Below are 115,343 nucleotides of genomic sequence, written 5' to 3' on the forward strand. Positions count from 1 at the left end.
TCGTCGCGGCGATGATGGCGCAACTGCTCACCGAGGACGGACGACTGTTCAACGAGGTACAGGCGAGGGTGCTGCTCAACGTCGGGGCCGAGGAACTGAACTCGGAGAGCGCGCTCGGCCCGGAGCAGGTGAGCGACAGCATCAGGCGGATGCTGGAGGAGGACCCGGCGTTGATCGATGAATTGGTGCGGGCTCTGGGATCGCGCCGAATCGAGGGGTGAGCGACTGCACTCCGCCCGGGCGATGGCGGTGCGGCCAGCTACCCGGCCCGACCGCTGTGGCTTCGAAGGCGGTCAGCGTTGTGTGAGCGGTTCAGGCAGTGGCTTGCTGTGCACCACGACGAGTTCGCGGTTCGCCCTGGTCAGGCTCGTGTACAGGGTCCCGGCGAACTCCTCCTGTCGTACGAAGTAGCGCGGCTCCACGACCACTACCCCGTCGAACTCGACACCCCTCGCCGAATCGGGGGTGCGGACGGCAAGCCGGCGTCCCTCGCTGGTCCAGTCACCCGAACCCGTTGTCGTGTCTGTCCGCCGCCACCTGTTGGCGAGGAGCAGTTTCTCGATGGCGTCCGGATCGGTGGTGATGATCGCTGCCGTACCGCCGGGATACGCGTCGAGTAGCCTGCTCGCCTCACCGACGGCCCGAAGGTCGCGCTTGCCGGGCGTGCTGGCTCGGATGACGGATGGTTCCGGCCCGTCGGTCTGGAGCGAACAGGGTTGGTTCTCGTCGGGTGGCAGCAGGCGGTTGGCGTAGTCGAGGATCGGCTGGGTGGACCGATATCCCCGTTCCACAACCTCAGGTTGGAACAGTTGGGCATCGGGAAGTATGTGAAGTCGCTTCGCCAGGTCGTGCCAGTCGAGGTGGTTGATGTCCAATCGGCGGCGTTGGTTCAGGTCTCCGACGATCGTCCATCGTCCGCCGGCGTTGTGAGCCTGGATGATCTCCCATTCGAGTTCCGAGACATCCTGGGCCTCGTCGACGACGATGTGTTCGTACCTGGACCGTTTGTCGCTGAGCAGCAGACCCAGTTGCGCGAAGAGTGGAAGGTAGCGACGTTTCCCCCACGCCTTCGGGAACGGTGGGAGCGCCTCGATCCACCGCTGCTCGGTCTGGCTGGTCGGCGGCGCCCTGTGTGGGTCGCTGCTGCGGATGACCTCGTAGGTCATCTTGACCTTGTCGGCCAGCCGGCTCGCCCGCCATTCCGGCTGGTCTCGGCACTCCAGTACCGCCTTCTTCGCCAACGCCACGATGAAGCCGCCGACGTCCTCGGCCGTTCCCTCACCCAGCTGGACTGTGGTGCTGCCCAAGCCGGCGAGATCGGTGAGCCATTCAGGAAGAGACCTCACCGTAATGGCTCCGGTCGGGTCAAGTTCCCGGACTGTCCGTGACACGTGGCGAACGTACTGTTCAGTGGGTCCAAGCAGGAGCAACCGTGGGATGGGGCCCCTCCTTGTCGTCTCCTCGTTGACCAGATAGCCCGCGCGGTGCACAGCGATAATTGTCTTCCCGGTACCCGGGTGCCCCTGGATGATCAGCGGCATCGTCGGTGGTTGGGTGACCAGGCGGTACTGGTCGGGTTGGAGAGTGGCGAGTACGGAGGTCATCGCCTCCGTACGAGGGGCGTGCAGTGCGTAACGCACCGCGTCGACGGCACGCATGCCGTTCTCCAGGTCAGCCGCCGCTGATACGGACCGCTGTCGCCGCTCAGTCGGCTGGGGCCGCCGCTCGGGTGCCCGGTCGTGGACTCGGGGTGGTGCGGCGGGAGCGGCTTTCGGCCTGGGCAGGGCGACAGTGTGTCTGCTTAGTCTGGTGCCATGGACGGTGATCGCGTCGACTTCTCCGCGGCTGTCCTGGACGCCGAGGCGTTCAACGATCTGAAGCGTGCGGCGTCTATCGATGGCCGAAGACCCGGGGCTGATCAGCTCGGTGAGGATCGTCCACTGGGCGGTGGGGTTGTTCGCCCGCAGGACGGCACAGGACAGGCTCGACAGCTCGTGTTCACCGTGGACGATGACGTGGCCGTAGGGCCTCTGGCTGTCAGGGCCCCGGATCGACGTGACCAACTGGGCGAACAGCGCGAGATATCGCAGTTGCCCCCAGGCCGCTCCGAAAGGCGGTAGCGTCCCGATCCATTCTGAGGAGTACTGACCGAGCTTCAATGGTTCGGTGGGCACTCCGCCCATTCGGATCACCTCGTAGGTGACCTCAAGCTTCGCCGAGAGGTGTACGTCGCGCTGCGCCCACCCCAGGCGTCGGCGACACAGTCCTACGGCCTGCTCCACGATGTCCTTGACGTAGAGGCCCACGTCGAGGGCGTCCGGCTCCCGGGTGTCCGTGAAGCCGGTATATCCGGCGACTTTCACCAGCCATTCGGTGTCCTGAACGACGGTTATTATCTTGGATACGTTCGAGGTGGCCAGTCCGACGAGCGCCGCCGCGGTGTCGATCCTGCCGAGGATCTTCGGCAGCGGGGTGGTCCATGCCGACACGACAAGCACGCGCCGTTGTTTGCGGGCCAGGTGCCGCACCATCTCGACCGCCCGCACGGCCGCGATGCCTTCGGGATCGGCCCGGGAGTCCCCCGAGAAGGCGACGACGAGCGGTGCGTGTGGTTGCCATGTTGCCAAGTCCCCCGGTCTGGCCGGCAGCGGCAGCCGGACTGCGGGGCCCTTTCCCGCCACTGCGGCCCGAGGCGGTGCGAGGGCAGCCGGTGGCTTCTCCTGTCTTGGTGTGCTTGGTCCGGGCACCGGAGCGGGTGTCGTGGCCTGCCGGGTTCGGGGCACCTGCCCGGCGGGGTCGTCTGTCGACGTGGCGGTTCGGGCAGGTGACGACGTCGAGCCAGTGGGACGCCCGGCCTGCCGGCGCGGCGGTGCCGCAGGGACCTGCAGCTTGCCTGGCTTGAACGGCGACTGGTCGGCCGGCATCGCAACCGCCCAGTCGTCGGAGGCGTGCACCACCTCTGCCCCACGCGCCGTCAGTGTTCGGCGCACCACCACGTCCGTGTCGAGTTCATGGGTGGCGTGGGGGTCGAAGAACACCTTGGCTGTCCGTGCGGCCCAGTTGATGACTGGATAGTCCCAGTCCGTGCTGTTGAGGTACCGCGTACCGATGTAGAAGGCGTGCCCGAGATCTCTGTCTGGACCAGCAAGGCCGACCCTGCCGTAGAGGGGGCCGACGCTTGCTCGCTCCCCTCGCGGGACGTTGTCGACGTAGCGCTCGTTCGCGGTGACGGAGATTTCCGGGTTCTTGCGGGAAAGCCGTCGCTCCAACGCCCGCAGGTAGCTTCGGTTGGTGGCGATCTCGTACGCAAGCTCCTCGTCACTGATCTTGGCCACCTACTGCACCTCCACTACGCAGACGGCCAGGTCCTCGGTACTGAGCATGGCCGTCGATCGTGCCGATATGTCCTGCAGAAGGCCCGCGTAGCGGTTGTCTTCCCGCTGCCGCTGGGCCTCGAAGAGCGGCACCATGCGCTGCCTGCCGCGGGCCCGAAGGGTGGCGATGCGTGCCTCCAACGCCTGTGTCCGCCGTTGATGGACCTGCTCGACGCTGAGCCGCCGCGAGGCGAGGAACGCCTCGTTCTCGGCGGCCAAGGTGATCCGGCTCTGGATCTGCCGTCGGACCAGCAGGTCACTGCTCACGTCGAGCGCGGGGAGCAGGTCGATCGAACCGTCGAACCACGCGGGTTGCAGGCTTCCGGCTGCCACAGCCGCCATCAGCCGGTCACCCAGGTCGGCGGCGACCTTCAGGGTCCGGGCGTCTACGGTGACGGTCCATATCTCGTGCAACGGCCGGACACCGTTCCAGTTGGCGATGCGTAGATGGACGAGGTAGGTGCCCGGGGCCACCTCTGCGTCGCGCGCCGGCATCGTGATCGCGGAGAATCTGGTCTGCCGGTGCCCCGGTACGCCCAACGCCGCCCGTACCAACGGGTGGTTGGCCGCCAGGAGCGGCACCCCGCTTGTGCGGGACGCCTCCTGCTCCAAGGACAGTTGAATCGGCAACTGGTGTGTCAAATCGCTGACGACGCGGTCCACTTCGGACCTGGTCTTTTCGCCCCGTTGTGCCAGGTCACGGACGTGGCCGGCGAGTTCGCTGTTGCCGATCACGGTCACCTGGTCACCAATGATCTGGCAGCGTCCGTCGTAGCTACCCACCCAGTCGCTCACGAGCAGGGCCAGTTCATGTTGGCCGACATACCGGCCGGATGCGAGCAGGTCGGGCTCCAGGCCCTCGATGTCGACGCCGTCACTCGAGATGAGGTGGGGTGCCGCCGACTCGATCTCGTCAGCGGCCCGTTTCTGTTCGGCGACGGCCGCCAGGAACTCCTGGGTGCGCTGCGTGCGTTGGGCTGGGGTCAGCGCGAAGTCGAGCAGGGAGGACTCGACGTCGGGCCACATGCTCTCGATGATCGGTTCCAGTGCCCCGATGGCGTGTTCGAAGATGCCGATCCTGGTGAGTACCCGCTCGAGGATGTCCGACTCGATCGTCCCCGGAGTCGTGAAGTTGATGATCACGACCTTCTGCTCGGCCTGGCCGATCCGGTCGATCCGACCGATACGTTGCTCGATCTCCATGGGGTTCCACGGCAGGTCGTAGTTGACCAGGACAGAGCAGAACTCGAAGTCCAGGCCTTCACTCGCGACCTTGGTAGCCACGACGATGTCGTAACCACCCGCCCGGAAATCAGCCATGACCCTGGCCCGGTCGTCCCTGCTCACCCCACCGTGCAGGACCGCGGTCCTGCACCGGCCTCGGAGGTGGCGCTCGAGGTAGGACAACGTCCTACGGGAAAATGTGAAGACGAGTCCCTGCTTGCCCTGGCTGATCAGATCGTCGATCACCTGTAGGAGCCGCTCGAGCTTCGTGTCCACGTCGATGCCGGCGGCAAGCTCCAGCAGCCGCGGCGACGGTGGCAGGTCCGGACCGCGCACGGCGGCCGACGGCCTGGCCGTGGCGTTTACCTCATCGTGCACGGCTGGTGTCTGCCACGAGGTCAGAACAAGCGCAGCCGCCTCGGGGAGACAGCTGCCCGCGAGGCGGAGCGGCATCTGCATGCCGAAGTGCAGCGGGGTGTCCTTGACTCTCGCCCTCTCGATGCACCACTGCAGGTATGCCTGATAGAAGTCGCGCTCAGGCTGGGTCCAACGCACCTGGACGGGGCGCGGCTCCCGCACCGCCTTGTCCTCCTGGACCTCGACCTTGCGGGTGCGGGTCACCTGGGCCGAGAGCCCGCCCAACTCGCTGCAGATCCGTTTCACCTGGACCACGTCGGTCGGCGACAGGTGTGGTCCCTTCAGGATCTCGCACAGCAGAGCGAAATCGGGTCGCATGGCGATGACCCGGCCGAACGTGCTGTCGGACAGGTCCGACAGCCAGCGGCGGCGTGTGGCGTTGCTGATCGAGGCGTCGAGCAGTGAACCTGTGATCCGGTTGAGGACCCTGTTGGGTTCGATCCGTTCCTGCAGGTCCGCCAAATCCTGGAACTCGCCGGGCACCAACAGCTCAAGAAGGTTGTACAGATCGTTGTTGCGCAGGTTCACCGGAGTAGCAGAAAGGAAGACGTACGCGTCCGCCCAGCGTGACAACAGCTCACCCAGCGCGTGGCTCTTGGTGCTCGAGTTACGAAAGACGTGGGCCTCGTCCACGATCACCAGGTCCAGCTGGAACCCCAGCTGCTCGATGTCGGCCAACCCTTTCCACGCCCGTAGCCGCTCCACCGAGCAGATCCAGGCCATCCTCCTGGGCACGCGATCCGACTCGAGTTGGTCCTTGAGGTCGGCCAGCCCCGCGCTGGTGAGCTCGGTCAACTCGAAGCCGAACCTCTCGCGCATCTCATGCTGCCATTTGCTCAGCAGTACGGAGGGACACACGACGAGCACCCGGTTCGCGTGCCTGCGGGCATCGAGTTCAGTCCACAGCAGTCCGGCTTCGATGGTCTTGCCGAGACCGACCTCGTCCGCGATGAGCAACCGCAGTGAGCCGGTGCTCAGCAACTTCATCACCGGCTTGAACTGGTACGGCCGGAAAATGGTCCGCGTCGCCCGGAACGAGAAGACCGTATCGGTGAACTGCTTCTCCAGCTTCGCCCTTGTCAGGGTGGCGGCGAGACGCTCGGCGGGGGCGGGCTCGGTGCGCACCCATGCGTCGGGGGAGTCGACCGTCGGCCTCGGCAGCAGCGCACCCTCTTCGACACGCTGGACGCGACTGCCGGCGAAGACCTGGTAGATCCAGCGACCGAGCGCGAACAGACGGGACTTGATCATGCCGTCCTGGCCGGCTCGGGTGATCACCTCGTCGGTGACGTCGAACTGGGGCAGCGGTACCTCGTCGGCGCTGTCCCAGAGGTGATCGAACCAGCCCAGCGCGGACGCCACGGGCGAGTCCTCGGCCACCTCGGTAGCCGGCTCGTGGATCCCCGCACCGGGCATCGCACCCGAGGTGACCACGAGCATCGGAGCCGGATCCAGGCCCCCGAACCAGTAGACACCCTCAGGCAGGCTGACCGTCGGAGCGGCGATCTGCCTGACCCGCTCGACTGCTCCCGCAGGATCGGGCAGATCGGCGCCGAGAGTAAGTACGTCAGTGAAGAGCCCGGTGGCGAGCATGGCGGTCGCATCCGAAACCAGCGGGTGGTACCCATGCGTGACCGCGAGGACACCCGGATCCGGAAACATCCGACGGCCTGCTCCAACGAGCGCGCGCACTGTCATCCTCCGTGGTCGACGCGGACTGGTCCGTAGCCCTGTCCGTCCTGCGGCAACGCCGTCACGCGTTCTGCTCCGAACGTTCGGACCGGCGGAGGGCTGCCACCGTGCCGGGCCCCCGACCAGTGGCGACCGCCGTCACGGGGACCGGAACGACGGCGCCGGCGAACGTGGCGAAGGGCCGAGGGGCGGACCTGGTGGGCAGGATCGCGGTCCGGCCGGGGCCACAGCCCGGACTGTCCTGAGGGCGGGTGCCGCCGAGGCCCGGCCGAGTCCGTGGCGTCGTCGCGCGGTTGAGCCGTACGAAGGCGTATCTGTGCCTGTGGCCGGGAGATTGAGAAATTGGCAGGCACCGCACCAATCTAGGTGCGTTCCGGATCGCCGAAAAGGGCTTGATCGACGGGGGTTGGACGACGTTCAGGTGTGTCCGACTGACCGATCTGGTGGGGGCGGAAGGGTCATCATGTGGATGGTTCTGGCGGTCAGATGACCTGACTGAGCGGCATTGATCAGCTGTGCTTGCGCGGACGCCAGCGCTTCGATTTCAGAGGACGCCAAGCCCGCAGATCCTCCTCAGTGACAACCCACCGGACCATCACGTCGTCCAGCAGTGTGCGGTGGTTCCGTACCGCTGGTCGTTACACCATTGCTTCGCACAGGTCTCCTGCGGAAGGCTGGCTCACGGACGTCGCTGCGCCCAGAAGAGGGCGACCAGGTCACGCTCGTCGCTTCTGCTCATTCCGGGGACGCTACGAGGCTTGGAGCCGCTTGCCGATCCACTGCTCGCGGTGCAGCTTCCTCCCGCCAGCGGTAGAGGTCGCGCAGCAGGGAGATCTCGGCACCGTGATGGATCAGCTCCCTGTTGACGTGCAGGATGATGCTCTCCATGGGAAACCGCTCCGGACCCACGGTGGGCGGATTCTCCAGGTCGGCGTCGGAGAGCTCGCGGGCCCCCGCGTTCCATCTCCCATACATCTCGTCGAGCTGTCTCAGCGCCTCGTCAGCGGTCCCCGCGTAGGTGAACGTCTGGGAGTCGACGTCCTGGCCGCCAAAGTGCCACCCGACCCGGTAACCCAGGCAGGAAACGATGATGTGCGCCAGTCGCCAGGCGATCGTGGTCACCGGCGCCGGCGCCGGGGCAGGGGAGGCGAAGTCCATCGTCCATTCTCCTGAACCTGCCGACATCGGTGCGGTCGACGTGCCACGTGGGCGGATGCTCCAGCAGCCACGCACCGGCTCCCAGAAGTACTCCTCATCGGCAAGACCGTGCAGCCGCGGTCGCAGGTTCTTGTGCCAGTGGCGGTCCAGCTGGTCGGCGATTCGTTGGCTCCTTGTCATTCCCGCACGTTACCTACAGCGCCGACGCGGCTGCGCCCCTGTCGGACGCCGTCGCCGGCCGTGGGCCGCGAGTGCCTACCGCACCGGTCGGCCTCGGCCTGCTGGCGGCCTGCGGCGGGCATCTCCCGGGCCGGCCGGCGAACGATACTGGGCGGATGCGCGAAGACGAGGTATTTCAGCGCATCGCCGCTCGCGTGGCAGCTCGCGACTACAGCGATGACGTGTACATCCGCCCTGGCTGCCATGACGCGAACGGCAGGTGGATGGTGAATCCCATCCCCGAGAGCACCCGGTGGCTGGTGGCACGTGGATCGCGGGAACACCTTGCCGCACTGGCAGCCGACGCCGTCGACCCACTGCCTCCCCTTGAACCTGCCTCTGTTCAAGCTGTCGACGACGCCGAACGGGTGCTCGGGTATCCGCTGCCGCCGCTGCTGCGACGCATCTACGTGGAGGTCGCCAATGGCGGCTTCGGTCCCGTGCTGGGCGTTGCGGGTGGTTGCACTGACGACCTCGGACGTACGGCGATCGATAGGCTTCATCCACGAGAACCCGCCGGCTTGCTGCCGATCGCCTACTGGGGATGTGCGATCTACTCGTATGTCGATTGCGCGGGCCAGAGAGCGGTGATGTGGGGCTTCGACCCGAACTCGGGCCTTGGCGAGCACGCGTTCTACCCGGAGGGGATCTCTCTTGTGGACTGGCTCGACGGGTGGCTCAACGGAAGCCTTGAGCCGCCACACCTTGATCCCGATCGTACGAGCTGGTGGGGCGCGACCGACTCCGAGCGGGGGCGCCGCCAGCCTGATCAAGAGGCCGGCGATCCGTCACAGCGGACCCTTTTCCAGAGTGAGGCCGGGCCGAACGCGTGGTGGTAGCCCGCCGTCGGAGTGGGCCGGGGACGGCCGCCGAACGCGGCCGTCCCCGGAGGTAGCGCGGGTGTCAAGGGCATGTCCCGAGGTTCAGCGGATCGTCGCCCCGCCGGTGGGGGTCGGCTGGACCCGCTCGAACCGCACCTTGCTCAGCCATCCCGGGAGGTCACTGAGCACGTACAGTTCGCCGTTCACATCGGCGCCGAACGCCGTCGGCTGGGTGGGGAAGGTGCCGATCTCAGCGGACTCGTAGCCACCCGTGGACTTGGGACGCACGGCGAAAGCACGGGTCGAGCAGTAGTCGCTGGCGATGTAGGTGCCCCGCGCCTCCGGGGTGACGGACCCCCGGTACACCAGGCCGCCGATGATGGAGCAGTTCTCCGTCATGTAGTGGTCGTACTCGACGATCGGGTCGGTGAGCCGCACGCCCGGCCGGCACTGCGTCTCGTCGAAGACCGGCGTGCCCTCTCGACAGGACCAGCCGAGGTTCGCGCCACGCTGCGACGGGCGGACGTGGTTGATCTCCTCGATCAGACCCTGGCCGACGTCACCGATCCACAGCGAGTTGTCGGCCGGGTCGATGGAGAACTTCCACGGGTTGCGCAGCCCGTAGACCCAGATTTCCGGTCGCGCCCCCGAGGTGCGGACGAACGGGTTGTCGTAGGGCACGCAGTAGGGCTTTCCCCCGCAGCTGCGGTTGACGTCGATCCGCAGAATCTTGCCGAGCAGGGTGCCGAGGTTCTGGCCACTCTTGAACGGGTCGTTCGCGTAGCCACCGTCGCCGAGGGACCAGTAGAGGTAGCCGTCGCGGCCGAAGGCCACCTGTCCGCCGTTGTGGTTGCCGTACTCGGCGTGCTCCTGGGTGAGCAGCACCTGCAGCCGGTCGGGAGCGTTGATGGGCACCCGCGCCAGGGTCAGCGCGCCGGCCGGCAAGCTCGTGTAGGCCACGTAGAGCATCCCGGTCCGCGCGAAGTTCGGCGCCGGAGTGATGCCGAGCAGGCCGCGCTCGTTGTCCGACGTGTCGATCCGGGCGGTCAGGTCGAGCACCGGGTCGGGTGCCAGGCCGGTGTCGGGGTGGTAGGCACGGACGGTGCCGTCCTTCTCCGCGATCAGCATCCGGCCGTCCGGCAGACCGGTGATCGCGATCGGACGCTGGAGACCGAAAGCCACCCGTTCGGATACCACGGTCAGCTCGGTGAGTGCGACAGCACGGGGTTTGGATGGGCCGGCCGCGGCGGTGCCGGCGATCGGCGTTGGTGGCGACAGGGACGCAGCCAGGGCCAGAGCGAGCAACCCGGCCAGCATGGCGGCCGGGCGACGACGTCGTCGTGACATGTTCAGCTCCTCGAGCAGGTGAAGTGGTGGACGCGGTCTGGGAGCGTTCCCACGATACATTGGTTGAAATCGATATCCAACCGATGGCTGCGCGTTCCGTTCGAGGCTGCGACCGCTTCCCGCACTGCTGCCTGGCAAGCGGCGAGCGGAGGACGGCGCGGATTCCCTTCGCCGCTGCACGCCGCAGCGAGTCGTGGCGGCACCGGTCACTCCTGTCCGTGGTGCGGTGCCGGGCCAGACTCCAGGCGGGCGTTGACGCAACTCCGCTGGTGGCCGGCTCGTTGGTAGCGAGGGGCGGACGGAGGCGGACGATGGCGGCGGGGCGGGGTGCCGAGCTGCTGCGTCCCCCGGTGAGTTCGGGTCGGGCGACGTTCCTGGAGCTGTTCTTCGATCTGGCTTTCGTTGTGGCCCTCACCCGGGTCTCGCAGCGATTCGCGGGGTTGGCCGATGACACCGGTTGGCAGCTCGTCACAGGGTTCGGGCGTACCCTGCTGCTCTTTCTGGCCCTCTGGTTGATCTGGTCGCACACCGCCTGGATCACCAGCCGGTACGAGCCGGAGCAGCCGGTCATTCAGGCCGTCGTGGTCGGCACCATGTTCGCCGGCCTGATCATGGCGGTGACGCTGCCCCGCGCCATGGAGGAGCGAGCGCTGCCGTTCGCGGTCGCGTACCTGATGGTGATGGTGGTGCGGCCGCTCGTGGTCGCCGTCGCGCTGCGTGGCCATCCGCGACGGCTGGTGCCGTTCCGGCTTGTCGTGTGGGCTCTGGTGAGCGCCCCGCTGTGGCTGGCCGGCGCGTTGGGCCCGGATCACCTCCGCCTGCCGCTGTGGGTCGTCGCGCTTGCTGTCGACTACCTCGCCTGGACATTCGGCTGGCCGCTGCCGTGGCTCGGGGTCTCGAAGGTAGGACGGTGGCGGATCGCGGGGACCCATCTCGCGGACCGCTACCAGCAGATGTTCCTCATCGCGCTCGGTGAGTCGATTCTGGTTGTCGGCGTGGTCTTCAGCGGCGCGGACTACTCCGCCGAGCGGGCAGCCGCCTTCACTGTCGCGTTCGCCACCAGCGCGCTGCTCTGGCGGATCTACTTCTACCGTGCCGGTCTGCTGCTGACGGAGGCGTTCGACCGGGCGGGTATGCCCGGCCGGCTGGGCGCGGTGTCGGAACGGACGCATCTGTTGATCGTGCTCAGCGTGCTCGTCACGGCGGTCGGATACGAGCTGGTGATCGATCATCCGTTCGGGCAGCCTCGACCCGGTTGGCTGCCGTTCGTGGTGGGCGGTCCGATGCTCTTCCTGGTCGCCCGTACGCGGCTGGAGTACGAGACCTTCGACCATGCGTCCCGACCCCAGATCATCGGCCTGGCTGCCCTGCTGCTGGTCACGCCGTTGCTGGCCCGTTGGGCGCCGATGGCAGGGCTGAGCGTGGTGGCCGGAGTGCTGGCCCTGGTCGCGTTCCTGGACGCGCTGCGCGGGCGCGGTCGGCCGCAGGAGGTTTCCGCCTCGCCGATCGGACGAGAGACGTCCGAAGATCGCGACTCCGAAGCGTGACGCGGAGTTCGGTCGCCGCGATAGCCCGTTTCGTCGCGTAACCGCCCGACCAGGCACGCACCGCGCATTCATGTCGAACCGTGCTGGTGGTGGAGAGCGAGACAACGCCACCGCAGCGCCCTAGATAGAACGGTCGGTATTGACGGCGGGGCCCGAGGTCGGTACTGTTCTCACAGACAGAACGTTCGTTCTACCTGGCGCTGGCCGGGTGTACGGCTGCACCTGAAGGAGACCGCCATGCCCACCAAGATCACCGTCATCATCGGTAACCCCACCGACCCGGACGAGTTCGAGAAGGTCTACGCCGACGTACGCCGGGCCGCGGAGACGTTCCCGAAGCTTCAGCGGGTCGAGTCGGCCAAGGTGTGGCCGAAGGAGGACGGCACGCCCACTCCCGCGTACCGGACGCTCGACCTGTACTTCGCCAGCTACGAGGACGCCGCTGCCGCAGTCGCGACGCCCGCTGCCGGTGCCGTCTTCGGTCGGCTGCAGGGCGCTCAGGTGGAGATCACGGGGCTGTTCTCAGACATCGAGTAGCACGCCGCCCTGCCCCTCCCGGCGGCGGTCAGCCCCCGCTGGGCGTCCCCTTCGCTCCGGAATCACCGAAAGGATGACCATGACCACCGTTGCCCCTCCCGGCATCTCGACAACGGCCGCCGCCCTGCGGCGGTTGTACTTCGGTCGCTTCGCCTTCGCCGTCGTCTGGGCTGCCGTGACGTTCCCACTCGCCACGCACCTCAACCCCCTCACCGCCGCGCTGCTCGTGATCTACCCGCTGTTCGACGTGGCCGCCGCCATCGTCGATGTCCGCGCGTCGCGGGCCACCGGATCGCCCACCCTGCTGTACGTGAACGTCGCGATCAGCCTGCTCGCCGCGGTGGGCCTGGGCGTCGCCGGCGCGTCCGGCATCCCCGCGGTCCTGCGCGTCTGGGGTGCCTGGGCGGTAGTGGCCGGGCTGGTTCAGTTGATCGTGGGCGTCACCCGCCGCAAGATGGGTGGCCAGTGGCCGATGATCATCAGCGGTGGCATCTCCGTCATCGCCGGTGGATCGTTCGTCGCGGCAGCCTCGGCGGACAACCCGGCGCTGACCAACGCGATCGGCTACGCCATCCCCGGCGCCATCTTCTTCCTCATCGCGGCCATCCGCCTCGGCCGCGCCGCGAAGGGACACTGACGTGCAGAAGGCCACGTACGACGTCGTTGTCATCGGCGCGGGGCCGGTGGGGGAGAACGTCGCCGACCGCGTCGTGCAGGGCGGCCTGACCGCCGCGATCGTCGAGCGGGAACTGGTGGGTGGCGAGTGCTCGTACTGGGCCTGCATGCCGACCAAGGCATTGCTGCGCAGCCAGGCCGCGCTCCGGGCGGCTCGCCAGCTGCCCGGGGCGCGCGAGGCGGTGACCGGCGAGCTGGACGCGAAGGCCGTGCTGCGCCGCCGGGACGCCGTCGCCTCGCACTGGAAGGACGACGGGCAGGTGTCCTGGCTGGACTCCGCGGGGATCGCCCTGTATCGGGGCCAGGGGCGGATCGGCTCCGACCGGATCGTCGAGGTGACCGACGCGGACGGCGCCACCACCTCGCTCACCGCCCGACACGCGGTCGTCATCGCAACCGGAACCAGCGCACTGGTGCCGGACATCGCCGGTCTGCGCGGATCGGCGCCGTGGACCAGCCGTGAGGCAGCCGCCGCGAGCGAGGTGCCCGGCCGGCTCGCCATCATCGGTGGTGGCGTGGTGGCCACGGAGATGGCGACCGCGTACGCCGGCCTCGGATCGGCGGTGACGATGCTCGTCCGCGACGGAGTGCTCACTGCGGCGGAGCCGTTCGTCGGCGAGCGGGTCACGCAGTCCCTGCGGGAAGCTGGCGTGTCGGTCCAACTCGGCGCCGAGGCCACGTCGGTGAACCGCGACGACGACGGCACGGCGCACATCACGCTCACCGACGGCAAACAGGTCGAGGCCGACGAGATCCTCGTCGCGATCGGCCGTACGCCGAACACGCACGACATCGGCCTCGACCGGATCGGCCTGCAGCCGGGCGCCTGGCTCACTGTCGACGACACCCTGCGGGTGGTCGACGGTGCCGGCGCGTTGGTCGGCGACGGCTGGCTGTACGCGGCCGGGGACGTCAACCGGCGTGTGCTCCTGACCCACCAGGGCAAGTACCAGGCTCGCGCGGCGGGCGACGCGATCGTGGCGCGGGCCACTGGCGAAGCGACAGACGACCGCCCGTGGGGTCGGCACGTCGCCACCGCTGACGAGCGTGCCGTGCCACAGGTCGTCTTCACCGACCCGGAGATCGCGTCGGTGGGGCTGACCGCCGCCGCCGCCGAGGCTGCCGGACTGCGGATCCGGGTCGTCGACTACGACCTGGCCGCCGTCGCCGGGGCCGCGCTGCACGCCGACGGCTACCAGGGGCATGCCCGGATGGTCGTGGACGAGGACCGACGGGTGATCGTCGGCCTCACCCTCGTCGGCCCGGACGTCGCGGAACTGATCCATGCCGCGACCATCGCCATCGTCGGTGAGGTCCCACTGGAGCGGCTGTGGCACGCGGTGCCCGCGTACCCGACGGTCAGCGAGGTCTGGCTGCGCCTGCTGGAGGCGTACGGCCGCTGACCTGGGCGTCCGCCGTCGCCGGCCGGGCACCCCGGTGCGACGAGAGGGAGACGAAGCCCGCCGAACGGGGGCGGGTTCAACCGGTGGCGGCATCATCGAGGAGCTGGGTCATCCCCACCCGGGGTGGCCCAGCCCGAGGCCGTGCGGGGCTAACGGACCGACTCGGTCGACTGTCGCTCCGAGTTGATCCTGAGAAGTCCTTCGACACCGCGCAGGAAGGTCTCGGACACCAACGTGGGGTCGGAGAGACATCCGGCAGCCATCGCGCCGTCGCGAAGCATGACGAAGTGGCGCGCTGCGGGATCCGCCGTTTCTTCGTGGACCTGTGCCATGAGTGCGGTGATGGTGTCCAGGAACCATTGCCGGTGGGCGGTGAGTTCCTGGTGCACGGGATGGTTCGTGTCGGGATACTCCGCTGCGGCGTTCAGGAACGCGCACCCACGGAAGCCGGGGGACTGGATGTTCTGGGCGATGGAATTGGCGATGGCAAGGAGCGGCTCGACCGGCGATCGGTTGGCGGCGAGAGCATCGTCGACCATCCCGCGCTCCAGCTGATGCACCTCGCGCAGATAGGCCAGGATGAGGTCGTCCTTGCTGGGGAAGTGCCGGTAGAAGGTAGCCCGGGTCACCTTCGCCTCGGCAATGATCCGGTCGACGCCGACGGAGTGAATGCCCTCCGCGTAGAAGATCCTGGTCGCCGTGCGGAGAAGCTTGAGACGTGCCTCGGAGGGCCGGGCAGTGGGTTCGTCGCTCGCCATCCACCCATCTTAGCGACAGAACGTTCGGTCTTATCTGTACCTGAGGGCATTGGGGCGCGGCACCCGATGGCCGCACAGCCTGCGCCATCTCGTGTCCGAGTCGCGCGCCGGCCACATGTTTGACGTGGCACCCCGTGGAAATGCCCCGCCGACCGTCCTCGCCGGGTCCGGTCTGCGTACCGCAGGCAGCGGGAGGCGAGCCCCTCGGAAGGAACTCAGATGAGCGCTGCTTCTGACATGTCTGCCCAGGAAATGCCGACAGTTGTGCTGGTCCACGGGGCGTTCGCCGGCTGTTCGAGTTGGAATGGGGTGATCGCCAACCTCAAACGTCGGGGGTACCCGGTCATCGCCGTCGCCAACCCGCTGCGCGGTGTGCAGAAGGACGCCGCTTACGTGCGGGCGCTACTGGACAGCTTGCCCGGACCGGTAGTGATGGCCGCCCACTCCTACGGCGGGCTGGTCATGACCGAGGCCGCGGATGGCGCAGCCAACGTCAAAGCCCTGGTGTACGTCGCCAGCGTGAGCCCGGACGTGGGCGAAAGTGTGATCGGGCTGCTCACCAAGTACCCCGGAAGTCAGCTCGCCACCAGCATCAACATGGTGCCCGTCCCCTCCGACGACGGCGGCATGACCATGGACCAGTACATCTTGCAGGACAAGTTCCCCGAGGTCTTCGCCGGCGATGTCGACCCCGGCACCGCCGAAATCATGGCCGCAGCGCAACGGCCCGCCTCGGCGAGCGCCCAGGAGGAGGGCGTGACGAAGGCCGCCTGGAAGACGATCCCGTCCTGGACCCTGATCACCACCCAGGACCTGGGCATTCCGCCAGACCTGCAGCGCTTCCTGGCCGACAGGGCGGGGTCCACGGCGGTGGAGATCGCCGCCTCCCACGCGGTGGCAGTCTCGCAACCCGGCCCGGTCGCAGACCTCATCGACACCGCCGCCCGCGCCACCAAGAGCTAGGTGCTCTCACTGGCTGTTCGGCCGGCGTCACCGCGGCTCGCCGTGGGCAGCGACGTCACGCAGACCCGCCAGGTCGAGCACCGTGATGCGCCGGTAGCCGGTGCGGATCAGCCGCTTCGCGCGGAGCGTGCGCAGCGCCCGCTGGATGGTGTCCGTCGCCGCGCCGACAAGGGTGGCGAGTTCCGCGTGGTTCAACTCGACGCCGATGACGACCTCGTCGTCGTTGGCCCACCCGCAGCTCGCCGCGATCTCGGCCAGCACCCTGGCCAGCCGTACGTGCACCGGAAAGGCGGCGAACTCGGCCCGGCGATCGTTCGCCCACCGCAGGCGCTGACCGACCGTCGCGGTCACCTGCGCGGCGACCGCGGAGCGACGTTCGAGGAAGTGGAGGAAATCCACCTGCCGGATGACGGTGCACACCACCGCCCCGCAGGTGGTCACGGTCGCGGAACGACTCTGACCGCTGATCGCCGCGAACTCTCCCACGAGATCGCCAGGCAGGCGGATCGCCAGCAGCCGGTCCGCGCCGTCCGCACTCGTCGTGATCTTCACAAAGCCGCGCCGGATCACCTCGACGTGGGTGTCCCGAGCTCCTTCGGTCAGCAGGCGCCGGCCAGGCGACACCGTACGTGTCACGCCGAGGGCCAGCAGGTCCCTGCGGTCGGCGGGTGCGATCCGGTCCAGGAACGACCCCTCCGCCCAGACCGCGTCGACGCCCAGCGGTACGGCAGCCATGACCGGGCCTCCTCGGGGGTGGGGCCGGACGAGATCCCGTCCTTCCCCGGAATACCGCTCACGGGGTCGGGATGCAATACCCACGAAGGACCGGATCCGCCACCTGCCGAGGGGAGTTGCCGTGGAATCCCACCGATAACAGTCGTACCGCTGCCCCGCACGATGAATCGGTGGCCCACCGGGCGTGCGCCCGGCGGGCCACCGATCCGTGCGTCTGTCCGTCAGATGTTTGACAGATGACCCGTAGGGCGGTGCGGCACGGATCGGAGGGGACATGGCTACCTGCGAGCCGTCAGCCGGGCGCCTTCGGGCGGTGATGCAGCCGTGAGTGAGCCGCCGCCGGCCGGGGAGCCCCTGCCCCCGGGGCTGTCGCCCGAGCAACGCGTGCGCCTCCGACGGCTCTTCGAACGGGAGTTCGGCAGGGCGTGGCGGGCCGCCGCCGCGGCTGGAGCCGATCCGGCCGCTTTCGCGGACGCCGCCGCCCACCGGGTACGGAAGATGGTGTCACTTGCCGCCGTCGGCGACGATGCGGAGCACCTCGTCGACGATCCGCCGGACGGTCCGGTCATCGGCGAGCAGGACTGACAGCCGCTCCTCCGGTGCCGGCCCACCGTCCGGCGTACGGTCCATCCGCTCGCTACCGGTGCCAGCGCCGAAGACGACGCCGAGCACCTCCACCACCGCGTCGGCCGGGTCCGCCCCGCGGCCAAGACGCTGGCTGATCAGCTCCACCGCGGCGGCGGCGAGATCGGCGAGCCGGGCCTCGTCACGCTCGTGCGAGCCGATCACGACCAACGGTCGGGGTCCGGCCGCATCGTCGGCAGCGACGGTGAGCACTGGGGCGCACTTGTGGCCGAGCGGCCGCTCCACGTAGTCCGCGTACCACTGGGGTCGCCGCCGCATCGCGGTGAGCACCCGCTCGATCTCCACGGACAGCACCGGGCTGTCGCTGCCGGTCAGGTCCCCGGTGGCGGCCTCCCGTCGGAGCGCCCAACTGTCCAGCGGCCACACCTGCGTCCCGGCGGTGGTGGGCACGCCGACCCAGGTGAGGATCTGCACGGCAAGCTCGGTCAGCCAGGGATCACCACCGAGTTCCGCGGCGAGCCAGGCCGGAACCCGGGGCCGTTGCAACGCGCCCCGCCGACCGCGTCGACGGCGGTGACCGTCTACGGTGGCCGCGGTGACCCGGGCCGACGACCACCGCTCGACGTCGACGATCGGCACCTTGGCGTTGGTCAGCAGGTCGGACACGACGGACTCGACGTCGTCGTGGTGTCGGTCGAGGCAGTCGTCGGCAAGCTGCTCCACCGAGTTCGCGCAGAGCCAGTGCCCGCGCCGGCGCTCCATCGGGCGGGTCACCCGGGCGAAGACGACCGGCCAGACGATCGCGTACGCGGCGCCGCTGAGCCGGGCGCGGATCTCGGGCGTCGCAGACGCGACAGCCTTCGCCAACTCCCCGCGACGGGCCAGGTCGCGCAGCTCGTCCACGGCGCGACGGGCGCAGGGCTTCCCTGTCGTGCGCGCTGCCGGCCACGGGGCGGTGGCCTCGACGGCCCCACCCGAAGGGCGTCGCACCGTCGGATCATCCACGTTCGTCATCACGCCCCCTTCAGAAATGCGGAATGCGTCACGTCGCCTGCGATCTGCAAATTGCGCCGAAAAAGATTCCGGTAGCTGTCAACAACAATGTGGCGGTTGGGTCGTGAAGGCGAGCCTTGACTCAGCGAAGAGGCGGTTCGTCGCACATCGGTGACGATTCCGCCGAGTCGCGTCTGCCCTCCCGTCGACCCGGGCACGTCCGTCAGGGCGACCGACGCCCGTTCGCAACCCGGCCGATCGGCGGCTCGGCACCTGGATCGAAATGTGCTATGACCATCCATTGTGTTCACCCGCATGGCGGGAATCGATCCCTTGTTTCTCTGAGACGGCGACGGGACGCGTCCATCCTCGTGCGCAGGAGGCATCGACACTGGCCAGAAGGTGGCCCTTCTCATGGCCAGATAATGGTCGTGCGCGGCTCTACAGGACCACGGGACCGCTGAAGTACCGGTAGCCTCCGCACGGTCCTGACGGACCGCCCAGAGAAGAGGAGAGGGCCCTGCGTTCCGGGAACGACACCCATGCCGCCGACGGGCTCCGACAGGAGTTGCTGGACCTCCGCCGGGGTCCGGGCCTGCACAGCAGCCCGCTGCACCGACGGCTGGGGCCGCGGCTGGCCGAACTCTGCGACGTCTCGCCGGTCGACTCGGAAGCAGCGGTACGGGCGAAGGTGCGCGCCACCCTGCTCGCCCTCTCCGCCGACCTGCCCGGTGACCTGCGCCGGGCCGTCGTCCTCGGGTACGGCCTCGATCCCGCCCACGCCTATCTCCGGCTGGACCGCCGCACCGACCAACTCGCCCGTGAGCTGTCGGTCCAGCAGCGCACGGCCCGTCGCCGGATCGACGAGGCAGTCGCCCGGCTGGTCCGCGCCGCCGCACCGAACATCCCCACCGGGTCGACCGACACCGGCCCCGGCTGGCACCTGCGTGCGATCAACGCGTTGCTGCGGCTCGACACGTCGACACCGGAGCTCTACGAGACGCGCAGCGTCGTGGCCATCCGCCCGATCGACGAGCTGACCGTGCAGTTCAGCCTGCCACGCCAGCCCGACGACGATGATCGCGACCACGGCGTGCACGCGGACGTGCTGTTCGGCGCACGCATCCGCGAGCTGACTCGGCACAACTCGGGCCAGTACGTCCGGCTCACCCTCACCCTGCCCAGGACGCTGGAACCGGGCGAGCGGCACGACATCTGCCTGCACTACCGGCTTCCCGAAGGCCAACCGATGCGGGAGCACTACGTCTTCCAACCGCTGGTGCCGTGCGCGCACTGCACCGTCCGGCTGCGGTTCCGGACGGACGGTGGGCCGGTGACGGCCTGGCGCCTCAATGGCGTCCCGCCCCGCGCGGTGGACGAACGGACGCCGGGCCCGGACCGGCTGCGACCCGACGCCGTCGGCGAGGTGACGTCGGCCTTCGACGGGTTGCAGCAGGGCTACGCGTACGGGATCGCGTGGACCTTCGCCGGTGGCCCGCGCACCTGAGCCGTTCGGCCGCGTACCGTGCGCCGCAGCGGCCCGTCTCCACCCCGGTCCGTCAGATCAGAACGTGGCGAGTTTCTCCGCCCGGCTCCGGGCCGGCAGGTTCCGCGGCCGACACCTCATCCGGCGTTCGCCGCCGCGACCCGATCCGGAGCTGGGCACTGTGCACGCGACGTTGCAGCCGCGGGGGCTCGTCGAGACCGGCGGGGTCATCGTCGCGGCCTGGTGGGTCGGCGACGGGCCACCACCGGCGGTCGGTGCCCGCGTCCGCCGGCGACCCGACCCGGGCGGGCGCTGGCTGGCAGAGGCGGTGGTGGAAAGATGAACCCGTTCGCGCTGTTCGAAGAGGACACCGACGGACCGGACGAGGTCCCCTTCATCACCGACACCCACCGACGTCGCTTCGTGGCGCTCCTGATCGACACCTCCTGGTCGATGGCGGCCACCCAGAGCAATGGCGTACGCGCTATCGACGCGCTCAACCGGGAGCTGGCCCGTTGGCTGCCGAGCGTGCGTGCGGAAGGCCGCGGACCACTCCGCGACGTCGAGTTCCTGGTGATCACCTTCGGCGCGGGTGGGGTCGGTGTGGTCTCCGGCAACGGGACACCGTCGGCCGAGGACGACGGCGCCTTCGTACCGGCGTCGCGGCTGGAGCTGCCGACCCTGGTCGCGGGAGGCGCCTCGCCGATGGTGGCGGCGGTGGACCTGGCCCTCACCCTCGTCGAGCAGCGCCGCCAGCACGTTCAGACGGTGCACGCCCAACAGACCGGCGGGCCCCGGCTGATCCTGGTCAGCGACGGCGCGCCCACCGACGAGGAGGGCAACCCCACCGACGACTGGCGGCCTCTCGCCCGAAGGTTGGAGCAGTGGCGCTCGACGCGGCGGTTGCAGCTGTTCGCGTTCGGCGTGCCCGGGGTCGACGACGAGGTGATGCGGGCTCTCGCCACCCCGAGCGGCTACTTCCCGCTCGATGACCTCGACCTGCGCAAACTGCTCGACCTGATCCTGGTGGCCACCTCCGACCACGTCGACTTCGAGCGGGTGCGCAACCAGGTGTACGGAGACGACCTCCGATGACGGCGCGGTGGTCGGTGCTGGGCGGCAGCGCGACAGGCGGAGCGCACGCCCGGGCTGGGATCAGCGGTCAGGACGCGTACGCGGTCCACGAGGTCGACGGCAGCCTGCTGTTGGTGACGGCCGACGGTGCGGGCAGCCGCCGCTGCGCCGCAACCGGCGCGTCCCTGGTCGTCACCCTGGCCGTGCAGGTGCTCGTCCCGCTCCTCGGCGAGAGGCCGCCGACCTCCGCCGCCGGCTGGTCCGGGTGGCTCGACCTGGCGGGTGCGCGGCTGTTCCGCCGGTTCCGCCGGGCGGCGCGAGCCCTGGCCAGAGCCGTCGGCGAGTTCGAGCCGGACGACCTGGGCACCACCGTGACCGTCGTGGTCGCCCGCCCGCCGTGGGTGGCCGTACTCGCCGTGGGCGACGGCCTCGTGGTGGTCCGGGCCGCCGACGGCAACCTCGACCTGCTGCTCGCCCCACCCGGCGGCGCCGACCGGCACCCCGGCGCGACGACGCTCCTGCCCAACGCCCGCGCCGGGAAGCAGGCTCGTCGGCTCGTCGCCCGACTGCCCGATCTCACCGGGCTCGCCGTCTGCACCGACGGTCTCGACAGCCTCCTCGTCGAGTACGACGGCAGCCGACCGCGCCAACCGGGCGCGGCGGTCTTCGCGCAGCTGTTCACGCTCGTCGAGGGCGCCGAGACCGACCCGTCGTCGCTCGTCCGGCTGCTCAACGGTCGGCGGGTCGGCACCCTCACCGACGACGACCGAACCCTCCTGCTGGCGGTGCCCCGATGAGCCTCGACGTCTGGCTGACCGGCCCGCAGGGCCAGCGGACTGCCGACACCCTCGACACTCCGGTTGGCTCGGTCGGGTCGCAGGGGCAGGTCTTTCGGCTGCGGCAGCGGCCGGACACCGTGGTGAAGGTCTTGCACCGCGCGGACCCGGAGGAGTTGGCCGCCCGTACCCGGGTCATGCTCGCCGAACCGACCGGCTGGACCGTCCGGTCGGGGTGGCCCATGGTGGCCTGGCCGACCGCCGCTGTGCACCGGCGTGCCGACGGGCGGCTCCTCGGCTACGCCTCCCCGCTGCTCGCGCCGCCCCGGTTCGCGCCGCTGCCGCTGCTCTTCAACCCCGCCGTCCGGGCCCGGATGCTGCCCGGCGCCACCTGGGCCTGGTGGTTGACCCTGGCGGAGGAGCTCGCCCGGCTCGTCCATTCCGTGCACGCGCGTGGGCACCTGATCGGCGACCTGGCGCCCGCCAACATATTCGTCTCCGCCGGCGGGGGCGTCTGCCTCATCGACGTCGACGGTTGGCAGTTGCACGACCGGACGACCGGGCAGGACCTGCCGTGCCCGTTCTCGCGCCCCGAGTACACCGCGCCCGAGGACCTCGGACGTTCGGGCCAGCGGCGGGAGGCGGCCAGTGACAACTGGGCGCTGGCCGTGCTGACCGCCCAACTGGTCTGCATCGGCTTCCACCCCTACGGCGGCGTGCGGCCCGAGGCGACCGGCCCGGTCGAGGAGGTCGACAACGTCCGGCTGCGCTGTTGCCGGCTGCTCGGGGCGGACGTCCGGTCACCGGTCACCGCGGTGCCGCCGCAGGCGCTGCCGTCCGTGCTGCTCCGCCGGCTCAGCGAGGCGCTCGACATTGGGTACGACGAGCCGGCCGCACGGCCCGGACCGCAGTCCTGGGCCGCCGTGCTGGCGTACCAGCGGAATCAGCTCGTCGGCTGTTCCACCAGGCCGACCCACGTGTTCGCGCGCGAGCACCGCGACTGTCCCTGGTGCCGGATGATGGCCGCTGGCGCACCCGACCCGTTTCCCGGGAACGGACGATGACCACCACCATCGAGATCAGCCGGGTCGCCGACCGGACCGCCGTGCTCGGACCCGGTCTACGCGCGGTGATCTGGGTACGGGGATGTCCGTTGCGCTGTCCCGGCTGCGTCGCGCCGGAGGACCTACCCTTCGCCGGAGGGGTCACGCGCACCGTCGACGACCTGGCCGGGTGGCTCGGCGATCTGCCGTCCGACATCACCGGGGTGACCTTCTCCGGCGGCGAGCCGATGGCCCAGGCGGCCGGGCTCAGCGCTCTCGTCGAGCGGATCCGCGCCGACCGCGACTGGTCGGTGATGTCGTTCACCGGGTGGACCATCGAACACCTGCGTCGGCGGCACGACGCCGATCAGCTCCGGCTCCTGGGCCAGCTCGACATCCTGGTCGACGGCCCGTACGTGGCCGCCCGGCACGCCGACCTGCTCTGGCGCGGCTCGGCGAACCAGCGGCTGCACTTGCTCACCGACCGGCACGCGCCGTCGGCGCAGGACACGTCCGCCGGCATCGAGCTGCAACTGGCGGAGGGCGGCGTCCAGTGGGTCGGGGTCCCTCCGGTGCCCGACTTCCGGGCCGGGTTCGAGACCGCCATGCGAGCTCAGGGCGTCGAGATCGCGCCGTGCACGCCCACCAGACCCGCCGACGAGGGAGACCGATGATGTCCGGCAGTCCGAAATACACGACCGTCGCGTTCGACAATGCCCGCCGTGAACAGTTGGCGGCCGCCCGGCGGCGGCGGGAGGAAGAGCGCCGCCGGCGGCGGGAGGAGCACCGCCAGCGACGTCTCGCCGCCGGCATCCGGGCCGCCGACGTACGTCGTGACGCGCTGACCGCACGACTGGGCGAGCTGGTGGACACGTCGCGTGGGCTGCCCCAGCATGCCCAGGTGACTGCGGCGGCCGACCAGGTCGCCGGCCTGCGCCGCCCTGCCGACGAGGCCGGGCTGAGCCGGATCGGCCGGGAGCTGCGCGGCGCCGAACGACGCGTCGACGAACTCACCGTCGCGGTGTCCCGGGAGCTGACCCGCCAGGAGCAGGGCCGGGCTGTCGAACTGACCGTCGCGCCGCTGCGCGGGCTGACCGACGCGGCACAGTTCGACCCGGTGGGTCACCGGAGCATCGCGGCGCTGGTGGACGAGACCACACGGCGCGCGGGGGACCCGCGAGGCTTCGCCGACCTGCACGAGCGGCTCGGCGAGGCGGTCGGCGCACACCTGGAGACGGTCCGCGACCGGCAGGCGCAGCTGCTGCGCCTCGCCACGCAGACCGACGAGCTCTCCGCCCAGTTGGTCGACGTGCTGGCCGACGCGGCGGCGGCGGGCCTCGCGGTAAGCGAGGAATCCGCGCTGCGCGCCGAGCTGACCGCGCTGCGTCAGGAGGCGGCCAGCGGCAACGTCGACCGGTGGGAGCGGCGCGTCGCCGGCCTGCGCGATCGGGTCGAGGCGGTGACCGCGGCGACCGACAACCGACTCGACCAGCTCGACCGGATGGCCCTGATCGTGGAGGCGGCCAGCGCCGCGCTGCCGGCAGCCGGTCTGCGGGTCGTGCCGGAGAGTCTGGCGGAGCGCCCCGACGCCGTGGTCTTCGTCGCCGAACGCGCCGACGGCTCACCCGTGGAGATGACCGTCCACGCGGGCGACGCCGACGGCAACCGGTTGGAGTACCGTACCGCCGGCTCGGACATCGTCGTGGAGAACGCGGTCGACGGGGCGATCTCCCGCTGTGACCTGACCGAGGAACTGCTCGAACGCTTCCACGCCGAGCTCGCCGACCAGGGAGTGGAGACCGACGGCCTGCACTGGGAGGGCAAATCCGGCCAGCCCCGGCCACCGGCTGTGGAGGCGCTGCGCCGGCCGGCACGCGACGACCGGAGTCGCTCGTGACCGGCCCGGCGCCGGGCCGGCCCACCGCACCACCGGCGGCGGCCTGGCTGGAACGGGTCACCGCCGAAATCGCCCGGGGTCGGCACATCGTGATCCACGGCAACGTGCGCGACCTGGTCCGCTGGGACCGCTCGTTCCACCCGCTGCGCACCGCCGTCTCCGGCCTACTATCGATCTTCGGCTACCAGCTGACCGGCTACTTCGACCCGATCGACGGGCTCAGCTTCACCAACGTGGACGACCAGCGGGAGTTCCACCGACTGCTGACCGGGCCGGACGTCACCCGGCCGGGCGCGGCCGAGCCGCCCGCCGGCACCGACCGGACCGGGACGGCACGGAGCCGGTTCTCCACAGCGCTGCGGGACGCGCCCGCGCCTGCTCTGACCAACCCGTACGACTCGCTGGCGGCGATCCGGCGGGTGCTGCGGCAGGCCGGCACCTCCTCGGCGTTCCTCATCGACCAGGCCGACCTGATGCTCTCCCCGCCCGAGCGGGGCGGCGACGCCGAGCGACGGCTGCTTGGCACAACGGCCAAGGCGATGACCGAGGCCGCCCAGACCGGCAAGCTGCGCAACCTGCTCGTGCTGGTCGCCGACGACCTCACCGCCCTGCCGGCCTGGCTCTACCGGGACCGCCCGTACGTGCAGGTGGTCGAGGCGGCCCTGCCGACCTTCGACGAGCGGCACGTCTACCTGCACCAGCAGGCCCGCCATTTCCACCAGGCGGCCACCGCCCGGAAGGCCCCGGAGGACCTGCGGGTGCTGGCCAACCTGAGCGAAGGTATGGCGATCAGCGAGCTGGACGGGCTGTGGCGGATGAGCAACCTGCAGGAGATCCCGCTCGACGAACCTCGGACGCTGATGAAGCGCACCCTGTTCGGCCCGCGCCAGGACCCGTGGCGCCGGGTCCGCGACCGGCTCGCCCGGTTCGGCCCGATGGCCGCTGAACGGGTCATCGGCCAGCCCGTCGCTGTCGACCGGGTCCGCCGGGCGCTGACCTCGGCCACCGTCGGCATCGACTTCGTCGCCGACCCGCACAACGCCGAATCCCGACCCAAGGGCATCTTCTTCTTCGTCGGGCCGACCGGGGTGGGCAAGACGGAGCTGGCCCGGACGCTCAGCGAGTTCGTCTTCGACGACGAGACCGCGCTGGCCCGTTTCGACATGTCCACTTTCGCCGAGGCGCACTCCGCGGAGCGGCTCACCGGCGCGCCACCTGGCTACGTCGGCCACGAACGCGGTGGTGAACTGACCAACCGGGTGAATCAGCGCCCGTTCAGCGTGCTGCTCTTCGACGAGATCGAGAAGGCGCACGCGTCGGTGTTCGACAAGTTCCTCCAGGTCCTCGACGACGGTCGGCTCACCGACGCGCTCGGCAACACGGCCTACTTCTCCGAGACCGTCATCATCTTCACCTCGAATCTGGGCGCCGCCGAGACGTACGACTGGCTCGACGGCGGTGAACTGCCCGACTACGAGAAGGTCAGCGCCCACTTCGAACGCGCCGTACGTAACCACTTCACCACCACCCTGGGCCGGCCGGAGTTGCTCGGCCGCCTCGGCGGAGGCATCACCGTCTTCGACATCCTGCGGCCGGAGTTCGTCGATCAGATCGTCGGTAAGCTGCTCGCCCAACTGGTCGCCAGCGCCCACCGGCAAGGGGTCCGACTGACCCTGGACGAGCAGAGCGTCGTTGCGCGGGTGCAGGAGGTGATGCGCCGGCCGGAGGCGCTGCGGCTGGGGGTACGCAGCATCCGTGACGTGCTGGACCGCCTGGTTCGAGAGCCCCTGGTCGAGCACGTCTTCGCCAGTCCCGGGCAGGCCGCCCTGCGGCTGTCGGTGCAACCGCACGGCACGGTGATCCGCGCCGGGTGAGTTCAGCCGTCCTGGCTCTTGGTCGGCTTGGGCTTGGGCTTGGGTTTCGGCTTGGCCGGGGTGGGCGACGGTGTGGGCGGGGGCGGCGGTGTGGCCTGCTCCCGCAGCGGCGCCAGGAAATACCCGACGACCTGCCCGGCCTGCTCCCAGGCGCCCCTGGTGAACCCGTCCGCGGCGGGCGACGCGCCGCCGCCGGCGCACGCGGCCAACAGCGCGCCGAAAAGCACCAGCCGTGCCGCCCGGTGACCGGGCGGCATCCCTGCCTGCCCCTGCTCAGCCAAGACCACTCCACTCTCTGGTGAGAATCCAGTTCGCCGGCCCGAACCCGCCGTCCGGGCCGGCGTCGCGCCCGTCCACCAGGAAGTAGCGCACCTCCCGGAAGTCCCGTTCGACCGCCAGCACGAGGTTGTTCAGCCCGTTCTCCCGCAACCAGGTCCGTACCTCGCCGGGATCGTCGGGACCGGCGGACATCTTCTCAAGCAGGTCCGCCTTGGACACCACGAAGGCGAGCCGCCGACGGCCGGTGGGGACGCCGAACTCCTGCAACCGCTGCGCTGTCGCGTTGTAGGCGTCCTCCGGGTCGTAGGTCGCCGGGTTCGCGGCCGCGAAGACCTCGGGCGCGCCGGCCGCGAACTCGTCGCGCACCCGACGGACCGAGAACGGGTCGAGTACGTAGATCAGGGAACGCGCGTGGTCGAGGTAGGTGAGCCTGGCGTTCTGCTCGCGGTCGACCAGGTTCTCGCCGGCCGCGTCGAAGAGGTGTACCAGCGCCACCCGCGGCCCTCTGGCCAACCGGAGGGTGACGGCCACCGGCGGGCCGGCCGCCTCGGTCTTGGCCGGCGACGCCCCCTCGCGCATCAGCCTCGCGTACACCTCGTGTTGTTGCCGGCTGTGCTCGTCCGGCAGGGCCACCGCGACGTTGACCCGCTTCGCGACCTGCTCCAGGCCCGCCAGGGCCGACATGATCAGCTGGGTCTTGCCCGCCGAGGCGGCCCCGAACACCGGCATCCGTACGTCGGTGACCACCCCGGCGCCCGGCAGCAGCGCGCCGGTGCAGCTGGGGCAGCAGGCATCGAGCCGGCTGCTGAACGCGGCGCGCAGCACGGTGGTGGGCAGCAGGGCGCCGCAGCAGCAGCGCCGCCAGAGCACGCCCAGCCGCCCGGGACGCAGATCCCGGTGCAGGTCCGCGCCGGTCAGCCGGTCGCCAGGTGGGTGCGGCCCATGGCAGCGGTACGCCGGGACCGCCGCGAGCTGATGGCAGTGTTGGCAGCTCGCCCGCGCGCCGAACACCGTCTGCCAGCCCGCGTCCAGACCGCGCAGCAGCAAGACCACCGGCACGCCGACCAGCCAGGCGGCCGCCGAGACGCCGGCGGTCACCAGCCCGGCGCCCAGCACCGCGGCCACCACGCCCACCGTCACGCCGGCCTGGGCGGCAACGACCGGCGCGTAGAAGGGCCACCACCACTTCAATCGGTGGGTGCGGGCCCACCGGTAGGGCCGTACCCAGAACGCACGGGTGATCAGCCGCACGCGTTCCACCAACGCCCGGGCGTCGAGCAGCACCTGAGCGGCGAAGTACTGCGGCCAGGCCCGGTCCCGTCGGACGAATGCCGGTGCCACCCGCCCCGCCAGCGTGCCGCCGTGCACGTCGTCGGGTGTGCGTACCCGAACCCAGGATGCGCGTCCGAGCAGGACGACACCGGCGACCCCGAGGACCACGACGGCCCCTGCGGCCAGGCCACCGAGCGCGGCGAGGTTGGCCAACGGCAGGGCGACGCTGAACAGCAGGCTGAAGCAGAGCGCGAAATGCAGGAGACGCCCGAGGAGTCGCACGGCTCACCGGTCCCGGAAGGGGTGGGAGAGACGGTACATGCGGCGGCGACTGCTGTAGTTGTCGACGTACCGTTGCCAACTCTCGCGCCAGGCGCTGCTGAGTGGGGCGAAGTGACGACCGGCCCGTGCGAGCTGCCCACCCGAGGACCGGGTCAGCCACCGTCCGAGCGCCTGTTCGAGGCGCGCGACCTGCTGTGCGGCGGGCGCACCCGATCCGGCGGCCAGGTAGAAGGCGAGCACCGCGGGCGCCTCACCGTCCTCCGTCGTCAACGCCTCGACGAGCCGGTCGACGAAGGGGGCTGTCAGGCCCGGATGCCGGTTGAGGAGACCGTCGAGGCTGAGGAAGGCCACCACCCCGCTCATCGCCGTGACCACCTCGGCCTGCCGCATCTCGATCAGCCGTGCCGGGCAGTCGCGCAGCCGGCGCAGCAGAGCCGGACTGCGACCGTCGTCGGGGCGTCGCCGCAGTTCGGTGAGGGCGCCGGTCAGCTCCTCGTCCTCCGCCAGCGCGGCGGCGACCCGGGCGCTCGGTGTCATCAGGCCGGAGACGACGAGCCGGTGACAGAGGTCGAAAAGACCCAGGTCCGCCACCGCCGCGCGGCTCACCCCTTCGGTGACCTTCGAGAAGACCCGGTCGGGCAGGCGAGCGCCCCTCGGCGCGAGGTCGAGCAGCAGTTCCAGCTCCGCTGTCGTCGGTGGGGACTGGCTCCACAGCGCCCCCACCATTCGGGAGAAGTCAGCGGGATCGTTCCGGGACCCGGTCAGGTACCGCTTGACCACGGCGTCCCGCTCGTCGCCGTGCCGCACCGCCGCGCCGAGCACCGCCTCCGCCAACGGAAAGTCCAGCGTCTCCAGCCGGGGCAGCAGCGACCGCCACCAACCGTCGCCGACCTCCGCCCGGCTTTTCGGACCGAGCCGAGCGCGATCCTCCAGCACCGTCTGGAGCCGGTCCGCCAACAGGTCGCGGCAGGCGAGCCCGCGGGGCCGCACATCCCGGGGGTGGTCCGCCCAGTACCTGACGAAGTCATCGGCCGCCTCGGCGATGTCGGACCACCGCACGTCCACCTCGAACCGGGTCGCCACCCGCAGCAGCGCCTCGAACCGCCGCGGCGGGACGCCGGAGGTGAGGGCTTCGGTGAGGAGCTGCCGTGCCTGGTCGCTGTGGTCGGGGTGCCACTCGCCGGCCGGCAACGGGGGCAGCCGACGGTCGGTCACCGCGCCGCGTTCGCGGGCCTCCGTCAGCTCACTGATGATCAGGGCGAGTCGGACATCGGCCGCCCGGCCGGGCACCAGGCCGTCACAGCCGACCTCGTCGAGCAGCACCAGCACCCGCTGTGGCCAGCGCTCGGGTGTCTCGGCGAAGAGGTCCGCCACGTCGGGGCCGTACGCGTGGCGTAACCCCTCCGGCCCGGTGCGCAACCACCCCACGATGGCCTCGGCGTGCCGGGGCTCGGGAAGGCGGTGCAGGATGGCGGCCAGCCCGAGCGCGGCGGACGCCTCCTCGTCGCCGTCGTCGCCGGTCAGCCCGGACGCCGCCGCGACACCCAGGGCGTCCACCACGTCCCGGGGATCTTCGGTCAGGAAGAGATCGACCCACCGGCGGACCGACGCGGTCGGTTCGATCGGCGTGTGCTGATGCTGGTGCAGATCGAACACGGCGTAGCCGAGCGGGTTGTCGATCCGGCCGGCCGGGCCCGCGAACTCCGGCCGGACCGCGACGACCGGCAGGGCCGAGCGTGCCGGGTCGGTCGAGAAGATTTTGAAGCCCAGCTCCAACGCCCGCTCACGGGGCAGCAGGAGGGTGCCGGCGACGAGCCATCCCACGATCGAGGCGATGTCGTCACCGACGAAGAGCACCCGCGAACGCCCAGGACGACCGGCGTCGGCGAGCGCGGAGACCAGCGCCAGCAACGTCTCCCGTCCGTGTGGCTGGTCGAGGACGAAGGCCTGTGCCTGGGTGGGGGAGTGGTCACTCCCCACACCGTCGCCGATGCGCACCGGGTCCGACTGGGTGGTCGGTGCCGGCGCGCTCGACCAGAACCCGGCCTGGAACAACTGCGCCGGACGCAGGTCGGCGTAACTGGCCGGATCGGTGGTGACTATGGCGTGGGTCAGCTGGTTGCCCTCCCGGGTGCCGTTGGCCTCCCGGCCGAGGTAGAGCCCGGCCGCCGTGGCCAGGATGCCATTCGAGCTGATGTGCCCGAACGAGGGCGGGTACTGCTCGACCGGCCGTCGGTCGGCCATCCACCGCGACGGCGGCTCATAGAGCAGGTTGTCCCGGACGAGTGTCTCCGCCGCCGTGGCGGACTCCGCCGACCGGGCCTGGAACTGCAGGCCCGCGCTGCCGTTGAGCCCCTGCCCCGGCCGGCAGTCGGTGTAGACCAACGTCTCGAAGCGACCGTTCATCGGGCCGCCTGGCGGCGCGGCACCACGTTGAACTCGCTGAGCAGCCAGAGCAACGGCTCGTCCACCCGGAACGGTTGGACCCCTCGGGCGTCGACCCTGTTCGCGTCATAGTCGGGCTCGGTGCCCAGGGAGGAGACGGCGAAGTAGCGGAATTTTCGATAGTTGTGCATGAGGTGGCTGTCGATGTCGTCGGCGTCCCAGTCGTACAGCAGTGCCCGGACGTGCTCGTGGGTCTCCCGCCCGGCCTGCTCGTCGTAGTAGGGCCCGGGCTCGGGGCGGCGCACCAGCGGATGGTCGGCGCCGAGCACGTCGAAGAACGCGTCGATCTTCGCGAACACCACCGCCACCGGGATCGGGATGTTCTTGCGGTCACCCAGGCGGTGGCTGATCCGCAGGTTCTCGGTCACCCGGTTGACCACGTCGATGGGGTTGGCACTCGTGTCGATTGCGGAGTCGGGAAGGTGGATCCGGTCCCGCGCCTGACGGATCGCGAACGGATCGAGGATCAGGATGAGCGCGTCAGCCGCGCCGAGGTAACCGAGATTGTCGACGGTCTCCTGGTCGAGCAGGTCTTCGCCGGCGGTGTCGAAGAACGACAGGAAAGTCGTCTGATAGCCCTTCACCCGCCGGGTCTGGCGCCAGGCGAACACGATCGGTTCACGCCGCCCGCCCGAGGCCTGCATCGTCCTCTGGTAAAGCCCGCCGTCCGGGAACAGCTCGCCGGCCGGGTCGAGAAAGTCCGTGCCGCCGCCTGTCTCGGGCCGAAACTGACCGTCGCCGGCGAGCCGCACGTCGGCACCGAACCGTTGCCCCATGCCCCGGCGGAGCTGATGCGACAACACCTTGAGGTAGACGCTCTTGCCGGTGTGGCGGGCACCGGCCATGGCGATCAGCGGGCTACGCCCCTCGCCGAACGCCGCCGGTAGTCGGCTGTGGCAGTGCGGGCAGACCTTGACCGCGGACTCGCTGCCGCAGTGCGGGCAGGGGGCGGCGAGCACCGGGCGCAGGGCGCGTCGAGGCCCGGCGAACGACGGCAGCACCAGCTCCTTGATGCGGAGCTCCTGCTCGCGCGCCTCGTCCCACTGCGGCTTGCAGGGCTCCTTGCCCGGCGACCGCCGCCCGGTGCACCGGAACCACGGCCCACGAGGGTCGATCTTCCCGTAGCAGTACGGGCAGGAGAGGGTCGTCATCTCAGGACACCTTCATTTCGTCGATGGGATCGGTGACTCGCACGTCCGGCGGTCGGATGACGAAGCAGCGCAGCCAGTACGGCTTGGCCAGCCCGGTGGGCAGCGTGAAGGGCAACTGCCACGGCGTGTCCGGGTGCAGCGAGAGCCCGGTCACCCGGCTCACCACAGTGCCCCGCTCCGGCCGGGCCGGCATCGCCACTCCGGACGCGGCCACCAGGAGCAGTTCCACCCCCTCGCACGGCTGGTCGACGTCGACGCTGAGCAGTCGCTTGCGGCTGAACAGGCCGCCGTCGCGCCGGATTCGGTAGCCGAACGCGACGGGCACCCCGGCCACCGGCACCGACTCGGCGGCGGAGTACGCCTCGCCGCCGGAGCCGCGCTCCACCGTCCGGACCGAGACCCGGCCACCGGCGGGACCCACCCGCAGGCGACACCCCGACTCGGTGATCTGACCCCGGGTCAGTCGCCGCACCGTCGGCGGGCCGTGCGGCGGAGTGAACGTGACCTCGACCAGGTTGATCGAGGGCGGCCATACCCACGCCACGTTCACCTCGTCACCCGTGCGGCGGGCGATGAGCTGCTGGACCGGCTCGGTCACCCCGAGCGCGAGAGGCTCACCCACCACGGCGGTGTCCGTTGCCGGGTCCACGGTGAACGGGACGTACACGAAGCGTCCACTCGGCACTGTAACTTCCAGCAGGGTCTCCGCCTCCTGCACGATCCGGTCGCTGACCAGCGCCTCGCCGTACCCCTCCATCTCCTCGCGACGGATCCGGGCGCCCGCCGCCCAGGTCGGGCGTAGCTCCGACCGACGGATCGACACGGTTCCGTCGACCGGCGTGAGCCAGGCGATGTGCGCCGTCGCGGTCCGGGCGTCGAGGGCCGTGACGTGGGCGCGTAACCGCTCCACGTGCGAGGGCGCCGCGTCCCGCAGGACGGCGCGCGCCACCACCAACGGTCCTTCCACCTCGGTGCCGCTCTCGTCGCGGTAGACCGGGACGATGCCGTAGTACCGGTCGGTGACGCCGTCCCCGGTGTCGTCCGACAACCCGGCGCGGCTCGCGGGCACCGGCTCCCCGTCTGCCGCCGAGGCTGGCGGCCGACCGAGGGTGCGACGCACCCGGACGCCCTCCGCGGCCGGGTGCGCTCGCCAGGAGCAGGCCAACTCGCCGGGGCGGACCGACACCCGCACGGCGGTGACGGGCGGGACGATGCGCGTCACCACCGTGGCGGGACGCGACCAGTCCCCGCCGAGGCCGGCGAAAACGCCGTAGTGCAGGGACCGGGCGGGCGGCGCTGCCGGGTCCGTTGTCTCGGCCAGCGGGCCCTCGCTGACCGTCTCGCCGTCAGTGGCCGAGTGGGGTGGCCGGTCGGAACGGACGACCCGGTAGCGCACCTCGGCAAACTGGCCCGGCGGGGCCGTCCAGGTCAGCCGAACGCCGGTCTCCGTCGCCCGCGCCGCCAGGCCACGTGGAGGTGGCGGCGCGAGCACGGCGAGCCGATGAACGAGGTCGTCGTCGTCCCCGGCGATCCGTAACGCCGACCGGAGCAGCCGGGCCGCCTCTTCCTCGCGCTCCGAGTGGGCGGCCTCGTCGGCGGCATGCCGCAGCGATTCCACCTCGCCCAGCAGGGCGTCGACCTGGCCGCGCAGCTCATCCCGGTGCGGGTCGTCCACGGGCAGCACCGCGACGGCCTGCCGCGCCGCGAGCAGCTGCCCGTCGGCGACCAGGTCGCGGATCCGGTCTGCCGGACCGGCGTCCTGGCCGGTGTCGAGCGGCAGGTTGGCCACCACCGACCGAGCATCGGATTGCTCCAGCCCGGCGTCGGTGGCGATCCGCACCAGCATCCCGTCGGCGAGCCCTTTGGCCCGCCCCGACCGGAGCCAGTCGACCACCTGGAACAGGGCCACCAGACGGAGGTCCACGCCGTCGGCGGCGGCCCGCTCCAGGAGCCCGAGCGCCTCCTTGCGGTTGCGCACCGCGACCCCGTCGGCGAGCCGGTTCGCCTCTTCCGTCCGGGCTCGCACTGTGGCGACGTCGAGCGGCACCGCCTCCGCGCCGAGCAGTCGGAACGGCGCACCGTCGGGATGCAGCACCTGGAGCACTGTGGGCGCGCCGAGCAGGTCCTGTAGCCGCAGCAGCGATCGGTAGGCGGTGCGCGCCATCCCCGACTCGGTCGGCAGCTCCACCGGGTCGACCACGGCCAGGCCGGCGCGCCGGACCGCCTGGTCGATCTGGTCGGCGTCCAGGCCCGGCCAGTGCCCGGCGATCTCCTTGAGCTGCGCCTGGGTGATCCGGCCGAGGGCGCCGTACGACTGGGCCAGATCCCGGGCGAACCGCTCGGACTCCGCCCGCGCCCCGCGACCGTGTTCCTCGATCCGTTCCCGCCACCAGGACGGCTCGAACATGGCCGCTCCGTGTACGGCGCGCAGCTGTTCGTCCCGGCTGAACAGCTGGGCGCAGACCCGGGCGGCGGAGTCGACGCCGCTGGAGCGCTGGTTCCACAGCCGCCGGACCGCCGTCAGCTGCTCGCGCAGCTCGGCCGCGGACATCTCCGCCGTCACCGCGTAGTGGCGGGCGAGATCGGTGGGCGACAGGCCGCTCGGCCGATCCCGCAGTGGACCGATCACCTCGCGTAGGTAGGCACGCTGGTCGAACGCCATGGTGGTCAGCCCCGCACCGTGATCCCCGCGACGACGTCCCGAGCCTCCTGCACTTCCTCCTCGCTGAGCAGGCTGACCTGCACCTCGATCAGAAGCTCCTTGCCGTGGCTCAGCTCGACCGCGTGCAGCTCCAGCTTGCCGCCGTCGCTGACATCCATCTTGATGCTGATCGGCGAGTGCCGGGGCAGCGGGGGCAACCCGCTGATCTGGCCCTTGCCCTTGTCGACCGGCTTGTTCGCGGACAGCTCGGGGCTCTCCTCGGCGCCGGCCTGCTCGTAGAGCTCGATCTCGATCGCGGTCTGGCCCTCGACCACCGTGCGGGCGCTCAGCTCCCGCTGCTCGATGGGTAACGACTCGTTCGCGTGCACCAGGTGCTCGATGTAGTACCTGTCCGGCTGGGATGCCCAGTCGCTCGCGCTGGTGTCCTGGAGCCTGACCCCGAACGACTTCGGCAGCACCGTGATGATCCGCTTGTTGGCGCTGGCGGTCAGCGCCTCCTCGTCGACCCCGGTCGCCAGCGCCAGCGCCTGGACCCGCGAACGCTTCTCGTCGTCGGTGGGTGCGGCACCCTCGTCGTCCCATGCCCACACCGCGCGGCTGAGCGCGTAACGGGCCGCGCCCTTCGCCACCGCGAGGTCCGGGTCGTGCAGACGTGGCGTCCATCCCCACTTCTCGGTCAGCTGCCGCTCCACGGCGGGCATCTTGCTGGACCCGCCGACGAGCAGCACCTCGTCGATGGCGGCGGCCGGGTCGTCGACCCCGAGCTTCTCGCCGAGTGCCCGCAGTGTCCGCTCGGTGTACTCCATCGTCCGGTTGAGCAGGTCGCCGGTGATCTCCTCGAACGTCTCCCGGCTGACCTCCACCGAGGCGGACGCGCCCGCGTAGCGCATCGGCACCTTGCGCGACGTCACCGTCGACAGCTGCCGCTTGACCTCCTCGGCGGTCAGCGCGAGGTCCTGCATGAACTCCTCGTCGAGCGCCGGGTCCTCGGCCGGCTGCGCGCGGGCGACGAACTCGTCCACCAGGTACCGCACCAGGCGGTCGTCCCAGTCGGCGCCGCCGAGCTTCTGGTCGCCGCCGGTGCAGAGCACCTCGACCACGTCCGCGCCGATGCGGATGACGGTGGTGTCGAAGGTGCCGCCACCGAGGTCGTAGACGAGCACCGTCCGGGTGGTGTCCTTGCCGGGGTCGTACTGCAGGGCGGCGGCGACCGGCTCCGGCACCACCTCGACGACGTCCAGGCCGGCGATCCGTCCGGCATTGCGGGTGGCGTCGCGCTCCAACAGACCGAAGTACGCGGGAACGGTGATCACGACCTTGCTGACCGGGCGGCTGGTGTAGTACTCGGCGTCCTGCGCCAACTGCTTGAGGATCAGCGCGGAGATCGACTCAGGAGTGTACGTCGTCCCGTCGAACTCCCACTGCGCCTCCTTGCCCATGCTCCGCTTGACCCGATCGACCACCCGGGTCGGGTAGAGCCGGGACACGTTCTTGGCGGCCTCGCCGACCACCACCTCACCGGTGTCCTGCTCGAAGTAAACAACCGAGGGGGTGGTCTCGTTGTTGGTGATGACGTTGCGGACGACCGCGGGCCGCCCGGTGTCGTCGATGTACGACACGACCGAGTAGGTGGTCCCCAGGTCGATTCCGAAGAACGTCAGGTTCTCGTCCGACATCCTGCTCCTGTCCGCCGATGGATCGGCTGTCACGGTGTGGGCGCGTGTTGGTTGTCGCTCGTCGACTCCGGACTGGGCTCGCCCGCCGAGGGCTCCGGGTCGGGGATCCAGCGGTGCACGCGGACCGCGGCGGGCACGGCCGTGCGGCCCGTCTCGACGTCGTGGTAGCCGTCCAGAACCACGGCGGCGACGGTGCCGTCCTGAGCGGGGTCGCTCGCGGGGTCGGTCGCGGTGGCCCGCTGCGTCGACGGGTCGAAGGTGGCGCCGACAGCCGGCGTCAGCACGCCGATGCCGCCCCGCTCCAACGTCAGTTCGAGGTTCGCGGCGTAGCTGTGCAGCATCTGCGCGGCGGCCGTGGCGTCGAACGTCGGGGGCAGCCCGGCGGCGGTGCGCAGCAGGTCGTGACGCAGCTTCTGGAGGTCGGTCAGGAGCGGGCGGAGCAGGTGCCGTCTCTCACCGGCCCGCAGCCGCTGGTTCTCCTCGTGGAGCCGGTCGATGACCTGCTCGCGGGCCGCTGCGCGGTCCTGCGTGCGGGCGATCTCGGCCCGCAGCCCGACCAGCTCGCCGGTGAGCCGGTCCGCCAGCCCGGCCAACTCGGTTCCCAGCCGTTCGGTCAGGCTGTCCAGCCGGTGCGGCGCGTCACTCGTCGGCTCGGCGGATACCTCGCTCGCTGGCTCGGTGTGAACCTCGCCCGACGACTGGGCGGAGACCCCGCTCGACGGTTCGGCAAGGACCTCGCTCGTCGGCTCCGCGAGAGCCTCGGCGGCCGGCTCCGGCCGCTCGGCCGTCAGCTCCGGCGGCGGCTCGGCCACCGGCCCGGTCGCGACGACGCTGGCCTGCTCCGCGGGACCGTGCGCTTGCTCGTGCACCGGTGCTCCCTCCCCTGGTCCGTCCACCGCCACGGTGGGCGTCTGGTCGTCTGTCCCTGACGGACAGCCCGGCCGTCCGTCAGGGACAGACGACAGACAGCGGGGGCGGAGGGCGATCAACATGATTCGGCGTACGGTGGCAGCCGCCGCGGCGGCACTGACGGCGGTGGCGACGGTCTGCCTACCCGTCGCGCCGGCGGTGGCGGCGCCGAACAGCGACGAGGTGTACGCGGCGCTCGGCGTCAACCAGGTCGCGGCCGACTACGTGGTGATGGTCGACGTGTCCCGGTCGATGCGCGACGGCGGCCGGTACGAGCAGGTGCGGCGGTCGCTGCGATCCTTCCTGGCCGCGCTCGCGCCGGACGACCGGGTTGCGCTGGTCACCTTCGCCGATTCGGCGCGGGTGGTGTACGACGGGCCGGTCGGGCGTGCCCCCGACCAACTGGTGGCGAAGCTGCCCAGGACCGCGGACGGGCGGTACACGGACATCGGCGCGGCCATCGAGACCAGTCTCCGGCTGTTGGCCCGCAAGGGCATGCCGCCGATCGCCACCGTCGTCCTCCTCACCGACGGGCGGCACGACCCGCCTGTGGGCAGCGCGTACCCGTTCGAGCAGGGCTACGCCTGGAACGAACTCGTCCGCTCCGGCCGGTCGCTGAAGAAGACCTCCCTGACGGCGTACGCCGTGCCGCTGACCGGCTCGACGGGTGCGCCGCTGCTCGCCCGGGTCTATCCCGGCGCCAAGCTGCTCGCTCCCACGTCGATCGACCGGCTGGGCAGCCAACTCGAACAGCCGAAGGCGTCGGCCCGTGCGGCGAAGGCCCGCAGCGTCCTCGGCGCCGACGTGACCCACGGGGTGCAGGTCGTCTGGCCGGCCGGCGCGGCCCGCCTGGGGGCCGGCCGGACCCGGCTGGAGGTCCGGCTCCGGTCGACCACCACAAAAATTCCGCTGGTCGTCGACAACCTCGTTGTTCGTAGTGACCGGCCCGACGTGCGGTTGTCAGTGCCGAGCGGGCCGGTGGAGCTGCCGGCCGGCGGCACCGCGATCGTTGCGGTGACTGTCGACTGGGACGCCGGCCCTCGGCGGGTGGCGCCGCTGGCCCGGGTCACTGCCGACGGGGCGTTGACGCTTGACGGCGAGGTCGACTCCGCGTGGGCCAAGGTTCTCAACGATGAGCTAGGCGTCAGCTTCGCCCCGCGGCTGGACGGCGGCTCCACCCGCGGCACCCTCTCGGCCCAACGCGGCAGCATCTGGTGGTGGTCCCTGGGTGCGGTGCTGTTGACGGCGTTGGCAATTGCCGGCTGGTGGGGCCGCGGGCGGCGACGGCAGCCGGCCCTCACCGGCACGTTGCGCTTCCACGACGCCTCGGGCGGTGAACGTGACCTGGTGCTCAGCGGCCGCCGGACCGCCATCACCGCGGACTCGACCGGGCTGCCCGGGTACGGCGAGGTGACAGCACGTCGGCCTTCCGTCGGCGCATCCGAGGTCCGGTTGATGATCGGCTACTCCCGGGATGGCTCGGCCGCCGCCCGGGAGGTCGGCACCTGTGGCCCGGAGGAGACGGTCGAACTGGGCGGAGTCGACTTCACCTGGCGCACCGCGACAGCGGCGGCCACCGCCGCCGCGAGAAGCGGACTGATCGGTCCGTCGCGGTGATCGGCGGCCCGGCAGCTACCGCCTCAGGCCCGAGTGCTGCGGTTCCGCTTGGCGACAACGACCTCCTCGCCCTCGGCGAGCTGGTGTCGACCGACGGCCGCCACCCCGGGGACGACGGGTCGACCGAGCCGATCCGCGTACGGTGCGGGCGACCGCTGCTGTACCCCGTGCCCGGCGAGGACCTGCCCGCGCACCTGCGTCGCCGTGCCGAGGCCACCGGGCGGCGGTACGTGGGGGCGCTGTTCGCTTTCGACCTCGACGCTCTGCCGCGGCGGCGGCGGTACTCGGCCGCCCGGTTCGAGGTGAACCTGACCGATCCGGCGGCCCTCGCGGTACGGCTTGACGGCGACGGTGGCACGCTCGGGTTGAGCTGGCCGGCGGCGCTCGCCGAACCGGCCTCGACGACGGCGGTGCACGCGGTGGCGGCGGCCCGGGCCCGACCGGGCTGGTTGGCCCGACTGGCGACCCGGGCCGGTTCGCCGCGCGCCCATGTCTTCGGCATCCACCGCCACGACTTCGGCTGGGTGTACGAGGACCCCCGAGGGGACCTGCTGGTGCCCCGCGTACATGGCATGCACGCGCTGCTGGAGCTGCCGTACGGCGTGACCCGGGTCGCCGGGTCACTCGACGTGCGGGTGCGGGTGACGGGTGGGCGCGATCCGTACAGCGCGGGGCTGCGCGAGTCGGTGACGTTCGACGAGGCGTTCGAGACCGGCGGGGCGGCCGAGGGTGCGGCGGTCCGGCTCTGCGTGGCCGTTGACGTCACCGGCTACAGCCGGCGCAGCACCGCCGGTCACGAGCAGGTTCAGCGCGATCTGGTCGAGCTGCTGGCCGAGGTCCGGCAGGGCGCCGGCGTACCGGAGTCGGCCGTCCGGCCCCAGCCGCAGGGCGACGGCCAGTTCACCGTGCTGCCGGCAGGGATCGACGAATCGGTGGTGATTCCTCGCCTGGTCGCTGGCCTGGGCCAACGGTTGCGCGCGCTCAACGCCGGCCGGTCGGCGGCGGAGCGGCTGCGGTTACGGGTGGCACTGCACCGGGGTCTGGTGAAGCCCGCCTCGAACGGGTGGGTCGGGGTGGCGGCGATCGCCGTGCACCGGATCCTCGACAGCTCACCCCTGCGCGACGCCTTGACAGCCCATCCGGCAGTCGACTTCGTCCTCGGCGTTCCCGACGTGCTGTTTGAGGACGTCATCCGGCACGCCACCGAACCCCCGCTGCCGGCGGACTTCGCCCCGGTCACCGTCGAGTTGCCGGCGAAGGGGTTCGTTGAGCACTGCTGGCTGCACCTCGGGCCCGAGGAGTCAGCGTGAGCACGCTCTACGCCCTGCTGGTCGGCATCAACTCGTACCGTGCTTCGACGGTGCCCGACCTGCGCGGCTGCCGTACCGACGTGATGGAGGCGCGGGCCTTCCTGGAAACCCGGCTGGCGCCCGGCGTCAGCCTCGAACCCCTGTCGCTGTACGACGGCCAGGCGACTCGGGCGGCGGTGATCGAGGCGTTCCGGTCCCACCTGGGCCTGGCCGGCCCGGCGGATTCCGTCCTGTTCTGGTTCAGCGGTCACGGTTCCGAGGCGCCCGCCCCGGCGTGGTGGTTCGAGGAGTCGACGCTCATGCTCCAGACCCTCGTCTGCGCGGACAGCAGAGACGGCGAGGTGCCCGACCTGCTGGACAAGGAACTGTCGGTGCTGCTCGACGAGGTCGCCGGGCGGGCCGGGCACGTGGCGGTGGTCCTCGACTGCTGCCACTCGGCGGGTGGCACCAGGGAGCTGCCGGGCGCCCACGCCCGGACGGTGGTGCCGATGGCTACCGCGCCGGACCGGGAGTTGCTGCTGCCGGAACTGGCGGTCGCGGTGCCCGGGCGGACGCCCGATCAGGAGCACATCACGCTGGCCGCCTGCCGCTCGGACGAGCTGGCTGGGGAGATGAGCCTGGGCGGCCGGCGGCGGGGTTTGTTCAGCTGGGCTCTGCTCAACGCCCTCGGCCGGTTGGGTCCGGCGGCAACCTACCGGGATCTGCTGGTCGCCGCGCAGACGGAGGTGGAGCAGACCGTCTACCGGCAGGTGCCGCAACTGTTGCCGGCACACCGGGGCATCGCCGACCGGCCCTTCCTCGGCGGTCGGTTGGCACCACCCGCCTCCGGCCTGCTGCTGCGCTACGTCCGCCAGGGCTGGGAGGTCGACGCGGGCAGTTGTCACGGGCTGGTCGGTGCCGGCACCACCGACGAGATCCGGCTGGCCGTGGTGGGTGACGTCCCGGTGCGGGAGGTCCGCGTGGTCCAGGTGCTTGCCGAACGGAGCCTGGTCGAGCCGATCGGCTGGCAGCCCGACCGGGACCGGCAGTACCGGATGGTGCTCAGCCAGGTGCCGCTGCCGGTCACCACCGTCCTGGTGGGTGGGCCCGGCCAGGACGGGCCCACCGTCGCGGCGGTCCGCGCGGCGCTGCGCTGCGCCGGCCCTGGAGGTGGGCCTTCACCGCACCTGCGTCCAGTCGACCGGTTGGACGTCGACACCGTGCCGGAAATGGTGGTGCGGGCTCCGCGGCGCGGAGTGGCCGTCGTGGTGGACCGGTCCGGCGCCCCGCTCACGGGGGAGCTGACCGACGTCGGCTCGGACGGGGCGCGGCAGACCGTCCACACCCTGGAGCACATCGCCCGATGGCGGCAGATCCGCGAGCTGAACAATCCGGTGACCGGCCTGGCCGGCGCGGTGACGGTGGAGATGGTCGCGGCGCTACCGGGCGAACACATCGCGCCGTTCGACCGGCCGCCCATCGCCGCCGACGCCGACGGTGTGGTACGGCTCCGCTACCAGCGTGGGCCGGGCGGCTGGACGCCGCAGACCGTCTTCGTCCGCCTGCACAACCACAGTGACCGGAAGCTGTTCTGTGTCCTGCTGGATCTGACCGAACGGTTCCGGGTACACGCCGAGCTTTTTCCAGGGAACTTCGTCGCCCCGCACGGGCGGGCGGCGGCCCTGCGGGGACGTCGGGTCGTGGCGGCCCTACCGGCGGGGGAGGCACCCGAGCCGGGCGCCCGGGTGCGGGACTGGCTCAAGCTGGTGGTGGCCGAGGAACAGTTCGGCCCGGCACCGTTCGAGCTGCCGGCACTCGGTGCGCCGCGCGGTGTCGACCGGGGGCCGCTGGCAGTGTTGGGGTTCCTCGACCGGATCGGGCGCGCGGTGCAGCACCGCGACCTAGTGGCCTCCGCCGAGGACGGCGCTTACGACTGGACGACTGTCACAGTTCCTCTCGAGGTGGAGGTGCCCGGAGCTGAACGGTCGGTCTAGAGTCCCCGCAGAACCATCGCGGTCCGGTACGCCGGCTCGGTGAGGTCCACGGTGCGCCCCGCGAGGGTCGCCGGCAGCAGTGTGGGGGCGATCCGTTCCGGAGCCTGAAGCCGTCGGCCGACCGCCCGCACGGCCGCTGCGGGGCGCAGCCCACCGCGGACCAGTTCGGTGTGCAAAATGTTCAGCATCAGTGTGGAGACCGGGCGGGGCAACGGCCGGACCCAGTCGACCACGGCGGTGAACCCGGCGGTGAGCAACGCTTCGGCGAGCGGTGCCGTTGTCGCGTCGACGGGTGGCAGGACGGCCAACCCGCCCTCCCTCTCGGCGTGGCCCGCCCGCGCGGTGATGGCGTCCGGTGTCAGCGCGGCTGGCCCGGCGAGGGCGAGCGCGCCGTCGCTGTCGACACCGCAGTCGAAATGCAGCATCGACGCGTCGAGGTGAGCGAGGACCTCGTCGGGCGTGCCGGCGCCGTCGGCGCCCGAGCCGACCCGGCCGAGGACGACCGACCGGGGGTAGAGCCGCCGATACCGCTCCACCTCGGCCGGGCCGCGGTCACCGCGCGGGTCGCTGACAAGCACCGGCGCCTCGGTGACCCGCATCGGCACCCGGCGGGCCAGCTCGCCCGCCTGCCGGGCCGAGGTGACTGTGGAGACCACCGCCTGGTCGTCGTCCGGCATGCGGCCGCCGCCGACGACGGCGACCCGGTTGGGTAGGGCGTGACCGGGAGGGACGTGGTCGAACCGGCCGCTCTCGGTGTGCAGCAGCAACATCCCGTCGGCAAGCGGCCAGGCCAGCGCCGCGACCCGGACGTCGTGCAGCGCCGCGGCCACCGGGGCGAAGCTCGCTCGCAGGGTCTCGCCCAGATGTCCGGCGGGGTGGCGCTCGTCGAGCAACCCGGCCAGGGTCAGGGCGAGCGGGACGACGCCGGCCGGTTCGCCGGGAAGGGTGTCGGTGACCGCCAGCAGGTGCGCGGCGGCGGACCGGACGTCGTCGTCGGTGTCGCCCCAGCCGCCGCCGGTGTCGGCCCTGCCGCGCAGGTACAGCGCCACCGCCAGGGTGATCCGGTCCACGGGGGTGGCCGCGCCGCCCGCCGCGTGGGCGACCGAGCTGGCCAACCCCACCAGGTCGTCCACCAGATCGGCCGGCGGCGTCGGAGCGCCGGGGCGCAGCAGAGCCGCGAGGGCGGCATCGGGTTCAGCGCCGCCGAGCCGCTCGCTGAGGGCGTGGCGCAGCGTCACCGGGTCGGGCGGTGTCACCGGCGGCCGGGGAGTGGGTAGGGATGCCTCCTCGGTGCGGTCCGGCACGGTCACGACGGCGACGGGGCGGTCCAACGGGTCAGCGGTCGCCTGGGCGGACAGGTCGAACAGCGAGGGCATCGGGACTCCGGTGACGGTGGCACTCCCCATCCGTTTCTGCATCTCCTGAAGGGTGGTCATCATCCGCATCATGGGCGCGAGATCGAACGGCATGGTGCCGGATCTAGGCGCCCGGAAGAAGTCCCGCACCGCCTCGGCCATCTCCAGCATGGCTTTCGTGGCCTCGGCTACCTCGGCGCCCAGATGATCGTCGGCGGTCACCTGGCGAAAGCACTCCACCGCTCGCTCAACCTCGGCCAGCGTGGCGGGGTTGGCCGGGACGCCGCTGAGCCGCCCCGCCAGGTCCTCGTTGCCGAGGCGGCGCACGACTCCGACCACGTAGAGCTGACCGAGGGTGAAGCGAGCGATGGCCGCGATGGCGGGTGGTAGCCCGACGGCGGCAACCGCCTCCTCCAGCAGCTCGATCGCCCGGTCCCGGTCCTCGTTCGGGCCGCCGTGGGCGACGTGCCGTGTGCTCAGCAGCCAGCCCAGCTGGGCGGCGATCTGCGCGCGCAGCGGGTCACCCGGACCGAACGTATCGTGCGCCTGCCCCAGGCAGTCGATCGCGTCGTCGAGCGCCGGCCGCCCGGCCGCCTGGCCGGGGCCGATGCGCCAGTAGCGGTCGCTCAGGATCTGGGAGAGTTCCATCAGGGGGCGGACGCGGGCGGGCCCGTTCAGCCGGGCCAGTTGAGCCCGCAGCCGTTCTTCCTTCTCCTCGTTCACCATCGGCCCCTCTCGTCCTCACGCATCAGTGTCCCCAGTGGACAAAACCGGCCCAGGCCGTGACATGGGAGAGTTCGTCATGGGCCAGGTTGCGGCGTAGTAGCGCCGGCATACCCTCCGGGATGGACCGGTCCGGGTCGAGCATCCAGCCCTGCGCCCGCCGCAGCGCTTCCCACGCGGGCAGCCCCATCGTGATCAGGTGGTGGTGGAACATGTACATCAGCACCGAGGTGGCCCGGTCGGGGATGGCCCACTGGGTCGAGAGCACCGACCGGACGCCGCCAGCAAGAAAGGCGGTGCCCAAGCTGTATGCCTCGTCGTAGCCACTGATCGCCTGACCCGTCCGGCACGCGGCGAGCACGATCAGGCCGATGGCGCGCTCCGGCGAGCGCGATAGCAGCTCGACCAGCTCCTCCGCGGTCAGCCGGCCACCGTCGGCCAGCAGCAGGTAGGAGGTGGCCGTCGCCGGGTCGGTGTTGATGACGCCGTGACAGGCGAGGTGCAGCATCCCGCCGGCGCCGGGGTTTCTGCCGGTCAGCCAGGCTCGCACTTCGTCGACGCTGCCCGGGCCGGACCGGCTCGGCGACCCGTCGGCCCGCCGACCCACGTACCGGCCACCGGGGTAGAACGACCGGTGGATGGCGTACGCCTCCACCCGGGCCGCGGCCAGGTCCGGCGCTTCGCCGCCCGGGTCCGGATCCCCGACGACCAGGCCGACCGGTGTCGGCGCGACCGGAGCAAGCGCCGCCGAGTGGCAGAGCATCCGGGCCGAAGCGGCCTGCGAGATGGCGACCAGCCGCACCGCGTACGTGCCGTCCGGCCGGCGGGCCGCCTGCCACGGGATCCGGGCGAGTTCCCCCATTGGCACCAGGACCATCCGGGGCGGTCGATCGGTGATCGGGCGGGGCAGTGAGGGTAGGTACCGCTGCACGAGTGGGCCGATCGCCGCCCGCCAGGCCCAGTCGCACATGGCATCGAGGCTGCCGGCGAAGTCGGCGGGGTCGTCGAGCGCGGTCAGGTCCCGCTCCGGGTCCGCGATCACCGCGTCGCGTCGGACAAGGGCCGTCAGGTAACGCTCCACGTCAAGGTCGTCGAACAGATGCAGGTTGGGCAGGGCCAGGTAGGCGGGGGGACCCTGCGCGGCCGCGATGACCGCGTAGCCGGGCACCGGTGCCGCGCCCGGCACCAGGTAGACGAGCGCGTCCGCGTCGACGGTGTGCAGCGCGGCCCGGATCTCGCCGAGCGTCGGCGCGTCCAGCAGGGCCCCCGCGTTGCTCTGCTCGGTGAGCACGGTGAGCACCTCGCGGCGCAGGTCGATCGGGACTTCCTCAGCCGCGGCGGACGCCGCTGTGCTACGCCACCGAGACGCGAGGTCGGGTCGGCCCGCGTCCTCGAGCCGACCGGGGATCTGCCGGTTCTCCGTCGCCGCGTAGAGGGCCAGGCCCCGGCCGGCGTCGAGCGCGCGGATCGCGCGGGCCGGATCGTGGAACACCAGGCACTGGCCCGCCACCTGGACGGCCTCCTGGGCGGCTCGGCGGGCGGCGGAGTTGGCCGCCCGCAGGTCGGTCTGGAGCAGCACCCGCCAGACGTGTTCGCGCAGGCCCTCCAGGGCGACGACGTGTGGGTCCGCCACCCCAGCGTGCCGCCGCCGCACCTGTGACAGCAGTTCGTTGATGACCGACCACATGGGGTGTGCCGGCCCGCCGGCCAGCCGTTTCGCCCGTTCCAGCACCTCGTCGGCCTCAACCGCGTCCGCCACCGAGCCGGTTACGTCGCCCTGAGTGGTCAGCCCGAGCGCCAAGCCGACCAGGTGCGAGGTGAGGCGTGTGTCGTCGGGCGGGGCCAGGTCCACCGCCGTGCGGAAGTGCGCGACGGCCTGTCTGACACGGGCCGGATCGCTCTCCTCGCCGAGGCCGAGCATCGCACCGCCCATCCCGGCGTAGTGCATCGCCCGGTCGCCGGGGGAGAGGTCAGGCCGTTGGGCCATGGCCGCCATCGCAGCGAGCTGTTCGGCAGTGGCGCCGGGGACCGAGCCGGTCTCGTCGGCATCCGCGCGAATGGCCGCCAGCGGTGTCACCATCGGCTCCAGGGACAGCACCGACGCCCGAAGCGGATCCTCGGGCGGCAACCGCTCCACCGTCTCGCGGAGTTGGTCGAGGGCCGGCCGAAAGTCGCCACCACTGTGGTGCACAGTGAGCATGTCGGTCAGGTTGGCGAAGGCGTCGCCGAAGGTCGCCAGCGCCGGGTTGGCGGCCAGCGTCTCGCGAACCCGACGGGCCTCCTCGGGCAGCCGCTCCATCGCGGCCTCGTCACCGTTCTCCATCGCCCGCAGCGCACCGATCATGGTCTTCATCGCGTCCCACAGCGGAGCCAACCTCGCGTCGTCGCCGCTCGGCGTCGTCTTGAGGAGGGTCTCCGCCTCGGCGAGCACGATCAGCGGGTCTGCGGCGTACCCCTCCGCCCCGGCGTGCAGCATCGGCGCCATCCGGGCCGCGGCGTGCACCATCGGCCACTCCGGGGTGTCGGGTGGAGCCGCCTCGGCGATCTCGAGAAGGCTGTCGAGTTGCCGCAGCCGGTGAGGATTCGCCGTCGGAACGCTACCGATCAGGGCACCCAGCAGGTCGGCCGCCAGGACGCCCCGGATGGTCAGGTCGGCCGGCAGCCGGTGCAGGTCCTCGACCGCCGCGTCGAGATCGCCCCGGCCGAAGGCCGCCCGACTGATCGCCACACACCGCCTGGTGATGTCCGCTGCCCCGTCCAACCGTGTCCCTCCCGCGTGCCACCGTCCGACTACTCCACCTGACGGACAGCGGCCGTGGAGCGGGTGCCCAGCTGCCAGGCTGACGGCACCACCGACGACGCGGCTAGGTGACGGGAACGGGGGGAGGGGCGAGCAGGGGTGCGGTCCTCCGCCGGAAGCACCGAGCGGGGCCTGCGAGGGTCATGGTCCGGGGGATGTCAGTGCCGTGTGCGAGGCTGCGACGCGATAAATGCGATCACGGTGGAAGGGTGCGGAATGAGTACGAAGGCTGGCGGGACCTTTGACGTCACATCATTCGAGCCGGAGGTGCTCGACGAAGGCTCGGGGGCCGCGCTTGGCCGGGCCCGGCTCACCAAGACCTTCCAGGGCGGCCTGGCCGGCATCAGTACGGTGAACATGCTGTCGGTGGTCGATGTCGAGGGCACCCCCGCTGCTTATGTCGCCGTGGAGCGATTCACTGGCGAACTCGACGGCCTCAAGGGCTCGTTCGTCCTCCAACACAGCGCACCCGGCAGCCACGGTGAGCAACTCGCGATCCGCGTCGTCCCGGGAACGGGCTCCGGTGAACTGACAGGGATCGTGGGGGCTTTCGAGATCGTCCAGTCCGACGACGGCAGCCACTCCTATGTCTTGGAGTACACCCTGGCCTGACGCATCCCCGCCACCGTCCAGAACCGCATTTCCACACATGCGGTTCATGCGGGTGCCGATTGTTGCGTGAGGGTCAGCTGTCCGAGTTCCTGGGTGCATCGGGTGAGCGCCACGTAGAGGCCGTTCCAGCCGCGCGGTTCGGCGGCGATGCCCTGCCTGTCGATGAGGAGCGTCGCGTCCCATTCCAGTCCCTTGGACTGGGTTGCGGTGAGCACCGGCACATCGCTCAGCACGGCTTGCAGTGTGGCGATGCGCTCCGCCGGGGCTATGACGCCGACAGTGCCGCCGTGCCACCGTTGCCGCAACTGCCGCACTGCTTCGACGGCGACGCCGGCAAGCTCAGCGGGCGTGACTGTGCGCTCCCAGGGGGCGATGCCGGCGGAGCGTACCGCTCGTGGCGGCGTGTTGTGACTGCCTGCCTTCTTCAAGACCGGTTCGGTGAGGTCCATGACCTCGCGGGGGGTCCGGTAGCAGATGGTGAGTTCCGCTGCGGTCCAGCGGTCTCCGAAGGCAGCCCGTACCGCCTGCGCCCAGCTGGTGTGCCGGTGGGCTGCCTCGGCCTGGTCGATGTCGCCGACGGCGGTGATGGAGCGACTGGGACAGCGCCGCAGGACCATCTGCCACTGCATCTCGGACAGCTCCTGCGCCTCGTCGATGACGACGTGGCCGTACACCCAGCCGCGCATGCGGCGAGCACGTTCGGCGAGGAACTCGCCCTGTGGTTGCGGGGCGCCGACCTCGCCGAGCAGGTCGGCGAGGGCGTCGAGCAGCGGGATGTCGCTTGATGCCCATGGGGCGGGCTCGGCCGCGACGGCGGTGATCTCCTCGGGGGACAGTTGCGGGGCGAACCGGGTCAGCAGGGTGCGGTCGGTCAGGAGGTCACCCAGCAGGGTCTCGGGGTCGAGAGTGGGCCACCATGCCTCGATGAACCGGGCGATGGTGGCGTTCTCGGCGATACGACAACGAAGCTGCTCGACCTCCTCATCGGAGAGCAACCCGTCGATGTCGCTGCCGGTGGACGTCGGGGTGGCGGAGTGGTCATGCGCCATACCGTTGTCCACGCGGGCGAGGATGTCCTCGAAGCCTTCCTCCATCTCCTCCATCAGCGTCTCGCGCTGCTCGGCGACGACATCGGCCAGGAGGTGGTGCAACTGCTCGGCGAACACCGCGCGGGCGCTGTGGTACGGGCGTCCCTGCGCCGCCGAGGCGAGCGCCTGCGCCACAGTTGCGGTGGGAATGACGTAGAAGTCGCCCTCCCAGCGCAGCTTCAGCTCGCGAGGCCGGGGGAGCAGCGACGCGACATAGCCTTCGAGCGCGGGCTGCCAGAGAGCGCGGCCCTTGATCTCGGCGAGTAGTCGGCTCTCGTCGCGGCCTACCTGGATGTCGGCCAGCAGGGTGTCGCAGGTCGCCGAGACGACGGCGGTTTCACCGAGCGCGGGCAGCACCTGGGCGATGTACTGGAGGAACCGCGGCGACGGGCCCAGGACCAGGACGGCCTGGTCGGCCATCTTCCGGTGGGTGAACAGCAGGTACGCGACGCGGTGCAGGGCAACCACTGTCTTGCCCGTGCCGGGACCGCCCTGGACGATCAGCGGGCCGGTCGCCTCCGCCCGGATGATGTCGTCCTGTTCGCGTTGCAGGGTGGAGATCGCCGTCGACATGCGACCGGTGCGGCGCTGGTCGAGGGCGGCCAGTAGCGCACCTTCGCCGACGAGTTCCGCGGTCGCGCTGCCGTCCAGGGGTTCGTCGTCCACGCCGACGACGGCCGATCCGGTGGTACGGATGTGCCGGCGCCGCGCCTGACCCTGTGGGTCGACGGCCGTCGCCGTGTAGAACGGCCGAGCTGCGGGAGCGCGCCAGTCCACCAGCAGTGGCTCAGTGTCCTCGCCGTCGTTACGGAGACCGACACGGCCCACGTGGCGCACTGTGCCGTCAAGGCCGTCGAGGCGGCCGAAGACCAGCGCCTCCTCCGCTCGCCGTAGCTCGTCGTACTGCTGGCGGAGCATGCGCTGCCGGGCCTGTTCCAACGCGTCCAGGGGCTCTGACGAAAGCTCGACCTGTAGGTGATCGGCCAGCCTGTCGCGCTGGGCGGTGGCCAGGTCCAGAAACGCCTGTTCCTCGGCGACCGCGGATCGGCGCGCGGCGCCCTCTGCGGCCGAGGCCGGCAGGTGGCCGTCAGGTGCTACTTCGCTGACGCCAGCGGTGCCGTTGCCCAGAACAGACTTCCGGTGCATTCGCAAATCCTTGTATCGGGGTGACCCTCGGCCCGGATGAGCCGCAGCCTATTCGGCGGCAAGCATAGAGTTGGTTTCCCTCACCGGCCAGGAAATCCGCCGGCAGAGATCGGAATCTCAATGCCTTGCAGTTCCGGGGTTGTTTGTGGCCTCACCAATCTCGATTCGCTATTGACAGTGCGGTCGTCATCTGTTCTGCGGCGCGTTCCGAGCAGGAGAGCGTTGATGCCCTACTGAACGCCCCTGGGTCGTTACTCGGTCGACGGCTCAGGGACCGACTGGGTCGCCTTCCACGCATTCTTGCCGGCCGCCGACTTCGACAGCCCTCATGTGTGGCGGGGCCCCTGTCGGCCGTTTCCGAACTGTTCGAAGAACGTGGAGGGTGTTACCCGTTCTCACCGACCATGGACGTCCTGATCCGTCTGGACGGACCACGACCTGGTCGGCACGAAGGTCAGTGGGTCCAGGCAACTGGTCGAGCCGGTCAGGGAGTCACCCCGCTCTGGAGGCGGTGCAGTGGCGCGGCCAGGTCAGCTCAACGTGAAGGACACGTCGTCGACGTCGAAGGTCGTGGCGCCGTTGCCGGCTGTCTCGCTGGCGAGGAAGCTGGCCGTCGCGGTGCGTTCGGTGGTGGCGGTTCCGCTCGACATGACGTACTGCCGCCACTGCGCCCCGCCGTCGAAGGCCAGCGAGAACCTCGTCTTCGGGGGTATCCCGGTGACCGCCAGTCCGACGTTCAGGTAGTCGCCGCGGCTGGTCTCCGTGGTGGTGGTCCGCACCCAGAAGCGGACCGTCAGGTCGCAGTTGGCCGGCACCGTGACGGTGCTGCGCAGCAGGTCACCACGTGTCACGTCCAGTCCGGCGAAGGTGGCGTACGCGCGGCCGGTGTGTGCGGGCCGGGTCGCGTCGCCGAGCACGACGATGCGGGGGCCGGCCGTCCACTCGGCGGTGCCGCGCTCGAACCCCGGGTTCGGGTGGATCTGCCCGGTGCAGGGCGGGTCGGCCGCTGGCTGGCCGTGGGACGCGCTGCCCGTGGCCAGGAGCAGCAGGGCCGCAACCGAGACGGTGGTGACGAGTGCCTTCATCGGTTCCCCCAGGTCAAATATTCGAGATGGTCGATGTCTTTCGACCATGCGCGATGGACGTGGGCGCGTCAAGCCCTTCCCGCCGTCGGCTCCGCGTGGGCGGCGGCCGGCCGGAGCATGCTGCCGCTACCGCCTGCGGCGGGAGTCGGCCTCGCTGTCGAGCAGATCGTTGAGGGTCAACGCGGAATTGATCAATGAGAGGTGGCTGAACGCCTGGGGATAGTTGCCGATCTGTTCTCCGGTCGCGGCGATCTCCTCGGCGTAGAGGCCGAGGTGGTTGCTGAAGGTGAACATCTTCTCGAACGTGAGTCGGGCGTCGTCGAGGCGGCCGGAACGGGCCAGCGCCTCGACGTACCAGAAGGTGCACATGTTGAAGGTGCCCTCGTGGCCCGGGAGGCCGTCGGGGGAGTGGACCGGGTCGTACCGGTGGACCAGGCTGTCGGAGACCAGTTCACGCTCGATCGCCTGCAGGGTGGACTGCCACAGCGGATCGCTCGGCGTGACAAAACCGACCGCCGGCATGGCGAGTAGCGCCGCGTCCAGCACGTTCTCGTCGTACGCCTGCACGAAGGTGCCGCGGGCCCGGTCGTATCCGCGCTCCATGACCTGGTTGTAGATGCGGTTGCGCTGCTCGGTCCAGCAGGTCATGTCCCCGGGGCGGCCGGTGCGGGTGGCCAGCCGGATGGCCCGGTCCAGCGCGACCCAGGACATCACCCGACCGAAGGTGTAGTTGCGGGGGTGGTGACGGCTCTCCCAGATGCCGGCGTCGGGTTGGTCCCAGTTGTGGCAGAGCCAGTCGACCAACCGGACGGTGCTCTTCCACACCTGGTGCGAGACGCGGATGCCCTGCTCGTCGGCGAGGTGCATGGCGTAGAGGGCCTCACCGTGGATGTCGAGCTGGAGCTGGTCGGCGGCGCCGTTGCCGATCCGCACCGGCCGGGAGCCGCGGTAGCCCTCCAGATGGTCCAGCACCTCCTCGTGCAGGTCGGAGGAGCCGTCCACCCGGTACATGATCTTCAGCGGGTCCTGGTGGTCGCCGGCCTCGCGGATCCGCTCGTCCAGCCAGTTCATGTACTGGCTGACCTCCTCGGTGAAGCCGAGGCCGAGCAGCGCGTGCACCGAGAACGACGTGTCGCGTACCCAGGTGTAGCGGTAGTCCCAGTTGCGGGTTCCGCCGACCAGTTCGGGCAGCGCGGTGGTGGGTGCGGCGATCATCGCGCCGGTCGGCGCGTACGTCATGAGTTTGAGCGTGATGGCTGAGCGCTCGACCATCTCCCGCCAGCGGCCGGTGTAGCTGGAACGTTCGAGCCAGCGCCGCCAGTAGTCCCGGGTCCACTCGAACATGCCCTGGATCTCTTCCGGCGCGAAGATGCGCGGTTCGGCGCCGCCCGTCTCCAGGACCACGCCGCCGGTGTCGCCCTCGTTCAGCGTGCCGTACGCGACCAGGTCGCCGCCCTCAAGGTGGACGTCACCCTGTTCGGAGATCAACCGCCGCACCGGGTCGACCGGATTGAACGTCAGCGTCGCCGACCGGCTGCGGAAGACGTAACCGTTGTGGTGGCGCTCCAGCTGATGCTCTTCGCGGGCGTAGTCGAAGCGCGGCCGGCACTCCACCCGGAAGCGCATGCTGCCGCGGACCATGGTGACGGTGCGGACCAGCCGATGCGTGTCGGTGGCCCGCTCGCCGGTGACCGGCATGAAGTCCATCACCTCGGCCACCCCGTCGGCGCTGATGAACCGGGTGATCAGGATGGGTGTGCCGGGCAGGTAGAGCTGCTTGGTCACGTACCGCACGTCGTGCGGCGAGATCTGGAAGTAGCCGCCCTTCTCCTTGTCGAGCAGGGCGGCGAAGATGCTCGGCGAGTCGAACCGCGGCGCGCAGAACCAGTCGACGGTGCCGTCGCACGTCACCAGCGCGGCGGTCTGCAGGTCGCCGATGAGCCCGTGATCCTCGATCGCCGGATAGCTGTCCACGTCTCTCCCCGGTTCGGCTGCGTCCTGCGCACCGAACCTAGGGGAGGAATTGTCGCCTTAGGTGAGATTCACGTTCCGCCACCCTGTCGCGTACCTCCCACCTGCCACGGCGACGGCCGGGGTCCCTGCGCCGCCTGGCCCGGGTGTCAGTGCAGCGGGCGGCAGGAGGACCGGATGACCAGCTCGGTGGGGAGCCGGATGTGGGTGTCGCGTTCGACGCCGGCGATCAGGTCGACGAGCAGGCGCAACGCCTCGGCGCCCATCCGTTGCAGCGGCTGCATGATGGTCGTCAGCGGGGGGTTGACCAGCGCCGACTCCGGTACGTTGTCGAAGCCGATCACCGACAGGTCGTCGGGCACCGACAGGCCCATGTCGCGGGCCACGGTCATCGTGGAGATCGCGGAGAGGTCGTTACCCGCGAAGATCGCGCTCGGCCGGTCGGTGAGGGCGAGAAGCTCCGCGGCCGTGCCGGCGGCGCTCTCGATCCGGAATCCGCCGACGCGCACGAGCCGCTCGTCCACCGGCACGTCGGCGTCGGCCATCGCACTGCGGAAGCCGGCCTCGCGCAGCTGCGCCGACTTCAGGTCCGTGCGTCCACTGATGTGCCCGATCCGCCTGTGGCCGAGCGACAGCAGGTAGTTGGTCGCCAGCACGGCGCCGGCGAAGTTGTCCGAGTCGACGGTGGGCAGGTCGGAAGGGCCGGTGTGTGGGTCGACGGCCACGACGTGGAAGCTGTGTTCGGTCTCGACCACCGTCGGCGTGACGATCACGGCGCCGTCGATGAGTGTGCCGGAGAGTCGGGCGAGCGAGCGCCGCTCCCACCCCACCGCGGCGCCCTCGCCGTCCCCGCTGGAGTAGGCCAGTAGCTGGTATCCGCTCCCGGCTACCTCCTGCGACGCTCCCTTGAGCAGTTCGGTCGAGAACGGCTCGAACTCGGCGACCAGGATGCCGAGCACGTTGGTGCGGTGGCTGCGCAGGCTCTGCGCCCCCAGGCTCGCCTCGTAGCCGAGCTCGTGGATGACCTGCTGGACGCGCTCCACGGTTGCCTGGGCCACGCCGTAGCGGCCGTTGACGACCTTCGACACTGTCGCGACCGAGACGCCGGCGGTACGTGCCACATCCGACATCTTGACGCGCTGCTGAAACACCACGTCGATGATGATAGGGCCCCGCGGCGGGTGCGTCGCCACCGACTCGAAAACGTTATCGATACCGATTGACATCAAGTTACATGACTGTAAAACTTCGCCGCAGGCCGAGTACCGCGACTGACTAGTCGAGGAGACATCGATGGCAACGAAGCGGCGTGCGAGTGCCGTCCTGGCACTGTTAATGACAAGTGTTCTCGTTACCGCCGGCTGTAGCGGCGGCGGCGAAGAGGCGGCCCCTCAGAGCGAGCTGTACAAGGACCCGGTGACCCTTACCTGGTGGCACAACGCCTCACAGGACGGGCCGGGCAAGACCTACTGGGAGAAGGTCGCCAAGGACTTCTCCGCACTTCACCCCACCGTCAAGATCGAGATTGAGGCGATCGAGACGAACCAGCTCCAGCGCACCCGGCTCCCTGCCGCGCTGCTGAGCAGCGACCCGCCGGACATCTTCCAGGCCTGGGGCGGCGGCGAGATGACCGAACAGGTCGAGGCCGACTACCTCAAGGAGATCACCGACCAGGTCAAGACCGAGGTAGGCAACATCGGCAGCGCCGCGGAGATCTGGCAGGTCAAGGGCAAGCAGTACGGCCTGCCGTTCCGGATGGGCATCGAGGGCATCTGGTACAACAAGGACATGTTCGCCGCGGCGGGCATCTCGGCTCCGCCGACCACCTTCGAGGAGCTCAACACCGCGGTCACCAAGCTCAAGGCGACCAACGTCATTCCGATCGCCGTGGGCGCCGGTGACAAGTGGCCGGCCGCGCACTGGTGGTACAACATGGCGCTGCGCGCCTGCTCGGTCGACACCCTCAAGAAGGCATCGGCGGAGAAGAACTTCGACGATCCGTGCTTCGTGAAGGCCGGCCAGGACCTGAAGGCGTTCATCGACACCAAGCCGTTCCAGCCCAACTTCATTGCCACGCCGGGCCAGAACGACCCGACCAGCGCCAACGGCATGCTCGCCAACGGCAAGGCCGCGATGGAGCTCATGGGTGACTGGAACCGCGGCACGCTGGACACCGTCACCACTGACAAGGCGAAGCTCGCGTCGTTCCTCGGCTGGTTCCCGGTGCCGGCGATCTCCGGTTCCCCGGGCGACCCGAAGGCGGCTCTCGGCGGTGGCGACGGGTTCTCCTGCGCCAAGAACGCCCCGGCCGAGTGCGTCGAGTTCCTCAAGTACCTCGTGAGCCCCGAGGTGCAGAAGGGCTACGCCGAGACCGGCACCGGCCTGCCTGTCGCCAAGGGTGCGGCGGACGCCGTGAAGGACCCCGCGCTGAAGTCCATCCTGGATGCCACCTCCGGAGCGAGCTACGTCCAGCTCTGGCTGGACACGGCGTACGGCAGCACCGTCGGCAACGCGATGAACGACGCGATCGTCGCCATCTTCGCCGGCAACGGGACGCCTGAGAAGGTCGTCTCGGCAATGAAGGCGGCCGCAAGCAAGTGACCTCCGCCAACCAGATCAGTATGCCCGCCGGCGGCGCTTCCGCGTCGCCGGCGGGCCCCCACAGGGCCGGGCGCGACGCCGCCCGCCGAGCCGACAACCGCCGCAAGTGGTACGAGATCATCGGGCTCACCACGCCGGCCGTCCTGATCTATGTGATGTTCGTGCTGGTGCCGATGGGCTTCGCGGTCTACTACAGCCTGTTCCGGTGGCGCGGGGTCGGGCCTCCCACCGAGTTCGTCGGTCTGCGGAACTACACCCTCGCCTTCCAGGATCCGATCTTCCTCGACGCCTTGCGCAACAACGCGCTCATCGTGTTCGGGTCGCTGCTGATCCAGGGCCCGATCGCCCTGGGCGTCGCCCTGCTGCTCAACCGTCGCTTCCGTGGGCGGGCCGTGTTCCGCCTGCTGGTGTTCGTGCCGTACGTGCTGGCCGAGGTCACCGTCGGCATCATGTGGAAGCTGCTGCTGACCGGCGACGGCACTGTCGACGCGCTGCTGCGGTCGCTGGGAATGGGCGGCCTGGTGCAGGCCTGGCTGGCGGACCTGGATGTCGTCATCTGGACCCTGCTGGCCATCCTGACCTGGAAATACGTCGGCTTCGCCATCATCCTGCTCCTCGCCGGGCTGTCCAATGTGCCCGACGAGCTGACCGAGGCGGCGGCCATCGACGGCGCGAGCTGGTGGCAGATTCAACGGCACGTCACGATCCCGCTGCTCGGCCCGACGATCCGGATCTGGATGTTCCTGTCCATGATCGGCTCACTGCAGATCTTCGACATGATCTGGGTGACCTCGGTGCCAGCGGTGCGGTCCCTCGGCGCATCGGCCACCATGGCGACATACATGGTGGACAACGGGTTCTTCGCCCGGCTGTGGGGCTACGGCAACGCTGTGGCGGTAATCCTGTTCGTCATCTCCTTCGTCGCGGCGCTGCTGTTCCAGCGGTTCCTGCTCCGCCGCGACATCGAGGGCGCCATCACCGGAAGGGCGAAGTGACGATGGCCGTGAACTCGGTTCTCCCCAAGTCCACCGGACGCCGTCAGGTCTCCTGGGGCACGCCGCTCACCTACGCGCTCGCCCTCGCGATCGCTGCGGTGTCGATCGCCCCGGTCATCTACGTGGTCATCGGCGGTTTCCGCACCACCCCGCAGATCGTCGCTGACCCGGCCGGCCTGCCCGACCCGTTCGTCTGGGACAACTACGCCAGGGTGCTGACCCAGAGCAACTTCTGGCAACAGGCGTTCAACAGTGCGGTCATCGCCCTGGGCACCACGCTGGCGGTGGTCGTGCTCGGACTGGCCGCCGCGTTCGTGCTCGCCCGCTACCGCTTCCGCGGGCGGGAAGGGCTCTACACCTTCTTCACCCTCGGTCTGCTGTTTCCGGCCGGGGCGGCGATCCTGCCGCTCTACCTCATGCTGCGTGACCTGAACCTGATCAACTCCTACTACGCGGTGATCCTGCCGCAGGTCGCCTTCTCACTGCCACTGACGATCGTGATCCTGCGTCCCTTCCTCTCGGCCATCCCGAGAGAGTTGGAGGACGCCGCCGCCATCGATGGTGCGAGTCGGCTCGGCTTCCTCTGGCGCGTCGCGATGCCGCTGTCGCGGCCCGCGCTCGTCACCGTCGGCGTCCTGGCGTTCGTGGCGAGCTGGAACTCGTTCCTGCTGCCGCTGCTCGTCCTCAGCGACGTCAACCTGCACACCCTGCCGCTGGGCGTGCAGAACTTCTCCAGCCAGTACACCACCGACACGGCAGGCGTACTGGCCTTCACCTCGCTGGCGATGCTGCCGGCGCTGCTCTTCTTCACACTCGCGGAGAAGCAGATCGTCGGTGGTCTGCAGGGTGCGGTCAAGGGCTGAGCGGCAGCGGTACGAGCACAACCACAGGAAGGCACAGCATGACTGAGGTCCACGCGGTAGTGGGCGGGCCGGTGCCGGCTCAGGCAGGTCCGGAGCACGGCCGACCGGATGGGCGCGACGGCGAGGCCCGCCTTCGCGATCTCCTCGGCCGGATGACGATCGAGGAGAAGATCGCTCAGCTCGTCGGCTTCTGGGAGAAGGAGGACGGCGAGGCCGTCGCACCGTTGCAGGGGGAGTTCGGCGACGCCTTCAAGCTCGAAGACTTCTCCCGGCACGGGCTCGGTCACCTCACCCGCACCTACGGCACCCGCCCTGTGGACGCGGTCGAACACGCGGCCTGGTTGTGGAAGTTCCAGCGCGACCTGGTCACCGGCACCCGGCTCGGCATCCCAGCGATCGTCCACGAGGAGTGCCTCACCGGGCTGTCCGCGTGGAGGGCGGCCACCTTCCCCACCCCACTGGCCTGGGGTGCCGCGTTCGACCCCGACCTGGTCACCGAGATGGCCGCGGCGATCGGCTCCTCGATGCGGGCCCTGGGCGTACACCAGGGGCTCTCACCGGTGCTCGACGTGATCCGTGACCCCCGCTGGGGCCGAGTGGACGAGTGCATCGCCGAAGACCCGTACCTGGTCGGCACCATCGGCACGTCGTACGTGCGAGGCCTCCAGTCGCAAGGGGTGCACGCCACCCTCAAGCACTTCGCCGGCTACTCCGCCTCGCGCGCCGGGCGCAACTTCGGCCCGGTGCACATCGGCCGCCGGGAACTGGCCGACGTGCTGCTCCCCCCGTTCGAGATGGCCATCATCGACGGCGACGCCCGCAGTGTCATGCACTCGTACACCGAGATCGACGGGGTGCCCGTCGCCGCCGACCCGACGATGCTGACCGGCATCCTGCGTGACCAGTGGGGCTTCGACGGCACAGTGGTGGCCGACTACTACGGTGTCGCGTTCCTGAACCTGCTGCACCACGTGGCGAGCGATCACGCGGACGCGGCCGGGCAGGCGTTGACCGCCGGCCTCGACGTCGAACTGCCGACCGGCGACGCCTACCTGACCCTGGGGGAGTCGGTGCGGGCGGGCAAGCTCGACGAGGCGCTCATCGACCGCGCGGTGCTGCGGGTGCTGCGCCAGAAGCAGGACCTGGGTCTGCTCGACGCGACCTTCAGCGACGAGCCGCCCCAGGCGATCGACCTCGACTCGCCCGAGCACCGGTCGATCGCCCGCCGGCTCGCCGAGGAATCGATCGTGCTGGTCGCGAACCGGGACGCGCTGCCGCTGCCCACCGGGCAACGGGTGGCAGTCGTCGGCCCGAACGCCGACCGGCAGAGCGCGCTCTTCGGGTGCTACTCATTCCTCAACCACGTCCTCGTCCAGCACCCCGGCGCGGAGGCCGGCATCGACGTGCCGACAGTGCTCGACGCCGTGCGGGCCGAGTTCGGCGGCGACCTCGTCACCTGGGCACGCGGCTGCGACGTGGACACCGACGATCGGTCCGGCTTCGACGAGGCCGTCGCCACGGCCTCCGGCGCGGACGTGGCCGTCCTGGTCGTCGGCGACCACGCCGGCCTCTTCGGACGCGGCACTGTGGGCGAGGGCTGCGACCGGGACGACCTGGAGCTGCCCGGCGTCCAGCGCGAACTGGTCGAGTCGGTGCTGGCGACCGGCACACCTGTCGTCCTCGTGCTGGTCACCGGCCGGCCGTACGCGATCGGCTGGGCGCTCGCGCGCTGCGCGGCGGTGGTGCAGGCGTTCTTCCCGGGTGAGGAGGGCGCCGGGGCGATCGCGGGGGTGCTCTCCGGGCGGGTCAATCCGTCGGGCCGGCTGCCCGTGACCCTGCCCGGGTCGGCCGGCGCGCAGCCGTACTCCTACCTGCACCCCACTCTCGGTGCGGGCAACGCGGGGACCAACCTGCTGGCGACGCCCGTGGCGCCGTTCGGCCACGGCCTGTCCTACACGACATTCGCCTACGACGAGCTCACAGTGCCCAGCACGGCGCCGACCAGCGGGGCGGTAGGGGTGACGGTGCGGGTGACGAACACCGGCGCGGTCGCCGGCGACGATGTGGTCCAGCTCTACGGTCGTGACGTGGTCGCCTCGGTGACCCGGCCGGTGGCGCAGCTGCTCGGCTACCGGCGGGTCCACCTGGAACCGGGCCAGTCCGTCACCGTCGAGCTGACGGTGCCCACCACCCGGCTGGCCTTCTCCGACCGCACGTTCACCCGCGTCGTGGAGCCCGGAGACATCGAGCTCTGGGTCGGCACCAGCGCGCGGCGGGACACCCAGGCGCTGACCACGCTGGTTGGTGACACCGTCGCGGTCACCAACGCCTCTGCACGCTGGACCAGCACCAACGTCCGCTGAGAACCGGTCCGTCGCCGTCCCAACGGACGTTCGGCGGGCCGGCTCCACTGGCGTCCCGGTGCCCATTCCGTCCCCGCCAGGAGTGCCAATACGGCCAGGCGGGTCGGATCGAGCAGGGCCTGAATCGTCAGGCGTTCATGACCCTTAATGCGATGGCAAAGACGGATATCTATGTCAAGCGTATTTCAGAAACCTCTGAAATGCGGCTGTCGCACTGGTCAACGGCCACCTACCGGGCTAGCCTCCCGTCGAGGCGGGCTGCCGGATCGGCGGTCGGCTCCGCTGTTCCGCGGATCAGCAGGTCGGGGTTCGGCGTGTCCCGCCGACCTCGTGCGGCGCTCGCCAGTTCCTGCCGCTCAGAGCTGAGGAGTCGATGGTGAAGTTCACTCACACGGCATCACGGATCGCTGTCGCCGCGGTGGCGACAACACTGCTCGCCCTCTCCGGCGGCACGCCCGGCTCGGCGGCGCCCGGCACGACAACCACGCACACCCCGTCGACCTGGACCCTCGTCGACCTGCCGCAGCGGCTCTGCGCAACCCCCGACGACCCGCGCGCTCTGTACTTCTTCGTCGTGCTCGACGGTACGTGGTCGGCACCGGTCACCGCTGACTACACGGGCATGCCGGTCGGCGTCGAGGTGTACAGCCCGTTGACCGCCCTACCCGGTTCCGGGGACGGGCACGTCGTTCAGATCCTGGCCGCGTTCCGGCTGAGCGGCGTCGCGCCCGGACGGTACGTCCCCCAGCTCCGGGTCACCGACGGCGCTGTCACGCAGAGCGCCCCGGTCGTCCTCGACGTTCGTTCGTCCTGCTAGCGGGCGGCGCGCGTCCGAGCCGACGACGCGAGCAGCACCGACGAGCTACTCGCGCACACCGTCCTGCTGGGGGCCGAGCTGGCTGATCTCGTACCCGTCGGGGTAGCTCCTGGCCGTGATCCCGTCGGCGAACAACGCGGTCGTCAGTGGTGCCCCGAACCACCGCTGCAACCGCGAGCGCGTCCGTAGGGCCAGGTGCAACCCCGCCCGGACCGGCCAGGCTGGCGTGTCGACCCGCGTCGCGCGCCGCAGCGGCGCGTCGTACAGGGCGCTGACCAGCGCGTTTCCCAGCGGGGTGAACATCCGGGGGATCCGGGTGAGCATCAGCATGCGGGTGGCGCGTTCGATGGCCGCCGCGTCGTCGTTGGGCTGCAGGTGAGCCGCGTCGTGCGCGTCGAACCAGGTCTCGAACTCGTCGTACGACCCGGGGATGGCGGTGATGCCCATCCGTCGACCCAGCTCGCGGTAGAACAGGTATGTGGCGTGCCGTTCGTGGCAGCAGGGCGGGCGCCAGCCGTACTCCTGCAACCACCGGGTGGGGATCACCACCAGGCAGCCGAGGACGTAGCGGAAGTCGTCGTTGCTGATGTCGTACCGACCGTGGATCTGGTTGACGCGCCGCAACGCGTCACGGCCCCGAGGCTGGTCGAAGCCGTTGAGCACCATTTCGTACATCAGCAGGCCGGTGTCGTCGATCCGCTTCTGGGTGCGTTCGGTCAGCTCGCCCGTGGCGGTGTGCACGGCGGCGATGGCGGGGATGGAGAACGACCGGTTGAAGGCGAGGTTGAGCCCGAGCTTCATGTCCCACGGAAACTCGTAGCGCAGCATGGTCTGGTAGATGACCAGGTAGTCGCGCTCCGGGTCGAGAGCACGGGTGCGGGTCAGGTTGTCGTAGCGGCCTCTCATCGGCGGACCTCCGGACCCTGGCCACCCGACCAGGTGACGGTGGTCAGCCGGGCGCCGAGCAACCGGCGCGCCCGGGCGACCTGACGCGCGTTCGCGTTGACCAGCACCGGCTGGTCGGCGGCGCCGAGGATGGGCAGATCCGACAGCGAGTCGCTGTAGGCCACCCGCCATGGTGGCGTCACCCCCTGGCCGGCGAGCTGCGCCATCTTGGTCGCCCCGTGGTTGTGCACTATCAGCCTCGGCCCGCGAATGTGCGAGGCCACCAGCTCGACACCGGCGAGGCCGATCGCGTCGAGCACCGCGCGCGCCAGGGTGTGCTCGCAGGCGGTCACCACGATGACCCGGTCGCCGGCGGCGAGGTGGGTACGGATCATCCGCAGACCGGGCGCGATCATCCGCCCTGGCTCCGCGCCGAGGTCCGCGCCGAAGCGTTCCAGCTCTGCCCGCAACTCGTCGGCGTTCCGGCCCCACAAGCCGATCCGGCTCACCCACCGTGCCGCCCACGGACGGAGGGCGGGAACGGTGGCGACGGGCGCGAGGAGAACGAGCACTGCGACGGCGAGCGGCAGCCGGGCACCCGCGAAAGCAGTGCGTCGCAGGAACAGCCCAAATGCGTCGCCGCGCAGCAGTACGCCGTCGAAATCGAAGATCACGGTGTCTGCGGTCGACGCCCTCATCGGTCTATCGCCCCCGGTGCCACGGGCGGTTCGCCATGAGCCGAGTGTACGGGTGCCCGGGTGGGTCAGGTCGGCTCGGCCGCGGCCGGTAGCACCGCGATCAGGTCGAGCACCGCGACGGCGCGGGCCGGGCCGAAGGCGTCGGTGAGGATGGCAGTGAACTCCTCGTCGCCGAGCCGGGCCCGCAGTTCGCGCAGCGCGTTGAGGTCGAGCGCGGCGTTCGTCGAGCCGATCTGCCGGTCGATGTTCAGTGCCTCGACGATCAGCGGGATGCCCTCCGCGGGGTGGCCCTGCTCGACGCGCAGCTGCCCGAGCGCCACCTGATCGAGCGCCACCTCCTCCCAGTTGCCCTGCTCGCTGTCGATCCGCAGGCAGGTCCGGTAGCACCGCTCGGCCAGGGCCCGGTCGCCGCGCAGGCCGGCCACCCGGCCGAGGTGGAAGGTGCTGTTGGAGACGCCCGACAGGTTCCCGAGCCGCTTCTTGATCGCTATGGAGCGGCGGTAGAACCCATCCGCGCCGGCGAGATCCTCCTGCTCCTCGCAGACCCGGCCGAGCTGGTGCAGGACGATGGCCTGGTTGGGCTCGTGGCGCAGCACCCGGTAGACCTCCAGCGCCTGCTCGTAGCGCGACCGGGCCTCGGCCAGCCGGCGGGTCTCCAGCGCCACCATGCCGAGGTCCTCGTGGCACTTGGCGACCCCCGCCTGATAACCAGCGGCGGCACAGATCGGCAACGCCCGTAGCAGGCACATCCGGGCGGTGCCGAACTCACCCGCCCGGGCGGCGGCGATGGCGAGCAGGACGTACCCGCTGCCGAGCGGCGTCGGGTGGGAGCCGTCGAACCGGAACCGCAGGTACGCCTCGACCCACTCGGCCCGCTGCGCCGCGTGTCGCGGATCGAGGTGCCGGGCCAGTACCGCGGAGAAGGCCTGCCGGCCCAGCTCCAGGCGCTGCACGGCCAGCCATTCCAGGGCCGCCTGGAGCGGCGGCTCGTCGTCCCCGCCGATCGCGTTCACTGTGTGCGGCACCGCCTCGGCAGCCCGGCCGAGGACAGTTCGGACGCCGCCGAGCAGTTCGTCGCAGCGGCGCAGCAGCCGGTCCTCGCCGAGGGCCGCGACGATCGTCCGGGCGCTGTCGAAGCAGCTCTCGGCGAATGCGAGGTCGTCGAGGTCGCGGGAGAGGTGACCGAGCAGCAGCGAGCACTCCGCGATGTGACCGTTGCTGCCGACCTCCTCGAAGATCGTCAGGGCGGCACGGACCCGCTCCTCGGCGATCTCGTACGCGAACTGGGCGAGCGCGATCCGCCCGAGCATCACCAGCCCGCTGCCCTGCCGGACCCGCGCGCCCAACCGTCCGTAGGTGGTGATCGCCACCTGGATGCACTGCTCCGCCTTCACGAAGTCCCGGGCCTCGAAGGCGAGTACGCCGATCTGGTGGTGGCTCGCCGCGATCCCGTCCAGGTCGTCGAGTTCCCGGGCGATCGCCAGCTCCTGCAGGTAACGCGACATGGCCAGTTCGCCGTCGCCGTCGCCGCGGGCGATCCCGGCGAGCTGGTGCAGGGTCCGGGAGACCGCCGAGCGGTCGTCGAGCCGGCTCAGGATCGTCAACGCCTCCTGGAACAGCCGCCCCGCTGTCTCCCGGTCGCCCCGGTTGTCGGCGACCAGGCCCAACTGGTGCAGGAGTTTGCCGACCCCGCTGTCGTCGCCGAGATCCCGGTAGACGGTGAGCGCCGCCTCGTAGCGCTCCGTCGCCTGCGGGTACTCGCCACGGCTGAGGTGCACGTCGCCGAGTCCCTTCAGGAAGCTCGCCCGGCGCGCCGAGCCCGGGGGCGCCAGCGGCAGTAGCTCGCGCCAGATCTTCTCCTCCCAGGCCCAGTGCCCGGCCGTGTGCAACTCCTGGCAGGCCAGCTCGGAGTAGGTGACTACCTCGTCGGTGTCGCCCGCGGCCAGGTGGTGGTACCGCGCCTCGACGGCCCGGCGGATGAAGTCGTGCTGGTCGGTGCTGGAGCGGGCCCGCCAGCCCCAGTAACGGCCCGCCCGGCGGTGCGCGTCGAGCACCGCGTCGCGGCCGGCGATCCGCAGCAGGCTCGCCGCCGTCCACCGGTGCACCAGGTGACCCCCGGTCACCGGGGCGAGCAGCCCCAGCTGTGACAGCGTCTCGACCGACTCGTCCAGCCCCGCCGGTGCCGGCGGTGGGTCGTCGCCGTCCGCCGGGTCGGCGAGCTGCCAGGCGAGGCCGGTCCGGTCCGCCGGGGTGCGGTACACCGCCGCGCCGAGCAGCAACCGGCGTGCCGCCGGGACGGCTTCCAGGCGGGCGAGCAGCCGGGGCAGCAGCACATCCTCGGCGGCCAGCGCGCCGGCCTCGGCCAGCGGCGTGCCGACCCCGGCCAGCCCGGTGTCCCGGCCACCGCCGGCCGCGGCCAGTCGGCCGGCGACCTCGTCGGATCGGTGGGTGCCGCCGCGCAGCAGGCCGTCGAGGTATTCCAGCGCGCGCGGGTGACCACCCAGCCGGTGCCACATCCGTTGCTGTTCCGCCGGCGCCAGCTGACCCACCCCTGGCAGCCGCCAGAGCAGCTTGCGGGTCTCCTGCCAGGAGAGCGGACCGAGGTGACAGGTTTCCAGACCGGTGACCGGGAACGGGTGCCGGCTGGTCACCACCAGCTCGTGGCGGGACGCCCAGGCGGTGAGGAACGCGGCCAGATCCGCGTCGGCCAACAGGTGCTCGGCGTCCAGCGCGTCCTCGGCGTTGTCGAGGACGAGCAGAAGCGGCGGGCCGTCGGTGCCGATCGCGTCCCACCGTCGCCGCCAGTCCTGGCCCGGCTCGGCGAGGGCGACGAGCCAGCGCCGCAGCGGGTCGTCCGGGGTCGCTGCGGCGCACCGGCTCTGCACCTGGCGGCGCAGCTCGTCGAGGATCCCGTCGACGGTGCCGTCGCCGTGGGTCGCGACGACGATGCCACCCGCGTCGTGGAACCGCCGCGCGAGTTCCGCGGCGAGGCTCGTCTTGCCGATCCCGCCGATGCCGTGGACGAGAACCCGCAGCTTCCCCCGGGACAGCCGGCGCAGGATCTCCCGGCGGCCCACGAAGTCCGTGGGTGCGCGCACCACACCGTCCCCGACGAGCGACTGGCCGGGCGGTGTGGCGACGGCAGCGTCGTCCCGTCCGCCGGCCAACCGCAGCCCGGGGTCGGCCAGGAACAGCGTCGGCATCCACCACTCGGCGGCGGTCGGGGCCAGCTCGCGGCGTACGGCGGAGACCTCCGCCAACAGCTCCGGTTCGCTGCGGGCGGCCAATCGCTCGTAGAGCCGAGCGCAGAACTCGATGGTGTACCAGTCGCTGACCGTCCCGTTCATCGCCAGCACTCCCGGCGCGCCGTGGGTCAGCAGCGCGCCGGCCAGCCCGGGCAGCTCCCGTTGATCCGGGCGCGCGGTGGAGCAGCCGGCCAGCACGATCAACGGCACGGTCCGGCCCGGCGGCAGCACCTCGGCCAGCAACCGCGCGGCGTCCACGCGGTCCTCCGTGCCGGTGGGGGTCTCCAGCAGCAGTGCGCCGGGGCGCGCGTGACTGGAGATGTGCAGGACGTGAAACGGCTCCTCGGCGAGGGCGGCCCGGATCGCTGCGGCGCTGCCCCACTCCAGGACGCGCACCCGCACCCCGTGCCGATGCCCGGGTTCCACAGCGCCGAGGATCCGACCGAGTTCCCGCTCGTGGTCCAGCAGCGGGTGGGTCGAGTCGTCAGGGCTCGCGATCGCCGCGAGCATCCGCAGTGGGCCGTCCACCCGGACCGTGGGTGCCGGTGTGTCGGGGCCGGTGCGGCAGACGTCGACGTCGGGGTGCAGGGCCAGCGGCGTTTCCTCGCCGGGCAGCACCAGGGTCTCCCAGGGCAGGTCCGCCAGGGTCGGGTCGACGACCTCGATGCCGAGCCGGTGCCGGCCGGGGCGGTCGAGTTCAGCGCGCAGGACCGGGCCGGCGGCGTCGAGGAAGCGGCGGCCGAGTGCTACACCGACCTCGTACGACAGCTGCACCGAGGGGCCGCCGCGCAGCCGCCAGAGCAGGTCGGCGCTGCGTTGATCGGCTGGGCCCACCGGGTGTCGGCGCCGGTCGCCCCGAACGGCCAGGACCACGTCGGTCGCGCTGACTGTCAACCGGATCAAGAAGGCCCCCTGCGGTCACCCGGCGGACGACCCGACGCCGAAGTGGATTGCCGGGCTGACCGATACTGTATCCATGGCTGACGATCCTGAGGAGCTCGCGCAGGTCAACGCCGTGCGCATCAACGACAGCGGCGAGCTGGAGTTCTTCGACGGCCAGCGCTGGCTGCCGTACACCGATCTGCCCGACGACGAGACCGGCCCGTTGGGTGTCGTCTTCCGCGACGACAGTCGATGACCGGGGAAGCGCCGACGAGCGGCGCGGGGTTGGACGCGCTGCCGTCCCCGTTGGACTCGGTAGCGGACAGTCGGGCGGCGGCACGGTGGATCATCTCCTCGGCCGGCGCGGTGGGCGCGCTGCTGCTCGGCGGCGGCCCGCTGATCGCCGCCGGCACTGTCACCGACTGGGCCCATGCGGCGTGGGCGGGTGGCGGTCTGCTGGTGACACTGCTCGGCGTGGCCTGGGCGATCTGGCGGACCAGCGAGGTGCTCGTCCCGCCGATGACCACGCCGGCGACGCTCACCGGGCCGGAGCTGCGCGGCCTGCGCGAGCGGCTGGAGGCCGAGCCGTGGTACCACTTTGGCGGGTACGCCGGTGACGTCGACTCGCTGCTGCGTCATCGCCGGATCGCCGCGGAGATCACCTGCCGCCTGTCGACGGCCCCGCCGCAGGAGCGGGCCGCCCTGCGGGCAGGGCTCGCCACCGCGCGCCGCAACATCGCCCGGACCGACCCGTACCTGCGCTGGCTGCTCGCCACGGCGCACGCCTGGCAGGTCCGGGAGGCGTTGCGTCGGGCCCGCCGGCAGACCTTCCTGGCCGCCGCGCTGGTGGTGGTCGGGGCGGTGGTGTTCATCGCCGCGACCGCCGGATAGCGCGCCGCCTCGTCGGGCTACGACGGAGGCGGCGCGCCGATCAGCCGTCGGTCAGTACGGATATCCGGGGACGTTGAGCCGCACGCTGTAGAGCCCGGAGTCGCCCCACCGGCCCGACGTGACGAAGAGGGTCTGCCGGTCGGGGCCGCCGAACGCCACGTTTGTCGTGCCGGAGTTGCCCGACCGGATCGTGCCGAGTTGGGCGCCAGCGGGGGAGTAGACGTGGACCAGGGAGTCCCCGCCCGAGGTCCAGTACACGTTGCCGGCGCAGTCGATGGTGCCGCCGTCCGGGCCGCCGATGTAGTTCACGAAGACGCTGCGGGCGCCGATGCTGCCGTCGGGCTGGACCGCGTACTTGTAGATCTTGTTCTCGGAGTAGGCGCCGACGTACAGCGCGGTCCCGTCCGGCGAGAGCGAGATGCCGTTGGGTTGGCGCAGCCGATCGTCGACAAGCGACACCTGCCCGTTGGAGACGCGGAAGACGCTGGTACGACCGCTCATCTGGTCGGGGCGGTTGCCGCGCTGGAAGTTGGGGTCGGTGAAGTAGACGACACCGTCGGAACGGACCGCGACGTCGTTCGGCGAGTTGAACGCCCGGCCCTGGTAGTTCGCCGCCACGGTGCTGCGGGTCCGGTCGCTCAACCGGTACGCGGACACGCTCCGCTGGTCGTGGGTGGCCGCGACGAGTTGCTGGCCGTCGGCGCTGAGGGCCAGGCCGTTGCTGCCGGCGTCGGCGATGAACGTGTCGAAGCCCGCCTGCGGGGTGAACCGGCGGATCGTCGACGGCTGCACGTTGTACGGCCCGGTGCCGGCGGCCATGTCGGAGAACAACAGGTAGCCGCCGTCGGCGACCCAGACCGGCCCTTCGAGGAACGTGAAGCCGCCCTGGATCCGCGGGGCCGTCACGGTGCTGGCCGGCAGCGGTGGGCCGTAGCTGGCCCCCGTCGGGCAGGCGCCGGGCGGTGCGCCGGGCGGACCGGCGAGCGCGGCGTGAGCGCTGACATGGGCAGCGTCGGCGGCAGCACCGGCGGGCAATGGGGTGGCGCTGACCGCCAGGCACAGGCCGGCCAGCGCGGCAATGGTTGGACGCCAGGTCATCGAGTACTCCAATCGGCGTCGAGGGTGGCGATGGCCGGCGTGCGAGGTCGGTGGCTGGCACGGCGTGAGGGCGGGCCGTCGATGTGGATATTCGGGAGCCTAGGTTATGAACCGGCAACCCGCAGCAATCTTTCGCCGTTGATTCCGAGCGGGACGAGGGTGGCAAATACAAAGACGCTGGTCAATGGCATAACCATCTCCGTAAATCCTTCCGGTACGACCACAGTGGACGAATCAGTGGTGACCTGAGGCGTCTGCCGGCGGCAGGGAATAGGGTTGGGTCATGAGTGGCCTGCTCGGTGGTGCCCGAACCGCGGTCAATCCCCTCCGCCAGCTCACGATCGACCAGCTCCGGCAGCGGACGAGCCTCAAGTGGCGGGAGTACCCCGACGACGTGCTGCCGCTCTGGGTGGCCGAGATGGACGTGCCCCTGGCCGAGCCGGTCGCACGGGCGATCACCGATGCCGTCGCGCGCGGAGACACCGGCTACACCGCAGGAACGGCGTACCCGCAGGCGGTGGCCGAGTTCGCCGCGCAGCGGTGGGGTTGGGACGGGCTGGCCGTGGAGCGCACCGCGGTGGTGCCCGACGTCATGCACGGCGTCGTCGAGGCGGTGCGGCTGGTCACCGAGCCGGGGGACGCGGTGGTCGTCAACTGCCCGGTCTATCCGCCGTTCTACGAGTCGGTGGCGCACGCCGAGCGCCGGATCGTGGAGGCACCGCTCGGCGAGGACCGGCGGATCGACCTCGGCGCGCTGGAGGATGCGTTCCGGCGGGCTCGCGCCGGTGGACGGCAGGCCGCGTATCTGCTCTGCAGCCCGCACAACCCGACCGGCGTCGTGCACAACGCGGCCGAGTTGACCGCCGTCGCCGGACTGGCCCAGCGGCACGGGGTGCGGGTGGTCGCCGACGAGATCCACGCTCCGGTGGTGGCTGGGGGCGCGCGGTTCGTGCCGTACCTCTCGGTGCCCGGCGCGGAGAACGGCCTGTCGCTGATGTCCGCCTCCAAGGGGTGGAATCTGGCCGGCCTACGCGGCGGGCTTCTGGTCGCCGGCCCGGCCGCGGCCGGGGACCTCGCCCGTGTCCCGTTCGGGGTCAGCGTCAGCACCAGCCACCTCGGCGTGATCGCCCACACCGCCGCCTTCCGCGACGGCGGCGAGTGGCTCGACGCCCTGCTGGCCGGCCTGGACGACAACCGTCGGCTCCTGACCGCGCTGCTCGCCGAGCACCTGCCGGCCGTCCGCTACCAGCCCGGCCAGGCCACCTATCTGGCCTGGCTGGACTGCCGCGCCCTGGGCCTCGACGACGACCCGGCCACCGTGTTCCTCGACCGTGGCCGGGTGGCGCTGAACTCCGGACTGGCGTTCGGCACCGGCGGTGTGGGGCATGTCCGATTGAACCTGGCCACCGCGCCGGAGCTCATCATCGAGGCGGTACGCCGGATGACCAGCGCCGTTGGCTGAGACCGGGCGGCCGGCAGCAGCTGTGTTTCGACTCCTTCCCCGGCTGTTGCGCCGGGAGGCCCTACTGGCGCTGGCGGCACCGACCCGCCTCGCGGCACGCCTGACCCGCTGATCCGTCCGCCGCCGGGTCCGGGCGGGACCCCGGCCGATCGGTAGGGCTTCCGACAGTTCTTCGACGGGGACGCAACCTGATGATCGTCCGGTCCCGTCGAGCTTGCGGAGGAGGGAGCCTCGATGGTGGATGCCGAGGGTGAGTTCGTGGAGTACGTCTCCGCGCGACTGCCGAGCCTGCACAGGACCGCGTTCCTGATGTGCGGCGACGCCCATCTGGCCGACGACGTGGTGCAGCAGACGGTCACGGCGCTCTACGTGAACTGGCGCCGGGTCAGCCGGGCCGACAACGTCGACGCGTACGTACATCGGATGCTGGTGCACAAGCTCGTCGATGAGAAACGGTTGAGCTGGGCGAAGGTTCGCCTACTGGGGTCGGTGCCGGAGCCGGAGCGCTCGCCGGTGACACCGCACGACGACCTGGCCGAGCGGGGCAGCCTGCTCGCCGCGCTCGCCCGCCTGCCGCGCGGCCAGCGCACGGTGCTGGTCCTGCGGTTTCTGTGCGACCTGTCGCTGGCCGACACGGCCGCCGCGATGGGCTGCTCCGAAGGCAACGTGAAGTCGCAGACGGCTCGGGCGTTGGCGGCCGTCCGCCTGGTGCTCGACGTCACCGAGATGGCAGTGAGGAGTCCGAGATGACCACGGTGGACGAGCAGCGGATCGCCGAGCTGCTGCGGTCGGCGCCGGCGCCGGAGCCGCGGGTCGACCTGAGCCGGGCGGTACGCGACGGTCGGCGGCGCCGTCAGCGTCGCCGATTCGGCGGGATCGCCGCGCTGACGGTGCTGGCCGGGGTCGGTGTCGTGGGTGCCGTCCAGGTCGGCGGGACCACCAGCCCACCGGCTCCCACCACGCCGGCGCTCGCTGTGTCACCGGCGGGAACCGGGTCGGCCACCTCCCGCCCGCCGGTCACCTGCCAGGCGTCGTGGTTGCCGCAGCCGGTCGGTGGTCCGGTCGCGGTGGCCAACAGAGTCGACAGCACCGGACGGCACATCGTCGGCGACATCGGCACCGGGCAGGAGGACGGCCGGGTCGTGCTGTGGACCGACGACCGGCCGGTAGTCCTGCCGGCCACCGCGCGACACGCGGCCGCTGTCAACACCCGCGGCGATGTGGTCGGCACCAACGGCGACGGCATTGGCTGGCTGTACCGGGACGGGAAGCTGCGTTTCCTGGCCACCCCGCCCGGCTACGACGCGGTGCTCGTGCACGCCGTCAACGGTCGGGGCGACATCGTCGGCACCGCCCGCAGGTCCGACGACTCGCACCAGGCTGTGACGTGGTCGACCGACACCCCCCAGAAGTACCGGCTGGTCGGAAAGCGAGGGTCGTCAGCGACCGGGATCACCGAGGACGGCACGATCGTCGGCACGGTGGGCGATCTGCCCTACCGGTGGACGCCGCAGGGCGTCGGGGCGGCGCTGGCGCTGCCCGACGGCTATTCGCGTGCGTCGGTCGGGTCGGCGCGCGGCGAATGGGCGATCGGCATGGTTCCGGGCGGCCAACGCAGCGGCGCCGTGCAGATGCTGCCGGTGCTGTGGAACCTCGCCAGCGGAGCGGTGAGCCTGTTGCCCTTCCCGGGGGCGAGCGGCATCGCCGGCAGTGGTGACGTGCTGGTCGCCGACGGTGCGCCGCTGGTAGTGGCCTCGGACGGGACCTCCCGCCGGTTGCCGGGCCGACCGGAGGTCCGGGCGACCGAGGCGGGCACGTACACGGCGGAGGGGATCAGCGACGACGGTCTGACCGTGGTCGGGGCCGTCTACGAGAACCAGGCGTACCGGCCGCTGGTGTGGCGGTGCACGCGGTGAGGGGTTGAGCGGCCCAGCCCGAACTCCGTGGTGGGGGCGTGCCGTCCGGACCGTTTCAACCGACCGGTTCCGTGGGTACGCTCCCACCGGCTGATCACCCGATCGACGGAGACTCCCAGTGATTATGGCTCTGCTGCTCGACCTCGCCAACATCGTCGGTGGCTTTCTGCTCGCCGTGGCGGTGCTGCGGCTGCTGCCACGAGTCGGCGATGACCTGGGCCGCCTCGCCGGTCGGGCCGCCCCGATCGGGTGGGTGGTCGGCCTCGTGGCTCTGGTGACCGGCGGCTACTACCTCATCGTCCACCTGGTGTCCGGGCCCCGGGTGTTCCACTTCGAAGTGGTGGGGATCGGGGTGGGGCTCGCCCTGCTGTGGGGCCGGTTGACCGGGCGGTCGACGCCGCGCGACGAGCAGTCGGACGGCGCCACCGGCGTCCGGCTGTTGCTGGCGATCTTTGGCCTCATCGCGATCGTCGTCGGCGTCCAGGGGCTGTTCACCCCGGACGGCTGACCGCGAGTTCCCGGGTCACGTGGTGGACGGTCGCGGCGCCCGAGTGCCCGCAGCGCTGGCGATCAGGAGTATCACCGCTGGTAGGAACGCGACACCGATGCCCAGCCCGAGCAGCAGCCCCCAGCCGGTGAGGACGAGCGCGGCCACCACATCGGCGACCACTGTCAGTCGACCGACCCGCTGCGCGACAACGGGCAGCAGCGCCGCGACAACGGGAACACCGAGCAGATAGCTGGCCGCGGTGCCCGAGTCGTCCACTGTGAAGGGAACCAGCACGGCGGCCACCAGCGCGGTGATCGCCAGGGCCGACCATCTGAGCACCGACCGGGTGTTGGTCGGCTTACGGACCAGGACCACGAGACCAGTGAGCACGACACCCACTATTGCGCCGACGGTCGCCAGACCAGTCATAAATGCCCTCCTCGACCGCAGCGGGTGGCGTTTAATCGAAGACGGCGGATCGTCGCCCCCGTGTCTCACGATACGGCTGGTCGGCCAGCTGCACGAGATCCGACGTCGAGCAAGGAGGTCCCGGCATGCCTCTCCTACGAATCCACCTCGGCACCGACCGGGGCACCGCCCGCCGGGTGCTGCAACTGCATCAGGAGGGCAGGGTCCATCACGAGTCGCGGGAGGCGGCCCGGGAACAGGTGTGGCGTCAGGGCCACACCCCGTGCGGCGACCCGGTCTTCGTCGGCGTCACCAACGGCCGCCGCGACGTGCAGTTGCTCTACGACGTCGATGTCTACTCCGACGCCACCGGCTGAGCAGAGGTCAGCCGGCGTCCAGCACCTCGCGCAGTCGAGCGGCGAACTCCGCGGGCTTGCCCGCGTAGCCGAACTCGCCGCCGAGGAACCCGCCGTGGTGGCTCGGGAAGACCACGGCCTCCTGGCCGAGCAGCGCCGCGAGGCCCAGCGCCGTGCGGGCGGTGTACGTGCCGGCGGACTCCTCACCGACAGCGACCACGATCCGGGTGGGCGCGGCGGTGAGCACGTTCGCGTCGGGACGGTAGTCGGTGACCGCCCACGAGCTCTGCGACAGCAGCGGATCGTCGCGGCTGCCGTCGTCGTCGGCGGCCATGCCGAACATCGCCGGGTCGGGGGTTGGCTGGGCGAAGTAGGCATCGGTGAACTCGCCCTGCCAGGACGTCATGGCGATGAACGCGGCCATCCCCGCACCCGCGCCGTTCGCCTGGTACGCCTCGTAGAAGCCGGCTCGGGCGCGCTCGGCGGCAGTGGCGTCGGGGAGCACGGCGTTGATCGGTGGTTCGTGCGCCACCAGGGTGGCGACGTCGTCCGGGTGGGTGGCGACCAGTTCGAGCGCTGTCACCGCGCCACCGCTGCTGGCCAACACGTCGACCGGACCGACGTCGAGCGCCTGCACGAGCGCGTGCAGGTCGGCGGCCTGCTGCTGCGGCGTGTGGTCGGACCGACCGTCCTTGCGGACGCTGCGGCCCAGGCCACGCGGGTCGTAGGTGAGGACCGTGCGGTCCGCGAAGTGCGGGGCGAGCGCGGTGAAGCCCTCCGCCGTCATCGGCTGGCCGATCATGAGCAGCGCACGATGGCCGCCAGTGGGAGGTAGCGGGCCGCGGACGTCGTAGACCAGGTCGACGCCGGGAATGACCAGGGTGTGCGTCTGGATGTCCTGCATCCGATGAGACTACGGTCGGCTGACCTGTGTCGGGTGTCATGCGGCCGGCGAGCCATCGGGTTCTTCGGGGCGACGCGCGTGCGTCGACAGTGACGGTCGAGGGTCTGGTGCTACCGATCGGTGGCGCGGCGGATGGTCGCGGCCAACTGCGACGAGTCGTGGCCGGGCTCGACTCCGTCGACGAGAATCACCTCGCCGGTGAGGTGCCTCGTCCGCAAGGGCTTGATTTCCTGGTAGTCGCTGGACTGGTACCAGGAGCGGGCCTGGTTGAGGTCGGGAAACTCAATGACGATCACATCGCCGGTCCAGTCGCCCTCCAGGACGTCGATCGCACCGCCGTGGACGAGGAACCGGCCCGCGAAGGGCGCGAGGGTGGCGTCGATTCGTTCCAGGTACGTCAGCACCTCGGCGTGGACGGGTGCCTTGCGGAGGTGCGCGAGCGCGTATGCGGCCATGAGTGCCTGTCCTTTGCGGCTGGTCTGCTGGCTGTGGTGGCGGTCGGCGTGGGCTGCCACGCCCCGGGATCGGATCGGTCGTGCCGGGAGAACTATCTCCGCTCTCCGGTCGGGCTGTCGATTACCTCGCAGGTAATGGCCCGTCTGTCGGTGCGGAACTAGGGTCGGTGGGTGACGATCTCGACCCGCCACGGGCGACCGGTGGGGGAGTTGCTGCGCGACTGGCGCCGGACTCGCGGAATGAGCCAGCTCGACCTGTCGATCGAGGCGGGAGTGTCGGCCCGGCACCTGAGCTTCGTCGAGACCGGACGATCCCGGCCGAGCCCCGACCTCATCCTGCGGCTGGCCGAACACCTGCAGATGCCGCTGGCCGAGCGCAACAGGATGCTGCTGGCCGGAGGCTTCGCGCCCGCCTACCCCCGCCACCAGTTGAGCGACCCCGAGCTGGCACCGGTACGGGCCGCGGTGCGGCAGATCCTCGACGGTCACAGCCCGTACCCCGCGCTGCTCGTCGACGAGCACTGGCACCTCGTCGACGCCAACCCTGCCGTCGCCCTGTTCACAATGGACGCGCAGCCACACCTGCTCGCCCCACCCGTCAACGTGCTGCGCCTCAGCCTGCACCCCGACGGTCTGGCGCCGCGCATCGTCAACCTGCCCGAGTGGCGGGCCCACCTGCTGAAACGGTTGCACCAGCAGGCGACGACGACAAACGACCCGATCCTGTACGACCTGCACGAGGAGCTTCGCGGCTATCCCGGTGGCGACGTCGACACGACACCGACGAGCGATGCCGTGTCACGTGTCCTCGTCCCACTGCGCTACCGGCATGGTGATCAGGAGTTGTCCTTCGTCAGCACCACCACCCTCTTCGGTACGCCGCGGGAGGTCACCGTCGCCGGGTTGGCCGTCGAGGCGTTCTTTCCCGCTGACCCGGCGACCACGCAGACCCTCCGAGCCCGTGCCGCGTCGTGACTCGGCCGCTGCCCGTCACCCAGGGGGAGCGGGCGGCGGCTGACGGAGCGTGTCGTCGATGATGCCGGGCATCCGCCGGGCCACTCCCGCGAGGAGATCCGCCACCTGCACGCGCGGATCGTCGCGGGAGTCCACCATCACCAGCCCCGCCAGGGGCGACGCCCCGGTCGGCAACGCCAAGACCCGGTGCACACCGGCCGACTGTGGCTGGCCCTCGTCGGCCAACACCCGCTGGAGGCGGGTCAGCCGGTCGGCCGTCAGGGCGCTCTGCTCGTCGTGGGTCACCAACACCTGCCGCCGGCCGTCGCTCCAGGACAGGACCGTCTCCGCAAGCGCGGGCAGCAGCGGTTCCAGTGGTGGAGGGACAGTGCGGTCGTCGACGTCGAGCCTGGCCACCACGGCCCGCACGTGCCTCGGGCTGAGCCCGTCGAGGACGGCGTCGGCCACAGTGCCGAGGCCGTGGCGCCGCAGCGTGTCCCGGGCCTGGAAGAACCGCCGTACGGTCTGGTCGACCGGAAGTCGCCGCTTCATCCGGACCAGGTCGACGAACGCCGACAGGAATGCGTCCCAGTCGCCTCCGGCCGAGCGTCCGGCCTCGTGCAGGGCGAGAGCGGCCGGATGGTGCTCGCGAGCCAGCCGGGTGCCCGCCGCGTACGACGGCTCGGTCAGCAGGAAGTCCACGATTCGGGTGACGAGGAAGAACTCCTTGTCGATGAGGTGGACGTGCGCGCGGCCGGTCAGCGCCGCCAGGAACCACTCCAGTGCCTCGTGCGCACCCGAGCCGCGCAGGAACCGGCCGGACTTGAGCTCGTGCGGCGCGAACCGGAACCCGGACCGCAGGGCGGTGATGAGCGCGACCGCCTCGTCGACGGCCAGGTCGACGCTCGCGTGCGTGATCACCGGGGCGGCCGAGTGCAGCAGGTTCGTGCCCGAGAATCCCGACTCGTCGCAGGCGATCTCCACGACGGCCCCGACCACCACCGCGCCGCCGGGCGGTAGTCCACCTTGAAGAGGCGATCTCACCGCCGAGCTCCCGCCATGCCGCCATGGTCACCCGTGCGCCGGCAGAGAACAACCCGATTGCGGACGGGGACCGCTGCTCAGTGGTCGCGACAGCCGACCTGGTCGCCGATCTCCGGCGGAATGCCGAACGGGGTGCATTCGAGTGCGCTGCCTTCGCCCAGCTTCTGCCACCCGCCGTCCGAGTGCTTGAACAGCAGCACACCGTCACCCTGCATCCCCGGGTCGACGGCGAGCACGCCGGCCGTGGCCCACTGCCTCGCGCACCTGATCTGATCCGGATCGATCCGGTGGGTGCTGCTCAGTCCCGATGCGGCCTGCAGGGTGGCTGCGGTCACCGGGCAGGCGGCCGGGGTGGTGCCGGGCGACGTGCTGCGGGTCGGTGAGGCGCTGACGGCGGTGGGCGCCGTAGCGGGCGAGGCGGGTGTGGAGCTGGCCGGTGGCGTGGTGCTCGTCCCGGCGGCGGGAGTGGGCGCGGCGGTGGTGCAGGCCGCCAGGCCGGTCAGCGCGGCGACGGGCAGGAAGGCGCGGAGCGCGGTCAGGGTCATCGTTTCTCCGGGGGAAGCATCGATTCGGATTTCTCAGTACACGTCCTTGGCCCCACCGGGGTTGCACTGTCGCGTCGGGGTGCACGTCGGAGGGGATGTACGGCCAGCTCGGTCGTCTGCCTGCGTACATCTGATGTATGGCCGTCGGGTTGGGTGGTCGTCGGCGTGATCCTGGCCGATCGCCGTGTGGTGCCGTGTCAGCGCGGCGCTGCTCATCCACCCGTGCATCTTGCTGACCGGCCAGTGCGGCGCTGTGGGTGCCCATCGATCGACCGTTGCCTATTCTGTGGTGCCGGAGTAACCTTCCCGAAACACATCAGATGTCTGGCTCGCCAAGGCCCGGCGTCGGCCTGCTCAGGCAGGGTCCCGGTTGGCGCACCCAAGCGGATCCCCATGTCGAGTCCCATAGTTGTCACGCTTCGGGGTGGCCGGACTGGTCACCGTTTGGAGGATCGATGTCAGACCTGACCCGACGGCAGGCACTCAAGATCGGCGCAGCCGGCGCGGGCGGTGCTCTCCTGCCGGCTCCCTGGACCGCCGTGGCCAAGGCCGACTCGGCGGCCCCGCCGCAGGTGTTGGCCGCCGGGGACCTCGCCCTCTGGTACGACGAAGGGGCCGGCACCGACTGGCTGCGGGCGCTGCCGATCGGCAACGGCCGGCTCGGCGCGATGGTCTTCGGCAACGTCGACACCGAGCGGCTTCAGCTCAACGAGGACACCGTCTGGGCCGGTGGGCCGCACGATCCCAGCAACACCCGAGGCGCGGCGGCGCTGCCGGAGATCCGGCGGCTGGTGAACGCGAACCAGTGGACCCAGGCCCAGGATCTGATCAACCAGACCATGATGGGCAACCCCGGCGGCCAGTTGGCCTACCAGACCGTCGGCAACCTGCGGCTCGCCTTCGGTTCCGCCAGCGGAGCGTCACAGTACGACCGGACGCTCGACCTCACCACCGCCACCGTCACCACGTCGTACGTGCTCAACGGCGTTCGCCACCAGCGGGAGGTGTTCGCGAGCGCGCCGGATCAGGTCATCGCCATGCGACTGACCGCCGACCGGACCGGCTCGATCAGCTTCACCGCCACCTTCGACAGCCCGCAGCGGACGTCGGTGTCCAGCCCCGACGGCACCACCATCGGCCTCGACGGCATCTCCGGAAACATGGAGGGCGTCAACGGCCAGGTCCGCTTCCTCGCGCTCGCCAACGCGACAGTCAGCGGCGGCAGCGTGTCCAGCTCCGGCGGCACCCTGCGGGTGACGAACGCGAACAGCGTGGTCCTGCTGATCTCCATCGGCTCCAGCTACGTCAACTACCGCAACGTCGGCGGCGACTACCAGGGCATCGCCCGGCAGCGCCTCACCGCCGCGCGGGCCAGCAGCTACGACCAGCTGCGCAGCCGGCACGTGGCCGACTACCAGGCGCTGTTCGGCAGGGTCACCCTGGACCTGGGCCGCACGTCCGCGGCCGACCAGACCACTGATGTCCGGATCGCCCAGCACAACAGCGTCAACGACCCGCAGTTCTCCACGTTGCTGTTCCAGTACGGCCGCTACCTGCTGATCTCGTCCTCGCGGCCCGGCACCCAGCCGGCCAACCTCCAGGGCATCTGGAACGACTCGCTGGCCCCGGCATGGGACTCGAAATACACGATCAACGCCAACCTGCCGATGAACTACTGGCCGGCCAACACCACGAACCTGGCCGAGTGCCACAACCCGGTCTTCGACATGGTCAGAGACCTCGCCGTCGCCGGAGCGCGGACCGCGCAGGTGCAGTACGGCTCCGCCAGTGGCTGGGTCACCCACCACAACACGGACGCGTGGCGGGCCACAGCTGTGGTGGACGGCGCGTTCTGGGGGATGTGGCAGACCGGTGGCGCCTGGCTGTCCACGCTGATCTGGGACCACTACCTGTTCAACGGCGACATCGAGTTCCTGCGGACGAACTACCCGGCCATGAAGGGCGCCGCGCAGTTCTTCCTCAACACCCTGGTGACCGAGCCGACCCTCGGTTACCTGGTGACCAACCCGTCGAACTCGCCGGAGCTGAGCCACCACTCGAACGCCAGCGTGTGCGCCGGCCCCACGATGGACAACCAGATCCTGCGGGACCTGTTCGACGCGTGCGCCCGGGCCAGCGAGATCCTCAACGTGGACAGCACCTTCCGGGCGCAGGTTCGCGCCACCCGGGACCGGCTCCCACCCATGAAGGTCGGCTCGCGCGGCAACATCATGGAGTGGCTCTACGACTGGGTGGAGACCGAACCCAACCACCGGCACATCTCGCACCTCTACGGGCTGGCACCCAGCAACCAGATCACCAAGCGCGGTACCCCGCAGCTGTTCGAGGCGGCCCGGCGGACCCTGGCGCTGCGCGGCGACGACGGCACGGGCTGGTCGCTGGCCTGGAAAATCAACTTCTGGGCGCGGATGGAGGAAGGCAAGCGGGCCCACGACCTGATCCGCTACCTCGCCACCACCGCGCGGCTCGCGCCCAACATGTTCGACCTGCATCCGCCGTTCCAGATCGATGGCAACTTCGGCGCCACCGCCGGCATCGCCGAAATGCTGTTGCAGAGCCACACCGGCGAGCTGCACGTCCTGCCCGCGCTGCCGCCGGCCTGGCCGAGCGGGCGGGTGACCGGCCTGCGCGGTCGGGGCGGGCACACGGTCGCCATCACCTGGGCGAGCGGTCTGGCCACCGAGATCCTCATCCGACCGGACCTGGCCGGCACCGTCCGCCTGCGCTCCCGGATCCTGACCGGCACCGTCACCGTGGTCGACACCGCCGACGGTACGGCGGCAAGGACCACCCGGATCGAGTCCGACCTGATCGAGGTCACAGTGCAGGCCGGACGCACCTACCGGGTCACCAGTTCCGGGGTCGCCACGCCGACGCTGGAGCAGAGCTTCAGCAACGTCGGCATCACCAGCGACAGCAACACCAACGTCGGGAACTTCGACGGCGGTGGGGCCTCGCTCTCCGCGCAGGCCCTGGCTCAGGCCGGGGCCAGCCCGGGCGGCACGATCAGCCGCAACGGGGTCAACTTCCGCTGGCCCAACGTCAGCTCCGGGGCCGCCGACAACGCCATCGCGTCGGGCCAGACCATCGGCGTGACCGGCACCGGCAGCACGCTCGGCTTCCTGCTGACCGGCACCTACGGCGCGGTGTCGGGGACCGGCACCGTGGTCTACGCCGACGGCACCCGGCAGACGTTCACGTTGAGCACGCCCGACTGGTACGGAGGGCCGAACTCTGCCGGAACGGCGGCGATCGTGTCGGCGTACCAGAACCGGCCCAACAACCAGCGGCAGAACACCGCCGCCTGCGTCTACTACGTGGGCGTCGGGTTGCAGAACAAGGCAGTGGCCTCGGTGGTGTTGCCGAACATCAGCGCCCGGCCGGCCACGAACGTGCCGACCATGCACATCTTCGCCATCGCGATCGGGGGCTGACGGCAACGATTCCTGCTCGGGGGAGCACGACCGGGCCCGTCCCCACTGTGGGGGCGGGCCCGGTCGCGGCTTTCGGTGCCGCGGTGGCTAGGGCGGATCGCGCCGGTACGAGAGTCGTGGCGTCGGGGCGCCATCGCGTAGAGCTGGTCGCTCGGATCGACGATGACGTTGAGTCGTGTCCCGACTGTCAGGGCTGTGGTTTCTGCACCGCACGTCGGCCGGGTCCGGCGTGGCACCGGACCCGGCCAACGGGCGGGCTAGCGGATGCGCTCGCCGCGGCTCTCGATCCGGAAGTAGTCGAAGGCGACGTCGAGGTCGGTGGAGGTGCCGGCCCTGTTGAAGGCCAGCAGCCCGGCCTTCGTCGGCTCGACGTTCAGCGTGGTGGAGCCGATGTAGCGGTAGACGCTCCCGTCGGTGGAGTAGTAGGCGCGGTAGCTGTCCCCGATCTTGGTCAGTCGCAGCCAGATCGCGCCGTCGGCCCCGACGATGCGCTGGGCGTCGGCTCCGGTGATCTCCAGTGTGGACGCCGTGCCGTTCTGCTCGCGCAGGAAGACGATCCGGGTCTTGTTGACGGCGGCTGTCGCGTTGCCCATCTCCCAGGCGAGCTTCACGTAGTTGTTGTCGTCCGCGTACCCGAGCACACCGCCCTGCTCGTTGTTGCTGGCGAGAGGGCGTGAGAAGACGACTCTGGACTCGGCGGTCCAGTCACCGTCGACGTCCTGCAGGGCCAGGTTCCTCGCGGTGTTGGTGTTGCCCTGAAGGTCGCCCTGCTGGGCGGTGATGACCATTGACCCGTCGGCCAGACGCCGGTTGCCCTCGTCCGGGCGGACCCACTGCCACTGCGGGCCGAGCTGGGCCGAGTCGAACTCGTCGCTGCCGGTGATCGTGGTGTTCAGGTCAACCGTGTAGACCGACGAGGCTCCGCCGTTGGTGACGGTGACCCGAGCCTGCCCGGTGGGGCTGGTCGCCTGCTCGACGGCGACAGTGGCGGCGGGGTCGGCGGCGCTGGCGGTGACGGCCGGCACGGTGGTGGTGCCGGCCGGCACGAGGGCGTTGTAGCGCGGCACCGTCGGCGCGAGGGACGTCAGGCGCTTGCCGCCGACGCGCAGGGCCGTCAGCGTCGTGTCGGGCACCAGGTTGAAGACGTAGTTCTTCACCAGGGGGCCGAAGAAGCTCTCCGTCGTGACCTTGACGACCGCCTGACCGGGCACGCTGGCCGCCTGGGAGATGATCTCGTAGCGGGCCTTCCGGTCGGCCGTCCGCACCTTGGTGATCGTCGGCGACGCCCCGGCCGGCACCGGGATGGTGTACGAGGTGTCCGACAGGTTGAAGCCGCCGAACTTCTTGCCGTTGACGACGATCGTCGCCGACAGTGGCGCGTCGTCGACCGGGATGTCCCGCCCGCTGAACTCCTTCCAGTAGTTCACCGAGGTGTCCCGCCAATCGGCGGCGTCCGCCTCGTGCACGGCCAGCTTGTCGCGTACCTCGGCGAACCGGCGTGCGTCGATGTCGGGTTGCAGCGTGGCCCAGGTCTCCCGCATCCAGGTCACGTACTGCACGCCCATCTGGTAGCGGTAGACCAACTCGTCCCAGAACGTCCGGCCGCTGTCCAGGCGATGGCCCCACGGCACGTGGTGGAACCACATCAGCAGGTTCTCCGGGACCGAGTTGATGTTCCCGTAGCGCTGCTGCAACCGGGGGAAGTACTGGGCGGCCAGGTTGCTGCCGGTGGGAGAGCGGTCGAAGCCCAGACCGACGCTGTCGGCCTTGTTGTAGTAGATCGGGCTCCAGTCGTCGCGGCCAGCCCAGTCGGCGGGGTCGGGACGGTAGTGGGCGCCCTCGGCGAACTGGTGGCCGATGCCCAGCGGCGTCTGGTAGCTGACCAGCGACTCCCACGAGCCCATCATCATCTCGTGGATGGTGTCGACGACGCGCCGGTCGTTGCTCCAGGTCATCCGCGTCCAGTCGGTCGCGATGTCCGCCGAGTCGAGCGTCCAGTCCCACGCCTGACGTCCGAAGGCGAACAGGTTCGCCTGGGCGAAGTGGTGCCCGGTCAGGTTGTCCGCGTTGCCGAGGTTGGCCACACCCACGATGGCGGTGTCCGGGTGGTGCTGGGCGGTCCCGTCGACGATGTTGCCGACCAGGCGCTTCTTGAGCAGCTTTCCGTTCGCGTCGGTGGCGTACGTGTCGGTCTTGAGGATCTCCTCGTACATCGGGCCGAGGTAGGCCAGCATCCAGTTCTGGCCGGTGTACTCCTGCGTGATCTGGAGTTCCAGGGCCTGGTTGGTGTTCTCCATCCGGCCGAACATCGGGTGGATGGGCTCGCGCGCCTGGAAGTCCAGTGGCCCGTTCTTCGTCTGAAGGAACACGTTGTCGGCGAAGCGTCCCCGGCTGCCGTCCGGCTGGACCTCGTCGTCGATCGGCCCGAACTCCAGGTAGGCCCGCTTGAGCCGGTCGTTGTCGACCTCGGCGTTGTAGACGAACGTCCGCCAGTGCACCGTCATCCCGAGCGGCGCCACAGCGGCGGCGATGGCGTTCGCGCCGTCACCGTGGTCGTACCCGAAGTCCTGTGGCCCCGGCTGGCCCTCGGAGTTGGCCTTGACGGTGAGGCCCATGAAATCCGGGATCGCGGCCTGGATCTGCTGGGCCCGGCGGTGCCACCAGCCCCGGAAATCCGCGCCGTACGGATCGAGCTGGCTGTTGGTCAGGGTGTCCGGCGCGAACCGGCTGTCGGTGGGCGCTGTGTAGCGGATCGACAGGCCCAGTTTGATGCCGTACGGACGTAGCGCGTCGGCGAGGGCCGCCTCCTGCGCGATGCGGGTGCTCGTCAGGTACGCGTTGTCGGCGTTGACGTTGTTGATGGTGATGCCGTTGATGCCCAGCGACGCCAACGCGCGGGCCATGACGAGGTAGCGGTCGAGGATGACGGGCAGGTTCCGGCCGGCGCTGGCGCCGGTCGCGGCGAAGTTGAAGATCGCCCCGCTCTCCCCGTTCAGCCCGCCCAGCCCGGAGGCGTTGTTGCCCGCGTAGAGACGCTCGGTCTCCCAGTTGTTCAGCAACCGATGTTTGATCTTCGGTGACTCCGCGACGCGGAGATGGTCGACGGGTTTCTGGGTCTGGAGCAGCCGGAGGAAGGCGAAGGTGCCGTACAGCGCGCCGAGGTCGGTGTTGCCGGCGATGACGGTGAACCGTGCCCTGCCCTTCGCCACCGACCGGACGAGGTAGCCCTCGTCGCCCACAGTGGCCAGGTCGCGGGTCGTGATGGTGCGGCCCACCAGCGGCGAACTCGTCGGCGTGCCCACCACCACCGCGCCGTCCGGGACCGTTCCGTCGTCGACCGACGCCACGGGTGTCGGTCGACCGAGCAGCCCGCCCAGGCCGCGGACCAGTTCGTCCCGGGCTGCGCCCAGCGTGGTCTCGACGAGTTTCTCGCTCGAACCGGGGGCCATGGCGAGGTCCGTCGTGTGCCGGTGGACCTTCGTGGCGTCGGCGTTCTCGACCACGATGGCGGTGGCCGCGCGGCGGTAGTCACGCAGCAGCTTCGCGTCGTCGACCGGTACGTACCGCAGCCACAGGTCGGAGCCGTTGTAGTCGTCCGGCGACGGGGCCGCGGCGACCGGCGTGGCGGTGGCGACGGTGAGGGTGGCCGCGACGGTGGCCAGTGCCGTGCCCAGCACGATGAGGGTTCGCCGTAGCCGGGGCACCGAAGCTCGGTTCATCGCCATCTCCTCGTTCGTTCGCTGGGGACGCCGTTCGGCCCGTCCCGCGAGCGCAACGACGTTGCTGGATGGATGCGCGTCGATCCTTCCCGGCCTGGCTCCGGGTCGGCAACGAGTTGTCGTTTCTTGTCGCGGGGCCGCCCGGCCCTCACGGCCTGTGGGCCGCCGGGCCGGGAACGGGCCGCTGCCGTACCCACGCAGGTCGGGCCCGACCGGGGGCCGGGTTGCGCGCTGCCGTCGAGTCGCGGACCACGAGGCGTACCGGCAGGACCATGGGTCGGCCGGTGTGCCCGGGTGCCCCGTCGATCATCGTGAGCAGGTGCCGGGTCGCGGCCGAGCCCTCCGCGTAGAGCGGAGCCGCGACGGTGGTGAGCCCGGGTGTGACGATGTCGGCGGCGAGGATGTTGTCGAAACCGACGACGCTGACGTCGCCCGGAACGTTGACGCCCATCCGGCTGAGACCGCGGATGATCCCGATGGCCATCTGGTCGTTGAACGCGAGGACCGCCGTCGCGGGACGCGCTAACAGCTCCTGCGCGGCCCGCTCACCGCCCGCCAGGGTGGGACTGAACGGCCCGATCTGGCGAACCTTGATCTCCAGCTCCATGCCCGCTTCGAGCAGCGACCGCCAGCGGATGCCATTGGGCCAGGACGCCTGCGGCCCCGCGACGTAGGTGATGTGGTCGTGCCCCAGCTCACCGAGGTGCTCCGCGGCCCGCCGCACCCCACGACTGTCGTCCGTGACGACGCAGGGCACGTCGGCCAGAGCGCGGTTGAGGACCACCACCGGTCGCTGCTTGGCGACCATCCGGATGGCGGAGTCGGACATCCGGCTGCTCGCCAGCACGATTCCGTCGACTGTCGACAAGGTGCGCTCGACGGCCGCTCGTTCCAGCCGGTCGGACTCCTGGGCGTCGATCAGCACTGTCGTGTACTCGCCGTCGGTCGCCGCGTCCTGCGCGCCGCGCACGATCTCGGCGTACACCGGGTTGGTGATGTCGGCGATGACCAGCGCGATCATCTGCGTACGCGACGTGGTGAGGGCGCGAGCGAGGGGGTTGGTCCGGTAGCCCAACCGCTCGGCGACCTGCCGGATCCGTTCGGCGGTCTCGGAGTTGACGCGACTGGGTCGGGAGAAGGCGCGGGACACCGTGGACGGTGAGACGTCCGCCTCGAGGGCGACGTCGTAGATCGTGACTCGCTGTCCCGGCGGGCTGATGTGGTCGGGCATCTGCATGCTCCTCCCGGCTACGCGCCGTGATCATGGTATGGCGGCGGTGAATACTCGGCAATGCCCCCGCAACAATCCAGCAGCCCGATCACATTCGCGCGAGGCAATACATGGCAACCCGTTGCCGCCGCGGCGCGCCGACTGCCTGAATCAGCACTGATGACACCTGGCGGAGGGAACGGCTCATGGGTATCTCGCGGCGCGGCGCTCTCCTGGTCACGGCATCGTCGCTCCTGGTGGGCGCGGTCGGGTGCGGGGCACCCGAGGCCCCCGGCGACAACACTGGCGACAGCACCGGTGAGGTGCCACAGCGGCCCGGTAAGGCCGTCACGCTCAACGTCCTCGACGTGGCGGGCAACCTCCAACTGACCCAGGGGATGATCGACGAGTTCGTCTCGAAGAACCCCGACGTGATCTCCCGGGTGACCTATTCGAAGGCCCCGGCGCCCGAACTGGCCGGGAAGATCAAGGCCCAGCAGGGGGCGGACCGGGTGGACATCGGTCTCGTGCTGACCGGCGTCGACGGCCTGGCCGCCGGGATCGAGCAGGGGCTCTGGATCGACGTGTTGCCGACCTTCCAGGACCGCCTCGGCGGCATGGGCAACTACCTGGAGCCGGCCGCCGCGATGCAGAAGCTCGCCGGCAACGCGGGCGTCACCGTCACCTACTACCCGTCCGGTCCGCTGCTCGAATATCTGCCGTCCCGCCTGGCGACGCCACCCACCAGCGCGGACGCGCTGCTGGCCTGGGCGAAGGCCAACCCCAAGAAGTTCCAGTACGCCCGACCGGCCAACTCCGGCCCGGGCCGGACGTTCCTGATGGGCCTGCCCTACATCCTCGGCGACTCGAACCCCAAGGACCCCACGGCGGGCTGGGACAAGACGTGGGCCTTCCTCAAGGAGTTGGGCCAGTACGTCGACTACTACCCGTCCGGCACCACCGAGACGATGAAGAACCTCGCCAACGGCACCGCGCACCTGATCGTCAGCACGACCGGTTGGGACATCAACCCGCGGGTGCTCGGCACGGTGCCCAAGGAAGCCAGGATCACCCCTATCGACGGCTTCCACTGGGTCACCGACGCGCACTACGCCGTCCTGCCCAAGGGCGTGTCGACCGACACCCAGGCCGCAGTGCTGGCCCTGCTGGCGTTCATGCTCACCCCCGAACAGCAGGCGAAGGCGTACGACGAGGGCTACTTCTACCCGGGACCGGCGATCAAGGAGGTCCAGCTCTCGTCGGCGCCGCAGAAGAGCCAGGACGCGATCCGGGAGTTCGGTCGCCCCGAGTACGACGCGCTGATCGCCGGGAACCCGACCGAGGTCCCGCTCGACGCGAAGGGCCTGGTGGCGGCGTTCAGCCGCTGGGACCGCGAGATCGGCGGCGGCAAGGTCAAGCAGGGATGAGCGCCTTCACCCAGCTGCGGCTGGACGGGGTGTCCCGCCGGTTCGGTGGCCAGGCCGCGCTCAGCGAGCTGGACCTGACGATCGAGGCGGGGGAGTTCATCGCCCTGCTCGGCCCCTCCGGCTGCGGCAAGTCGACGGCGTTGAACTGCCTGGCCGGGCTGCTGCCGTTGACGGAGGGGAGCATCTGGCAGGACGAGCGCCGCATCGACACGCTCCCGCCGGAGCGGCGCGGCTTCGGCATGGTGTTCCAGAGCTACGCCCTCTTTCCGCATCTGACGGTCCGGGCGAACATCGCCTTCGGGCTACGGATGCGGCGGCTGCCCAAGGAGGAGACGCGCCGGCGTACGGCGGAGGCGGTGCGGTTGGTGCGACTGGAGGACCACGTCGACAAGCTGCCCGGTCAGCTCTCGGGTGGCCAGCAGCAACGCGTCGCGATCGCCCGCGCCGTGGTGTTCGAACCGTCGCTGGTGTTGATGGACGAGCCGTTGAGCAACCTCGACGCCAAACTGCGCCTGGAGATGCGGACCGAGATCCGCCGGCTGCACCAGTCGTTGGGGCTCACCACCGTCTACGTGACCCACGACCAGGAGGAGGCGCTCTCCCTGGCCGACCGGCTGGTGGTGCTGCGGGAGGGGCGGGTGCAGCAGATCGGCTCGCCGCGTGAGCTGCACACCCGACCGGCGAACTGGCACGTCGCCGACTTCATGGGCTACCGCAACCTGTGGCGGGGGCGGGTGGAACAGTCCGAGGGCGCCCGGGCCACCGTCGAGGCGTCCGGCCTGCGCCTGCTCGGCGAGGTGGTGGGGGGTCTCCAGACCGGGGCGGACGTGGTGGTCGCGGTACGCCCCGAGGACATCCGTGTCGACGGGCCCGGCGAGACCCGCAACGCCATGTCGGCGACGGTCGAGGTGGTGGAGTACCAGGGCCGCGAGTTGGCGGCCGAGGCCCGCACCGACACCGGCCTGCTGCTGCACCTGCGGACCGAGCAGCGGATCGCGCCGGGCGACCAGGTCAAGCTCGCCGTCGACCCGCAGCGGCTGCTCGTCTATCAGGCCGACGCGCAGACGCAGCCCAAGCGCCTCGCGGACGCTCCGGGGGCGACTCGGTGAGCGGCGCCGGGCCCGGGAGGCCGCTGGCGCACTGGCAGCACCGTCTCGCCGAGCGGGGCGTCGACCGTCAGCTCTGGTTGCTGGTCCCGGCCCTGGTCTTCGTCATCGCCCTGTTCCTCTACCCGTTCTTCTACGGGCTGACGCTCTCGTTCCAGCCAACCACCGGCGGGCCGTTCAGCGACTACGCCCGGTTCTTCTCCGACTCCTACGAGCGGGGCACGATCTGGATCACGCTACGGATCGCGTTGCCAGCCGCGCTCCTGAACGTCCTCGCCGCGGTGCCGATCGCCTACCGGATGCGTGGCCGGTTCCGGGGCAAGCGGCTGGTCACCACGCTGTTGGTAGTCCCGATCACGCTCGGCACTGTCCTCACCGCACAGGGGTTGCTGAACTTCCTCGGCCCGACCGGCTGGTTCAACCGGATCCTGTTGGCCAGCAACCTCGTCGACGAGCCGGTCCGGCTGACCCACAACTACTGGGGCGTGTTCTTCTCGCTGGTGATCACCGGCTTTCCGTTCGCGTTCCTGCTGGTGCTGTCGTACCTCTCCGGCATCGACCCGACCCTGGAACGGGCGGCCGCGACGCTGGGCGCGGACTGGCGTCGTCGGTTCACCCGGATCACCCTGCCGCTGCTGATGCCCGGCCTCGCCACGACCTTCTGCCTGACGTTCGTCCTGGCGTTCAGCGTGTTCCCGTCGGCCGTTCTGGTCGGCAACCCGGCCGGGGAGACCCGGGTCATCTCCCTCGCCGCCTACCAGGCGGCCTACGAGCAGTACGACTACCCGTACGCGTCGGCGATCGCCATGATCATGGGCTTCGTCGAGCTGGTCATCATCGCTGTGGTGCTGGCCGCTCGTAGCCGCTTCTACACCGGCTCCACCGGAGGCAAGGGCTGATGGCAACGACCACCCAGGCCCCACCAGCGCGGACCCCCGCCACCGGCACCGACCGACGACGGCGCATCACCGCGCGCCCGGCCGCCTGGATCGTGTGGGGCATCGTCATCTTCTTCTTCCTCAACCTGCTGGGCGTCGTGGCGTCCGTGCTGGTCAGCTCGTTCGGCCAGCGCTGGTTCGACACCTGGCTGCCGGACGGCTACACCACCAGTTGGTACGCCCGAGCCTGGGACGAGTTCGCGCTCCTGTCGGTCATCGTCGTGACGCTGGAGGTCTCCGTACTCGTCGTGGGCCTCTCACTGGTGATCGGCGTGCCGGCCGCCTACGCCCTCGCGCGGCGCTCGTTCCCGGGCAAACGACTGATCTTCCTGGTGTTCCTGCTGCCCATCCTGATGCCCCCGATCACGTACGGCATCCCGCTGGCGACCGTCCTCTACAAGTTCGGCCTGGCCGGGCACATGTCCGGGGTGGTGCTCGCCAACCTCGTGCCGTCGGTGCCCTTCGTCATCCTGACCATGACCCCGTTCATCGAGCAGATCGACCCGAGGATCGAGAGCGCCGCGCGCATGTGCGGCGCGGGGCTGCGGACGGTGTTCCTCCGGGTCCTCACGCCGTTGCTCGTGCCGGGCATCCTCGCCTCCGCGATCCTCGTCCTCGTCCGGACCGTCGGCATGTTCGAGCTGACCTTCCTGACCGCGGGCCCCGACTCGCAGACCCTCGTCGTGGCGCTCTACTACTCGATGTCCGCGTCCGGCATCAGGGCGCAGCAGTCGGTCGACGCCATGGCGGTCATCTACACGTCGATGATGCTGGTCCTCCTCGTCGTCGCGCTGCGCTATGTCAACCCGACCCAGCTGGTGGCGCAGGTCAAGGACGAGCCGGAGCACTGATGCCCGGGCCGGCCGCCTCGTCGAGGATCTCACCCAGGTGGCCCGCGACAGCGATGAGCGCGGGCAACCTCGTGCGCAGGCCACGGTAGGTAGCGGCGAGAGCGGGGTCGACGGCGACGGGTTCGGTGCCGGCCACCAGAGGGTCGAGCTGGGTGACGGCGTGCGTGAGGTCACCCGCACCGCCGATCGCGAAGAGCCCGAGCGCCGCCGCCCCGAGGGTGACCCCGTCGGCCGTCCCCGCGACCTGGACCGGACAGTCCAGGACCGCGGCCATCACCTCGCGCCACAGCGGCGAGTGGAAGGCGCCGCCGGCCAACCGCACGCTGCCGATCGGCGTCAGCTCGGCCAGCCGGTCGCGGACACCACCGAGTTGCAGGCAGACGCCCTCCACGGCGGCCCGGACCAGGTGCCCGCGCGAGTGCTCGCTGCGCAACCCCAGGAACGCGCCAGGCGGGCTCCAGCCCTCGGCCGCAGCCGCGTCGGCCAGCAGATAGGGCAGCATCACGAGACCATCGCTGCCCGGTGCGATCCGCTCGGCGAGATCCAGCAGCGCGGGCGCGGCACTGTCGTCACCGAGGACACGTCCCGCCCACCGTACGACGTTGCCGCCGTTGCTGAGCGCGCCGCCGACAACCCACGCGTCGTCGGTCAACGCGCCGCAGGAGAACGTCTCCGCCGGGTCGGTGAGGGGAGCCGCGACGACGGTCCGCAGGGCCCCGGTGGCCCCGAGCGTCAGACCAGCGACTGTGGGGTCGATCGCCGCCGCGCCCAGACTCCGCAACGGGCCGTCTCCCGCGCCGACGACGACCGGTGTGCCCGACGGCAGGCCGACCGCTCGCCCGGCCATCGGCGACAACCGCAACACCGCCGTCGTGGGCAGCACCGGGGGGAGCTGACCATCGGACACCCCGGCGAGATCGAGCACGGCGGAACTCCACAGCCGACGGTGCACGTCGAACATTCCGGTGCCGGAGGCCGATGACAACTCGGTCACCAGCATCCCGGTGAGCCGATGGACCACGTAGTCCTTGAGGCCGATCCACCACCGCGTCGCCGTGCAGAGGTACGGCTCGTGGCGGGCGAACCACAGGAGCTTGCAGAGCGGGTTCATCGGGTGCACGGGTGTGCCCGTCAACCGGTGCAGCTCCCGGCTCTGGCCGGACAACCGCAACTCACGGGCCGCCTCCGACGACCGCGTGTCGCGCCGGGTCAGCAGCGGCGTCACCGGCGTCATCGTCGCGTCCAGCCCGATCAGGCCGTACCTGGCGGAGCTGAGCGCGACGGCGACCACCTCCGCCCCGGCGGTGCCGGCCACACACGCGGACAACGCCGCCACTGTGGCCGCCATGACCACGTCGGGATCCTGTACCTGCCAACCGGGCATCGGCTCACGCAGTGGGTACTCCCGCGTCGAGACGTGTCGTGCGGCGCCGTCCAGGGCGAACGCGGCAGCCCGCACAGCAGTGGTGCCCACGTCGACTCCGACGATCACCCGACGCTCCGGCCCCATCCGCACATGGTCGAGCGGTCCTCGGCGGGCCGGCAAGCGGTTGCGCGCAGTTGTCGTCACGGTGGCGCGTAGCCGACCCGGTTGCGTGAAAGATCGGGCAGCACCGACGCGGCTGGTGACAGGATTGTCGGCATGCCTGCTCGCGCACTGAGCTTCGGAATGGTGGCGCAACAGTACGAACGGTACCGACCGGGATACCCCGCCGAGCTTGTCGACCTGGTGCTGACGTACGCGGGTCGGCCCGTCCGAACGGCGCTGGAGATCGGTGCCGGAACCGGCAAGGCGACCCGGCTGTTCGCCGGAGCGGGCATCACTGTGACCGCGACCGAGCCGGACGGGGCCATGCTCGCCGAGCTGCGCAAGCACGTGCCAGCAGGTGTCCAGACCGTGCGGGCCGCGTTCGAGGACCTGCGTCCGGGCGAGACGTACCACCTGGTCTACGCGGCGGCGGCACTGCACTGGACCGCACCGGAGGGTCGGTGGTCACGGGTGGCCGCGCTGCTGGAACCAGGCGGTGTGTTCGCCTCGTTCGGCGGACCTACCCAGCTGGCCGACCCGGCGGTGGCGGACGCCGTCCGCGCCGCCCGGGCACCGTTCTTGGAGAGCGACGAGATCGCCTCTCCCGACGGCACGCCCCCCGGGCAGGCCATGCAGTGGCCCGGCACGGAACTGCAACGCTGCGTCTGGTTCACCGATGTGCGGCAGACCGTCGTCGAGCGTCGGCTGACGATGAGTGCGCGCGACTACGTCGGTCACCTGTCGACGATCTCGGCGTATCTCACGCTGCCGACCTCGCAGCAGGAGCAGGTCTTCAGCCAGATCGAGCGGATCCTGCCCGAGCGGGTCGAGCTTTCCGCAGACATCGTCGTGCATCTCGCCCGTCGGCGCTCCGATCGGTAGCGCCCGAGGGCGCTCAGACCAGGAACTCCTCCCGCATCCGCGCGCCCAGGTTGATCCCGCCGACCGCCCGGGGGCCGGCCGGGTCGTGCACGGCGACTGTGTTGTTGCGGCGCATCAGCTCCCGGACCGCGGGCGGCAGTCGCGGCGGGTCGTCCATTGCCGCGAGGACCTGCCCGGCACTGACGATCAGTCGATCAGCCAGGGTGGCGGCGTCGGTGTCCACCCGCACCCGGCCGTACTCCCAGCCGGAGGTGGTCAGGTCGAGCACCTCGAACACGCGGGTCACCACCGGGTTCGGGTCGGTCACCCGGTCGAGCCGGGGCGCCCGGTTGCCGAGCACCGTGACGGCGGCGGCCACCTGCGCGTACGGGTGGAAGCCACACGGCAACGCGAACAGCGGCCAGCGCAGGGCCGGGCCCGCCTCCTTCCACAGCGGCCGGTAGTTACGGCGGTGCACCAGCAGCCGTCGGCCCGTGCGCCGGTGGATCTCCTGGGCCTGGGCCTGCAGGTCCACGTGGGCCTCGTCGGCGACCTGACTCACGATCCGGGTCGCCACCACCAGGCCGTCGTCACTGTCGAGCGAACCGGTGAGCGCGTCGACCTGTTCGTTGAACCGGATCCGCGCGTGGGGGCCGTACCGGGACTGGACGTCGTGCAGCAGCGCCTGCTGGCGTCCCGGGTCGAGCTGGACTCGCCTACCGCCCAGCAATCGACGGAGCCAACGCATGTCGCCTCGATTCAGCAGAGCCGTCGCGGACGGCGGCAATGTTAGTGCGTCGACCCTTCCTCATGTTCCCAAGGGGGTTGATCGACTCCGCTCTCGGAGACGGCGATCACCGCCGCCGCGGCGTGATCAGCCCCGACTCGTACGCCCACACGACCAACTGGGCCCGGTCGCGGCAGTGCAGCTTCGTCATCGCCCGGTTGACGTGTGTCTTGGCGGTCAGCGGGCTGATCACCATGCGCGCGGCGATCTCGTCGTTGGTCAGCCCACGGGCGACCAGCTCGACGATCTCCTGCTCCCGGGCGGTCAGCACGTCGCGTCCGGCCGTCGGCACGGCCGGCGGCGGGCCGGCCACGAACTCACTGATCAGTGTGCGGGTGACGGTCGGCGCGAGCAGCGCGTCACCGCGCGCGACGACGGCGACGGCGTGCAGCAGGTCGGCGGGGTCCGCGTCCTTGAGGAGGAAGCCGCTGGCGCCCGCGCGGAGGGCGGCGAACACATAGGAGTCGAGCCCGTAGTTGGTGAGGATCAGAACGCGGATCGCGGTGAGGTCGGGATCGGCGGCGATGCGCCGGGTGGCCTCGATGCCGTCGAGGCCCGGCATCTGCACGTCCATCAGGACGACGTCCGGGCGCAGACACCGCGACAGGTGGACGGCCGAGCTGCCGTCGGTCGCCTCGCCGACGACCTCCAGGTGGTCCTCGGCGTCGAGCAGTGCCCGGAAGCCGGCTCGCATCAGCGCCTGGTCGTCGGCGAGCAGCACCCTGATCATCGCGGCTCCCGCAGGCGGCGGGCGGTCATCGTGGACCGTCCAGCGGGAAGGTGGCCCGTACGGTGAACCCGTGGTCGTCGTGCGCGGCGGTCCGCAGCGTGCCGCCCAGGGCGCTGACCCGCTCCCGCATGCCACGCAGGCCCACGCCCGGGGTCACGGGCTCAGCCGGCGACGCGTGACCGTCGTCGGTGACAGCGACCGTCAGCCCCTCCGGGGCGTACTCCACCTGGATGTGCGCGGTCGCCGGGCCGGCGTGGCGGGCCACGTTGGTGAGCGCCTCCTGGATGACCCGGTACCCGGCCTGGTCGACCTCGTCGGGCAGGTCCCCGCGCTGGCCGGTGACTGTCACCTGCACCGGTACGCCGACCGCCCGGGTCCGCTCGGCCAGCTCGTCCACCCGGGCCAGTCCGACCCGATCGCCGTCGGTCGGCGCCCGTAGGACGTCGAGGGTGGTGCGGAGTTCCCGCATAGCGGCGCCGCTGGCCTCCTGGATCGCCAGCAGCGTGGCCGAGGGCTCTTCGCCGTGTTTGCGGGCCAGGTGCACGGCGATCCCCGCCTGCACCTTGATCACCGAGATACTGTGGGTCAGGGAGTCGTGCAGGTCGCGGGCGATGCGCAGGCGCTCCTCCCCGGCGCGCCGCAACGCCATCTCCTCGCGGGTGCGTTCGGCTTCGATGGCCCGCTGCTCGACCTGCTCCAGGTACGCCCGGCGCTGCCGCGCGACGAGCCCGGCGACGTTGGCCGCCACGAACCAGCCGAGCAGCAGGGCCGTCCGCTCGGCGACAAGTTGGCCTGGTCGGCCGGCCGGCGCCATCGAGATGTCGCGGGCCAGGAAGCCACCGAGGAAGGCGAGGCTGGCCACCGCGGCGGCCGACCGGTGTCCCTGCCAGGCGCTGACGTAGACCGCGCACAGGACGGGGAAGGCGGCGGACACCCCGGGGTGCACCCGGACGTGCACGGCCAGCATGGCGACGGTGACCACGCCCAACGCCACCACCGGGTAGCGCCGGCACGCCGCCAGGGCCACCACAGTGGCGAGGACCAGGGCGACGTCGAGCACCTCGACCGGCGCGGCGTCCGGGGTGAGCACGGCGTTGCCGAGCAGGAGGACGCCGAGGGCGAGACCGCCGAGGGCGTACGGGAGGTCGCGGCGCATTGTCGCACTGTAGAACGGCGGTCGTCGCTGGAGCATCCCGCGCGCGTGGTAGCTGCGGCGTACCACGGACGCGGTATGAGCGGCGGGGCAAGTGTCTGCGGCGGCACGACGTTTTCCCGGCCCGCTGGAACAAGCATCGAGCCCATGACATACCGCTTCTTCACCCCCACGCCGACGAGGGCGGCCACCGGTCGCACCGCGGCCGTGTACCAACAGTTGCGTGACGACTTTCTCGGGCCGTTGCCGACCTTCCAGGCGCTCTCGGCGGTGCCGGAGGTGCTGGCGGCGACCTGGGCGCTGATGCGGGAGGCGCTGCTCGCCGGGGACGCGCCCCGGGTCGACCGCGAGCTCGTCGCGGCCGCGGTGTCCCAGGCCAACCGCTGTCAGTTCTGCGTCGACGCCCACGTGCTGATGCTGCACGCGCTGGGCGCACCGAAGCTGGCCGAGGCCGTCGCCCGGGGCGAGACGCCCCCCGAGCCGAGGCACGCCCAGCTTGCCGGCTGGGCGAAGGTGAGCCGCAGCCCCAGAGCCGCCGGCTGGGCCAGCACCCACGCCCCGGAGATCACCGGCACCCTGCTCGCCTTCCACTTCATCAACCGGGTCGTCTCCGCGTTGCTCGACCCCGATCTGCTCCCCGGCGGCCTGCAACGTTCCCCGCTGGTGCGCTCGGTCGGGGGGCGGCTCTACGCCAAGGCGGCCCGGGAGTCGAAGGAGCCCGGCCGAAGCCTCGCGCTCCTCGACGCCGACCCGGCGGCGTCACCTCCGGCCTGGGCGGGGGACAGCCCGGTGGGCGTCGCCTACGCGTCGCTGCGGGAGGCCGCCGCCCGGGGTGGGGACCTGCTGCTGGGTGACGTGGCGCGCCAGACCGTCACGGCCACTGTGCGCTGGGAGGACGGGCGGTTCCCGGCCCGGCCCGCGGACTGGGCCGTCGACCTGGTGCGGGACGTGCCGGGCGCGGACCGAGTCGGGACGCGGATCGCGTTGCTGGCGGCGTTCGCTCCCGGCGCGATCAGCCCGGGCGACGTCGCTCTCTGGCGGCTCTCCCACCCCGCCGACGCCGACCTCGTGCGGTTGGTCGCGTACGGGGCGATCACGGCCACCGATCACGTCGCCCGGGCCGTCGCCTCGGCGCGCCTCTAGGAGGTAATTCGTGCGCAAGGCTCTCGTCATCGTCAGCGCCCTGCTGCTCGTCGCGTTCGCCGTGCAGTTCGTCCTCGCCGCCGTGGGCGGCTTCACCAGACCTGCCAGCGACGACGCGTACGCGCTGCACAGCGTCAACGGCATGGCGGTCATCCCGATTCTCACTGTGCTCACCGCAGTGCTCGCCGCGCTGGCGAAGGCACCGGGAAAAGTCATCGGACTGGCGATCCTGCCGGTCGGCCTGGTCGTCCTGCAGCCACTCATCGCCATGTTGGCCGAGGCGTCCACCGACGCGTCGGGTGTCAGCACCCCGCTCGGCCTGACCATCGGTGGGTTGCACGCGCTCAACGGAATCATCGCGGTGCACGTCGTGGTCGGCGTCCATCGGGCGGCGCGACAGCTGGCCGTCCCGGCTCCCGCCGGCTCGGCTCGGCTGGTCACCCGGGAAGGAGAGCCGGCGTGAGCACCGGGTCGCTGCTCGTGGCCGACCTCGTGATCGCGGTCCTCGCGGCCGGCACCTGGCTGGGGCTGGCGCCGCGTCGGCCGTCCGCCGCCGCCCGCTCGCACTGGGACTGGCGGCCGTCGCGCTGCTCGCCACGCTCGCCCGCGCGATCACCATCACCGCTCTCGCCCGCGCCGGCTGGTGGTTCGCCGCGGAGAAGGTCCTCATCGCGGCCCCACTGTCGCTCGCGGCGGTGGGCGTCACCGGTCCGCGGCTGCTGCGGGCCCCGGGTGACATCCGGTCCGTCGCGGTTCCGCTGCTCTTCGCCGGGTACGCCACGAGCGGCGCCCTGCTCGTGACGGTCCTGCACGGCTATCCGGCGTCGGCCGGGGCGGGGCTGCTGGCGGTCGCCGGGGTCGTGGCGGCCACGGTGATCTCGGCGCGTGCGCTCGGCGCGCGCCAGTCCCGGGCGGTGTCCCGGTCAGCCCTCGTGGTGGCGGTCGTGGCGTTGCTGACCGGAACCGGGCTGACCGTCGCCCCGGGCGCCGCGCCGGCCGAACCACACGATCATGGTCCTCCGGCGGCTCGCATCGCCGACGAACCCAGCCGGCGGTTCACCCTGACCGCCGCGACCGCCACTGTGGACGCGGGCGGCCGGAACGTCGCGGCGTGGGCGTTCAACGGGCAGGTCCCCGGACCGGAGTTGAGCGCCACCGTCGGCGACGTCATGGAGGTGACGCTGCGCAACCGGGACATCGGGCGCGGCGTCACGCTGCACTGGCACGGGTACGACGTGCCGAACGACCAGGACGGGGTACCAGGGGTGACCCAGGCGGCGGTGCGGCCCGGACAGGAGTTCGTCTACCGGTTCCGCGCCGACCAGCCCGGAACCTACTGGTACCACACGCACTCGGCCTCCGATGTCGGCGTGCGGATGGGTCTCTACGGCGTGCTGGTGGTGCGACCGGGCCCGGTGACCGGCCTCGACGTCACAGTGCCGGTGCACACCCTGGCGGGTCGTCCGTTGCCCGCGCCGAAGGTGGAGCAGGTCGAGGCCGGCCGACCGGTGCGGTTGCGGCTGATCAACACCGACAGCACGACGCACCGGTACGCCCTGGCCGGCACCGCGTACCGGGTGGCGGCGATCGACGGCGTCGACCTGCGCGGCCCGACGCCGCTGGTGGACACCGCGGTGCTGATCCCGGCCGGAGGTCGCTACGACCTGGTCTTCGACGCGCCGGCGACCCCGGTGGCGCTGTTCGTCGACGGGCGGGCCGTCTACTCGACCGGCCCGGTGTCGACGGCGACCGGCGCCTGGCCGGTGCTCGATCCGCTCGGCTACGGCACTACCGCCCCGGTGCCCTGGTCCCGGTTCGACAAGACGTTCACCCTCGTTCTCGACCGGGGCCTCGACCTGCGCAGACTGGTGCCGCGGTACGCCCACACGGTCAACGGCGCGGCCGATCCTGACATCCCACCGCAGGTCGTACGCCTGGGTGACGTCGTACGGTTCACGATCGTCAACCGGTCGCAGATCGTGCATCCGTGGCACCTGCACGGCCACCACGTCCTGGTGCTGGCCCGCGACGGCGAGCCGGCGGCCGGAAGCCCGCTGTGGCTGGACTCGTTCGACGTCCGTCCGGGCGAGGTGTGGAAGGTGGCGTTCCGGGCCGACAACCCGGGGATGTGGGCCAATCACTGCCACAACCTGGCGCACGCCGATGCCGGGATGACGCTGCATCTCAGGTACTCGTGATCGCTGAGGCGGGTAGTTTTCTGTCATGACTGAGGACACCTTCCGCTCGGTGGCGATCGAGCGCGCCAGCCTGGGCAACTACGTCGTGCGGAACTCCCGTGGCGGGTCGCTGTCGTTGGGCGCTGGCGAGGACGGCAGTTTCACACCGGTGGAGTTGCTGCTGGCCGCCATCGGCGGCTGCACCGCTGTGGACGTGGACCACATCACCAGTCGTCGTGCCGAGCCGACCCGGTTCGCCGTCGCCGTCACCGGTGACAAGATCCGGGACGAGGCCGGCGGGAACCGGATGCGGAACCTGCGGGTCGAGTTCACAGTGACGTTCCCGGAGGGCGCGGAGGGCGACGCGGCCCGTGCGGCGCTGCCCCGGTCGTTGCAGCAGTCACACGACCGGTTGTGCACGGTCTCCCGTACCGTCGAGCTCGGTACCCCGGTAGCGATCACCGAGGGCCCCGAGTCGACCGGAGACTGATCGGCGCTGAGCACCGCTACTCAGGCCCGTGTGGTTGGTGTGTGTGAGGGTGACGGCATGCGTCGACTACTGGTGCCACTGCTGATCGTCCTCACCGTGGTGGCGGCGTGCGCCGACCCGAACGCCCGTCCGGGTCGCTCGGGCCCGACGGTCGCGGAGCCGGCGCCCACCGAGCTGCTCGCCGACGGCAGTGTGCCGTGGGCCGACCTGAAGATCACCGACGAGGACCTCAACGGCCGCCCTGCCGCGCCGAGAACGCCGGGCGCCGGCAGCAGAGCGTGCCGGGCGGAGCAGCTGACCGGCCGGCTCACCACCTGGACGAGGCCCGGCACCGGCGGTGAGACGCCGCGGGGCTTCGACGCCGCCATCGGCAAGCTCATCGGTGAGGTGGAGGTGCGGAACTCGTCGACCGTCGAGTGCACCCTGCAGGGCGAGGTGCCCACGACCATGCTCGCTGGCGGCCGTGAGATTCCGATGCTCTACACCCACGGCATCAACGAGGAGGGCCGCACCCGGGTGGTCGCCGTGCCGGCCGGCGGCAACGCCAGCCTGCGCCTGGACTGGTCCGGGCCGTTCTGTCAGCCGGTGAAGGGGTCGTTGGAGCTCGCGATCGAGCTGCCGCACAACGGCGGCAGGTTGCGCGCACCGGTCACCGCCGAGGAGCGTCCGGGGTGTCCGCAGGGCGAGGGGGTGCACCCCCTCGCGCGGGGGACGCTGTCCGCGAGCGGCTTCACCGACCCGGTGACGGTGTCGAAGCCCCCGTCCTCGCCGCTCGAAAAGCTCAGCGTCGCGGTCAAGGGGCCGACGACAGCCGTCGCCGGGTCGCGGCTCACCTTCCGGGTGACGCTGGGCAACCCGACCGACGGCCCCCTCGCGCTGGACCCGTGCCCGGCCTACCTGATGGAACGGTTCTCGCTCGGCGACGCGACAAACGACGCGGTGAACTCGGCCCAGCTGTACCGGCTGAACTGCCTCGCGCTCCCGCAGATCCCCGCCGGCGGCAGTGCCGTGTTCGAGATGGTCGCCGAGGTGCCGGCCTCGATGCGGGCCGGGCGTGAGCTGACTGTGACGTGGAAGTTCTATCTGCCGCACTACGTGCAGCGGGGCGACCAGTTTGGTGTCCTCACCCTCACCGTCGTCTGAGGAGCGTCGCTGCCGGGCCAGCCACACCGGCAAAGTCGACGTCGGCGAGAACGAGGGATAGATGCTGTTGAGGGTATGGGAGCGCTCCCGTAACATACCTGACGCGGCCTGTTAACGCTCACAATCGGTCACAGAACAGCGACCGCCACCAATGTATAGGCCGCCGTCCCGCGAGGAGGGTGCTATATGACCAGATCCAGAGCCACCAATGTCGGCCTGGTTGCGGCCGGCGTCGGCTTACTGATGTCGTCCACAGTCGTCGCGGCGCTGCCGGCCGGCGCCGCGGCTGAGGGTTGTTCGGTGAACTACGCCGTGTCGTCACAGTGGCAGGGCGGCTTCGGCGCCAACGTGGCGATCACGAACCTGGGTGACCCGCTGAGCAGTTGGACGTTGACCTGGTCGTACGGCGCCGGGCAGACGGTGACGCAGGCATGGAACACGTCGCTGACGCAGAGCGGGTCGGCGGTGACCGCGAAGAACGTGAGCTACAACGGTGCGGTTCCGGCCAACGGCACTGTGTCCTTCGGGTTCAACGGGTCCTGGACGGGCAGCAACCCAGCACCGACCAGCTTCGCCCTGAACGGTGTCACCTGCACCGGTGGCACGACGCCGACCGATCCGCCGCCCACTGACCCGCCGCCGACCGATCCGCCGCCGACGACCCCGCCGCCGAGCGAGACGTGCAACCTTCCCTCGACGTACCGGTGGTCCTCCACCGGGGTGTTGGCGACCCCGAGGTCGGGCTGGGTGTCACTCAAGGACTTCACCGTCGCCCCCTACAACGGCCAGCAACTCGTCTACGCCACCACCCACGACACCGGCACCCGGTGGGGCTCGATGAACTTCGGCCTCTTCACGAACTACTCGCAGATGGCCTCGGCCAGCCAGAACGCGATGAACAGCGCGACGGTCGCGCCATCGCTGTTCTACTTCGCGCCGAAGAACATCTGGGTGCTCACCTACCAGTGGGGTGGGCCCGCGTTCTCCTACCGGACCTCGACGAACCCGACCAACCCGAACGGCTGGTCGGCGGCGCAGACGCTGTTCAGCGGAAGCATCACCGGCTCGGGCACCGGCCCGATCGACCAGGCGGTCATCGGTGACGACCAGAACATGTACCTGTTCTTCGCCGGTGACAACGGCAAGATCTACCGGGCCAGCATGCCGATCGGGAACTTCCCGGGCAGCTTCGGCTCCAACTACACGACCATCATGAGCGACACCACCAACAACCTCTTCGAGGCCGTTCAGGTCTACAAGCTCCAGGGCCAGAACAGGTACCTCATGATCGTCGAGGCGATCGGTTCGCAGGGTCGCTACTTCCGCTCGTTCACGGCCACCAGCCTGGGCGGCTCGTGGACGCCGCAGGCCACCAGCGAGAGCAACCCGTTCGCGGGCAAGGCCAACAGCGGCGCGACCTGGACCAACGACATCAGCCACGGTGAGCTGTTGCGCACCAACGCCGACCAGACCATGACCGTCAACCCCTGCAACCTGCAACTGCTCTACCAGGGCCGTTCCCCCAACTCCGGCGGCGACTACGGCCTGCTGCCGTACCGGCCGGGTCTGCTGACCCTGCAGCGCCCGGTTTGATCACGCTCGACTGACCCGCAAGGGGCGGGCTCGGCGTCACGGCGAGCCCGCCCCGCACCCCGCCGGGTGCCGTTGATCCACTCGGGTTCATGGAAGTCGCGGTATCCCGGTCGTCCCGACGCCGCGACTTTCTTGAACCCGAGTCGATCAAGCAACGGCAGCGCTGAGGCCGGCGGCGGCGTCCGTGTAAGGATGTTGTGTGAGCTGTGAGTCAACAATTTCGTCGGCGGTCGATCCAATCGCGTCCCCTCTCGTACTGAAAGGGGAGGGGATCGCGCTGCGGGACTGGCTCGACGCCGATCTGCCGCACATGCCGGGCCTCTTCGACGCGCCGGACATCGCCGCGAACACCGATATTCCTTCTCCATTCGACGCGGACGCCTTTCTGAGCAGAATTCGGCGGCGTCGCGCCCAGGGCATTGTCGACCTGGCCGTGACATGCGACGGCGGGGAGCCGCTTGGCCTCGTCGCACTGCACGTGGCGAGCGGGGTGCTGGGGTACGCCATCGGCCCGGCGCACCGCGGCCGAGGCCTGGCGTCGCGTTCGCTGCGGTTGATGACGACGTTCTGCCACGAAGAACTCGGCTTCACCAGGCTGCGGCTGAGCATCGTGCAGGGCAATGTGCCCTCGCGGCGGGTCGCCGAGTCCGCCGGATACGTCCGGAGCGACGATGACGTCGTCGAGAGGGCGAATGGGTTGGGGCAGCCGAAGCTGCTCGAAATGTGGCATTGGATCGCTCCCGCGACGTCTGGCTGACGAAGACGGGATACGACACGCACCATCGGGGCGGCCTGTGGCCGACGAGTTTGGGACGATGCGCCGGTCGACCTACCGACATCACCCGACTCGAAGGGACCCCCCGCGATGGCAAAGGTCATCTCCACGCTGTTCATCTCGGCCGACGGTGTGGCCGAGATCGACCCTGACTGGCACTTCCCGTACTTCGACGAGAACATGGGCCGCGCCGTCACCGAGGACTACGACGCGGCCGATGTGCTGCTCATCGGGCGCGAGACGTACGACAGCTTCGCCGGGGCCTGGCCCGGGCGGGAGGCCGCTGGTGGCGACGACGCGCCGTTCGCCAAGCAACTCGGCGACATGCGCAAGGTCGTCGTCTCGCGCCAGCCGCTGGAGTTTTCCTGGCGCAACTCCGAGCTGATCAACGGGGACCTCCTCGACGCCGTCACCGCGCTCAAGGCCGATGCCGGCGTCCGGGGAATCGTCATCCCCGGGTCGATCTCCGTGGTGCAGCAACTGCTCGCCGCGGGCCTGGTCGACGAGCTGCGTCTGCTGGTGCATCCGGTGGCCGCGCGCAAGGGCCGCAAGCTGTTCGACGAGGGCGACGTGGCGTACCACCTGCGACTGGTGACGTCGGAGGCGTTCCCGACCGGCGTCCTGCGCGTGATCTACGCGCCGGGCACGGCACCGACTCCGGTCGGCTACGACGAGATCAAGGACCAGGTTCCGGCCGGAAACTAGGCGTGCTTCGGGGACGGCCGCCGCGCCGGCCGTTCTCCGACCGAGGCCGTCACAGGCCCATGTGAAGATCGTGCCGTGACTGAGTGGACGTACAACGATCGCCCCGCAGGCGTCAGGTTCCTCACCGATCGGATCCCGGAGCCGGGCCGCACCGCCGTCGAGGACGAGCTGTGGGCCTGGGTCGTGCGGGGTGAGACCGACGCGGACGAGTTCGTCGACTTCTTCGACGACCCCGACGAGCGCCACGGCACCACAACCGACGAGCTCAGGGCGGCGCACGAGACGGCGTTGGCGGTCCGACGGGAGCAGCAGCGCGAGTGGGGTGAGGTGCGCGGCAACCTCACCCGCGCTTTCGTCGAGCTGAACGAGCTGGGGGTGTTGGCCCGGGAGAACTTCAGCTGCTGTGGCACCTGCGCGAGCGCCGAGATCCACGACGAGCGGGACGATTCTCGGCACTGGCGCGGGTTTCTCTGGTACCACCAGCAGGACACCGAGTCGCTGCTCGCGAGCGAGGGCGGCGAGGTCTATCTGGGCTACGGCGTCTATCCTCCGGCCGACTTCGACGAGGTCGCCTACGCGGGGCTGTCGGAGGCCGAGCAGCAGGCCAGCTACCAGGCCGACCTGGAACGACTGCTGGACGAGGTCGCGTTTCCGGTGCTCCGCAAGCACGGCATGCGGGTGGAGTGGAACCGCAAGCAGTCCCGGCGGATCCGGGTCACCGGTGCCCAGTGGTACGCACCACTTGATTGACCACCACCAATCAATCCCACACTTCGGACCGGCATTTAGTGAGGTTCATCGATATTGACGGCAGGCGTCGACGGCGACAGGATCTCGGGCACCACCACCCCTGATCCCTCCTGGGAGGCGCCATGACCCGTCCCCGCCTGCCCCGCCTGCGGGCAGCCACCCGGTTGGCAGCACTCGCCCTCGCCACCGCCGGCGTGCTGCTCACCGTCGCCACCCCCGCCAGCGCCGCCGTGCCCACCGGCCGTTACGTCGCGCTGGGCGACTCGTACGCAGCCGGCCCGCTGATTCCCACCCAGGTCGACCTCAACTGCCTGCGGTCCAACCGCAACTACCCGTCGCTGGTGGCGGCGTCCGCCGGCTCTTCGTCGTTCGCCGACGTGAGCTGCTCCGGCGCCACCACTGACGACATCCTCTACCGCGGTAGCGGCCAACTGGGCATCACGTTGCCGCCGCAGCTCAACGCGGTCACGTCGAACACGTCGCTGGTGACGGTGCAGATCGGCGGCAACGACATCGGCTTCTCCGGCATCATCGGCGACTGCGCGCAGGCGAGCGTCAGCAGCCCGCTCGGCTCGCCGTGCAAGAACCGGTACACCGCCGGAGGTGTCGACCAGTTGCAGGCGCGGATCGTCGCCGCCACGCCGAAGATCACCGCCGTGCTCCAGGCGGTCCGGCAGGCCGCACCAGGCGCGCGGGTCGTGGTGCTCGGCTATCCGGCGATCCTGCCGGACAGCGGTTACGGCTGCTGGCCGGTCGTTCCGATCGCCTACCAGGACGTGCCGTACCTGCGTGGCGTCGAGAAGTCGCTCAACGCGATGCTTGCCAGCGTCGCGAGCGCCAACGGCGCCACCTACGCCGATGTCTACACCCCGTCGATCGGCCGCGACGCGTGCAAGGGCAGCGGTACCCGGTGGGTCGAGGGTCTGGTGCCGCAGAACTCGGCAGCGCCGTTCCACCCCAACGCCCGAGGTGAGCAGGGCATGGCCACCGCCCTGATCGCCAGGCTGAACGGCTGACCATGCCGTAGACGGCCGAGCCCGCCACGTCGGCAGCGGCGGGGCGGGCTCGGCCTGCGGTGCCGCCGCGGCGCGGTGCCCAGCCTCGACGTGCTTGAGATCGAGGAGTCCGGGGTACCGAAAGCTATGCCGAATGTGGGGCAAGTCGTCGGAGACCGTTACCGCCTGGTCGAAAGCATCGCCAGCGGCGGAATGGGTGACGTGTGGCGGGCGGTCGACGAAACACTCGACCGCTGCGTGGCGGTCAAGATGCTGCACCCTCGGTTGGTTACCGACGGCGGCTTCGGTGAGCGGTTCCGGCGCGAGGCGCGGGCAATGGCGGCCCTGCGTCACCCAGGTGTCGCCCAGGTCTACGACTACGGTGAGGTGTCCCAATCCGGAGCGCTGGTCCTCGCCTACATCGTGATGGAGTGCGTGCAGGGGCAGCCCCTGTCGGAGCGGATCGCCGAGCTAGGCCGGCTGGACGTGGCCGAGACGATGTCGATCGCCGTGCAGTCCGCCAGGGCGTTGCAGGCCGCGCATGACGCCGGTGTCGTCCACCGTGACGTCAAACCCAGCAATCTGATCATCGAGCCGGACGGACACGTCGTACTCGTCGATTTCGGTGTTGCGGTGACGCAGGAAGCGACGAGCCTGACCGGAACGAACCAGATCGTCGGCACTGCCCTGTACATGGCACCCGAGCAGGTCGCGAAGAACGAGACAACACCAGCGATCGACATCTACGCGCTGGGGGCTGTCGTCTACCACTGTCTCGCCGGCCGGCCACCGCACCAGGGCGAGACTGCTGTCGCGGTGGCGCTGCGGCACCTCGAAGAGGAACCGTCGCCGCTGCCCGAGGACGTTCCGGCGGAGGTCCGGCGGGTGGTCTCGACCGCGATGGCCAAGGAGCCCGCCCACCGCTTCCCGACGGCGGCGGACATGGCCACGGCGGCGGACATGGCCACGGCGGCGCAGACACTCGCGGACCCGTCCGACCACCCGCCGTCCACCGCCATTGGGGCGACCGAGGTCGGGGTGCGGACCGAGGTCGCCGCTGCCCGGCGGTCGGCCCTCGGCGGCACGGTGGGCCGGGCCGTCACTCCTGGGCCCAGAGCGCTCGCGGTGCTCCTCGGATCACTGGCCGCCGCGGCTGCCGTCCTGGTCCTCGCCGATCCCATCGGGATCATGCCCGGCCCGACCGGGCGACCGTCGACGCCTCCCGCGGTGTCGCCAACGGTGCCGCCCGAGCGGGAACCGGGCCCGGGCGTCGGCGGCGGTGAACCAGCCACCCGCAGTTCTGCGGGCCTGCCGGTCCGGGCGCCCGGCTCCCCGAGCCCGACGCCCACCCGGGACGAGGGGCCGGTGGATCCGTCGACGCCGTCCGGTGGAACCACTACCGATGCGCCCGATCCCACCGCGTCCGAGAGCGCCCCTGCGGAGCCGACGCAAGCCCCGACGGCAGCCCCGACTGGCGGGACGACAGCGCCGCCGACCTCGGGGCCGACGGAGAACCCGGCGGCGGACCCAACCGCGCAACCTGCGGCGGAGGAATCGACCGCTGGAGAGGAGACGGCGGTGCCGCAGGTGTAGCGCACGGCGGCAACGCCCCGTGGTCTCGCAACTAGACGTGCCGCCAGATCCGCCCTTTGCTCTGCACCCGCGGAAGCGCCATTCAGTTCTACGCGGCGGTGCCTCGGCGGGTGCAGAGCAAAGGGCACGTCGCGGGGGGCCGGCCCGGGGCCGTCATGGACACCGAGGCGGACGGGGGAGTTGCCCGCGCAACACAGCACTGGCGTGGCGACCGAGGCCGCCACGCCAGTGCTGCGATGTCAGGTACTGATCAGGGTCAACTGGTGCGGCAGCTGATCGTCGGCCAGTTCCAGTTGCCGTTGGCCATGATCGTTATGCCGAAGTTGTTCCCATTGCCGTTCGGCGTCGCCGTGACGGTGCCGCTGTTGCCGTTGACGGCGGCGTTCCAGCTGTTCTGAATGCTCTGACCGCCACCGAGGCCGAGGCTGACGACCCAGTTGTTGGTGCCGCTGACCGCGACATTGAGGTTGAACCGGTCACCCCACTGCTGGCCGGCGGAGATCGTCGCGTTGCAGTTTCCGGTCCCCGGATTGCCGGTGGTGGGCGGGGTGGTCGGGTTGCTGCCGCCGCTGCCCTCCCGAACGGTGATGTCGGAGCTTCCGCTGCTCTGGTAACCCTCGGTGGCCATGACCTGGTAGCTGTGGTTGGTGCCGAGGTTCAGGCCCGCCCGGGCCCAGGCGTCGAAGTGATTGGCGGTGGTGATGGTGCCACTCGACCGCTTCTGCTGGCGGACGCTCCAGAACTGGTAGAACGTCTGGTTGCCGTCGATCGACGGGGCGTTGACCCGCTGGCTGCGGAGGATGTCGTAGGTGCCGCCGTCAGTGGTGACAGTACCCATCCGCTGGGCGCCACTGCTCGGGTTGTAGCTGCCGAAGTTCTCCACCACGTAGTACTCGATGAGCGGGTTGCGCGTCCATCCGTACAGGGCGAGGTAGGTGTTGTTGTTGCCCGGGTTGTAGCTGCCCGAGTAGGTGACCGTCCGGCGGTTGCCGGTGGCCCAACCCTTGCCGCCGACCCAGTTGTTGGTGCTCCTGTCCCAACTGCTGGTGTATCGGCCGTCGGCGCGCAACGTCATGCTGGCGTTGCCGCTGTCCTTCCAGAACGAGAAGTAGTACCCGTTGTGCGTGCCGGTGAGGTTCGACGTGAGGGTCCGGTCGGCCTCGGCGTACGCGTTGGTGGCCGTCATCGTGCCGGCGACGGCCACGACGGCGGCGCAGGCGGCGCCCAGCAGCAGCCGCATACGGCCGCGGCCTCTCGGTTTGGTGTGGCTGGTGTCGGTCATGGAACTGTTGCCTCCTCTGACGGCTGGCGGGGGCCAGCGGCGCGGTACGCCTCGGCAGGCTGCCGGTGGTCGGGTGACGGCCACGGCGTCGTACCGCTCGGTGGTGGTGGGCCGGTCGTCCTGCACGACGATCGGAGAAGTGGGTCGCGGTGGCTGGTGCTGACGACAATCGAGCGCCGTCGATGGCGACCGTATTAACCCAGCCGTCGACTTGTCAACAATTTTCGGAAACAGGCTGGCAACACCGCTGCCGTCACCGGAGCGGCATCCATCCAGGTCAGTAGTCGATCAGAGTCCGAGACGGTCACTGCGGCGTCGCAACAGCCGAACGACGGTCGGGGTGGGGCCGCCGAAAGTTCCGGAGACTTTCCGGACCAGGTGTCGTGGCCGTGGCCGGTGGCAGGGGCAGACGCTCCGGTTGCCCGAGCGGTCAGCGACGCCGCAGCGCGTTGAGCCGGGCGGCCTGTCGGGTCAGATGGTCGCGTTCAGCGAGGTTGGGGGCCTGCTGGGCGGCCTCGGCGTACAACCGCGCCGCCGTTGCCAGATCACCGTCGCGCTCGTGCAGGTACGCCGCCACCGCCGTGTACCGGGGCAGTGCGTCGTCCACCGCCGCGAGCGCCGTCAGGCCGGCCCTGGGGCCGTCGGCCTCACCGACCGCCACCGCTCGGTTGAGTCGGACGACAGGGTTCCCGGTCAGGCGCGCCAGTTCGTCGTACCACTCCACGATCTGCACCCAGTCGGTCTCCGCGGCGGTCGGCGCGTCCGCGTGCAGCGCCGCGATGGCCGCCTGGGCCTGGAACTCACCAAGCTGGTCGCGGGCCAGGGCCGCCTGCAGGATCTCGACGCCCTCGGCGATCGACAGGGTGTCCCAGCGGCTGCGGTCCTGCTCGGCGAGCGGCACCAGGCCGCCGCCGGGGGCGGTCCGGGCGGCGCGCCGGGCGTGGTGCAACAGCATGAGGGCGAGCAGCCCCGACACCTCGGGGTGGTCGATCGTGGCCGCGAGCTGCCGGGTGAGCCTGATGGCCTCGGCGGCGAGGTCCACGTCACCGGAGTAGCCCTCGTTGAAGACCAGGTAGAGGACACGCAGCACTGTGGCGACGTCACCGGGTCGGTCGAACCGCAGCCCGGAGACGGTGCGCTTGGCCCGGCTGATCCGCTGCGCCATGGTCGCCTCGGGCACCAGGTAGGCGTGGGCGATCTGCCTGGTGGTCAGCCCGCCGACAGCGCGCAGCGTGAGCGCGACCGCTGACGACGGCGTCAGTGACGGGTGGGCGCACAGGAAGTAGAGCTGGAGCGTGTCGTCCACAGCGGGAGCAGGTCCTGGCGCCGGCTCCTCGTCGACGAGATCCTCGCGCCGACGGCGAGCGGTGTCGGCTCGGGCCGCGTCGAGGAACCGCCGCCACGCCACAGCGGTCAGCCAGCCCAACGGGTCGCGCGGCGGGTCGGCCGGCCAGACCCGGACAGCCTCGACCAGGGCGTCCTGCACGGCGTCCTCGGCCGCCGCGAAGTCGATTCCGCGGCGGACGAGGATCCCGAGGACGCTCGGCGTGAGACTGCGCAGCAGCGTCTCGTCCATCGAAGTCGTCACTCCGTGATGGTGGGGGGCTCGCTCAGGAACGGGCGCAGCTCCAGCCACTCGTGGATCGGCTTCCCGCCCGCCCCGGGAGCGGCCGACAACTCACCGGCCAACTCGACGGCCCGGTCGTAGCTGTCGACGTCGATCACCATCCAGCCGGCGATGAGATCCTTGGTCTCCGCGAAGGGGCCGTCGGTGACCGGGGGGCGGCCCTCGCCGTCGTACCGGACCCACGCTCCCTCCGGGGCGAGGGCCTGAGCGTCGACGAACTCGCCGGTGCCTTCGAGTCGGGCCGCGAAGTCGCGCATGTACTGCATGTGGGCCGAGATCTCCGCCGGCGTCCACTGGTCCATGGGTACGTCGTTCACCCCGGCCGGGCCGCCCCGGTAGTGCTTGAGCAGCAGGTACTTGGCCATCGTGATGCTCCTCGGTGTTGGCTGCGACCCATCGTGGTCACGTTCACTCAGGGGACGAAGCCGATCGGCACTTCTCGACATGGCTGTCCGATTTTTTTCCTCCCGCAGGTTAACCTCGGGTGAATCGTCCGCCGTTGGGGTACCTAGCGCCGGGCAAAACTTGATTCGTTCCAAAATAGTGAGCTAGTGTTCGTACCCGTGATGTCCGACTTCGAGGCGCAGCTGCGGGCCGTCTCGTTGCGCGTGACCCGGCCCCGGTTGGCGGTGCTCGCGGCGCTGCGCGACCACCCGCACGTCGGCACCGACGCGGTGATCGCGCTGGTCCGCGCGGAGCAGCCCACGGTCTCCCACCAGGCGGTGTACGACGTGCTGCGCGTGCTCACCGACGCCGGCCTGGTGCGGCGCATCCAGCCGGCCGGGGCGACCGCCCGCTACGAGTCCCGAATCGCTGACAACCACCACCATGTCGTGTGCCGCTCCTGCGGCGCCATCGCCGACGTCGACTGCGTCGTCGGTCACGCCCCCTGTCTCACCGCCTCGGGCGACCACGGTTTCACGGTCGACGAGGCGGAGGTCGTCTACTGGGGCACCTGCCCCGACTGCGCGACCGAACGCACGCCCCAGAGATCCGCAAGCTCGGAAGGAAGTACATGAGCGACACCCAGGACAACGGCCCCGTCAGTGCGCAGGGCGTGGACCAGAAGGCGGCGGCCGGCTGCCCGGTCGCGCACGACTCGGTGACCGCGCACGGCAGTGAGAGTGAGAACCCGGCGATCGACTCGCCGACCCCGAAGACCGGTGGGCGTCCGCGCACCAACCGGGACTGGTGGCCCAACCAGCTCGACCTCTCGGTGCTGCACGCCCACTCGTCGAAGGGCAACCCGCTGGGCGAGAACTTCAGCTACGCCAAGGAGTTCGCGAAGCTCGACGTCGAGGCCCTCAAGCGCGACATCGTCGAGGTGCTCACCACCTCGCAGGACTGGTGGCCGGCCGACTTCGGCCACTACGGCGGCCTGATGATCCGGATGAGCTGGCACGCCGCCGGCACGTACCGGATCGAGGACGGCCGTGGCGGCGCCGGCGACGGTGGGCAGCGGTTCGCCCCGCTCAACAGCTGGCCGGACAACGCCAACCTGGACAAGGCCCGCCGGCTGCTCTGGCCGGTCAAGCAGAAGTACGGCCAGCAGATCTCCTGGGCCGACCTGCTGGTGCTCGCCGGCAACGTCGCCCTGGAGTCGATGGGCTTCAAGACCTTCGGCTTCGGTTTCGGTCGCGAGGACGTCTGGGAGCCCGAGGAGATCTTCTGGGGTCCGGAGGACACCTGGCTGGGCGACGAGCGCTACGCCTCCGAGAAGGAGATGGCGGCCGGCGTCGGCTCGACCGAGATGGGGCTCATCTACGTCAACCCGGAGGGCCCGCGCGGTAACGCGGACCCCGCGGCGGCAGCGCACTTCATCCGCGAGACCTTCGGCCGGATGGCGATGAACGACGAGGAGACCGTCGCCCTCATCGCCGGTGGTCACACCTTCGGTAAGACCCACGGTGCCGGCGTCGCCGACAACCACGTGGGTCCGGAGCCCGAGGGTGCCCCGTTGGAGGCGCAGGGCCTGGGTTGGCTGAGCACCCACGGCAGCGGCAAGGGCGCCGACACGATCACCAGTGGTCTCGAGGTGACGTGGACCGACGTGCCGACGCAGTGGAGCAACCGCTTCTTCGAGATCCTCTTCGGCTACGAGTGGGAGCTCACCACCAGCCCCGGCGGCGCGAAGCAGTGGGTCGCCAAGGACGCCGAAGCGATCATCCCGGATCCCTTCGACCCGGCGAAGAAGCACCGGCCGACGATGCTGACGACCGATCTGTCGCTGCGCGTCGACCCGGCGTACGAGAAGATCTCCCGTCGCTTCCTGGAGAACCCCGACCAGTTCGCGCTGGCCTTCGCCAAGGCGTGGTACAAGCTGCTGCACCGCGACATGGGCCCGATCGAGCGCTTCCTCGGGCCGTGGGTGGCCGAGCCGCAGCTCTGGCAGGACCCGGTGCCGGCCGTCGACCACGAGCTGGTGGGCGACGCCGACATCGCCGCGCTCAAGGAGAAGGTGCTGGCGTCCGGTCTCACTGTCGACCAGCTGGTCTCCACCGCGTGGGCCTCTGCCGCGAGCTTCCGGCACACCGACAAGCGCGGCGGCGCCAACGGGGCGCGCATTCGCCTTGAGCCGCAGCGCAGCTGGGAGGTCAACCAGCCCGAGCAGCTGGCCACCGTCCTCAGCACCCTTGAGGGCATCCAGCAGGAGTTCAACGCCGCCAACGGGGCGACCATCTCGCTCGCCGACCTGATCGTGCTGGCCGGTTCGGCAGCCGTCGAGAAGGCGGCGCGGGACGCCGGCGTCGAGGTGACGGTGCCGTTCCGGCCGGGCCGCACCGACGCGACCCAGGAGCAGACCGACACCGATTCCTTCCGGGTCCTTGAGCCGCGTGCCGACGGTTTCCGCAACTACCTGCGCGCTGGCGAGAAGACCCAGCCGGAGGTGCTGCTCGTCGACCGTGCCTACATGCTCAACCTGACCGCGCCCGAGATGACCGTCCTCATCGGCGGCCTGCGCTCCCTCGGCGCCAACGTCGGCGGCAGCCGGCACGGTGTGCTCACCGACCGGCCGGGCGTGCTCAGCAACGACTTCTTCGCCAACCTGCTCTCCCCGGGCACCCGGTGGAGCGCGTCGAAGTCCGACGAGCACGTGTACGAGATCCGCGACCTGGCCACCGATGAGGTGAAGTGGACCGCCACCGCGGTCGACCTCATCTTCGGGTCCAACTCGCAGCTGCGCGCCCTCGCCGAGGTCTACGCCAGCCAGGACGCCCGCGACAAGTTCGTGGCCGACTTCGTGGCCGCCTGGACCAAGGTCATGGAACTCGACCGGTTCGATCTCGCCTGACAGGTACCACCGACGAGCCCCGGCCGATCCGTCAGGATCGACCGGGGCTCGTCGCCCTTTGCGTGCCGTTCGACGCGGCACCTGCGCCGTCCACCTCGATGTCACCTCCGGTGCCATTCCCTTCGCGACGAATCCCATGGATGATTTTCCTGTCTCATTGATCAGCCGGCGGACGGGCCCATCCATGGCAAGGTGTTGACCCTGCCCGGTCGGCGGGCGCGGACCTAGTCACGCAGGGAGTCAACGTGGCCCATCCCGACCTGCAGGCCGAGGACCTGGACCAGCACGCCGGGAGCCCCGCGATACCCCGGCAACGGGTGGTCCCCGCCCGGAGGTCCCGAGCGGGCGTCGCCGACACCGCCGTCGCCTGGCGTCCGCTGCGGATCGCGATGATCGGCCAGAAGGGGATGCCGGCGACCTACGGCGGGATCGAACGGCACGTGGAGGAGATGGCCAGCCGGCTCGCCAGCTACGGCCACGAGGTCACCGTCTACTGCCGCCGGAGCTACGGCGAGACACCCGCCGACGGCTACCGGGGGGTACGGCTGCGCCAGACCCACACGATCGCCAGCAAGCACCTCGACGCCATAGTGCACGCGGCGACCTCGACCATGGCGGCGATGGCCGCGCGACCCGACATCGTGCACTACCACGGGCTCGGGCCGGCACTCGTCGCCCCACTTCCGCGTGCCCTGTCCCGGGCGCGCGTGGTGTTGACAGTGCACGGGCTGGACAACCAGCGGGGCAAGTGGGGGCTCGCCGCGCGGACGGTGCTGGGCAGCGCCCACTGGTTCAGCGGGTACGTCCCGCACCAGCGGGTGGCGGTCTCCCAGGGGCTCGCCGCCCACTACGACGCCCGGTTCGGCCGCCCGACGACCTACATCCCGAACGGCGTGAACCCGGCCCGACCGGTGCGGACCCGTCAGCTCGAGGACCAGTTCGGGCTGACCCCCGGCGGCTACCTGCTGCTGGTCGGTCGACTGGTGCCGGAGAAGGCGGCCGACCTGCTGATCCGGGCCTTCCGCCGGACCGAGACCCCGATGCGCCTGGCGATCGTCGGCGGGTCGTCGTTCACCGACGACTACGTGGACCGGCTGCGCCGCGAGGCCGGGGCGGACGACCGGATCGTCTTCACCGGATTCGCCTACGGCGACCTGCTCGCCGAGCTGTACGCCGGTGCCGCCGGCTTCGTTCAACCGTCCCGGTTGGAGGGACTGCCGTTGACGTTGCTGGAGGCGGCCGCGTACGGGCTGCCAGTGGTCGCCAGCGACATCGCGCCGCACGTCGAGGTGCTCAGGTCCGACAACGCCGGCGGGCGGTTGTTCCGCGACGGCGACGAGGACGACCTGGTCCGGGTGTTGACGTCGCTGCTCGCCGACCTGCCGGGTGAACGGGCCGGTGCGCTGGCGCTGGGTGAGCGGATCACCAGCAGGTACAGCTGGGACACCGCGGCCCGCGAGTTGGAGCAGCTCTACCTCCGGCTGGCGCCGGAGCCGAGCCGCCGGGCGAGGGCGCGACCCACGGGGGCCGCCGCCTGACCGGACGGGGTTGGCCGGGGGAGTGTCGGATCAGCCCACCGGAGGACGAAGCAGTCGGTGCAACGGCCCCTTCTGCCGTCGAGGTGACAGGACTAGATTGAACCGATCTTGTGCCGGGAGGACATCGGTTGGCCGCGCCCGGCAGCGGCCGGGCAGCGCCGATTCAGTTCAGTGGGATCAGTGGAACAACACACGCAGCAGGACACTCCGCCCATGAGCAGGCGGCTCGACCCGACCCGCCTGCTCAGCGGCGGAGCGGCGCTGGCCGCCGCGGTCGTGGCGGTGGTCGCTGGTGTCTCCATGGCGGCCGGTGACCGCAGGGGCATGGTGCTGCCGCTCGCGGCGGTCACGGGGATCGCGCTGGCAGTCCTCGCGCTGACCCGGTTCGCCGGGTACGTGCTGCTGATGCTTGCGGTGCGCTCCTGCGTCGACCTGTTCAAGCTGACCGGCCCGAGCGCCGGCCAGGCGGACTCCGCCGGAACGACCCGGGCGGCGGACCCCTCCACACTGCTCGCGGTGCTGTTTCTGCTCGCCGCCGGGCTCTGGCTGGCCGCACAGCTCAGCCGGCACGGGCGGCTACGCGGCTCCCCGCTCAGCTGGGCCATGCTGCTCGTCGGCGCCAGCAGCGTGGTCAGCGCCCTCGGTGCCAGCCGGCCGGCGAACAGCCTGTTGGAGGCGCTGCGGATCCTCACCGTGGTGGTGATGTTCGTGGTGCTGGAACAGCTCATGCCGGACACCGCGGCGATCCGTCGGGTCCTGCTCGCCTGCTACGCCTCGCTGGTGCTGGCGCTCGGCTACACCGTCGTGCTGTCGCTGCTCGGCAACCCGCCAGCCGAGGTGAAGGGCGACTTCACCCGGATCAGCGGCACGTTCAGCCAGTCGACCACGTTCGGCCGCTACCTGATGTTCATGGTCATCTTCGGGTTCGCTGTGTACCGATTCCTGGATCGTCGCCTGCGGACGTCCCTCGGGGTGCTGCTCGCGCTCTCGCTGCTGTTCCTGCTGCTGACCAACACCCGCAGCGCCCTGCTCGGTGCGGCGATCGGCCTGGTGGTGGTCGCGGCGCTGCATCGCAGCAAGCGGATGCTGGTCACCCTCTGCGTGGTGGCGGTCGCCGGGGTGGCACTGGTGCCGGCCGTCGGCGAACGCTTCGCCCAACTCGGCACGTCCCGCGCGGTCGGCGGAGACCCGACCGGAAACACCCTGGCCTGGCGGATCGGTTACTGGACCGAGATCGTCACGCTCGCCGACCGGAACCCGGTGACCGGCATCGGGCCGAACATGACCCAGCGCGAGACCGACGAGGCGAAGAAGCCGCACAACGACTTCCTGCGGGCGTACGTGGAGACCGGGCTGCTCGGTCTCGGGGCGTACCTGCTGATGCTGTTCGCCTTTGCGCACACCGCCCGGACCGCGCTGCGGCGCGCGCCTCCGGGCAGCTTCGAGCGTGGCGTCGCGGTCGGGTTCACCGGCTGCGCCGCCGCGTTCGTGGCGGTCAGCGCCGCCTCCAACGTCATTTCCAACGTGGTCACCCTCTGGTACTTCGTCGCGTTCGCCGCGGCGGCCAGCGTGATCGCCCGCCAACCGGCTCCGAACCTGACCGGCGAGCAGCCACGAGGCACGTCCGTCCCGGTTTGACTGAACGACAG

At 70.6% G+C, this 115,343-nt stretch carries 91 protein-coding genes (1 of these 91 cut by a window edge); 53 read left to right on the forward strand and 38 right to left on the reverse strand.

The window, feature by feature from the left end; translation table 11 throughout:
• Positions 1-221: the 3' end of a hypothetical protein gene (locus AB0B94_RS12895; protein WP_357275475.1), read on the forward strand. Its footprint begins 490 nt before the window's first position; the window shows 221 of its 711 coding nt (coding positions 491-711); its start codon lies off the left edge, out of view; it ends in the stop codon at positions 219-221.
• 72 nt (positions 222-293) lie between these two features.
• On the opposite strand, the gene AB0B94_RS12900 is transcribed toward AB0B94_RS12895, so the two are convergent.
• From AB0B94_RS12900 to AB0B94_RS12910, 3 genes are all read right to left on the reverse strand, one after another.
• Positions 294-3,335, reverse strand: coding sequence for an AAA family ATPase (locus tag AB0B94_RS12900; RefSeq protein WP_357275482.1), 3,042 nt, complete (start codon positions 3,333-3,335; stop codon positions 294-296).
• A complete protein-coding gene (locus AB0B94_RS12905; protein WP_357275487.1) occupies positions 3,336-6,677 on the reverse strand; it encodes a helicase-related protein in 3,342 nt (1,113 codons plus the stop codon). It lies immediately after the preceding gene.
• A 765-nt stretch (positions 6,678-7,442) separates the two neighbouring features.
• Positions 7,443-8,045, reverse strand: a complete 603-nt coding sequence (locus AB0B94_RS12910; protein ID WP_357275493.1) for a DinB family protein — start codon at positions 8,043-8,045, stop codon at positions 7,443-7,445.
• A 155-nt stretch (positions 8,046-8,200) separates the two neighbouring features.
• Here AB0B94_RS12910 and AB0B94_RS12915 point away from each other — a divergent pair, with 155 nt between their 5' ends.
• Positions 8,201-8,923 (forward strand): hypothetical protein, encoded by a 723-nt coding sequence (locus AB0B94_RS12915; RefSeq protein ID WP_357275498.1) that lies wholly within the window; start codon positions 8,201-8,203, stop codon positions 8,921-8,923.
• 84 nt (positions 8,924-9,007) lie between these two features.
• On the opposite strand, the gene AB0B94_RS12920 is transcribed toward AB0B94_RS12915, so the two are convergent.
• The gene (locus AB0B94_RS12920; protein ID WP_357275505.1) at positions 9,008-10,252 is read right to left on the reverse strand and encodes a PQQ-dependent sugar dehydrogenase; all 1,245 of its coding nucleotides are present in this window, start codon (positions 10,250-10,252) and stop codon (positions 9,008-9,010) included.
• Between the two features lie 311 nt (positions 10,253-10,563).
• Between AB0B94_RS12920 and AB0B94_RS12925 the strand changes: the two genes are divergently transcribed.
• From AB0B94_RS12925 to AB0B94_RS12940, 4 genes are all read left to right on the forward strand, one after another.
• Positions 10,564-11,799 (forward strand): low temperature requirement protein A, encoded by a 1,236-nt coding sequence (locus AB0B94_RS12925; protein ID WP_357275508.1) that lies wholly within the window; start codon positions 10,564-10,566, stop codon positions 11,797-11,799.
• Between the two features lie 237 nt (positions 11,800-12,036).
• Entirely contained in the window at positions 12,037-12,336 is a 300-nt protein-coding gene (locus AB0B94_RS12930; protein WP_357275513.1) for a hypothetical protein, read from the forward strand.
• 79 nt (positions 12,337-12,415) lie between these two features.
• Positions 12,416-12,973, forward strand: a complete 558-nt coding sequence (locus tag AB0B94_RS12935; protein ID WP_357275520.1) for a hypothetical protein — start codon at positions 12,416-12,418, stop codon at positions 12,971-12,973.
• A 1-nt stretch (position 12,974) separates the two neighbouring features.
• A complete protein-coding gene (locus AB0B94_RS12940; RefSeq protein WP_357275526.1) occupies positions 12,975-14,414 on the forward strand; it encodes an NAD(P)/FAD-dependent oxidoreductase in 1,440 nt (479 codons plus the stop codon).
• A gap of 149 nt (positions 14,415-14,563) precedes the next feature.
• Here AB0B94_RS12940 and AB0B94_RS12945 read toward each other — a convergent pair whose 3' ends face one another.
• Positions 14,564-15,172 carry a TetR/AcrR family transcriptional regulator gene (locus AB0B94_RS12945; RefSeq protein WP_357275533.1) on the reverse strand — a complete coding sequence of 203 codons (609 nt, stop codon included), beginning with the start codon at positions 15,170-15,172 and terminating at the stop codon, positions 14,564-14,566.
• A gap of 219 nt (positions 15,173-15,391) precedes the next feature.
• On the opposite strand from AB0B94_RS12945, the gene AB0B94_RS12950 reads away from it, so the two are divergent.
• On the forward strand, positions 15,392-16,135 hold the full coding sequence (locus AB0B94_RS12950) for an alpha/beta hydrolase (RefSeq protein ID WP_357275540.1): 744 nt from the start codon (positions 15,392-15,394) through the stop codon (positions 16,133-16,135).
• A 27-nt stretch (positions 16,136-16,162) separates the two neighbouring features.
• Here the strand turns inward: AB0B94_RS12950 and AB0B94_RS12955 are convergent, their stop codons facing one another.
• Both AB0B94_RS12955 and AB0B94_RS12960 read right to left on the reverse strand, forming a co-directional pair.
• Entirely contained in the window at positions 16,163-16,870 is a 708-nt protein-coding gene (locus tag AB0B94_RS12955) for a Crp/Fnr family transcriptional regulator (protein ID WP_357275547.1), read from the reverse strand.
• A 504-nt stretch (positions 16,871-17,374) separates the two neighbouring features.
• On the reverse strand, positions 17,375-18,469 hold the full coding sequence (locus AB0B94_RS12960; protein ID WP_357275554.1) for a hypothetical protein: 1,095 nt from the start codon (positions 18,467-18,469) through the stop codon (positions 17,375-17,377).
• Between the two features lie 547 nt (positions 18,470-19,016).
• On the opposite strand from AB0B94_RS12960, the gene AB0B94_RS12965 reads away from it, so the two are divergent.
• From AB0B94_RS12965 to AB0B94_RS13000, 8 genes are all read left to right on the forward strand, one after another.
• The gene (locus tag AB0B94_RS12965) at positions 19,017-19,955 is read left to right on the forward strand and encodes a hypothetical protein (RefSeq protein WP_357275559.1); all 939 of its coding nucleotides are present in this window, start codon (positions 19,017-19,019) and stop codon (positions 19,953-19,955) included.
• 64 nt (positions 19,956-20,019) lie between these two features.
• Positions 20,020-20,277 carry a hypothetical protein gene (locus AB0B94_RS12970; protein ID WP_357275562.1) on the forward strand — a complete coding sequence of 86 codons (258 nt, stop codon included), beginning with the start codon at positions 20,020-20,022 and terminating at the stop codon, positions 20,275-20,277.
• Complete coding sequence (locus AB0B94_RS12975) at positions 20,274-21,029, forward strand: hypothetical protein (RefSeq protein ID WP_357275567.1); 756 nt, start codon at positions 20,274-20,276, stop codon at positions 21,027-21,029. Before AB0B94_RS12970 ends, AB0B94_RS12975 begins: the two co-directional genes overlap by 4 nt.
• The gene (locus tag AB0B94_RS12980; protein WP_357275574.1) at positions 21,026-21,805 is read left to right on the forward strand and encodes a protein phosphatase 2C domain-containing protein; all 780 of its coding nucleotides are present in this window, start codon (positions 21,026-21,028) and stop codon (positions 21,803-21,805) included. Before AB0B94_RS12975 ends, AB0B94_RS12980 begins: the two co-directional genes overlap by 4 nt.
• Entirely contained in the window at positions 21,802-22,848 is a 1,047-nt protein-coding gene (locus AB0B94_RS12985) for a hypothetical protein (RefSeq protein ID WP_357275579.1), read from the forward strand. The genes AB0B94_RS12980 and AB0B94_RS12985 overlap by 4 nt, the downstream gene beginning before the upstream one ends.
• Positions 22,845-23,501 carry a 4Fe-4S single cluster domain-containing protein gene (locus tag AB0B94_RS12990; protein WP_357275586.1) on the forward strand — a complete coding sequence of 219 codons (657 nt, stop codon included), beginning with the start codon at positions 22,845-22,847 and terminating at the stop codon, positions 23,499-23,501. The genes AB0B94_RS12985 and AB0B94_RS12990 overlap by 4 nt, the downstream gene beginning before the upstream one ends.
• Positions 23,501-24,724 (forward strand): hypothetical protein, encoded by a 1,224-nt coding sequence (locus tag AB0B94_RS12995; RefSeq protein ID WP_357275591.1) that lies wholly within the window; start codon positions 23,501-23,503, stop codon positions 24,722-24,724. The genes AB0B94_RS12990 and AB0B94_RS12995 overlap by 1 nt, the downstream gene beginning before the upstream one ends.
• Positions 24,721-26,598, forward strand: a complete 1,878-nt coding sequence (locus AB0B94_RS13000) for an AAA family ATPase (RefSeq protein WP_357275600.1) — start codon at positions 24,721-24,723, stop codon at positions 26,596-26,598. The genes AB0B94_RS12995 and AB0B94_RS13000 overlap by 4 nt, the downstream gene beginning before the upstream one ends.
• A gap of 2 nt (positions 26,599-26,600) precedes the next feature.
• Here the strand turns inward: AB0B94_RS13000 and AB0B94_RS13005 are convergent, their stop codons facing one another.
• Genes AB0B94_RS13005 through grpE form a run of 7 tightly spaced genes read right to left on the reverse strand, consistent with a single transcriptional unit; the run spans position 26,601 to position 37,234 of the window.
• On the reverse strand, positions 26,601-26,879 hold the full coding sequence (locus AB0B94_RS13005) for a hypothetical protein (protein WP_357275603.1): 279 nt from the start codon (positions 26,877-26,879) through the stop codon (positions 26,601-26,603).
• A complete protein-coding gene (locus AB0B94_RS13010; protein ID WP_357275610.1) occupies positions 26,872-28,431 on the reverse strand; it encodes a hypothetical protein in 1,560 nt (519 codons plus the stop codon). Before AB0B94_RS13010 ends, AB0B94_RS13005 begins: the two co-directional genes overlap by 8 nt.
• 3 nt (positions 28,432-28,434) lie before the next feature.
• Positions 28,435-30,837, reverse strand: coding sequence for a GTPase-associated protein 1-related protein (locus AB0B94_RS13015; RefSeq protein WP_357275615.1), 2,403 nt, complete (start codon positions 30,835-30,837; stop codon positions 28,435-28,437).
• Positions 30,834-32,027 (reverse strand): hypothetical protein, encoded by a 1,194-nt coding sequence (locus tag AB0B94_RS13020; RefSeq protein WP_357275621.1) that lies wholly within the window; start codon positions 32,025-32,027, stop codon positions 30,834-30,836. Before AB0B94_RS13020 ends, AB0B94_RS13015 begins: the two co-directional genes overlap by 4 nt.
• Before the next feature lies 1 nt (position 32,028).
• Entirely contained in the window at positions 32,029-34,689 is a 2,661-nt protein-coding gene (locus tag AB0B94_RS13025; protein WP_357275627.1) for a hypothetical protein, read from the reverse strand.
• A gap of 5 nt (positions 34,690-34,694) precedes the next feature.
• Positions 34,695-36,365, reverse strand: a complete 1,671-nt coding sequence (locus tag AB0B94_RS13030; protein WP_357275641.1) for an Hsp70 family protein — start codon at positions 36,363-36,365, stop codon at positions 34,695-34,697.
• A 29-nt stretch (positions 36,366-36,394) separates the two neighbouring features.
• On the reverse strand, positions 36,395-37,234 hold the full coding sequence (gene grpE, locus AB0B94_RS13035) for a nucleotide exchange factor GrpE (RefSeq protein WP_357275657.1): 840 nt from the start codon (positions 37,232-37,234) through the stop codon (positions 36,395-36,397).
• Between the two features lie 121 nt (positions 37,235-37,355).
• Here grpE and AB0B94_RS13040 point away from each other — a divergent pair, with 121 nt between their 5' ends.
• The 3 genes from AB0B94_RS13040 (at position 37,356) to AB0B94_RS13050 (ending at position 42,174) form a co-directional block, all read left to right on the forward strand.
• Entirely contained in the window at positions 37,356-38,891 is a 1,536-nt protein-coding gene (locus AB0B94_RS13040) for a vWA domain-containing protein (protein WP_357275664.1), read from the forward strand.
• A 167-nt stretch (positions 38,892-39,058) separates the two neighbouring features.
• Positions 39,059-40,201, forward strand: coding sequence for a hypothetical protein (locus AB0B94_RS13045; RefSeq protein WP_357275671.1), 1,143 nt, complete (start codon positions 39,059-39,061; stop codon positions 40,199-40,201).
• A complete protein-coding gene (locus AB0B94_RS13050; protein WP_357275680.1) occupies positions 40,198-42,174 on the forward strand; it encodes a caspase family protein in 1,977 nt (658 codons plus the stop codon). Before AB0B94_RS13045 ends, AB0B94_RS13050 begins: the two co-directional genes overlap by 4 nt.
• Here AB0B94_RS13050 and AB0B94_RS13055 read toward each other — a convergent pair.
• Both AB0B94_RS13055 and AB0B94_RS13060 read right to left on the reverse strand, forming a co-directional pair.
• On the reverse strand, positions 42,171-44,255 hold the full coding sequence (locus tag AB0B94_RS13055) for a hypothetical protein (RefSeq protein ID WP_357275687.1): 2,085 nt from the start codon (positions 44,253-44,255) through the stop codon (positions 42,171-42,173). The two genes, AB0B94_RS13050 and AB0B94_RS13055, sit on opposite strands and share 4 nt — an antisense overlap.
• Before the next feature lie 22 nt (positions 44,256-44,277).
• Complete coding sequence (locus AB0B94_RS13060) at positions 44,278-46,980, reverse strand: CHAT domain-containing protein (protein WP_357275693.1); 2,703 nt, start codon at positions 46,978-46,980, stop codon at positions 44,278-44,280.
• A gap of 288 nt (positions 46,981-47,268) precedes the next feature.
• On the opposite strand from AB0B94_RS13060, the gene AB0B94_RS13065 reads away from it, so the two are divergent.
• The gene (locus AB0B94_RS13065) at positions 47,269-47,664 is read left to right on the forward strand and encodes a DUF3224 domain-containing protein (RefSeq protein WP_357275700.1); all 396 of its coding nucleotides are present in this window, start codon (positions 47,269-47,271) and stop codon (positions 47,662-47,664) included.
• A 44-nt stretch (positions 47,665-47,708) separates the two neighbouring features.
• Here the strand turns inward: AB0B94_RS13065 and AB0B94_RS13070 are convergent, their stop codons facing one another.
• From AB0B94_RS13070 to AB0B94_RS13085, 4 genes are all read right to left on the reverse strand, one after another.
• Positions 47,709-49,898, reverse strand: a complete 2,190-nt coding sequence (locus AB0B94_RS13070; RefSeq protein ID WP_357275713.1) for a UvrD-helicase domain-containing protein — start codon at positions 49,896-49,898, stop codon at positions 47,709-47,711.
• Between the two features lie 530 nt (positions 49,899-50,428).
• Positions 50,429-50,983 carry a hypothetical protein gene (locus AB0B94_RS13075; RefSeq protein WP_357275718.1) on the reverse strand — a complete coding sequence of 185 codons (555 nt, stop codon included), beginning with the start codon at positions 50,981-50,983 and terminating at the stop codon, positions 50,429-50,431.
• Between the two features lie 126 nt (positions 50,984-51,109).
• Positions 51,110-52,957, reverse strand: coding sequence for a glycoside hydrolase family 15 protein (locus tag AB0B94_RS13080; RefSeq protein WP_357275721.1), 1,848 nt, complete (start codon positions 52,955-52,957; stop codon positions 51,110-51,112).
• Between the two features lie 146 nt (positions 52,958-53,103).
• Positions 53,104-54,108, reverse strand: coding sequence for a LacI family DNA-binding transcriptional regulator (locus AB0B94_RS13085; protein ID WP_357275727.1), 1,005 nt, complete (start codon positions 54,106-54,108; stop codon positions 53,104-53,106).
• A gap of 262 nt (positions 54,109-54,370) precedes the next feature.
• Here AB0B94_RS13085 and AB0B94_RS13090 point away from each other — a divergent pair, with 262 nt between their 5' ends.
• From AB0B94_RS13090 to AB0B94_RS13110, 5 genes are all read left to right on the forward strand, one after another.
• Positions 54,371-55,555: an extracellular solute-binding protein gene (locus AB0B94_RS13090; protein ID WP_357275736.1), complete on the forward strand. Its 1,185-nt coding sequence runs from the start codon at positions 54,371-54,373 to the stop codon at positions 55,553-55,555.
• Positions 55,552-56,550: a sugar ABC transporter permease gene (locus AB0B94_RS13095; RefSeq protein WP_357275746.1), complete on the forward strand. Its 999-nt coding sequence runs from the start codon at positions 55,552-55,554 to the stop codon at positions 56,548-56,550. Before AB0B94_RS13090 ends, AB0B94_RS13095 begins: the two co-directional genes overlap by 4 nt.
• Before the next feature lie 2 nt (positions 56,551-56,552).
• Positions 56,553-57,413, forward strand: coding sequence for a carbohydrate ABC transporter permease (locus AB0B94_RS13100; protein WP_357275751.1), 861 nt, complete (start codon positions 56,553-56,555; stop codon positions 57,411-57,413).
• A 38-nt stretch (positions 57,414-57,451) separates the two neighbouring features.
• Entirely contained in the window at positions 57,452-59,776 is a 2,325-nt protein-coding gene (locus AB0B94_RS13105) for a glycoside hydrolase family 3 N-terminal domain-containing protein (protein WP_357275760.1), read from the forward strand.
• Between the two features lie 376 nt (positions 59,777-60,152).
• Positions 60,153-60,593, forward strand: a complete 441-nt coding sequence (locus tag AB0B94_RS13110) for a DUF5980 family protein (RefSeq protein WP_357275765.1) — start codon at positions 60,153-60,155, stop codon at positions 60,591-60,593.
• A gap of 45 nt (positions 60,594-60,638) precedes the next feature.
• Here the strand turns inward: AB0B94_RS13110 and AB0B94_RS13115 are convergent, their stop codons facing one another.
• The 3 genes from AB0B94_RS13115 to AB0B94_RS13125 all read right to left on the reverse strand — a co-directional run bounded on the left by AB0B94_RS13115 (position 60,639) and on the right by AB0B94_RS13125 (position 66,324).
• Complete coding sequence (locus tag AB0B94_RS13115) at positions 60,639-61,499, reverse strand: oxygenase MpaB family protein (RefSeq protein ID WP_357275773.1); 861 nt, start codon at positions 61,497-61,499, stop codon at positions 60,639-60,641.
• Positions 61,496-62,176, reverse strand: coding sequence for a haloacid dehalogenase-like hydrolase (locus tag AB0B94_RS13120; RefSeq protein ID WP_357275779.1), 681 nt, complete (start codon positions 62,174-62,176; stop codon positions 61,496-61,498). Before AB0B94_RS13120 ends, AB0B94_RS13115 begins: the two co-directional genes overlap by 4 nt.
• A gap of 65 nt (positions 62,177-62,241) precedes the next feature.
• The gene (locus AB0B94_RS13125) at positions 62,242-66,324 is read right to left on the reverse strand and encodes a tetratricopeptide repeat protein (protein ID WP_357275783.1); all 4,083 of its coding nucleotides are present in this window, start codon (positions 66,322-66,324) and stop codon (positions 62,242-62,244) included.
• Positions 66,325-66,397: 73 nt separating this feature from the next.
• Here AB0B94_RS13125 and AB0B94_RS13130 point away from each other — a divergent pair, with 73 nt between their 5' ends.
• Complete coding sequence (locus AB0B94_RS13130; RefSeq protein WP_357275788.1) at positions 66,398-66,559, forward strand: hypothetical protein; 162 nt, start codon at positions 66,398-66,400, stop codon at positions 66,557-66,559.
• A complete protein-coding gene (locus AB0B94_RS13135) occupies positions 66,556-67,194 on the forward strand; it encodes a hypothetical protein (protein WP_357275793.1) in 639 nt (212 codons plus the stop codon). Before AB0B94_RS13130 ends, AB0B94_RS13135 begins: the two co-directional genes overlap by 4 nt.
• 51 nt (positions 67,195-67,245) lie before the next feature.
• Here the strand turns inward: AB0B94_RS13135 and AB0B94_RS13140 are convergent, their stop codons facing one another.
• A complete protein-coding gene (locus AB0B94_RS13140; protein WP_357275798.1) occupies positions 67,246-68,292 on the reverse strand; it encodes an SMP-30/gluconolactonase/LRE family protein in 1,047 nt (348 codons plus the stop codon).
• A gap of 283 nt (positions 68,293-68,575) precedes the next feature.
• Here AB0B94_RS13140 and AB0B94_RS13145 point away from each other — a divergent pair, with 283 nt between their 5' ends.
• The 4 genes from AB0B94_RS13145 to AB0B94_RS13160 all read left to right on the forward strand — a co-directional run bounded on the left by AB0B94_RS13145 (position 68,576) and on the right by AB0B94_RS13160 (position 72,178).
• Positions 68,576-69,754 (forward strand): MalY/PatB family protein, encoded by a 1,179-nt coding sequence (locus AB0B94_RS13145; RefSeq protein ID WP_357275805.1) that lies wholly within the window; start codon positions 68,576-68,578, stop codon positions 69,752-69,754.
• Positions 69,755-69,988: 234 nt separating this feature from the next.
• Entirely contained in the window at positions 69,989-70,504 is a 516-nt protein-coding gene (locus AB0B94_RS13150) for a SigE family RNA polymerase sigma factor (protein ID WP_357275811.1), read from the forward strand.
• Positions 70,501-71,670, forward strand: a complete 1,170-nt coding sequence (locus AB0B94_RS13155; RefSeq protein ID WP_357275815.1) for a hypothetical protein — start codon at positions 70,501-70,503, stop codon at positions 71,668-71,670. Before AB0B94_RS13150 ends, AB0B94_RS13155 begins: the two co-directional genes overlap by 4 nt.
• A 124-nt stretch (positions 71,671-71,794) precedes the next feature.
• Complete coding sequence (locus AB0B94_RS13160; RefSeq protein WP_357276742.1) at positions 71,795-72,178, forward strand: hypothetical protein; 384 nt, start codon at positions 71,795-71,797, stop codon at positions 72,176-72,178.
• Positions 72,179-72,193: 15 nt separating this feature from the next.
• On the opposite strand, the gene AB0B94_RS13165 is transcribed toward AB0B94_RS13160, so the two are convergent.
• Positions 72,194-72,589 carry a hypothetical protein gene (locus AB0B94_RS13165; protein ID WP_357275820.1) on the reverse strand — a complete coding sequence of 132 codons (396 nt, stop codon included), beginning with the start codon at positions 72,587-72,589 and terminating at the stop codon, positions 72,194-72,196.
• 125 nt (positions 72,590-72,714) lie between these two features.
• Here AB0B94_RS13165 and AB0B94_RS13170 point away from each other — a divergent pair, with 125 nt between their 5' ends.
• Positions 72,715-72,945 carry a hypothetical protein gene (locus AB0B94_RS13170; RefSeq protein ID WP_357275823.1) on the forward strand — a complete coding sequence of 77 codons (231 nt, stop codon included), beginning with the start codon at positions 72,715-72,717 and terminating at the stop codon, positions 72,943-72,945.
• 7 nt (positions 72,946-72,952) lie between these two features.
• Here AB0B94_RS13170 and AB0B94_RS13175 read toward each other — a convergent pair whose 3' ends face one another.
• Positions 72,953-73,828 carry an alpha/beta hydrolase gene (locus tag AB0B94_RS13175; protein WP_357275832.1) on the reverse strand — a complete coding sequence of 292 codons (876 nt, stop codon included), beginning with the start codon at positions 73,826-73,828 and terminating at the stop codon, positions 72,953-72,955.
• Between the two features lie 110 nt (positions 73,829-73,938).
• The gene (locus tag AB0B94_RS13180; protein ID WP_357275837.1) at positions 73,939-74,283 is read right to left on the reverse strand and encodes a DUF1330 domain-containing protein; all 345 of its coding nucleotides are present in this window, start codon (positions 74,281-74,283) and stop codon (positions 73,939-73,941) included.
• A 171-nt stretch (positions 74,284-74,454) separates the two neighbouring features.
• On the opposite strand from AB0B94_RS13180, the gene AB0B94_RS13185 reads away from it, so the two are divergent.
• A complete protein-coding gene (locus AB0B94_RS13185) occupies positions 74,455-75,258 on the forward strand; it encodes a helix-turn-helix transcriptional regulator (protein WP_357275841.1) in 804 nt (267 codons plus the stop codon).
• 15 nt (positions 75,259-75,273) lie between these two features.
• Here AB0B94_RS13185 and AB0B94_RS13190 read toward each other — a convergent pair whose 3' ends face one another.
• Complete coding sequence (locus tag AB0B94_RS13190; RefSeq protein ID WP_357275846.1) at positions 75,274-76,281, reverse strand: hypothetical protein; 1,008 nt, start codon at positions 76,279-76,281, stop codon at positions 75,274-75,276.
• 77 nt (positions 76,282-76,358) lie between these two features.
• Positions 76,359-76,826 (reverse strand): hypothetical protein, encoded by a 468-nt coding sequence (locus AB0B94_RS13195; protein ID WP_357275850.1) that lies wholly within the window; start codon positions 76,824-76,826, stop codon positions 76,359-76,361.
• 455 nt (positions 76,827-77,281) lie between these two features.
• Here AB0B94_RS13195 and AB0B94_RS13200 point away from each other — a divergent pair, with 455 nt between their 5' ends.
• Positions 77,282-80,281: a glycoside hydrolase family 95 protein gene (locus tag AB0B94_RS13200; protein ID WP_357275854.1), complete on the forward strand. Its 3,000-nt coding sequence runs from the start codon at positions 77,282-77,284 to the stop codon at positions 80,279-80,281.
• Between the two features lie 257 nt (positions 80,282-80,538).
• On the opposite strand, the gene AB0B94_RS13205 is transcribed toward AB0B94_RS13200, so the two are convergent.
• Together AB0B94_RS13205 and AB0B94_RS13210 are read right to left on the reverse strand one after the other, a co-directional pair.
• Entirely contained in the window at positions 80,539-84,000 is a 3,462-nt protein-coding gene (locus AB0B94_RS13205; protein WP_357275860.1) for an alpha-glucuronidase family glycosyl hydrolase, read from the reverse strand.
• Between the two features lie 148 nt (positions 84,001-84,148).
• Positions 84,149-85,231 (reverse strand): LacI family DNA-binding transcriptional regulator, encoded by a 1,083-nt coding sequence (locus AB0B94_RS13210; protein ID WP_357275865.1) that lies wholly within the window; start codon positions 85,229-85,231, stop codon positions 84,149-84,151.
• Positions 85,232-85,416: 185 nt separating this feature from the next.
• Here AB0B94_RS13210 and AB0B94_RS13215 point away from each other — a divergent pair, with 185 nt between their 5' ends.
• Genes AB0B94_RS13215 through AB0B94_RS13230 form a run of 4 tightly spaced genes read left to right on the forward strand, consistent with a single transcriptional unit; the run spans position 85,417 to position 89,532 of the window.
• Positions 85,417-86,637, forward strand: a complete 1,221-nt coding sequence (locus AB0B94_RS13215) for an extracellular solute-binding protein (RefSeq protein WP_357275869.1) — start codon at positions 85,417-85,419, stop codon at positions 86,635-86,637.
• Positions 86,634-87,746: an ABC transporter ATP-binding protein gene (locus AB0B94_RS13220; RefSeq protein ID WP_357275875.1), complete on the forward strand. Its 1,113-nt coding sequence runs from the start codon at positions 86,634-86,636 to the stop codon at positions 87,744-87,746. Before AB0B94_RS13215 ends, AB0B94_RS13220 begins: the two co-directional genes overlap by 4 nt.
• Positions 87,743-88,642 carry an ABC transporter permease gene (locus tag AB0B94_RS13225; protein WP_238668531.1) on the forward strand — a complete coding sequence of 300 codons (900 nt, stop codon included), beginning with the start codon at positions 87,743-87,745 and terminating at the stop codon, positions 88,640-88,642. The genes AB0B94_RS13220 and AB0B94_RS13225 overlap by 4 nt, the downstream gene beginning before the upstream one ends.
• Positions 88,642-89,532: an ABC transporter permease gene (locus AB0B94_RS13230; RefSeq protein ID WP_357275883.1), complete on the forward strand. Its 891-nt coding sequence runs from the start codon at positions 88,642-88,644 to the stop codon at positions 89,530-89,532. Before AB0B94_RS13225 ends, AB0B94_RS13230 begins: the two co-directional genes overlap by 1 nt.
• On the opposite strand, the gene AB0B94_RS13235 is transcribed toward AB0B94_RS13230, so the two are convergent.
• Positions 89,510-91,042: a gluconokinase gene (locus AB0B94_RS13235; RefSeq protein ID WP_357275889.1), complete on the reverse strand. Its 1,533-nt coding sequence runs from the start codon at positions 91,040-91,042 to the stop codon at positions 89,510-89,512. The genes AB0B94_RS13230 and AB0B94_RS13235 overlap by 23 nt on opposite strands.
• A 132-nt stretch (positions 91,043-91,174) precedes the next feature.
• Here AB0B94_RS13235 and AB0B94_RS13240 point away from each other — a divergent pair, with 132 nt between their 5' ends.
• On the forward strand, positions 91,175-91,942 hold the full coding sequence (locus AB0B94_RS13240; protein ID WP_357275895.1) for a class I SAM-dependent methyltransferase: 768 nt from the start codon (positions 91,175-91,177) through the stop codon (positions 91,940-91,942).
• A gap of 13 nt (positions 91,943-91,955) precedes the next feature.
• Here the strand turns inward: AB0B94_RS13240 and AB0B94_RS13245 are convergent, their stop codons facing one another.
• The 3 genes from AB0B94_RS13245 to AB0B94_RS13255 all read right to left on the reverse strand — a co-directional run bounded on the left by AB0B94_RS13245 (position 91,956) and on the right by AB0B94_RS13255 (position 94,594).
• Positions 91,956-92,669 (reverse strand): hypothetical protein, encoded by a 714-nt coding sequence (locus AB0B94_RS13245; protein ID WP_357275899.1) that lies wholly within the window; start codon positions 92,667-92,669, stop codon positions 91,956-91,958.
• Positions 92,670-92,775: 106 nt separating this feature from the next.
• The gene (locus tag AB0B94_RS13250) at positions 92,776-93,438 is read right to left on the reverse strand and encodes a response regulator transcription factor (RefSeq protein ID WP_238668524.1); all 663 of its coding nucleotides are present in this window, start codon (positions 93,436-93,438) and stop codon (positions 92,776-92,778) included.
• Positions 93,439-93,463: 25 nt separating this feature from the next.
• Positions 93,464-94,594 carry a sensor histidine kinase gene (locus AB0B94_RS13255; protein WP_357275911.1) on the reverse strand — a complete coding sequence of 377 codons (1,131 nt, stop codon included), beginning with the start codon at positions 94,592-94,594 and terminating at the stop codon, positions 93,464-93,466.
• 144 nt (positions 94,595-94,738) lie between these two features.
• Between AB0B94_RS13255 and AB0B94_RS13260 the strand changes: the two genes are divergently transcribed.
• From AB0B94_RS13260 to AB0B94_RS13310, 11 genes are all read left to right on the forward strand, one after another.
• Positions 94,739-95,734: a carboxymuconolactone decarboxylase family protein gene (locus AB0B94_RS13260; protein WP_357275915.1), complete on the forward strand. Its 996-nt coding sequence runs from the start codon at positions 94,739-94,741 to the stop codon at positions 95,732-95,734.
• A 10-nt stretch (positions 95,735-95,744) separates the two neighbouring features.
• Positions 95,745-96,197, forward strand: coding sequence for a DUF6220 domain-containing protein (locus tag AB0B94_RS13265; RefSeq protein WP_357275920.1), 453 nt, complete (start codon positions 95,745-95,747; stop codon positions 96,195-96,197).
• A 232-nt stretch (positions 96,198-96,429) separates the two neighbouring features.
• Positions 96,430-97,932 (forward strand): multicopper oxidase family protein, encoded by a 1,503-nt coding sequence (locus AB0B94_RS13270; protein ID WP_357275923.1) that lies wholly within the window; start codon positions 96,430-96,432, stop codon positions 97,930-97,932.
• A gap of 25 nt (positions 97,933-97,957) precedes the next feature.
• Positions 97,958-98,401 carry an OsmC family protein gene (locus tag AB0B94_RS13275; RefSeq protein ID WP_357275928.1) on the forward strand — a complete coding sequence of 148 codons (444 nt, stop codon included), beginning with the start codon at positions 97,958-97,960 and terminating at the stop codon, positions 98,399-98,401.
• A 57-nt stretch (positions 98,402-98,458) separates the two neighbouring features.
• Positions 98,459-99,544 carry a hypothetical protein gene (locus AB0B94_RS13280; protein WP_357275931.1) on the forward strand — a complete coding sequence of 362 codons (1,086 nt, stop codon included), beginning with the start codon at positions 98,459-98,461 and terminating at the stop codon, positions 99,542-99,544.
• A 186-nt stretch (positions 99,545-99,730) separates the two neighbouring features.
• Positions 99,731-101,137, forward strand: coding sequence for a non-reducing end alpha-L-arabinofuranosidase family hydrolase (locus AB0B94_RS13285; protein ID WP_357275939.1), 1,407 nt, complete (start codon positions 99,731-99,733; stop codon positions 101,135-101,137).
• Positions 101,138-101,336: 199 nt separating this feature from the next.
• Positions 101,337-101,894, forward strand: coding sequence for a GNAT family N-acetyltransferase (locus tag AB0B94_RS13290; RefSeq protein ID WP_357275944.1), 558 nt, complete (start codon positions 101,337-101,339; stop codon positions 101,892-101,894).
• Between the two features lie 108 nt (positions 101,895-102,002).
• Positions 102,003-102,617 carry a dihydrofolate reductase family protein gene (locus AB0B94_RS13295; RefSeq protein WP_357275951.1) on the forward strand — a complete coding sequence of 205 codons (615 nt, stop codon included), beginning with the start codon at positions 102,003-102,005 and terminating at the stop codon, positions 102,615-102,617.
• 75 nt (positions 102,618-102,692) lie between these two features.
• Positions 102,693-103,367, forward strand: coding sequence for a hypothetical protein (locus AB0B94_RS13300; protein ID WP_357275956.1), 675 nt, complete (start codon positions 102,693-102,695; stop codon positions 103,365-103,367).
• 122 nt (positions 103,368-103,489) lie between these two features.
• A complete protein-coding gene (locus AB0B94_RS13305; RefSeq protein WP_357275960.1) occupies positions 103,490-104,383 on the forward strand; it encodes an SGNH/GDSL hydrolase family protein in 894 nt (297 codons plus the stop codon).
• Positions 104,384-104,509: 126 nt separating this feature from the next.
• Complete coding sequence (locus AB0B94_RS13310; RefSeq protein ID WP_357275966.1) at positions 104,510-105,955, forward strand: protein kinase; 1,446 nt, start codon at positions 104,510-104,512, stop codon at positions 105,953-105,955.
• A gap of 256 nt (positions 105,956-106,211) precedes the next feature.
• Here AB0B94_RS13310 and AB0B94_RS13315 read toward each other — a convergent pair whose 3' ends face one another.
• The 3 genes from AB0B94_RS13315 to AB0B94_RS13325 form a co-directional block, all read right to left on the reverse strand.
• Positions 106,212-107,237, reverse strand: a complete 1,026-nt coding sequence (locus AB0B94_RS13315) for a glycoside hydrolase family 11 protein (RefSeq protein WP_357275972.1) — start codon at positions 107,235-107,237, stop codon at positions 106,212-106,214.
• A 430-nt stretch (positions 107,238-107,667) separates the two neighbouring features.
• The gene (locus AB0B94_RS13320; protein WP_357276747.1) at positions 107,668-108,813 is read right to left on the reverse strand and encodes a DUF6596 domain-containing protein; all 1,146 of its coding nucleotides are present in this window, start codon (positions 108,811-108,813) and stop codon (positions 107,668-107,670) included.
• Positions 108,814-108,821: 8 nt separating this feature from the next.
• A complete protein-coding gene (locus AB0B94_RS13325) occupies positions 108,822-109,229 on the reverse strand; it encodes a YciI family protein (protein ID WP_238668512.1) in 408 nt (135 codons plus the stop codon).
• 198 nt (positions 109,230-109,427) lie between these two features.
• On the opposite strand from AB0B94_RS13325, the gene AB0B94_RS13330 reads away from it, so the two are divergent.
• The 4 genes from AB0B94_RS13330 (at position 109,428) to AB0B94_RS13345 (ending at position 115,332) form a co-directional block, all read left to right on the forward strand.
• Positions 109,428-109,883: a Fur family transcriptional regulator gene (locus AB0B94_RS13330; RefSeq protein WP_308193459.1), complete on the forward strand. Its 456-nt coding sequence runs from the start codon at positions 109,428-109,430 to the stop codon at positions 109,881-109,883.
• A complete protein-coding gene (gene katG / locus AB0B94_RS13335) occupies positions 109,880-112,156 on the forward strand; it encodes a catalase/peroxidase HPI (RefSeq protein WP_357275981.1) in 2,277 nt (758 codons plus the stop codon). Before AB0B94_RS13330 ends, katG begins: the two co-directional genes overlap by 4 nt.
• Before the next feature lie 245 nt (positions 112,157-112,401).
• Entirely contained in the window at positions 112,402-113,694 is a 1,293-nt protein-coding gene (locus tag AB0B94_RS13340; protein WP_357275988.1) for a glycosyltransferase family 4 protein, read from the forward strand.
• Between the two features lie 213 nt (positions 113,695-113,907).
• Positions 113,908-115,332: an O-antigen ligase family protein gene (locus AB0B94_RS13345; RefSeq protein WP_357275993.1), complete on the forward strand. Its 1,425-nt coding sequence runs from the start codon at positions 113,908-113,910 to the stop codon at positions 115,330-115,332.
• Positions 115,333-115,343: the final 11 nt, after the last annotated feature.

This window comes from Micromonospora sp. NPDC048986, assembly GCF_040649335.1.
Taxonomy (GTDB): Bacteria; Actinomycetota; Actinomycetes; order Mycobacteriales; family Micromonosporaceae; genus Micromonospora; species Micromonospora alfalfae.

Coding starts and splice junctions, on each gene's coding strand:
- AB0B94_RS13310 (WP_357275966.1), top strand. CDS start 104,510: ATGCCGAATGTGGGGCAAGTCGTCGGAGACCGTTACCGCCTGGTCGAA.
- AB0B94_RS13220 (WP_357275875.1), top strand. CDS start 86,634: ATGAGCGCCTTCACCCAGCTGCGGCTGGACGGGGTGTCCCGCCGGTTC.
- AB0B94_RS12975 (WP_357275567.1), top strand. CDS start 20,274: ATGAACCCGTTCGCGCTGTTCGAAGAGGACACCGACGGACCGGACGAG.
- AB0B94_RS13145 (WP_357275805.1), top strand. CDS start 68,576: ATGAGTGGCCTGCTCGGTGGTGCCCGAACCGCGGTCAATCCCCTCCGC.
- AB0B94_RS13180 (WP_357275837.1), bottom strand. CDS start 74,283: ATGGCCGCATACGCGCTCGCGCACCTCCGCAAGGCACCCGTCCACGCC.
- AB0B94_RS13195 (WP_357275850.1), bottom strand. CDS start 76,826: ATGACCCTGACCGCGCTCCGCGCCTTCCTGCCCGTCGCCGCGCTGACC.
- AB0B94_RS12980 (WP_357275574.1), top strand. CDS start 21,026: ATGACGGCGCGGTGGTCGGTGCTGGGCGGCAGCGCGACAGGCGGAGCG.
- AB0B94_RS12925 (WP_357275508.1), top strand. CDS start 10,564: ATGGCGGCGGGGCGGGGTGCCGAGCTGCTGCGTCCCCCGGTGAGTTCG.
- AB0B94_RS13235 (WP_357275889.1), bottom strand. CDS start 91,042: ATGGGGCCGGAGCGTCGGGTGATCGTCGGAGTCGACGTGGGCACCACT.
- AB0B94_RS13025 (WP_357275627.1), bottom strand. CDS start 34,689: ATGGCGTTCGACCAGCGTGCCTACCTACGCGAGGTGATCGGTCCACTG.
- AB0B94_RS13150 (WP_357275811.1), top strand. CDS start 69,989: ATGGTGGATGCCGAGGGTGAGTTCGTGGAGTACGTCTCCGCGCGACTG.
- AB0B94_RS12955 (WP_357275547.1), bottom strand. CDS start 16,870: ATGGCTGCCGTACCGCTGGGCGTCGACGCGGTCTGGGCGGAGGGGTCG.
- AB0B94_RS13065 (WP_357275700.1), top strand. CDS start 47,269: ATGAGTACGAAGGCTGGCGGGACCTTTGACGTCACATCATTCGAGCCG.
- AB0B94_RS13140 (WP_357275798.1), bottom strand. CDS start 68,292: ATGACCTGGCGTCCAACCATTGCCGCGCTGGCCGGCCTGTGCCTGGCG.
- AB0B94_RS13325 (WP_238668512.1), bottom strand. CDS start 109,229: ATGGCCAAGTACCTGCTGCTCAAGCACTACCGGGGCGGCCCGGCCGGG.
- AB0B94_RS13105 (WP_357275760.1), top strand. CDS start 57,452: ATGACTGAGGTCCACGCGGTAGTGGGCGGGCCGGTGCCGGCTCAGGCA.
- AB0B94_RS13230 (WP_357275883.1), top strand. CDS start 88,642: ATGGCAACGACCACCCAGGCCCCACCAGCGCGGACCCCCGCCACCGGC.
- AB0B94_RS13315 (WP_357275972.1), bottom strand. CDS start 107,237: ATGACCGACACCAGCCACACCAAACCGAGAGGCCGCGGCCGTATGCGG.
- AB0B94_RS13130 (WP_357275788.1), top strand. CDS start 66,398: ATGGCTGACGATCCTGAGGAGCTCGCGCAGGTCAACGCCGTGCGCATC.
- AB0B94_RS13115 (WP_357275773.1), bottom strand. CDS start 61,499: ATGAGAGGCCGCTACGACAACCTGACCCGCACCCGTGCTCTCGACCCG.
- AB0B94_RS13250 (WP_238668524.1), bottom strand. CDS start 93,438: ATGATCAGGGTGCTGCTCGCCGACGACCAGGCGCTGATGCGAGCCGGC.
- AB0B94_RS13165 (WP_357275820.1), bottom strand. CDS start 72,589: ATGACTGGTCTGGCGACCGTCGGCGCAATAGTGGGTGTCGTGCTCACT.
- AB0B94_RS12995 (WP_357275591.1), top strand. CDS start 23,501: ATGTCCGGCAGTCCGAAATACACGACCGTCGCGTTCGACAATGCCCGC.
- AB0B94_RS13170 (WP_357275823.1), top strand. CDS start 72,715: ATGCCTCTCCTACGAATCCACCTCGGCACCGACCGGGGCACCGCCCGC.
- AB0B94_RS13255 (WP_357275911.1), bottom strand. CDS start 94,594: ATGCGCCGCGACCTCCCGTACGCCCTCGGCGGTCTCGCCCTCGGCGTC.
- AB0B94_RS13210 (WP_357275865.1), bottom strand. CDS start 85,231: ATGCCCGACCACATCAGCCCGCCGGGACAGCGAGTCACGATCTACGAC.
- AB0B94_RS13320 (WP_357276747.1), bottom strand. CDS start 108,813: ATGGACGAGACGCTGCTGCGCAGTCTCACGCCGAGCGTCCTCGGGATC.
- AB0B94_RS13205 (WP_357275860.1), bottom strand. CDS start 84,000: ATGAACCGAGCTTCGGTGCCCCGGCTACGGCGAACCCTCATCGTGCTG.
- AB0B94_RS13345 (WP_357275993.1), top strand. CDS start 113,908: ATGAGCAGGCGGCTCGACCCGACCCGCCTGCTCAGCGGCGGAGCGGCG.
- AB0B94_RS12935 (WP_357275520.1), top strand. CDS start 12,416: ATGACCACCGTTGCCCCTCCCGGCATCTCGACAACGGCCGCCGCCCTG.
- AB0B94_RS13200 (WP_357275854.1), top strand. CDS start 77,282: ATGTCAGACCTGACCCGACGGCAGGCACTCAAGATCGGCGCAGCCGGC.
- AB0B94_RS13070 (WP_357275713.1), bottom strand. CDS start 49,898: ATGCACCGGAAGTCTGTTCTGGGCAACGGCACCGCTGGCGTCAGCGAA.
- AB0B94_RS13175 (WP_357275832.1), bottom strand. CDS start 73,828: ATGCAGGACATCCAGACGCACACCCTGGTCATTCCCGGCGTCGACCTG.
- AB0B94_RS13295 (WP_357275951.1), top strand. CDS start 102,003: ATGGCAAAGGTCATCTCCACGCTGTTCATCTCGGCCGACGGTGTGGCC.
- AB0B94_RS13075 (WP_357275718.1), bottom strand. CDS start 50,983: ATGAAGGCACTCGTCACCACCGTCTCGGTTGCGGCCCTGCTGCTCCTG.
- AB0B94_RS13100 (WP_357275751.1), top strand. CDS start 56,553: ATGGCCGTGAACTCGGTTCTCCCCAAGTCCACCGGACGCCGTCAGGTC.
- AB0B94_RS13305 (WP_357275960.1), top strand. CDS start 103,490: ATGACCCGTCCCCGCCTGCCCCGCCTGCGGGCAGCCACCCGGTTGGCA.
- AB0B94_RS13135 (WP_357275793.1), top strand. CDS start 66,556: ATGACCGGGGAAGCGCCGACGAGCGGCGCGGGGTTGGACGCGCTGCCG.
- AB0B94_RS13275 (WP_357275928.1), top strand. CDS start 97,958: ATGACTGAGGACACCTTCCGCTCGGTGGCGATCGAGCGCGCCAGCCTG.
- AB0B94_RS13260 (WP_357275915.1), top strand. CDS start 94,739: ATGACATACCGCTTCTTCACCCCCACGCCGACGAGGGCGGCCACCGGT.
- AB0B94_RS13285 (WP_357275939.1), top strand. CDS start 99,731: ATGACCAGATCCAGAGCCACCAATGTCGGCCTGGTTGCGGCCGGCGTC.
- AB0B94_RS13040 (WP_357275664.1), top strand. CDS start 37,356: ATGATTCGGCGTACGGTGGCAGCCGCCGCGGCGGCACTGACGGCGGTG.
- AB0B94_RS13055 (WP_357275687.1), bottom strand. CDS start 44,255: ATGGTGAACGAGGAGAAGGAAGAACGGCTGCGGGCTCAACTGGCCCGG.
- AB0B94_RS12945 (WP_357275533.1), bottom strand. CDS start 15,172: ATGGCGAGCGACGAACCCACTGCCCGGCCCTCCGAGGCACGTCTCAAG.
- AB0B94_RS13280 (WP_357275931.1), top strand. CDS start 98,459: ATGCGTCGACTACTGGTGCCACTGCTGATCGTCCTCACCGTGGTGGCG.
- AB0B94_RS12950 (WP_357275540.1), top strand. CDS start 15,392: ATGAGCGCTGCTTCTGACATGTCTGCCCAGGAAATGCCGACAGTTGTG.
- AB0B94_RS12930 (WP_357275513.1), top strand. CDS start 12,037: ATGCCCACCAAGATCACCGTCATCATCGGTAACCCCACCGACCCGGAC.
- AB0B94_RS13155 (WP_357275815.1), top strand. CDS start 70,501: ATGACCACGGTGGACGAGCAGCGGATCGCCGAGCTGCTGCGGTCGGCG.
- AB0B94_RS13240 (WP_357275895.1), top strand. CDS start 91,175: ATGCCTGCTCGCGCACTGAGCTTCGGAATGGTGGCGCAACAGTACGAA.
- AB0B94_RS13120 (WP_357275779.1), bottom strand. CDS start 62,176: ATGAGGGCGTCGACCGCAGACACCGTGATCTTCGATTTCGACGGCGTA.
- AB0B94_RS13160 (WP_357276742.1), top strand. CDS start 71,795: ATGGCTCTGCTGCTCGACCTCGCCAACATCGTCGGTGGCTTTCTGCTC.
- AB0B94_RS13015 (WP_357275615.1), bottom strand. CDS start 30,837: ATGAACGGTCGCTTCGAGACGTTGGTCTACACCGACTGCCGGCCGGGG.
- AB0B94_RS13245 (WP_357275899.1), bottom strand. CDS start 92,669: ATGCGTTGGCTCCGTCGATTGCTGGGCGGTAGGCGAGTCCAGCTCGAC.
- AB0B94_RS13030 (WP_357275641.1), bottom strand. CDS start 36,365: ATGTCGGACGAGAACCTGACGTTCTTCGGAATCGACCTGGGGACCACC.
- AB0B94_RS12915 (WP_357275498.1), top strand. CDS start 8,201: ATGCGCGAAGACGAGGTATTTCAGCGCATCGCCGCTCGCGTGGCAGCT.
- AB0B94_RS12990 (WP_357275586.1), top strand. CDS start 22,845: ATGACCACCACCATCGAGATCAGCCGGGTCGCCGACCGGACCGCCGTG.
- katG (WP_357275981.1), top strand. CDS start 109,880: ATGAGCGACACCCAGGACAACGGCCCCGTCAGTGCGCAGGGCGTGGAC.
- AB0B94_RS12920 (WP_357275505.1), bottom strand. CDS start 10,252: ATGTCACGACGACGTCGTCGCCCGGCCGCCATGCTGGCCGGGTTGCTC.
- AB0B94_RS13020 (WP_357275621.1), bottom strand. CDS start 32,027: ATGACGACCCTCTCCTGCCCGTACTGCTACGGGAAGATCGACCCTCGT.
- AB0B94_RS13215 (WP_357275869.1), top strand. CDS start 85,417: ATGGGTATCTCGCGGCGCGGCGCTCTCCTGGTCACGGCATCGTCGCTC.
- AB0B94_RS12910 (WP_357275493.1), bottom strand. CDS start 8,045: ATGACAAGGAGCCAACGAATCGCCGACCAGCTGGACCGCCACTGGCAC.
- AB0B94_RS12985 (WP_357275579.1), top strand. CDS start 21,802: ATGAGCCTCGACGTCTGGCTGACCGGCCCGCAGGGCCAGCGGACTGCC.
- AB0B94_RS12905 (WP_357275487.1), bottom strand. CDS start 6,677: ATGTTTCCGGATCCGGGTGTCCTCGCGGTCACGCATGGGTACCACCCG.
- AB0B94_RS12960 (WP_357275554.1), bottom strand. CDS start 18,469: ATGACGAACGTGGATGATCCGACGGTGCGACGCCCTTCGGGTGGGGCC.